Source organism: Saccharospirillaceae bacterium (assembly GCA_022448365.1).
Lineage (GTDB): Bacteria > Pseudomonadota > Gammaproteobacteria > Pseudomonadales > Oceanobacteraceae > Bacterioplanoides.
Genome location: JAKVCS010000003.1, coordinates 518,191 through 633,533, shown reverse-complemented (window position 1 = coordinate 633,533; position 115,343 = coordinate 518,191). Strand labels below are relative to the sequence as shown.

The window sequence follows — 115,343 nt, the reverse complement described above, 5'->3', positions numbered from 1 at the left end:
TGTTCTGCCTGTGCTCCGGCAATATTCACTTTTGCAATACCTTCCACGGTGACCAGCTCACGTTTGAGATAATCGGCGTAGTCACTCATTTCCTGGTAGCTGTAGTCATCGCCGGTAATTGCCAGCAAGACACCAAATACATCGCCAAAATCGTCAAATACGATGGGAGGGTTAACACCGGGTGGCAACTGGGCTTGCTTGTCACGAACTTTACGACGTAACTCATCCCATATTTGCGGTAACTCATTGGAGTTATAAGTGGGTTTTATCACCAGGTGGATCTGCGAAACGCCCGCTTTGGAGATGGAGTTAACATGGTCTATGTAAGGTAATGACTGAATTGCATTCTCCAGAGGAGCGGTGACCTCTTCTTCTACCTGGAGTGCATTTGCACCAGGGTAATAACTGAAGACCATGGCTTCCTTAATGGTAAATTGCGGGTCTTCTAAACGTCCGAGCCCCAGGTAGGAAACCAGACCGCCGACAAGCAAAATCAAAATTAACATCCAGCTGGTGGTGCCATTCTGAATAAAGTACCCGGCAGTGTTGTTACTGTGCTTCATTTTACAGGCCTCGCTCTTGCACCCAGGGCCGGACATGCATCCCTTCGTGCGCCTGATGAACACCCGCGGCGAGAATCTGCTCACCCGGCTGCAGACCTTTGCGAACTTCGACGCCGCGTTGTGTCAATTCGCCAACTTCGATCTGGCGCTGGCTCAGCGTCATATCAGAATTAACGATCCAGACGCTGGAAACACTGCTGCCTGCTGTTTGTTGCTCATTCTGGTATACGGAAGACGCAGGAATCAGCATCTGGGTATGTCGGCTGCTGAGTACCCGGTTGAGATCGACATGCACACTGGCTGACATCCCAGGCAATAAATTCAGTGACGTCGGTCGCGACAGTGTGAGTGTCACGGTATAGCTGCCGGTTGCCCGGTCAGCTTGTGCATTGTGTTCTTTGTAGCTGGCAAGGAATCGTTCCCCTGGTAAGGCTTCAAACTCGACTTCGGGTTGATAATTAACGGTATTGCGTTCTCCCCGGGAATTGACAATTTGTGCCATCAGATTTTCGGGTAGCTGTAACTGAACCTCTAGCTGATCCTGAACCTGCAGCATAATGACAGCCTGGCCCGCACGAACGGACTGGTGGTTGTCTATGTATACTTCGCCAATAACACCCGAAAAAGGCGCCTTCAGTTGCGTGTCCGCTAAATCCAGACGGGCCGCCTCTAAAGCGGCCTTGGCAATTTCCTGCTCAGCTTTTGCCTGATCAAATTGTGCTTGTGAGACTTGTTGCTGATTAAAAAGATCTTTCGTTCGCTGAAACTGAGAGGTTGCCAATACGAAGCGGGCTTTTCGATCATCCACCAGAACTTGATAGTTAACCGGATCAAGTCGGGCAAGAACCTGTCCGCGGCGAACGGACTCACCAGCACGCACCGGAAGTTTGAGTAATTCACCAGAGACACGAAACGCCAGAGCGGATTGCTCTGCTGCCTGAACCTGCGCCGGGAACTTACGTAATAACACGTCGTTAGCCTGGGGTACCTGATAAATCTTTACGGGGCGTATATTGGCCTCGGCTGTTATCTGTTCCGGTTCGGAACAAGCTATTAAACCGAGTAACACGGGAATAAGCAGAAGACGCATGACGGGATCCTGTTGGCTGGAAAGCGCTGATACTCCACTATTGTAGGCGAAGTTAGCGAGGTAGGATCAGCCCCAAAATACATAACCTAATGTTCTGAAAATTGAGTTAATGACTGGGTAGACATTTGACACCAGTGTTTGTGGCTTGCTTGATTGAGGTTAGGGATCAGCCAATCACTCGCAGCTTTCCAGTATCAGATAGATGTTGACCGGTTGAGCTTTCATTTCACTCAACCAAACGGCCTTCTATGTCAATCGGGTTGTTGCCAACCCGAGTACTGGCTATCCTCCGGGATGATTAACGCCGTTGCTGGACATTATTCTGTCCCGGTTTTCTGTGTTTGTTGGCAATTATCGAAATGATCAGAGAAAAATTCACGAATTTCTTCCGCGCGGTTCATTCCATCGTTAAAACCCAAGTCGATCAGATGCTGGCAAAATCCCTGGGAAAACAGTAAATAGCTGAGAATGCCAGCGCCATTGCGACTGGTATTACCGCTACCACCCAAAGCCAGTTTGAGCGCCCGTGGAATTTCGGCAGCGTGCTCGCCAGCGATATCATCAATGGATTGGCTGGGGTTGATTTCCAATAAATCGATTTTCTTCAGCTCGATCCCTTCTTGTTTACGGATTTTTTCGGGAATTTTGTCCACCGTGCGATTAATCCGGCGCAAACGCTCAACATCAGATTCAATGCTGTCGAGAAATGCTGCATTGAGCATGTGTCCCATAATTTTTGCCGGGGTAGGGTAGACGCCTCGCTGGCGGTGAAGCTTGCGCCTGTGAGCAATACCACTAACACCAATCACCATTATTTTTTCAGCCCCCAGGTGCAGGGCGGGACTTAATGGTGCCAGTTGACGCACCGCACCATCCGCATAAAACTCTCGATTAATTTTAATCGATGGGAAGATCATCGGAATTGCTGATGATGCCATCAAATGATCGATGTTCAGTCGGGCACGTGAGCCAATTCGACGCTCCCTTTGCCAGTTGGTGATGCTGTAATGTCCCTGGAAGAAACTGACGGATTCGCCGGATTCCAGACCCGAACAGTTAATCGCAACGGCATGCAATGCTCCGTTATCAATGGCGCTTTGAATATTGTCGAAGCGGATGACTTCCAGCAGCAGTTCACGCAGAGGCGCATTATCCAACAGAGAAACCGGATCATGTTTGAAGCGTCGGCCAATCACCAGGCTACGAATCAAACGACCCAGTGTACCGGTTACCCCGCCAAAGTCGGTGCGGTATATCTTGTTGCATTCAAAATTGGCCCAGATGCGTTCGAGATGACGGATACCTATCCGGTAGTTTTCAGCGTAGCTTGCTAAAGCAATACCGTTAATTGCACCTGCAGAGGTGCCAGAGATCACATCGAAGGGATTGTAGTGTCCTCGTGGCAGGATTTTGTGAATCGCCTTCAAAACACCCACCTGATAGGCAGCGCGCGCTCCGCCACCGGAAAGAATGAGCCCTGTTTTTTGATATTGCAAAAGTTTGCCCTTTTATCGACTGCTCTCTGAATAGCATAAATAATAGTGCATAATGACGCCATTCGTGTTGGCTGGAGAGACTGATGTTTACCGGAATCGTGCAAACCAAGCTGCCTGTGGCAGAAGTGCTCAAGGCCGAAGGCCTGACCACGTTTGTATTTGAGTTTAATGACAAGTTGCTTGACGGTCTGGAAACCGGTGCGTCTGTGGCGATGAATGGTACCTGCCTGACGGTGCGATCAATCGAAGGTAATAGGGTCTGCTTTGATGCTATTGCGCAGACTCTTAAGGTCACCAATCTCGGGCAAATCGAGCCGGGTACGGTCGTTAATCTGGAACGTGCGGCAAAATATGGCGATGAAATTGGCGGTCATGTGGTATCCGGCCATGTGATGGATCAGGTTTGTGTTGTTGACGTAATTGATAGTGCAAATAATCGCGCAGTATGGATGCAGCGGCCGAAACACCTGGCGCCGTATTTGCTCGACAAAGGCTTTGTCTCGCTGAACGGTTGCAGCTTGACCATTGCCGAAGTCGAGGAAGACCGCTTCGCCGTTCATCTGATTCCGGAAACGCTGGATGTAACGGTCTTTGGTGGCATTAATACAGGCGATTCGGTCAATCTTGAAATCGACGCTCAGACCCAGGCTGTGGTGGACACTGTGCGTCGATTAATCGGCAGTATCGATAATCTGAAAGAGCTGATTACAGCGATAACAGATACTGAATAATATCTCTGGATTCGAACATCCAGTTTTCCTTGCCTGCTTCATCTGTAATCAGCAGGCAGGGAACCGTCGTACGTCCAGTGGCTTGTTGTTGCTGCTGGCGAAACGTCGGATTTTGTAACATATTACGTTTTTCTACGTTTACCTTGGCTTTTGGTAATGCCATCAGCACCCGTTGGCAAAATGGGCAGGCGTCGTAGTAATACAAAGCGTAGGTCATGGTTACTCCTGATATTGAGTTTGTATGGATTATACCGAACAAATCCTGTTATTTCTGATTGCTGTTGTTGCGAATTGGTTTTCTGCTTTGGCAGGTGGCGGTGCCGGGCTGATTCAGTTACCCATTCTTATTTTTATGGGGTTACCTTTCCCCCTGGCACTGGCGACACATAAAATTGCCACGGTTGCATTAGGTGTTGGTGCAACGTTGAGGCACCTTAAAGAAGGCCACCTTAATCGCCATATTTTATTACTGATCCTCTGTGCAGGTGTTCCCGGTGTGATTGCCGGTGTGTTTTTCATTCTGGATATTCCGGCAAGACAATCCGAGGTTGCACTGGGTGTTATTACGCTGGCGCTGGCACTGTACTCGTTGTTTAAGCCGCAGCTTGGTCTGCATTCAGACCCTAAACATCGTGATTGGTTCGGATACATTGTCGGTGGCACGGTGCTGATGATCATCGGCTTCGCCAACGGTGCCTTATCCGCAGGTAGTGGCTTATTTGTCACTTTATGGCTGGTGTATTGGTTTGGCCTGGAATATAAGGTCGCTGTTGCGCAGACGCTGGTGGCTGTTGGGCTTGGCTGGAACGGAACCGGAGCGTTAACGATGGGAGCGGTTGCTGCCGTTCAATGGAGTTGGATTCCGGCGTTGATTATTGGTTCTTTAGCGGGTGGGTATCTTGGCGCTCATACGTCGATTCAGGCAGGCAATCTTGCTATCAAGCGTATCTATGAAGTGGTAACTTTTATTGTTGGGCTAAAGCTGCTTCTTGGTTAAATGCCGGCAACCATTTGAAAACGATGTGGCGTACTTGCTCAATATTGATGGGCTTGCTTAGGTAATCATTCATGCCCGCATCGAGACACAGCTGCTCGTCACCTGACATGGCGTTGGCGGTTACCGCAATAATAGGAATTGTTGCTTCAATACTGGCACTGCTGCGAATGCGTTTGGTTGCTTCAAAACCATCCATCACGGGCATCTGACAGTCCATAAAGATCATGTCGTAGTGATAGTCTTTATCTTGCTGAAGTTTCTCCAGTGCTTTCTCGCCGTTGTCGGCAATGTCTACCTGAAGCTGCATACGACCTAACATGCTGCGCAGCACTTTCTGATTAATGGTGTTGTCTTCGACAATCAACACGTGTCCGCGTAACTCCTGATTGGCAAGATACTTTTCCCGGTTGAAAGCTAATGGATGAGCACAGTGATTGAGATCAAGCGGCTCTTTAGCCGGTATGCGCAAGCGGGCATTGGTTCCTTTTTGTTTTTCGGAGGAGATACGAATATCACCGTGTAAACACAAGCAGGCTGCTCGCACCAGTGATAAACCAATTCCGAGACCCTGATAGCGTCGTTGAAGAGAGGAATCTGCCTGGGCCATAAATCCCTGGACTTGCCGGACTTCGTCCGCGGACATACCGATCCCGGTGTCCTGAATATCAAACTGGATACAGCTCTCTTCATGCAGATTCAACCACGACACAGCAAGGCGAATATGCCCTTCGTTGGTGAATTTAATAGCATTATCGATCAACGCTTTTAACGCATGTTGCAGACATTTAAAGTCGATCAGCAGGTTGTCTGGCATGTCATCACTGATCACCAACTCAAACTCAAGACCTTTGGCGCTGCACATTGGTTGTAGTTTGTTGGCAAAGTGGCGCAGAGTTGGTGATAGTTCGATATTACACGGCGCTGCAATACGATTGCCTGACTGCAGTTCAGTGTAAGTAAGTACATTATCTACAAGTTCAAGCATTTCATTGGCGCTGACTCTGGCATTACCAATCGAGGAGAGCAGGTCGGTGGTATCACCGTCTTTGGCTAATTCCAGCGAACCGAGAATACCATTTAACGGTGTGCGAAATTCGTGGCTTATGGTGGCTAGGAAATCATTTTTAAGTCGATTCGATTCCAGCAAACTTTCAGTTTTACGTTGCAGTTCTTTTTTTACCTGATTTTCGGCGGCTTTTTTCTCCGCTTGCAGCAGGTTAATCCTGTCTGCAAGTGCAAACGATAGCAGTACAATTTCGAAAACACTGCCAATTTTGCTGGCATGAATCGTCAACGTATTATTCGGGAAGATACCAAAGATGGTTAAAATGGTGATCAGTCCACCGATAATAAAGGCGACCCAGGCTGCCAGAAAGAACCGTGCTTCACGCTTTCCCCGAAGCAGTGTAACGATAGATGCGTAAAGGATAACTAGCAGAAACGCCACAACAACCGGGCCTGCAATGGCCATAACGGTGGAGGTATCAACCACGAACGCTAGCACGCCGGTAACGGCACTGAGCGCCAGGCAAGATAACAACGCCCGATCGGCACTGCGGTGATAGCGTTCCGTATGTAAGAAACTGCGACTGAAAGCGGTACCGAATACTCCGACCATCGCAATCATCAACGGGACTGCTAATTGTTGAAAATAGGTGGAGTCCTGCCAGACAAATTGATAACCAATACCACTGGTCGCTAACTGCAGTGTTGCAAACGACGCGATGTAAGCAATGTACAGAAGATAGCTTTTATCGCGAAAACTCAACCACAAAAACAGGTTATATAAGAACATAACCAGCATCATGCCGTAATACATTCCCAGGCCATATTGCTCAGTGGATTGCTCCTCAATAAAGTGGTCACGCTGCCAGAACTGAACAGGCAATTGCATTGAGCTGCTGGTTTGAACGTTGATGTACAGTGTTTGAGTTTTATGTTGGGAAAAGTCGAGAGGGATAACGAAATTTCGGTGTTGAAAAGGACGGTGAGTGAAAGATTGCAAATCGCCCAATAAATATTGTTTGAGCCGGACACCATCTTGATTCTCGATGTAAACCTCAAGGCGATCAAGCAGGGGATAGCCAATTTCCATCAGCCAGCGATGATGTTTCTGCGTGTCGCTGTGCAAATGCATTTTCAGCCAATAACCAGAACGGGTAAAACCTTCGTTGAACACCTTCTTTGGATATTGTTCGAACAGAGTCCCGTTATTCTTGAGATAAGACAATGACAGTTGAGATAAAGGGTCCTGATGAAAATAAATCGCATTATTGCTGTCAGCAATCGTGATATTGTCGTTAAATTCCACCCAGCGTTCACTATCAATATCTTTCACAAGATGCGCGTTGACCCGCCAGGGAAACAGGCCGATCAGTAAAATGATCACAGTGGTAGCGAAATTAGCGCTATGCCATTTCATCTGGTTGAATTCCCTGCGCCCAGTCCATCGTCTTATTTATAAATGAATTTGCATATAGACTATGGAGTATAGAGGCTGCACTATCTGTGTGTGAATCTCTTTCGTCTATAAAAGGCGAAACTACTAACAAAAAGCAATAACCAAAGTTGGCATTCAGCCCCGGAGCCTGATGCGGCTCCCTCTAAGGCAACAGGTTCTTGTTGTTGCGGAAGCGGGGTTGCGACCAACAGCGCACTGATAAAGACCGGCGATGCTGATGAGGACACCGTATTGTTAACATCGTCTGCTTTGCTGTGACTGATATTGACGCGCTCAGGTGTTTTTTCAGCCAAATCTCCCTGCCATTCAAAGGTTGCTCTGGTGCCACTACTATTTACCTGTGTCGCCAGAATTTCCTGCGTGCCATTGCGGAAAAACAGGGTCACTTTGGGCGCTTCGGAGAGAAAATCCACACCTTGAGAAATGATACTACCGGTAAGCATGAACGCTGACTCAAGTGGATTCAGAGTGATTTCCTGAGCGCTCTTTCCTGATTCGAGCTGAACATCTTTGTCGGCGTAACCCTCAGCTGTGATGTTCAGGGTTTGTCCACCAGAGGCGAGCGTTAAACTAGCGCTACCGCTGCTGTTGGTTGTTGCTGTGGTTGGCAGTCGCCACTCTGTCAGGCGCGTGTCAGTTGCTTTGATAACCGCACCTTCAACAGTATCGCCACTCGTATCTGTCACGGTAAATTCAACCCGGTTTGCAATCACAATGGTGCCGCTGTTCGTTCCCTCAGGCAGATTCGCCGATTCCGCCGTGATGACGAAATCCGTATCTTCCGGATTGTTACTCAGCGTTAATCCTGAGGCTGCCCGATTAAATTGCTGCGCGTTATCAGGGGCCGTAACCCTGTTATTTTCGGCGGTGAATGTGATGGCCGGATTATTCACGCTCAGGTCAATCTGACTGCCCACAGGGGCGCCTTCAACGTAAATCTGCTGGCTGCTGGCGGAATCCAGCAGGCTGGATACATTGGTAACCGCTCGCAATGGCCGCTCAATAAAGTAACGCGCAGAGTTTCCGGATGTATCGGTTATATCAAGTCGGTAGGTTCCGGCAAAGGCGCCACTCTCTGGCATCGATAGTATGTATCCTTCGCCTGCTCGCGATAATAAATCGCTTTGATCACTGCCGTTATAAAACACATTAATCGTTAATTGATTATCGCCACCGCTGATATTGAGGTTGACGATACCGAGTCCACCGGTCAGTGTTTCTCCATCACTGGCTTTAGTCTCTTCTTTTTGCACACTGAAAGCGGGCAGTACTTTAACACTGACTACCTGATTATCGGTTAGGCTGCCATCAGAAACCTCGATATCGACTGAGTAATCTCCTTCTGCGATGCCGTTGCTGGTATCGATAGTCAGTTGGCGATCTGTGACAGAGGCCTCTAACCCCACAGACTTCGATCGAATTCTGTAGCTTAACTGGTCGCTGCTGGTGTCTGGATCAGAGGCAGTCAGCGACACTTGTTTGCTGGTACCTGCGAGCACTGACTGTGGCGGAATACTTGCCAGAACAGGAGGTTGAGGCGCTGTGGAATCCTGAACAACAACATCCAGAGTCAGGTCTACCTGGTTGGCACCGTCGGCGACCCTCAGTAGTATTTGTGTGCTGTTATTAGTTGCTGATTTGGCAGACAGCGTTAGCTGTTTATTTACCAGGGACGCATTCAGGACCTCGTTGTCAAAACTGACGATGCTGAAGGTCAGCTGATTCTCCGCGGTATCAATATCGGTAGCACTCAAACCAATGGTTTGCGCCGCTGTACCGATCAGTGTCACCCGGCTGATCGATGAGAACACTGGCGCATCATCAACCGCAGTCACTGTGATAGAAACCTGCTGGCTGTCACTCAGCTGACCATCTGAGGCTGTAACGGTAACGACGCCACTGCCATTAAAATTGCCCTCTGGCTTGATCGTCAGCCTGTCATTTTCGACACTAACACCGAGTTCTGGACTGACATTGCTGATACTGAAGCTAATTTCATCGTTATTGGCATCTTTGGCGGTTAAGGCAATGTCTTTGGTGGAGTCTTCAGCCAGTGTGATTGGTGCAATATTCGATAGCACTGGCGCAAGGTTTTGTTCCGATACAACCACACTGAAATTGCGCTCGGTAGATAGGTAGCCATCACTAACCTGTACAACGACCGTTGAGGAACCTTCATAACTGTCAGCCGGAGCCAGTGAAAGCTGGTTGTTTGTGACGCTGGCATTTAATTCGTCGATTACAGAAACGATACTGAAAGACAGCGGATCATTGTCAGCGTCACTGGCACTCAGGTTAACGACGGAGCTTCCTCCTTTGGCAAGGGCAACATCAGCAATCTCAGCGAACACAGGGACATCGTTAACGGCATTGACCGTGACGTTAAATGTGGTTGAAGCAACCAGGGAACCGTCAGAAACCTGCACTTCAACAGTGCCCTGACCATAATAATTACTAACCGGGTCAAGCGTCAGCTGTTCGCCAGTCAGTGAAGCACCTAATTGCGCCTCTGCAGTGCCTATAGAAAATACCAGATTGCTGCTATCGACATCGGTGGCCGATACGTTAAAGGTCAACTGACTGTCTTCATCCAGAGATTGATCGGGGATTGTCGCGATTACCGGTCTGTCGTTAACTGCCACCACTGTAACGTTAAAACTGGTTGAATCAGTCAGATTGCCATCGCTCACCTGGACTGTGACTGAGCCACTGCCGTTGTAGTCAGCAGCCGGGTCCAGTGTCAGTGTTGTGCCAGAAATGCTGGCATTGAGCGAATCGGTGGCGGTCACCAAAGAGAAGGTCAGACTATCGTTTTCCGGATCGCTACCCGACAAGATAATATTCCTATCGGTGTCTTCATCCAGTGTTTGATCACTGATGACGTTGAGTGTTGGTGCGGTGTTGTCATGGTTTACTGTCCAGCCAATATCTTCCAGCAACTGAGTGGCGAGACCGGGGTTGTCGAGAAACTCGGTATAACTTGGTTCCATTATCTCATTGGGACTCAACAAGGAATCGAAATGGCCAACGGATGATCCCGGGCTGTAACTGGATGGTGCGTAGATACGAACACTACCGCCGTTGGTGCCAGCCGAATAATCAGCGGATTTTGCGTTCACTTTATTGCCACTCCAAACCAGATCGCCGTCACTGACTATTGCAGAAGCCCGATCTGTCTGGCTCATGTCCTTCAAAAATATGCCGCTGCTTTGACGTTTGAGCATTCTTGTGTAGATATCGAAGACTTGCACACCGCCAACCTCAGCACCGGAAGCGCCTGAGCTGTTTAACAAACTGAGAAACCCCATTCCATGCATAATCTCGTGCAATACAACTGGTAAAAGCGCCGTGCTGAAACGACCGCCGTCGCTGTAACCATAGTGCCAGGTCTTACCACCCAGACATGTACCACTGTCTAAGTTGGAGTTAAAAGTGGCGTTAATTTCCGCCTTGCTACTGTCAATATCTGCATTTTGCAGCTGGTTGTACAAAGCGTCCGGGTAAACCGTGAAGTCACTGCCATTGTTCTGGAACTGATAATTTTCGGGTCCGGCCTGGCCTAACACGGCCGAGGTTGGTGTACAGGTCAGCGGGTTAAATTCCGCATTAACTTTCACCGGCTGATTAATCTGGAAAATGGTATTAAGAATTTCAGCGGCTTTGTTGAATACGTTCAGACGTTGTTGGCCGAGTGTGGTCCCTGTGTTGCCACCGATGGCGGCGACGGGCGTGTTGTCATTAAAACCTTCTCCGACTCCATCGTTGTTGACAATGGTTACGGCGGCGTAACTTATGGGTGTCAGCAACAATAGAAAGATTAATCGGGTGAGCATATCGGAATTACCTGTTTAAGGTTGCTGTGGTTCAGCCAGGGGGTGAATCTGCCGCTCCGTGATACGAACGTCACCATCCTCTCCCAAGACAGCGATAGAAACCGTTTCGAATTGACCTTTAGGGTTCAATGACAGGTTGCCCTGCGGATTCCGTTCCGGTTGCAATTCGCTTTGTGGAATCCGCTGTTTTTCGATGTAAGCCTGGATTTCTAGCGGGATTTTTACCGTGTGATCATGCGAATGAGGGTGGTCATGATGATGTTGCGGTGGTTGCGTACTGTAGTCCCCCGATGGCGCTGAGGTTGATAATGATGGCCTGGAAATTGGTGGAATGTTGTCGATTTTGAGTGATTGGGTGATTTCCACCTGCGGTTGGGGTTGAACCTTTTCCAGCGCGCTGGTCTGCAGGGTCGCAGGGGTTGGCTGTGCAGCGAAATAGACCCCGCCCGCGAGGCTTGCGGTGAAAATCAAAGACACGATAATCAGAACAGATCGCTGGGTGTGCTTCACAGTCAAGCCTCATTGATATTGGTAACGTTAGGCTAGCGCTATCTGCCAGCTAATTCAGCTGCCAGACGTAAACAAATGTAGCGAATGGTTAATTTGAGAACTGTTCACCCCTTTACCCGGTTATTGATGCTTTTTAGTAAATCGAGTGGCTTGTGCCTCCAGTGGATCATCTGGCCAGGGGTGCTTAGGGTAGCGGCCACGCATATCTTTGCGAACCTCCGGGTAACCGTTGCGCCAGAAGCTTGATAAGTCCTGAGTAACTGCCAGCGGGCGTTGCGCCGGGGAAAGCAGGTGGATCATGAGTGGTAACCGGTCGTTGAGAATTGCAGGCTGGCCATCAAAACCGAACATTTCCTGCAGTTTTACCGCCAACACCGGAGGATTTTCGCCGTAGTTGATCCGCACTTTTGAGCCGCTGGCTACCTTAATATGGGTTGGCAGCAGTTTGTCCAGTTGCTGCTGCTGTTGCCAATCAAGCAGGGATAGCAGAGCGTTGTATAAATCCACTTTCTTCAGATCTTTCTGGTGTCTTGTCTGCTGTAAAAAGGGCAGCAACCATTGTTCAAGATCAGCGACCAGAGCGTCATCAGTGACCTCTGGCCAATTGCCATGGGTATCTGATTGAAACGCCAGATCCATGCGTTGCCGTAATGCAAGGCAGTTGTCGTTCCATGGTAGCGAACCGAGGCCGTGACTGCGAAAATAACCGCTCCAGGCGTCATCCCACTGAGATGGCTTAAGAGCAGGTAGTGCCTGCTTTTGCCAGGTGAGTTTTCCCAGCATCTGTCGTTGCTCTGCAAGCAGTTGGCCATTGCTCTGCCAATCAATCACGATTTGTTCATCACCAAGATACGTGTGCTGCTCTAAGAGATGGCCAATGTCCTCTGCAACCAGTTTGCAGGCCAGGCGCACGGTGGCTTGCTGACCACCAATTTCGGCAATTGCTAACCATTCGTGATTGCCGAGTGCTGAGTCTGGCTGCAATACAACGCCGGCACCGGAACTCAGTTGATAACTGGCCTGTTGGCTGTCAGACGAAGAGCGTAATCGCGCGATTCGATCAGGAAAGGCCAGCGCGATAACTCTGCCGGGGTTAACAGGAGAGTGATCCTCTGTCAGCTGCAGTGTGTCAATCCAGTTTCTTGCCAACTTAGCGGCTTGTCGCGTCAGCTGAGAGGCACTCTGCTGCATCAGACTCTCAATATCATCGCTGCGTTTGGGTTTATGAGGACTGAGTTGTAATAACGCGATTAACTCAGCCGTGCTGCGGCCATAACCTTGCTGATCCGCGCATATCAGACTGTGCGCCCAGCGTGGTTCCAGCCCTGATTCGGCAATTCGATGACCATGCGCAGTGAGGTTGGAATCTACACTCAGTATATTGAGCTGCTGTAACAGCAGGCGAGCACGATTCAGTGCAGCCGCATTGGGCGGCGAGAGCCAGGTCAGTTCTTCGGCTTCCGCTCCCCACTGACGTAACGCCAGCAACAGGCTGGATAAGTCGCTGTGTTCAATGTCAGCGGCAATGTGTTTCGCTCTTGTCTGATGCTGGCTCTCAGCCCACAGTCGGTAACAAACACCGACGGCCTGGCGGCCAGCTCGTCCCTGGCGCTGCGTGGCAGATGCCTGGGAAATATTCCGGGTAGCGAGACGTTCTATCCCCGAACGGACATCAAATTGTTGCCGACGCTCCAGACCGCTATCGATTACTGTGCGAACGCCATCAATCGTAACCGAGCTTTCAGCAATATTAGTCGCCAGTATAATTTTCTTTTGCTGTTTATCGTGTGGTGATTGTGGTTGTAATGCCAGTTTCTGTTGCTGGTCACTTAGCTGGCCATGCAACGGCACGAGCTGTGCGTCGAGATCCTGTAATGCTTGTTGCAGTGCATTAATTTCTGCAGCGCCGGGGAGGAATACCAGCATATCCCCGCCATGATGCATTGCCTCTCGAACAACGTTACAGCAGTGCCGGATCAGGGCATTACGATGGCTGTTTAATGGCTCGCTGGCTGGGCGGTAGTGTGTCGTAATATCGAAGCTGCGGCCCTCGCTGCGTACTATCGGAGCTTCAAGCTGATGCGCCAGGGTATCTTCATCCAGTGTCGCGGACATGATCAGAATCTTAAGATCTTGCCGGAATAATTGTTGGCTGCTGCGGGCGAGTGCCAGGCCAAGATCAGAATGCTGATTGCGCTCATGAAACTCGTCAAAGATGATCAGACCAACGCCGCTGAGTTCCGGGTCATTCTGCAGCATCCGGGTTAGTAAGCCCTCAGTGATGACTTCGATCCGGGTTGATGCTGACGTGCGGCTTTCCATCCGCATACGATAACCAACAGTATGGCCGGTTTCCTCAGACAGTTGTTTTGCCATGAAACGTGCAGCGTTGCGGGTGGCAATGCGTCTGGGTTCAAGCATCAGGATTTTTTGTTGTTGTAGCCAGGGTTCGGTTAATAACGCCAGCGGAACTCGTGTGGTTTTACCAGCCCCCGGTGCAGCAACCAGGACAACATTGGCATGATCGTTCAGTGCTTGTTTTAATTCAGGAATTGCCTGATCAATCGGTAAAGAAGTGTGACTCATGGACTCGGGTAGCAGACGATACTAAACGCGCATGGTAGCCTATTACCACGATGAGGTGAAAATGATGGCAGAAAATAACAAAGTCTCTGTGGTTGATTTTGCATCAGCCAGCAAAAAGTTTAAGCAAGACCGGGAACACGAACGCAAAGAAGCTAAAGTCGATGAAATGAAGGCTCGCTTCAGTCATGCTCTGCCGGATAAAAAAACGCCGGTGAAAGACTTTCTGCGGAAGAAAAAAACAAGGAAAAAGCGTTGATGTCCAGTCTTACTGACTGAGTAGAAACGTCTCAATGGCACTGGCGTTGAGCGGTTTGCTGAGATAATAGCCCTGAATACAGTCACAATGTTTAGCGACCAGTTCGTCCTGCTGTTCTCGTTCTTCCACGCCCTCAGCGATGACCTGCATACCCAGGCTGTGACCCAGAGTAATAATGGTGTCAACCAGTGCCTGTTTACGATTATCACCACACATTTTATCGATAAAGGTGCGGTCGATTTTCAGTTTATCGACCGGAAACGCAGCCAGATAAGACAGCGATGAAAATCCAGTGCCAAAGTCATCGAGTGCGACACGGATATTTTTGGCCTGCAGCTCGCGAAGAAATTTTTGCGTATCAGCCTGGTTTTGAATAAATAAACTCTCGGTAATTTCGATAACCAGCAATTCCGGATTAACACCAGAAGCATCAATCTGGCTGATAATATGATCCGCCAGTTCATTATCGTAGAACTCAGCAGTCGACAGGTTAACGGCAATGGGCAAGGTAATGCCTAATGCCTGTAAGTGCGTTATTTGTTTGAGAGCGGCGTGTCTGACCCAGCTACCAATATCACGGATAATGCCGGTCTTTTCTGCCAGAGGAATAAATACATCCGGACGAATCATGCCGCGGTCTGGGTGATTCCAGCGAACCAGCGCTTCAAGTTGCGAGATTTTATTACTTGCCAGACACTTTATCGGTTGGAAGTGCAATTCCAGCTGGTCTCTCTCGACCGCATGACGCAATTCCTGGTGTAACAAAGCCTGTTGTTTGGCTTCCTGATTCATAGCTTCAGTGAAAAAAGCATGGCCACTGCGACCGCTGGCTTTAGCGGCGTATACCGCCTGATCGGCCGCTTTCATAAGCTGCTCGATTGTTTTTCCATCCTCCGGAAAGCGCGCTATACCGAGGCTGGTTGATATTCGGCAGTCTTTCACCTGACGCAGAGTGAAGGGTTTAACGAATTGTTCCAGTACTTTTTCTGCCTGATTGTTTAACTCAGTTTCAGACATGTCCTGAGCGACGATCACAGCAAACTCATCTCCTCCCAGTCTGGCGGTAGTATCGGCGTTACTGAAACATTGCTGTAAGCGGTTGGCGGTTTTGACCAATAACTCATCGCCAACATCGTGACCGTGGTTATCGTTAATTTCTTTGAAGTAGTCCAGATCGAACAGAAAGACGGCGAAGCTTTGTCCTTTACGGCGGCAATGTTCAATAGCCCAGCCCATGCGCTCGTAAAACAGGTTACGATTTGGCAGGTTGGTCAAGACATCGTAATTTGCCAGATACTGAATGGTCTCTTCCGAACGCTTTCGCTCAGAAATGTCGCTGATCAGAGCGACACTTTTCAGGATTCTATTATCGACGCCACGCACAGCAGAGAAGCAGATTTCAGCGGTGAAGGTTTCGCCATTCCGCCGGGTCGCCTGAACCTCGCCGGTCCAGCTGCGGTTGGCAGGCAAATTCATCAGTATTTCACGGTAATGCTGCAATTGATTCTGTGAGGCAGACAGCATCTTCGGCGATTGGCCAATCACATCCTGGGTGCTGTAACCGGTCATCTGGCAAAAAGCGGGATTAACGTCTGAGACGATAAAGTTGTCGTCAGTGATCACCATCCCCATCGGTAAATGTTGAGCAATCGCACTCGATAGTTTGCCCTGAGTCCAGGCTCGGGTGTATTCAATCCCGAATCGTGCCAGCCGAGATGCTTCAACAATTAACAGCAGATCATGATTGCTGGGTACATTAGGATGGTCGTAATACATAGCAAACGTACCCAACACCTTATCGCCCTGGCCCATAATCGGTTGGGACCAGCAGGCTCTGAGGTTGGCTGATTCGGCTATCTCTTTGTAAGGTTCCCAGAACGGGTGTGTCTGTATGTCATCAACCACGACCAGTTGTTTGGTAAACGCGGAGGAACCGCAGCTGCCGACATCGTGACCTATTTCGATACCATCGATGGCTTCCGTGTAGTGCTTGGCAATCGAGGGAGCCGCACCATGGGTCAGGCGTTTTCCATCTTCACTCAGCAGCAAGACCGAGGCTTGGCAGCCGGGTTGTTTATCTTCGATCAGGTAGCAAAGCTCTTCCAGCAAGTCGTAAAGAGAGCGTCCGGAAACCAGAATCTCGAGAATCTGACTGTAGCGGCTTAAGCTAACCACAGCTTTAGGGCTGTCTGAGCGGGTGGTTTTGATGGTCATAAAACGACTTAAAATGAATTCATCACTCAGAGTTTAGCTGGAATTGCGAAAATGTGTGGAGAAGAACAGCGTCGTTTTCAGAAAGCAGAAGTAAAGGAGAGGCAGCAACCAGGGCGTGAAATCCGCCCTGGTTTAGGTACGACTCAGAGGTCTGACAAGTGCTTACGCACCAACCAGAGACTGACCACAAACGCGCACCACATTGCCAGTAACACCGGAAGAAGCCGGGTTAGCGAAAAAAGCAATGGTTTCGGCAACATCGACCGGTTTTCCACCCTGCGACAGAGAGTTCAGGCGACGGCCCACTTCACGGGTCATGAATGGAATTGCATCGGTCATTGCTGTTTCGATAAAGCCAGGTGCGACCGCATTAATAGTGATGTTCTTAGCCGCCAATTCGTCGGCCATGTATTGAACGTAACCAATAACGCCGGCCTTAGAAGCCGAGTAGTTAGTCTGGCCAACCTGTCCTGCGATACCGTTCATTGAGGATACGCAAACGATGCGGCCACCGGCATTGATAGTCCCTTGCTCGAACAAGGCGTGGTTGATGCGCTCTTCGGCCGACAGGTTAATGTCGATGGTCATGTGCCACCAGTGCTCAGGCATATTCGCCAGGGTTTTATCACGGGTAACACCAGCATTGTGAACAATAATATCGCCGCCACCCATTTCTTTCAGTTTGTCGGAAATCTGCTGCGGTGCTTCGTTGGAAGAAATATCGCCCAGCAGAGCTTCGCCACCAATCTCAGCCATCACACGATTCAGATCTGCTTCAGCTGGCGGAATATCCAGACCCAGTACGCGAGCACCATCGCGTGCCAGAGTGCGAGCAATGGATTCACCGATGCCACGTGAGGCGCCTGTGACCAGAGCAACTTTGCCGGTCAGTGGCTTGTGCCAATCCGGATATGCCACTTCCTCGGCTTTACGAACCGTAATTACCTGGCCATCAACATAGGCAGACTTTGCTGAGATAACAAAACGGAAGGCCGGATCGATGTTGGCTTCAGCGCCTTCTTCAACGTATACCGCTTGAGAAGTTGCACTCTTTTTACCAATCTCTTTTGCAACAGAACGTGAGAAGCCCTCCAATGCGCGCATAGCAGCGGCTTGTTCACCGGTTTTTGCTTTCAGATGCGGACGGCCCAGAGTAATTACGCGACCGTTGCTGGCCAGCTTGCGCATGACCGGGTTGAAGAAGGTGTAAAGTTGATCCAGGTCAGAAGCCTCCTGGAAGCCCGACGCATCAAAAACAAAGGCGTCGAACTTATCTGTCATATTCTTGGAACATTCAACCCCAATTGCTTTTACGCCAGCTTTGTTGGCAGCCGCTACAATCGCGGCCGCTGTGTAGGCGTTAGCCGGGAAGCACACAGTGGCCTTAGAAGCCGCCAGGTTACGCATCAAGTCGTTTAACAGAGCGGCATTTTCGGACGCACCAACCAGCACTTTGCCTTCAAAGTACGTTTCCTGATCGGCACGGTAGCGCTTCAGATCAATAGGTGTCGGTAAACCAACGGTTTTAAGAAGGCTGCGGCCGGTTTTGTTGTTCAGCATGGTTTCGTAAAAGTTACTCATGATACGTTTCCGTTAAAGAGTTGCTATCTGGTTAAATAAGACGTTCACGGTTGGCTGAAAATATGGCCGGTTGTGTGTTGCTCAATCGTCTTGAAATCCTGGCGCGATGTCCGGCGCCTGTTCATATCCGGATGGCTGAATCTGAAGCCGATATCCGGGTTGGCAGATTACAGCAACATCTATAAGTAGTTAAATTGACCTGAGCCACCAAGCTGACTGTCAGTTCAGCCAATGCCTGCTCTATACAGGAGGCTAGACTGCTGTGTTCTTCAGGCAGAGAGTGATCGTTCTGCCAGGTTATTGGTTTTTATTTAGGATTAACACATGACCCAGACTGTACGCCGCGTTGCCATTATTGGCGGTAACCGTATCCCATTTGCTCGTTCCAATACTGTCTATTCTTATGCTTCTAACCAGGACATGCTGACTGCAGCACTGAACGGTCTGGTTAATCGCTACAATTTACAGGGTGAAAAAATTGGCGAATTCATCGCTGGTTCCGTCATCAAGCACAGCCGCGATTTCAACTTGGCGCGCGAAACTCTGTTGAGCACTTCTCTGGACCCTATGTCTCCGGCGACCGATATTCAGCAAGCCTGTGCGACTGGCCTGCAAGCGTGTATGCAGGTTGCGAATAAAATTGCTCTGGGTCATATCGATGTCGGTATTGCAGGTGGTTCCGATACTACCTCTGATGCGCCGATTGGTGTTTCTGAAGGCCTGCGTAAAATTCTGCTGGACGTGAACCGTGCAAAAACCACCGGTGAGCGTTTGAAACTGCTTTCTAAGATTCGTCCTAAGCATCTGGCGCCACTGATTCCTCGCAATGGTGAGCCACGCACCAACATGTCCATGGGTGAGCATACTGAAATCACCGTTAAAGAGTGGGGCATTGGTCAGGAAGAGCAGGATGAGATTGCCTTTAACTCTCACACTAACCTGCTGAAAGCCTACGAAGATGGTTTCTTCGATGATCTGGTAACGCCGTTCCAGGGGCTGGATAAAGACAATTCAGCGCGCGAACCTAACCTCGAGAAAATGGCGACCTTGAAGCCAGCCTTCGATAGAAAATCTGGTAAAGGTACGCTGACAGCAGCCAATTCTTCGGCGCTGACGGACGGCGCTTCTGTTGTGCTGCTGGCCTCTGAAGAGTGGGCAAAAGAGCACAACCTGCCAGTGCGTGCTTACCTGAGCTTCTACGAAACTTCTGCAGTTAACTTCGTTGGTAAAGACGCGGAGGGTCTGCTGATGGCACCAGCCTACGCAGTATCTAACATGCTTGACCGTGCTGGTCTGACGCTGCAGGACTTTGATTTTTACGAAATCCATGAAGCGTTCGCGGGTGTGGTTGCTTCCACTTTGAAGGCGTGGGAAGACGAGAAATTCTGTAAAGAGCGCCTCGGCCGTGATTCTGCTTTGGGTTCTATTGATCGCAGCAAGCTGAACGTTCGTGGTTCTTCGATCGCTACGGGCCACCCATTTGCAGCCACCGGTGGTCGTATTGTTTCTTCTCTGGCAAAAATGTTGGAAGAAAAAGGTTCTGGCCGTGGTCTGATCTCCATCTGTGCGGCAGGTGGTCAGGGCGCTGTTGCTATTCTGGAACGTGATTAATCACACCGGGAATGGGTGTCCGGGCAACTGGGGACCCGCAGGTTTACCTGCACTCTCACCACTAGATACCTAACCCCGTGCTTCATTGCGGAAAAGGTACGCTGAAAACCCGCCTACAGCGCGGGTTTTTTTATGCTCGCAATTTATTATCATTGCCTGTCTCCAGCTCAGTTCTGCAACGATCGGATATGTCGAATGAAAAAATGGATCGCATTGATATTTCTCTACCTTGTCCAAGGCCTCCCTCATGGCTTTTTTGGTCAGGCAATGCCGGTATTGATGCGCGAACAGGGCCTGGACCTTACCGTTATCGGCTTATTGTCGTTACTGGCGCTTCCCTGGGCACTGAAATTTGTGTGGGCACCGCTACTGGATAAAGTCAGTTTATTCCGAGATGAATATCGCCGCAGTTGGATTATTTTGATGAACTATTGCGCTGCCATCTTGCTGGTGATTCTGGCGCTGACGCCGGTGGAATATTGGGTGCAACAAGGGATGGTGACTTTTGCATTATTAATTTTCTGCCTCAATTTATTTATCTCCACGCAGGATATTGCTACCGATGCATTGGCGGTAGAAAACCTGAATGACGCAGAGCGTGGTATCGGCAATGGCGTTCAGGTCGCCGGTTACCGTATCGGAATGGTGCTGGCAGGTGGTTTACTGGTGTCCTTGTTTGGCGTATTCGGCTGGCAGGGCGCTCTGTTGCTGCTGGCTGCCATGATGGTATTAGGTACCTTGCCATTGTGGAATTTTACGCCAAAAGCGCACGTGGTGGATGACCAACCGGTTTGGCCGTTATGGTTGGCATTTTTTAAAGAACCAGGCGCCTGGTTGTGGTTGCTGATGATCTTCCTGTTCAAATTCGGCGATGCGTTTGGTACCCAGATGATTCGGCCGATGCTGTTCGATTTTGGAATTACGCTGGAACAAATGGGGTTGATTCTTGGATCGGTTGGTTTTGCCGCCGGATTATTCGGTGCGTTGGTGGGGGGTTGGTTAGTCAGTAAAGTGGGGCGGCAAACTGCTTTGTTGGGTTTTCTGTTATTTGAAACCTTTGCTTTGTTAAGTTACCTCGGAATCAACGGTCAGGATATGCTCCATATTTATTTGGCGGTCATACTGGAACACATCGCCGGGGGCATGGCAACAGCGGCCCTGTTTACCGTCATGATGGATCGCTGTCGTGAGCACAGTGCGGCAGCCGATTATGCACTTCAGAGCTGTGTGGTGGTTATTGCAGGTTTGATTGCGGGCTCGTTGTCGGGCTTTAGTGCCAAAGCGTTGGGATATGATGGCCACTTTATGTTATCGGCCGTTCTCTGTATTGTTGCTTTGTTTGTTGTCTGGCGAGCCGTTCAGCGACATTTGATTTTGTCTGTTCAAAAATAATCTGCGGGTTCTGTTTAAGCCATGAAGGATGTGAAAATTACCCATCATCTTGATGCGAAAGGTCTGTTTTGTCCGGAGCCGGTGATGATGCTACACAATATGATTCGCGACATGCAGATCGGTGATGTGGTTGAAATTCAGGCAACGGACCCATCGACCAGGCGTGATTTCCTGAAGTTCTGTAATTTCCTCGATCAGGAGATGTTAGTCAGTGAAGAGGTTAGTGGTGTTTATCGTTTTCTGATCTGCAAACAGTCGGATGAGGAGTAGTTGATCAAATAATGGTTGATCAGTCACAATTCAACGACTGGCTCAATTGATTTGCCGGTAATGTACCGGAATTCCCTGACGGTTGAATTATGACCGCTGTAATGCAGGCAACAAAAAAGCCGTACTTATTGAAAGTACGGCTTTTTTGTTGGGTTTCTTTACGATCGTTACAGGCTGGCTTTTAACGCATTGATAAAGCGACTCTGAAGCTGATCATCCACCTGAGAATTTAACCATTGCTCGACCAACTGTTGGCGCTCGGTATCTTTGCTTTGGTTGTTACCGATCCCCTGGGCCAGTTTCTGGACTTGCAACTCCATCCGCCGCGATTTGTCACTCGCGGGTGAATCAACCTCTGCGAGCACTTCCATCGCAATGACAATCGCTTGAGCATCGCTGTTCTCTGCAGTCAGTTCGCCATTCATCGCCTGAATAAATAATTCAGACCGGTAGCCCGCCGGTAAATCCCCGGCAGCTTCGAAAGCGACTTGGTCTTGCGCTGCAATGGCTTGCAATCGATCGATCAGACCATTCCAGCGCGCTTTCTCTGCGGCTTGCTTTAAATCCTGGCGATGATCATTCAGGGATTTCTCGCAGCTTTGTAGCTTTTTCAGCAGACGCTGATGGGCACTTTTCGGCAGTTCAATATCACTGAATTGCTGTTTGATTCCGGCTAATGTCGTTTGTGCAGCAGAGACGGCTGCGTTGCTGTCGAATGATTCTGCAAGCAATGCTTCCGCGTGTTTTATCAGTGCTTCTGCGCCAACAACAGCATCGTTGATTTCGGCTTTTCTCTGTGCTCTCTCATTATCCAGCCGGGCAAAAATTGCATCGCAATGGCTGCGGAATTGCTTCCACAACTTCTGGTCCGGATTACGTGGAGTTACACCGATGGTTTTCCAGTTTTGTTGCAGCTGCTTAACCGATTCAATCGCAGCACTCAGATCTTGCTGTTCAATCAACTGCTGTGCCTGCTCGGTCAGCGCTTGTTTCGCATTCAGATTTCGGTCGTATTCTGCTTTCAGATGCGCATAGATGGCATCACAAGCGGCGTGGAAATCATTCTGGGTGTCTTTATGAGCAGCGCGATCAACGGGAGAATAACTACGGAATGTTTCCCGCGCAGCATCGAGTGTTTTCTGAACCACTTTCCAATCAGCACTGGCCCAATCCATTTGTTGTTCGTAACTGCGTAACTCTGACGTCAGAGTTCGGCGCGCTTCGATAAACTGCAGCCGCGTTTTTGCCTGCTCTGCAAAGTATTCACGACAAGGGTCAAAGGCTTTGTCGCCGGCAGCCTGAAAGCGTTGCCACAGTTCTTTATCGGGTTGACTGCTTCCCAGGGCTTTCCATTGGTCTTGCAGGTCGTGGATTTTTTCTGCCAGATCTGCTGGATCGATGTTTGCATCAACCAGGGCTTCCATCTCCTGACACAACGCTTCTTTTTTCGGGGTTGTGGCAAACCCTTGCCAATCTCGCATTTCATTGAGGCGCGCGGCCAGAGCCTTGGCCAGACGTTGCTGACTGGCTGCAACTTTATTATCGACTTGACGCAGGTTTTGGATCAGCTGCTGATTAATTTTGCTGGCGTCCTTTGCATGACCTTCGTCCAGTGCTTTTTCTAATTTCACCAGTTGTTGGTCGATGGTTTGCAGGCGACTCTGTTGTTGTTTGGCCAATTCTTGTAACTGGGTATCAGCTTCATCCAGCTTTTTAGTAATCTGCTTTACCCACTCAGGAGTATTATCGGCGGTTGGCCACTGCAACTGTTTTTGCCATCGCTGTGCCTGTTTTCGGACGTTTGTTAAACCACGCAGGTCCGAAGGCAGTTTCCGCTCCAGCCATTCTTGTAATTCACGTTGATTCTCGTTGAGGTGGCTCAGTGTGGTTTGTATCGCCAACAGCTGTTGCAGCTGGTTTTCAAATTGGCGCCTTTGTTCGGTGTCAGCTTTTTGATGATTGTTAGCTTTGCTCCAGTTTTGCTCCAGGCTGGTGATCTGGTCGTGTAAATCAGACGGAACTGAGACACTGGTTTGTGACAATAACTCTTGTAATTGTATTAGCAGCGATTGTTGCTGCTGATGCGCTTGTTCTGCTTCTTCCTTTAACGCAGCTTGACGGATTTCTTCTTCTGCGTGCTGCTGCAGTGTCGCGGCGGCTACAGCCAGTTCGGTGTTAATCTGACTGATTTGCTCTGCATTGGCCGCATCTTGGAGGCTGCTCCAGTCTTTGCTCAATACCTGAAAGCGGCCATTGAATTCTGGGTTGTAACCCAAGCGGTTCAGTTGCTGAACATTGGCCAACAGACCGGTAATCTTTTCAAGCAGCGCTTGCTGCGCTTCACGCTCGGCTTTACCGGCATTCAGACGGTCTTTGCATAAGCGGTAGATGGCTTTGTCTTTACCTTGGGCGTAATTCATCAATTGCTGCAGTTTATCGGTATCATCAATACCTTCTGCGGCCGCCAGCCGAACCTTAGCAACCGGATTTTTCATGGCCAATATCAGGCGTTGCTGCTGGTCTGTAATTTTCTCGATGGCCTGCAGTCGTTGTTGTTGATCGTCAGTCAACGAAGCAATGCGTATTAACGTATTGTTGTCAGTGATTTGCGAGAAATCAGAATGACCAGAAAGCAAGCGCTGTAACCAATGCTTGCGGGTCATCTCACGCACATCTTTGCTGCTGTGGGATAACAATTTATCGAGTTCCTGCTCGTCGCTGATGCGGGCGATAGCAAGCTGCCGCAGTTCGGCAACGGTTTCGGAGTCAATGTAACTTAACAATTGTTCGCCCGGTTTCAGGTCTGCGATGGCTTTACGCCGAACTTCCGGGTTGTCATGTTGCCACTTTGGTTTGAAGTACTTACTGAATAAAGCCATCGATGGATTCCGTTGCAGATGTCACATAAAAAAGCCGCCTCATTTTACAGGGCGAGGGCCAAAGGGGAAGAGCAGGAACGGATACATTCGCCGGCAGTCTGTGGTAAAGTCGCGCCCTATAAACAAAAACAAACCGCTGCATATACCAAAGACAATAATAAAAGCGCTTGGGGAAACGCATGAAAATTAGCAAAATTCTCGTAATATTCAGCCTGCTGATCATGACAGGTTGTGCATCCATGGGTATTGGCTCTCGTCCATTGTCAGAGTTGACCCGAAATTACACCGACGACAGTTCGAAGTTTCTCGCAGTCGATGACCTCGTTATTCATTATCGTGATGAAGGCCAGGGGCCAACACTGGTGTTATTACATGGCGTTGCGTCTTCGTTGCATACCTGGGATGGATGGGTAGAGGAATTAAAAGATCGCTATCGTATTATTCGCATTGATTTGCCTGCCCATGGCTTGACCGGCCCTGACCCAAAGCTTGAACGTTATGAAATTGGCTACATGGTCGATAAGATCGACAAGTTTCTGGCCAAAATTGGTGTTCGTAAGGTGTTTATGGCGGGTAATTCTCTCGGTGGTTACATTGCCTGGAACTACACCTTGCATCGCCCGGACCTGGTCGAAAAATTGATCCTGATTGACGCGGCAGGTTATCCGCAGGATATGCCATTTATTATGAATTTTGCGGCACTGCCTGTGATTGGTGAAATGAGTAACCTGATGATGCCGCGGTTTATTGTCTCAGCAAATGTTCACGAGGCGTACGGTGATGAAACCAAGGTCAGTGAAAAGCTGGTTAAGCGATACCATGACCTGACATTGCGCCCAGGTAACCGCGAAGGACTGGTTAATGTATTTCGCACCATGAAGGAACAGAGCAAAAACCCCGCATTGGGCGACCGGGTTAAAGAAATCCGTGCGCCAACTCTGCTGATGTGGGGGGAGGAGGATCAGTGGGTTCCCCTGACTACCATGGAGCGTTTCCGCGAGGATTTGCCGAACGCGCGGGTTATTACTTATGAAGGCGTTGGCCATATGCCAATGGAAGAACTGCCGCTACAAACCGCGCGGGACGCGGCGGATTTCCTGCAAAACGGCCGCGCTGCTGCTTTGCCGAATAAATCGGCTGTAGGCGGTTAATTACAATCTGCCACGCCAGTAGCGCAGTTGGTGTGGCTTTGAGGAACAACGTGTGAGCAGTATCGTCTGGTACGACTACGAAACTTTCGGCGCCAGCCCGGCATGGGATCGTCCGGCGCAATTTGCAGCGATCAGAACGGATGAAAATCTGAACGAAATAGAGCAGCCAGTAGAGCTGTTCTGCAAGCCAGCGGACGATTATCTGCCGCATCCTCAGGCGATTCTGATTACCGGTATTACTCCCCAGAACTGTCAGCACAAAGGTCTTCCTGAGACCGATTTTATCCGCCAAGTAAATGATGTATTCAGTGTGCCCGGCACTTGCAGTGCTGGCTATAACAGCATTCGTTTCGATGATGAAGTAACGCGCCATACTTTATATCGCAATTTCTATGACCCTTACGCTCGCGAGTGGCAGGGCGGCAATAGCCGCTGGGATCTGCTTGATGTCGCCCGCTGTGCTTATGCATTGCGTCCGGACGGTATTGAATGGCCAGAGAACGACGCAGGAAAAATCAGTTTTAAACTGGAGCATTTAACGGCAGCGAACGGACTGGATCATGGTAAAGCACACGATGCGGTTTCTGATGTGCGCGCTACGATTGCACTGGCGCGACTGATTAAGGAGAAACAACCCAAACTCTACCAATACCTGTACCAGATCCGTACCAAGCAACAAGTTGCGGCGCTGGTTGATGTACAGAGCCATAAGCCATTGATGCATATCTCTGGCATGTTCGCGGTAGAGCAGGGGTGTATGGCTGTTGTTGTCCCTTTGTGTTGGCATCCGAGCAACAAAAACAGTGTCATTGTTTATGATCTGCATCAGGATCCCGCGCCACTTTTCGATCTGAGTGTTGAAGACATTCAGCAACGTGTGTTCACCAGGGCAGCGGATATGCCGGATGGCATGACTCGTTTACCGCTGAAAGAAATTCACATTAATAAGTCCCCTGTGGTTGCACCAGCAAAAACACTGACGCCTGATCAGGCAGAGCGCTGGGGTTTATCCGGCGATACATTGCGCCAACATCTGTCTCTGATCAAAAACGGAGCCGATTTAACCGCTAAACTGCATCAGGTGTTCAGTCGCGGTGAATTTGCCGACAACGCAGATGTTGATGCCCGTTTGTACAGTGGTTTCTTTTCGGCTCAGGACAAAAGTGCGATGAATGATTTGCATCGCTTATCGGACTGGGAATTGGCGGACTGGCCCGCACCGTTTGCCGATCCGCGCGGTGAGGAAATGTTGTTTCGTTACCGGGCGCGTAATTACCCTGACACCCTCAGTGAAAATGAGCGTGAACGTTGGGAGCAACATCGACAGGCACGTTTAATACAGGGTGTGGCCGGTTCACCACTTTTAAATTACGAAAAGTTTGCCCATGAGCTGCAGCTGGCGGCGCAACAAGTGATGAATGATCCGGAAAAGTTACAATGGATTCAGGATCTGCAGTTATACGCAGAGTCCATTTTTCCGTATACCGATTATTAAAGTCTGGTTATAACAGAGAGTCTGATGGGTTGCGCAAACCCATCAGGGTTACACCCCAATGCCACAGAGTGGGGTGGAATCTCAGGTGCTCTCGTGTGTGGATGCACATTGGTCATGATAGGATGGCCTGACTGCAAAACCGTTCACATTATGCTTTCAGTGACGACAAGCAGAGAGGCTCTACCCCTCCACGGCGACTTCCCTCTTCTTTATTTTCGCACCTTTGTGGTGCTTTCTAGCCTTTTAGGGCACGGTATTAGTGCTTTACTGCATGGTTGGCTGCACCGTTATCCAACAGCCTTCTGAGTTATTTCGTTGTTAAGAAATTTATTTGCACTCAATTAGTGCCTTTAAAGTCGCGTGCTCACTGGTCTTACAGCCCCATTTGGATAAAACATCTCTTTCTGGAGCGACAATCATGACAAAATTGGTATGCAATCTGCTAATACGCAGCCACTAAGCTGCCAATTATGCCAATGTCATGTTTGTTGGCTTTGTTCTGCATTAATGCAGGGCGCTTTCGTAATGATATTGGCAAGGCACCAAAATGAGTCGGGCGGACTCCGATGTCAGGCTCGGAACAACACAAAAACTAAGAGGAACTCAAGTGGATAATCTTGACGTAACCAGTATTAACAGCGCGGTAGAAACTCTGATGCAGAGCGCGAACACCATGTTCATCCTGTTAGGTGCCATCATGGTCTTGGCGATGCACGCTGGTTTTGCTTTCTTGGAAGTAGGTACTGTTCGCCACAAGAACCAGGTTAACGCTCTGGTAAAAATCATCACGGATTTTGGCGTTTCGACTCTGGCATATTTCTTTATCGGTTATCAAATTGCGTACGGTATGGACTTCTTTGCAAGTGCCGCCGAACTGACTGAGAACAATGGCTATGAACTGGTTAAGTTTTTCTTCCTGTTGACCTTTGCTGCCGCGATTCCGGCGATCGTATCCGGTGGTATTGCCGAGCGCGCTAAGTTCTACCCGGTGCTGCTTGCCTCTGCTCTGACGGTTGCTTTTGTATACCCTTTCTTCGAAGGTATGATCTGGAACGGTAATTACGGTTTCCAGAGCTGGTTAGAAGTGACTTTCGGTGCTCAGTTCCATGACTTCGCCGGATCAGTCGTGGTTCACGGTGTGGGTGGCTGGATCGCATTTGCAGCCGTTGCTCTATTGGGTTCCCGTACAGGCCGTTACCGTGATGGTCGTGTTGTTGCCTTCGCACCTTCTAATATTCCTTTCCTGGCGTTGGGTGCCTGGGTGCTTACCGTTGGTTGGTTTGGTTTTAACGTCATGTCTGCTCAGACACTGGACGGAATCTCAGGATTGGTGGCTGTTAACAGTCTCATGGCGATGGTGGGTGGTATTGTTGTGGCTATGGTCGTTGGTAAAAATGATCCTGGTTTCATCCATAATGGACCGCTGGCGGGGCTGGTTGCTGTGTGTGCTGGTTCTGATTTGCTGCACCCAATTGGTGCTTTGTTTGTTGGTGGTGTAGCTGGCGGTTTGTTTGTCTTTATCTTCACTCTGGTACAGAACAAATTCCCTAAGTTTGATGATGTGTTGGGTGTTTGGCCGCTGCATGGTCTGTGTGGCGCATGGGGCGGCATCGCTGCTGGTATCTTTGGTACTGAAGCATTTGGTGGGCTGGGAGGCGTTACCTTTATGTCTCAGTTGGTGGGTACAATTGCGGGGATCCTGGTGGCGTTGATTGGTGGCTTCCTGGTGTACGGCATCGTGAAAGCGGTATCCGGTATTCGTCTGGATGAAGAGGAAGAATACAACGGTGCTGATCTTTCGATTCATAAAATCGGTGCAACCAGCGACGCTGAATAAGCTCGATACCTGATGGCACTACCGACCCCCTGGAGAGCGATCTGCAGGGGGGTTTTAATCGTTTTTTTCAAGATCCTGGGTTTACACCCTCATATTGTGCTGATGATTGAGCGCAATGGCAGAGTTACGCTTCTCGCTACCACGGCACATAACAACTTACTTGATGGTTTTAACCCGGTAGCATCGTATTATCGACACCGTTTGTGATTCTATTGCCTTCATAAGCCTGATCTCAGGTTTCGGTCAACGATGTTAAACAGCGTGTGTTGCGCTCTGTTCATACGGAATGGCTGGCTATCACTTCTTTACCGATAATCGTTTTCTTCGCATGATATTAAGGCGTACTCTTTGAACTTCACTTACGGAGTTCTAACGGATGGGCTTTATAAAACGTTTTGTATTCGTCCTTGTCTGCCTTTTTGCGGCAATTGCGTGTTATGCCTTTGGTATACCGCAGGGCGGGGTGTTATTTCTCGTCGCGGGTCTGGTATTCGAAGGGTTATTTTGGTTTGGTTTATTCGGCGGGAAAAAATAGCCCTGCCACGGATTTACAACTAATGAGTCGAAACTTCAAACGATGAGGCAGAAATTGTTCAGTGTTTGCTGTGATGACTGACTCGAAACAGGAATGTATCTACATGAAAATACTCTTACTGATGATACTGGGAATGCTCAGTGCTTGTTCTACAACGCAGGTTTTGCAGTATCGCCAGGCACCAGATAGTCACGCTGCCGATTACCAGACATTTTCTATGAAGGCGATTCAGAATGCCCGGGGACTGAATATGCCGGCAATGGCGAAAGTTGGCAAAGCGATTAAAAATGCACTGGAGAAAAAGGGCTTGCGTCACGTTGAGCAGGGTGGTGAGTTATTGATCGAATATGGTGTAGGTATTCGGAATATCAACTCATTAAACCTGCATTTTTATCCGCAAGGTCTGGGTACCCGAACGCAACATGATATTGAATCCGAAACCATCGCTAAAATGGTTATCAATATTAATGACGCAGAGAAACAGCGTTCAGTTTGGTTGACCAGTGGTTCAGCTCGAATAGATGGCGAAGAGCATTCTCAGCAGCAAATAAATGAAAAATTTATTAAGATTTTCTCCAACTTTGAATAGAGAAGGGGCATTAGACGCCCCTCCCTCTCATCAACATTAGAAGCGAAACTCACTGATTTTATCGTTGATGTCACCAGCCATCTGATCCAGTTCGTTACTGGCTTCCTGAATTTCCGATGCTGCTTCGAGGATTCCATCTGATAGATCTTTTACGTGAATGACATTTTTATCGATTTCAGAAGTCACTGCACTTTGTTCCTCTGCGGCCGTTGCAATTTGCGTACTCATCCCTTCAACCTGATCGATCAGATGTGAAACTTCATCCATTTGGTTTGCAGTATTTTCTACCTTCTCCATGCTGTTTTTCGTTTCTGCCTGGGATGCCTGGACCGAATGTTGAACAGCGCTTACTTGAGACTGCAGAGACTGAATCTTATCGCGGATTTCATCGGTGCTCTGTGCGGTTCTACTGGCGAGTGTGCGTACTTCGTCGGCAACTACTGCGAACCCTCGGCCCTGTTCACCGGCTCGTGCGGCTTCAATAGCGGCATTAAGAGCCAGTAGATTAGTCTGTTCTGCAATGGTCTGAATTACATCTAAAACTGCTCCGATACTTTGACTTTCTTGTTCCAGCTTTTCCAGATCCTGGATTGCGCCGTTCATATTTTTACTGAGCAGGTGGATAGTCTGACGCGCCAGGCGCGACATATCCTGACTGTCTTTTACCCGGTTACGTGTATTTTTCATGCTGTCGGAAGCCAACTCGGCATGGTTTGCGACCTCTGCTACCGATGCACTGACTTCGGTTGTGGCTGTGGCGGCAGAATTTACTTCCTCGTTCTGTTTATGAACCTGATCAACGGTGCGCCCTGTTGTTTCTTTCATTAAGTTAGAATTGCGGCTCAGGGTATCGGCGGTATCTTTCATATTGCGGAAAAACCCTGCCAGTTGGCTAAACAGTTGATTCAACGCTTTACCGAGTTGAGCAAATTCATCATTACCATGATCCCGGAAGCTGGCGTCAAGCTGGCGCTCATCGGCGATGGTTTTGATTTTTCCAATAAATACGTCGATCGGTGCTGTGACGCGTGCACCAACCCAAAAACCAATCGCTACTACTGATGCTGTGATTATAAGCGCAACCAAAATAGAGCTACTTACCAACTTATCCGTCATGGCTATTACGCTGGCATACGCTTCCGCTTCTTCAACTTCGCTGATTAATGCCCAGCGCGTACCAAGAAAATTGATGGAAGTGTAGGCTGACAATACTTCTACCTGTCGGGTGCCTTTAATGTGCACGACACCGGTTTGACCCGAGAGTGCAGCATTGGCGCTTTCTGTAGTAACGGGTTGCAAGCCGATCGCAGAGCCACGCACATCTATTTCTGTAACCAGTGTGGAAGGAAGCCCAGCGTTGCTGAGCGCCTGAATATAACCCGCTTTATCTTCAATCAGGAAGCGGCTTTGGCTTCGCAATGTACCGTCCTGACCAATCAGATAGCTCTCTCCCGACTCTCCAAAACCAACGTCTTTCCATTGATTATTGTTTGTCATAATGGCGTTGATTTCATCAACCGGCATTTGAAATACCAATACCCCGATTAGTACGTTGTCGGTGTAAATGGGGGTAGACATAAAGGAGGCGGGTGCCCCGTAGGAGGGGAGGTAAGGTTTAAAGTCAATAAATTTTGCATTTCCATTCCCCGCTGTAAGCCCCTTCCGATAAGCCTCGGCCAGTCCTGAATTGGCAAATGGTCCCGTTATCAGCGAAGTTGCGTAATCGATTTCCTTAAAGACGGAATAAATAATGTGACCTTTCTCTGGTTCAATGAGGAATATATCGTAGTATCCAAAGCGCTGTAAAAACTCGTTCAGATACGGGTGTAGCGCTTTATGTAACTCATCATATTCCGTATTGTTGGCTACCGAAATGAGCTGGTTTTTCTCACCCAGTGGATTGCGGTTCTGCGCAATATATTCAGTTTGTAAAGAGCGGCTTATGTCACTGAGCTGATTGAGAATTTGCTGCGGGTTTGCACTTTTCCCCTGGTTAACTCGTTGGAAGTTGGACTCAAACTGTTGATTGTAGAAAGACTGAAGCGAGTTGTTCTGTTGCGACGATAGCTGTTCGTCAAAGTTGAAGAAAGCATCGCTCATCAATTGAGCTGATTGCTCAATCATTGGGTTTTTGCTCAGTGTGATAATTTGTGATTCTATAGTGCTGAGATAACGCTCAATACTTCTTTTGTTAAGATCCCGGCGACTAATAAGGCTCTGTTCAACTTGTTGCTGTGCACTTTTTTGAGCATTTTCCATCGCAATATTGCTACTGATCAGTACGCTCAGAATAACGGCAAGTACGGCTGTGACTGTTACGGTTGCAATAACCTGATGTTTAACTTTCATATTTGCTCTGTCGGCTAACGGTTTTCTGGTTTTCATCCTCACTACTACAGATTAGAATAGTTTTGGTAGTTTGCATGCTGAATCTAAGCAAGTTTTGTAACATACAACCCGTTTCAATTGAGAGAAGATGACTATGTCCCGCGAAGAACGCGATTTTTTTGCCCGCACTGAAGAGGATCGAAATGACTTTTTGACCCAGACCTGGTGTAACAGCTGTATGGCTGCCGATCTTGGTATGAAAGAGCCGCAGGAATATGAGTTGGATGGTGTGATCTATATCGAAGGGAAGTGTATTAAGTGCGATGAGCCGGTGGTTACCGAAATCGCTGACGAGTCAACGGATGGCGACTGGGACGACGAATAAGCTGTACTCGCGGTCACTGCAGTTTGACACCAGAAAGACTGCAGTGGCCGCGGTTCTTTATCCGTTTTTATTGATGTATTTGAGAATCTCTACCACCTGTTGTGGTGTTTCACATACCGCTAACGCTGCAGCATCAACCTCCTTCAATGGATGCGTCAGCGCAGAATCATGTTGTACGATCAACGATTTTCCCAGTGCCGCTGCGTAGCCAGCATCAAACGCAGCGTTCCACTGTTTGTATTTATCACCGAAGCGAACCACGACGATGTCGGCATCGGCAATTAATTTGCGGGTGCGCAAGGCGTTTACTTTTGCAGCTTTGTGATCTTTCCAAAAGTTATTTTCTTCTTTACCAAGAATCTCATCTCCGCAGTCGTCGGAAGCGGAATGATTCGTGTTTGGACCAGTTAAAGTCACTTGCAGTGCTGCTTCTTCGATTCCTCGGGCGATATCATCGCGCCAGTCAGTGTGGATTTCGCCCGATAGGTATACAGATAATTTCACGGTTTATTCCTAATTATTAATATATTAAGTGTTCTTTTCGTCCGCTTTTTTCCAGCGGGTAAATAGCATACTGCTGATGAATAATATCAGACTCGCCAGAACCAAACCCCAGCCCCAGATCGAAGCGCCTGGAGTGAAAGCCAGTAACACAGCGAGAATAAAATACAGCATGCTCACATAGCTTAACCACGCTGCGGCCTTGTGCGCGCGTTTGATCAAGCCTGGGATAAAAAGCATTAATGGTAAGACCTTAAACAGCCAGATGCCGCTACCGGCTAAAACAAACGTCAGTGTTGATTCGATGTTTTGCGGTGGGTTACTGAAAGTGGAAAGCAATAGAATCAAGATGATTGCCCCATAGCTAGAGAGCATCATCGAGTAGGCGTAACGGGTGTTACGGCTCTCTGCCGTTTTCATGCGATGTCCTCTGTGCTTAAGCGACCTGCCAATCTGGCGATTCGACGACCCTGGGCCTGACATAAGTCGGTCTCTGCTTTACTCAGGGTTTTGTCGTTATCTGAGCCTGACCAGTGGCTACTGCCATACGGCGTGCCACCGGACTCGGTAGTGAGTAGCCCTGCTTCGCTGTAGGGGATACCCGCGAATACCATGCCGTGATGCAGCAACGGTATCATCATGGTAAGCAGGGTTGCTTCCTGACCACCATGCAACGAAGAAGACGAGGTGAATGCACCGGCCGGCTTATCGATCAGGGCACCTGTCAGCCAAAGATTAGAAGTCGTATCGAGGAAATACTTTAATGGTGCGGCCATATTGCCGAAGCGGGTCGGGCTACCCACTACCAGACCGGAGCAGTGTTTCAGGTCATCGATAGAGCAATAAACGGCGCCCGAATCCGGCACTGGCGATGATATCGCTTCAGTATTCGGAGATATATCAGGTACGGTCCGCAGTCGAGCAGTCATCCCCCTGTGTTGCTCTATCCCTCGTGCCACCTGGCGTGCCATCGCTTCTGTCTTACCATGGCGGCTGTAATACAGTACTAAAACATAAGGTGCGTTAGCCATCAGATAATCTCCAAAACCTGTTCCGGTGGACGTCCAATACGAGCTGCATCACCGTTAACCACAATTGGACGCTCAATCAATTTCGGCGAGGCAACCATGGCTGCGATGATGGCGTTATCGGATAGGCTGTTATCGGACAGGTTATGTTCCTTGTAGGCCTCTTCTTTGGTGCGCAGCAATTCACGCGCAGTCATTCCCAGTTTGGCTAACAGGGCTTTCAACTCGTCAGCGGCTGGTACCTGCTTGAGATATTCGATAACCTCCGGCTCGATGCCGTTTTCTTGCAGTAGCGCCAGTGTTTGGCGGGATTTTGAGCAGCGTGGATTGTGGTAAATCTTAATGTCGCTCATGCTAAGGCGTCCTGTGGCTGATGAAACAGTGCGCATTGTATCATCTCGAGTGCTCAACCACTCGGTTTTGTCTTATCAGGGAAATGCTTTTCTGGTGATAGTTTTTGGGGAAATTATGGCGAACAACAGCTTGTTTCATCTACTGTGGTCCAGCCTGAAACGTTTCGAGCGAGAGGAGCGACGTCGGGATGCTGCAGCCCTGACTTACACTACGCTGTTCGCTTTGGTGCCAGTGATTACTGTTAGCTATTCGATTCTCAGTGCCCTGCCTGCCTTGCAGAGTTGGGGCGAGCAGGCGAACCAACAATTACTGACGTATGTGATGCCGGAAGGCAGCAGCGTTATTTCTGGTTACCTGACGCAATTCAGCCAGCAGGCGCGGCAGCTCACCTGGCTTGGCGTGCCTTTCTTATTTGCAACGGCCTTTATGTTGTTGCGTACTATTGAAATGCAATTTAACCGCATATGGAACGTCAGTAATCCACGTTCCGGAATGCAAACATTCCTTCGTTATTGGGCGGTATTAAGCCTTGGGCCTTTATTATTTGGTGCTGCGTTTGCAGCCAGCTCGGTGTTGGCGTCTGTCAGACTATTTGGTGATACCGCTTTACTGGTGCCGGGCGCGGCGCGACTGATCCCCTGGGCACTCGGCGTACTTGCGCTGACGTCACTGTACATGCTGGTGCCGAACTGCAAAGTACCGTGGAAACATGCGTTGTTGGCCTCCATTCTGGTGGCAACGGTATTTGAAGCGGCCAAATTTTTGTTTGGTCGCATTATGGGTATGTTTCCCTCTTATCAGCTGATTTACGGAGCTTTTGCTGCGGTACCACTGTTTCTTTTGTGGATGTATCTGGGCTGGATGTTGCTGATTCTCGGCGCAGAAGTGAGCTTTGCACTGAGCCATCGTCAGCAACACAGCGGTCACAGTGAGCCGCTAGGGTTACGATTGCGTATCATCAGCGAGTTACTGGCTGCGCAAAACGGTAATAAACCGCTGGATCAGCAAGCGCTTGAACGAGTCCTTTGTGAGGACGACCTCGAACACATAGAGAGATTTGTGTGTTATGCCGAGCAGCAACAATGGTTGAAGGTATCACATGAGAACGAGTTGCTGTGGATTCGTGACCCTGAGTTGCTGATGCTTCGTGATCTGGTCAATGATCTGAAGATCAGTCAACTTATCCAGCCGCAGGAGCGTCATCAAAGTCTGAACGATTGGCGTCAGGGATTGATGCAAAGTATGAAGTTGAGCCTGGACCAGCCCGTTGCCAGTCTGTTGGCTGGCCCAACAAAAGGGAATGTGGCTAAAATGCCACGAAATTGATAAGGATAGTACTGAATGAATAACAGTATTCAGGAGCCAGAAATCGAATCCTCGGTGGATAATCAGGCCCCGGATTTGGGGGCTGCAGCGGTAACGTTAAAAGTCCATCCATGGCGATCATCGCTTTACGAAGAGTTGCACAACCGACCGTCTCCGATAATTCAAGGCAACTGTCAGGTTGCTCACTTTACAGTACTGCTGAACGATAACCGTCAGGCACTGCATGACCATGTGGTGGATCTGTGTAAGCGTTTCAGTGTGCCTGCACCAGGACCAGATTCCTCTTGTTTTTATCAGGACTTTGGTGGTTTTGAGCTGCGTTGGGAGCGCCATCTGGAGTTCGCTAATTTCACTTTTATTTGTCCGGATGTTGAGCCATTTTCATCCGAGGCGCTGAATTTTATTCCCAAAGACTGGTTGGCGGGCATTCCCGGAGAACTGGTGGTTGCAGTTCAAATGGCGGTGGTGGATGCCGCACCGGAAGGTAAAGATCTGCACCGATGGTTTGAAGGGCAGCGCGCCTCAGGTTCCGGAGTGGCTGATAAAAAAGCGCAGGTCTGGACGGCGTTTAAACTTCACAACGACGGTTTTGGACGAATTGTCACCTGTAACGAGGGGCTGACGCCGTATCAGACTGGTCGCCTGGTACAACGTCTGTTTGAACTCGAAACCTACCGGATGATGTCGTTGATGGCACTGCCAATTGCGCGTCAGATGGGTGCGGAACTCAGTCGTATTGAAGAAGGTCTAGCGACGCTGAATCAGAGTATCTCTGATATTGATGCGGATAAGGATGAACGGGTTTTGCTGCAGGAGCTATCCATGTTGGCTGCCGAGGTTGAGCGTTTACGTTCTGACACCAATTTTCGTTTCGCAGCAGCGGTGGCTTATCACGACCTGGTGCGTGACCGTTTAGACCAATTAAAAGAAACTCCCATTAATGGAGTGCAAAGCCTGCGTGAGTTTCTCGAACGCCGGTTAACGCCGGGCATAAAAACCTGTAACTCCGTTCGAGATCGGCTGGAAGATTTATCGCGACGTATTCACCGTACTACCAGTATGTTGCGTACTCGGGTTGAGTTATCGATTCAGGAACAAAACCAAACATTACTGGCATCCATGAATCGGCGCAGCCAGCTGCAATTGCGTTTGCAGCAAACCGTTGAAGGATTATCAGTCGTGGCGATTGGTTACTATATTCTGGCACTGCTTGGGATTGGTTTTGAAGGCATCAAAGCGGTCGGGATTGAGACCATGAATTCTGATTTATTTAAAGGTATCGCGCTGCCCATTGTATTAGCGGCGGTGTATCTCGGAGTACACAGTTTGCGCCAGCGTATTACAAAAAATAATCGCAACAGTTCGCCGTCGGAGACGGAAGGCAGCAGTTAGGTGTAGTGCACACCTGGCGGCAGGTTTTTGTCGTATGTCGGCTAAAATCGGCCGCTTTGCTACTTAACAGGCTGAAAATTCGCTCAAAACTCGCCTTGGCTTGGGAATTGCTGTGATCTCCTCACAGTTCGTTTTCAGGTCAGGTTTATGGATATCAATCCAAATTCATCAGGTAAAAGTTCGCCTACTAGTAGCCAGGTGTCTGAACCGGCAGCGCGGCGTTTGATCGATCGGCTCAATTCTCAGGGAAGTCAGGGGAATACTGAACAGGTTTCTATTTCCTATAAAGCCCAGAAGTTGGATTTGATACGGGCAGAATTTTTCTCTACCACCATTCGTTCGGACCAGATCCCGGCGTTGACCCAGCGATTATTCGAGGATGGTTTGATCGATAGTGAGCAACTCCAGTCACTCAGTGGTTTTCGAAGTACCCCTGTTTCTGCCGTATCGGAATCGGTTCATTTTCTCAATAATTTCATTCTTAACGAGTCGGTTGATGGTGATACCGAAGGGGCAAAATCGCTCCTGTCTGCGCTTGAAGTTATCGAACAAATGAATGCTCCAGCCACCGCTGGTCGGCGCGAACAGGAACAGCAGGCGCTGGTATTTGTCGGAAATTATACGGAAATGTTGAAAGAAACTGATGCGCCTGCCGATATTATTAAAGGCTTCGAAAAAGTCTCGGAAGTATTAGTGACATTAAATAAAGTTCGCAGTAACGAAGCAAAAACAGGCGCGTTGGCAAGTTATGCCAGTGTTGAAGAAGCGCATAAGGCGCTCTACGACGACAAACCAAAACAAGGTAATGACTCTGTTTAACCAATGAGGTTGCAGTCCATCTTCAGAGAGCATGATATGAGTGAGATAATTTATGCGCTTTAAGCGACTATTACTGGGGGCTGCCTTGTCGGCTTTTGTGGGCCAGGTATCAGCGAACGGCTTGTTGGTGACATCAGAAGGGCCCGGCAGCCCGGACTCAGGGGTTGGCAGCAAATTCTCCAGCAGTCAGATGAGTATTACTTTGCCGTTAGAGGTCAAACGCAATCGACAGGAATCTGCAGCCAGCTATCTGCACCTGGATCAGACCAGTTTTAAAGTAGGAGGGTCTGATATAGCCAGCAATGACTACTACTGGTTGTCCGTTCCTGTACATTACCGACAGCGTCGGGATCGCGATAATGAATTCTTGATCCAGATTGAGCCGGGTGTGATGACAGACCTGAAAAGTCTTGAGTCAGATTCTCTCGCCGCTAACCTGGAGATCTATGGTCGACGTTATCGCAGTGGCGGTGGCTTCTGGCAATTCGGTGTTGTAATTGATCGCGCCTTTGGTGACCTGAATCCCAGGCCTGCATTGGCAACGTCATTTCAGAGCAGTAAGCAAACCCGTGTTTTGCTTGGTTTTCCTCGCACTAAAATAACAACTCAGTGGGGGAATTCGTTAACATCCTTCTTGCACATACGCCCGGCAGGCGGTGTATGGCGTGAGGAAATCACTGATCAGGATGGCGCTTTTAAAGTATCTTACCGCAATTGGCGAATCGGCATGGGTGGTGAGTTTCGCTGGCGTAAGCAGCTGTGGCTGACAGCAGAAATTGGTCAGACACGGCTGCGTACGATTGAGGCCGCAGACAACACCGGATCGGTGAAAACTTCTCGCCCTGGTGATGATGCATATACCCAGTTTGGTTTGAGTATTAAATTCTGATTGTGAGCGGATATAAAAACGGCCACCTAATTGGGTGGCCGTTTTTTGGGGGCTGAAGTTATTGATTATTCAGCATGGCATCACGAGCTGCTTGCTGAATTAACTCGTCTGCCCAACGATTCATTTGTTGCGCTAATGCTTCTTGCGGCAATGCACCCAGTTGCAGCAAATGGCTGTGGTATCGGGCTTCGTCGAATAATACGACTGGTTGAAGTTTTTTCTGAATGTTAGTGCGAAGCTGCCGTAAGGCCTGAAAATTCAGATATTTTTCGCTGCTTTCTGCGGGGTTTAACAGCACCTGATCAACCATCGACTGGGCCTGCGGTAACTCATTCAGCAGGTTGTTCTGGACAAATTTCAAGGCCTTAAGTCGCTGCCAGCCCTTAGCATGAATTCCACTATCGATGACCATAAGCACCAGCTGTGTCATTTGATTGTGCCAGAACATCAATTGCGAGGCCGTGTCCGTATAATTCGTCAGGGCTAGCTGCTGACTGTAGAGCTGCCAACCGCTATTGAATCGACTGTGATAGGGCAAGCGGCGGAAGGCTGGCAGTTGCTCATTTTCAGCAGCCAATGCCAGTTGCATATGTAATCCGGGAACCGAGTAGCTCGCCATAGTCAGTGCTAGCTGGGCGCGGGAAAACGACCCCAGGGCATCGGGATTCCAGCGAAACTGAGCAGCGCCACTGTCTGGGGCCGGAATGTAGGCAAAGTTCTGATCTTCACTGGTATAGCGCCCTGGTAAGCTAACTCCCTGAGTCACTGCCAGTGGTGTTTGCGGAATATCGGTGAATTCGTATGGCAGCTGTTGCGCCAGCTGAGTCAGGGTTTGTTGTTGAAAGCCTAATAGTTGCGGAGTAACCAACTGCTTCTCGGTTTGTTGCGAAAACGGCGGTTGTTGCTGACGCAACCAGCTTCTGAGTTCATTGAATTTGGCTTGTTCCTGGCTGCTGCTCCAGCCGTTTCGTTGTGCAAACGCCAGAACTTGCTGTTGGATTCCCTTCAGCTCTGACAAGGCGAACTGGAATAGCTGATTCGCATCCATTTCTGTTTGAGAAAAATGCTGCAACTGGAGTTGGTAGTAGCGCATGCCTTGGGATTGTTGTTCGAGGGAGACCAGGTTTGGGGCCTGCTTGTGCTGTTGCTGCAACGTGACCAGTAGCTGGTTAAGCGCTGGTAAAGCTGAGCGCGACAGGGCTCGTTTCATCTTTTTCAGTAACAGTTGGCGACTGGATGGATAAAGCGCCAGATCAGCCAGTTTCTTCTGGAAGTCTTGCCAGAAAAGATTGCTTTCATTGAAACGGTGGCTATCGATGTTGTCATCACTGTTGTTGAGCCAAATATTCAGACGATCAATACTTTGTTGGTACGCAAAAGCCGGAGAAACATAGCCACTTTCGAATCGTTCAGTTAGCGCTTCCTGCCAACGTGTTAATAGCGAAGATAATGCGTTGATACGGGCAATATAATCGTGGGCATCCTGAATATTGCTAATAGGGTGGTGTTTCAATAGGGTCGCTTCTACCCGAATCAGCCAGTTGCTGTTCGTCGCAAGCGGGTCTTGCAGTTGTTGCAGCGGCGCCAACAGGAGTTGGTATTCCAGCTCGTTCATCAATGTGTGGTAGCTACCGAGATTGCCAAGACTTAATGCCGCCTCATTGATGGCTTTGAGACGGCTGCGGAAACCCTGGAGGCTTTCCAGTTGCTGTTCCCTGGCTTCTGCAGAAATATCATCCCAGTCGAACTGGCCACGAATACCGCTAAAGCTTGCCAATACCGGACTGGTTTCCAATCGCCACTCCGTGTATGCGGAGAATATTGTTTCAGCCTGGTGGTTGGCTTGTTGCTGCTGTTCTGAGGTGATCACCACTGTTGGGGGGGATGGCTGGTTTTTTTCGGTGACTAACTGGCAACCATTCAATACCACGGGTAGAGCCAGTAGTGGCAATAACCGGAAAACAGACAACATAACACTTGCTCGACTTGAAAATTCTAGACGCGGGCGAGTGTAACAAAGTTAACGGCGTAAATCCGGCATCACAAATTTGGATTGGTTGGCGCTAAACGTGTGTTTGTTGATGACCTCGTATACGTGACCACACTGGTTGCAATAAACAACGTAAAACCAGGGGGTGCCATTTTTGGCGGTTTCCTCGCTGGCTTTTGAAGCAAAGTGTTCGATTCCTTCAGCATTGCAGCTCGGGCACTTAGGTTCCGCCATAACTACTCTCCATAATCTTCTCTATAATTTGTTATGCTCAGTTCGATTGTAGAGCAGGGTTTTGGTTCCCCAAAGCCAGGATTAAGGAATTCTTTATGCGCTTGTGTGGTTTGACACTGATTTGTCTTATGTTGGTAAGTGGTGCGGTAAATGCTGAAATTCAGCCGTTTAGCGCGGCGCGCCTGCTGGAGCAGGAGAAAATGCCGGTTAAACATTATCGTCTGGTGATTTCTGAACTAAAGCGCAGCCAAGCGACCACATTTGGTGAGCAAGAACGTCGTCTTGATGGCGATCTTTGGCGGCGAATCTGGGCAGTCCAGCCAGGGTTGACGCTGGATGAAGTCAGTACCTTTTTTCAGCAGCAAATAAGCGAACTCGAGTTGATTTATCAATGTCAGGGTCTTGATTGTGGCAGCAGTCATTTTTGGGCTAACACCGTGTTCAAAAATGGTCGCTTGGTCGGGCGAGAACAGAATCAACGTTACTGGGTAGTGAAGCGCCCGCTGGTGGACGGCGGCAGCGAAGTGTGGGTGCTGTATCTGGTGCAGCGCGGTTCACGACAGGTGTATATTGTAATGGATCGGTTGGTAACAGCGGATGAGGTCAGCTTGCAGCAGGTCAGTCAGACTCAGATTCAGGCAGCATTGCGTCAGAACTCTGGTTGGTTACCGGGCTTGGTTACTGATAATGGTCTGTTGAACGAAGAACTCAGCGCTAATCTGATCGCTGTGTTGAAGGATATACCCGAACGAGACAAGCGCCGTCTATATCTCATGATGCATTGTTACGACGCCAGTCTGATGGCGGATAACCTGCTTTGTTCCGAGCGCTTAGCGAAGCAGCTTCGGGTTGCTACTTTTAACGAGACATCGGAGTTAAATGTTGTTGGCCATGGCGCTTTGGTTGCAGCTCCGGATAGTGGTTTATCGCCCAGACTGCGTTACGTTTTCTGGCCGCAGCGCTGAGTTTTAGAGGTTGTGACTATGAGTGAGCAAAGAATATGACCAGAGCAACAGCGGAGGGAAAAACCCTGGCTTTGGTTCTCGGTAGTGGCGGTGCCAGAGGCTATACCCATTTGGGCGTGATCGACGAATTGCAGGCACGTGGCTACAAGATCGTATCGGTATCAGGTTGCTCAATGGGGGCTATTGTCGGTGGCTTTTTCTGTGCAGGTAAGCTGGAGGAGTTTCGCCAGTGGGCCACCGGTCTGAATTATCTTGACGTGTTAAAGCTGGTGGATTTCAGTTTGTTATCGAACGGTGCGATCCGGGGAGATCGTGTATTTAATATTCTTGAAGGCATGTTGGATGGTCAGAAAATTGAAGAGCTGCAACTGCCGTTTACTGCGGTGGCAACAGACCTGACTCACAAAAAAGAAATCTGGTTTCAGAGTGGCGCTTTAAATGAAGCGATTCGGGCATCAGCCGCCATTCCAAGTCTGCTAACGCCGGTTTCTTCAAATGGTCGTTTGCTGGTAGATGGCGGTGTATTGAATCCGTTGCCGATTGCGCCGTGTGTATCGGCGCACGCAGATTACCTCTTTGCCGTTGATCTTAATGCCGATGTGCCGATGCCCGTCGATTTTTCGGCGGAGCGGCAGCCCTCGCCACAAGAGAAAGACGATTGGTTTAATTCGGCGGTAAACTCTGCGATCGATAAGGCTGGCGCGTTGCTGGAAAGATTCGATCATTCCGGTAAAGATTCGGATGAGAAAACCAACCAAATCGCCCAGGATAATCTGGGTAAGCTGGAAATTCTTAACGAAATGTTTGAAGTCATGCAGGCTTCACTGTCCCAGTTCAAAACTGCGGGCTATCCGCCGGATCTGCTGATCCGTATGCCCAATAACTGTTGTCAGATGTATGAATTTTACCGTGCCGACGAGATGATTCGCCTAGGCCGTCATATTGCCGCGCAGGCGCTGGATGCATTTGAGCAGGGCCAGAGCAGTTTATATGGACATGGAATTGCCGGACATTGACGGTGATAAACATGGCTTATGGCTCAGCAGTGCGTTAACGAGCGAAAACGGTTAAACTAGGGCGCTTTCTGATTGCTGCGTCGCCAGCGAAAAACAGTTACAGGAATCCGAGTGTCCGAACTACCGTCAGTATCTCTGCAACAGCAAAAACTTCATGCCGTCGATGAATTATTATCGCTCCAGGATATGATCCGCTGGGCAGTCAGCCGTATGTCTGAGGCTGGCATCTACTTTGGGCATGGAACCGATAATCCGATGGATGAGGCGGTGTTATTGGTGACACATGCGTTGGCCTTACCATGGAATCAGGCCGATCAGTGGCGTGACTGTCGTTTGACGCGGCAAGAACGTGAATGCATCGCCGAGTTGGTTGTTTGTCGTATTGAACAGCGTGTTCCAGCACCTTATCTGGTGGGCGAAGCCTGGTTCTGTGGTTTGCCTTACGTGGTCGATGAGCGTGTGTTGATTCCCCGTTCCCCAATTGCAGAGCTGATTGAAAATAGCTTCCAACCATGGTTAACGCATGAACCGAAGCGGATTATGGACTTGTGTACCGGCAGTGGCTGCATTGGAATTGCTTGTGCGATGCAGTTTGAGCACGCGGAGGTCGAACTGCTGGATATCTCATTTGATGCTCTGGCAGTAGCTGAAGAAAATATTCAGCGCTTGCAGGTAGAGGATCGGGTTATCGCGTTGCAGTCGGATTTATTTGCCGCTGCCAGCGGGAAGTACGATTTAATCGTTTCCAATCCACCATATGTCGATTCTGACGATATGGCTTGTTTGCCCGATGAGTTCCATCATGAGCCGGAGTTGGCCTTAGCGGCGGGTGATGACGGTCTCGATCTTGTGCGGATTATGTTATCTCAGGCGCGTGATCTCTTAACCGATGATGGCGTATTTGTGGTCGAAGTCGGAAACAGCTGGCCAGCATTGGCTAAGGCCTATCCGCACTTGCCATTTCAGTGGCAGGAATTTGAACGGGGTGGTCATGGTGTGTTTGTACTGAACGCCGCGGACTTGGACAACCTTTCATCAGCGCAATTAAAAATTTAAGAAATACGAGTATATAAAGTATGTCTGGCAATACCTTTGGCAAGAGTTTTACCGTCACCACCTTTGGTGAGAGCCACGGTCTGGCGCTGGGCGCCATTGTTGACGGATGTCCCCCGGGTATCGAGCTTACCGAAGCCGATCTTCAGGGCGATCTTGATCTGCGTAAACCGGGTACTTCAAAATTTACCACCCAGCGTCGTGAGCCCGATCAGGTAAAAATCCTATCGGGTGTGTTCGAAGGAAAAACGACAGGTACGCCCATTGGTCTGTTGATTGAGAACACCGATCAGCGTTCAAAAGATTACTCTAATATCGCAAAAACCTTCCGTCCTGCACACGCTGACTATGCATACACGCAAAAGTACGGTTTCCGTGACTATCGGGGTGGTGGCCGCTCGTCTGCACGTGAGACCGCGATGCGCGTAGCCGCAGGTGCTATTGCTAAAAAGGTTCTGGCGGCTAAAGGTATTGAGGTGCGCGGCTACTTGTCACAGTTAGGGCCGATTAAAATCAATCCGGCTAACTTCGATTGGCAACAGGTGCGTCAGAATCCGTTCTTTTCTCCGGATGCTGAGATCGTGCCGGAAATGGAAATATACATGGATGCACTGCGTCGTGAATGCAACTCGGTCGGCGCCAGGATCAGTGTTGTTGCCACGGGCATGTTGCCGGGGCTGGGTGAGCCGATTTTTGACCGTCTTGATGCCGAGTTAGCTCATGCCTTAATGAGCATTAATGCCGTGAAAGGGGTTGAGATCGGTGATGGCTTTGATTCGGTTGAACAAAAAGGCACCGAACACCGTGATGAGATGACGCCAGAGGGTTTCCTCAGTAATCATGCCGGCGGTATCGTTGGTGGTATTTCGACAGGACAGGATATTGTTGCGCATATGGCATTGAAGCCAACTTCCAGTATCACGGTCCCAGGTCAGTCGATAGATGCCGACGGCAATCCGATTGAAGTGGTTACCAAAGGCCGTCATGATCCTTGTGTTGGTATTCGTGCTACGCCGATCGCTGAAGCTATGATGGCGATTGTGTTAACTGATCATTTGTTGCGGCATCGCGGTCAGAATGGTGACGTACAATGCGATACGCCAGTAGTGGCTGCACAGGCACCGGTTTCAGAATAAATCAGGAGCGGCGATATGGATTCTCCTTTGCCTCGCTCTGAGGTGCCGTATCGTCGCTTATCGTTGTTCTACTTTCTGTATTTTGCTCTTCTCGGCTGTATTGCACCGTTCTGGGGGCTATTCCTGCAGGCACGAGATTTCAATGCTGAAGATATCGGCCTACTGATGGCCGCTTTTGCTGCCATTCGCATTCTCGCTCCAAATGTATGGGCCCATGTTGCTGGTCGTTTTTCTTCACCGATGGTGATGGTGCGTTGTGCCGGCGTGTTAACCGCGGTGTGCTTCGTTGGTGTCTGGTGGGCAAACTCATTTTTATCGATGTTGTTGGTGATGTTGGCATATGGCTTTTTCTGGGCGGCCATGTTGCCTCAGTATGAAACAATTACGATGCAGTCACTTAATAACCGGATTGATGATTATTCGAAAATTCGACTTTGGGGGTCTGTTGGCTTCATCGTTGCCGTGATTTTATTGGGGTGGTTGTTTGACGCTTTTTCAGTTAATTACCTGCCTGCTGTGATGCTGGTAACGATGCTGTTAATTACAGCGAACAGCTTCTCTCATTCTGCCCGTGTGGTGGTACGAGAAGGAAAAAGAGAGCGCAACTTCATATCTCAGGCATTACAGAAGCAGGTTGTTGTATTTATTCTGATAACAGTGCTGTTACAAATCAGTCACGGAGCGTATTACACATTTTTCAGTATTTATCTGGAACAATTGGGATACAGTAAATCTGCGATTGGACTACTTTGGTCGCTAGGGGTTTTTTCAGAAGTCATCTTATTCTGGCAATTTCATCGTTTACTCCACTTACTCAGTTGGCGCGGGTGGGTAATGATGATTTTGATTTTAACGGCGGTACGTTGGTTACTAATATCACAACAAGCTGATCAGCTAGTTGTACTATTAATTGCTCAGGTGCTGCATGCATTCAGCTTTGGCGCTATGCACGCAGTATCGATGCGGTATATCCAGCACTACTTCAGCCGCCCCAATCAGGCTCAGGGACAGGCGTTGTATTCCAGCATCGGTTTTGGTCTGGGCGGCGCACTGGGTGCCTGGGGGTGTGGCATTTATTGGAATAGACTGGGTGGCGAGCAAGTTTTCGTTGTATCAGCCGTCATTGCCACTGTCGCTTTTCTGATCGCGTGGACAGGGTTGCGCCGCGAGGAATAGGGTATATATTCAACTCTGAACTTTGTTTTTAAGTAGTGAAAAAGGACTGGCTATGAAAATAAACGTCACATTTGATATGACACCGGATGAATTTCGTCGTGTTATGGGATTGCCTGATGTTCAGCAGTTCCAGCAAGAATTATTTTCACAAATGATGAGCAAAATGCAGGCTGGCGAAGAAGGATATGATCCTATGTCGTTGTATCAGCCCATGATGAAAGAGGGAATGAATGCGATGGCTCAGTTTCAGAACATGATGATTAATATGATGTCGGGAAATACAAACGATAGTTCTAAATAACGACGATAAATTAGGACAATAAAAGCCAGAGATTTTATTTTGTTACCTTTGTTCTCAAGTCTCTAATAACAAGGACTGATTTTGAACAAAATACTGCTACTTTAAGTGGCAGATGTCATGCAACTGTAAGATAAACTCAACTAGTATGTGATTACCACTACGGCTATAAAACCTTTGAAGGAGCAAAACCATGCAAGACAACATTCTGAACGCATTCGCTGAGCAAGCTAAAACGATGTATGCGCCGATGTCCAAATTCAACTCGCTGTTTGTTGATAACATGGAAAAGATGACGGAATTCCAACTGAACGCCATTAAGTCATACGCAGACATGGGTGTGGAGCAGCTGAAACAGGCATCTGAAATTAAAGATGCTGAATCGATGCAGGCTTTCACTACCGCTCAGGCTGAAGCTGCCAGCTCGCTGAACAAAAAGATCATGGACGACGCTAAAGCACTGTCTGACATGGCGATGGATTTTAAAGCGAAAGTTGAAGGCATCATGGAAGAGACTCGCTCTTCCGCTGCAGCCACAACGACAACCGCAACTTCTACTAAGTCTAAGGCTAAAGCAGCTTAATTACGACTGAAGTAGCTAAAGGCCACCCGGACTCGATCTTGGTGGCCTTTTTATTTTCTTTCTCTCAGATATGGATAGGTGATGTATGAAAGGGCTGCCAACGGAAAACATGGAAACTGCCGTAAAAGATTTTTATGACATGGCAGGGCGTGCTGCGGAGCAATATGGTCGCTTCTGGCAAAAGATGGCAACGCAACCAAGTACTGCAGAGGACCCGGCAGGTTCTGTTATGACTGATTTCACTCAGGCATTTCGTGAGCTGGGCGAAGCGATGGTAAGCAATCCGAATAAAGTGATTGCTGATCAAATGGAAATGATGAAACAACAGCAAGAGTTGTTTCAGCAAACCGCTTTACGCTTTATGGGCCAGGATGTTGATCCTGTTGTTGCACCAGAGAAAGGTGATAAACGATTCAAAGACGAACAATGGTCTGAAAATCCAATGTTCGATTATATGAAGCAACTGTATTTATTGCAGGGGCAGACACTAATGAAAATGATCAAAGATACCGATGGTTTAAGTGATCATTCTCGTCAAAAAGTTGAGTATCTGGTGCGCCAGTATATCAATGCATTATCGCCAACTAATTTTGCTAACCTAAATCCGGAAGTCATCCGTAAAACCATGGAGACGGGTGGTTCTAACCTGGTATCTGGCATGGAGCAGCTACTGGAGGACTTAGAAACGAGCGTTAGCGGCGCACTAAACGTTGCGATGACTGACACCAGTGCATTCCAGGTGGGCCGAAATCTGGCTACTACGGAGGGAAGTGTTGTTTATCAGAATGACCTGATGCAATTAATTCAGTACAAACCAACAACAGAGCAAACTTACAAACGGCCTTTGCTGGTGGTCCCGCCATTTATTAATAAATTCTATATCCTCGACTTACGTGAGAAAAATTCCTTTATTAAATGGTTGGTTGACCAGGGGCATACCGTATTCGTAATTTCCTGGATAAACCCTGGTCCTTCGCTGCGCAATAAAGGTTTCGAAAACTACATGCTTGAAGGACCGATTGCAGCAGCCGACGCAATTGAACAAGCGACTGGCGAAAAAGGTGTAAATGCCATCGGTTATTGTCTGGGTGGTACTTTGTTGTCAGCTACGCTGGCCTATCAGAAGAAAAAGAAAAAAGAGACCATTAAGTCAGCAACGTTTATGGCGACATTAATGGATTTCTCTAAGCCTGGCGAAATTGGTGTGTTTATCAATGAAACTGCCATTGCAGGTCTGGAAAAACAGATGGACGCGCTGGGCTACTATGATGGCCGTCAGATGGCGTTCAGTTTTAATACTTTGCGTGAGAATGATCTGTTCTGGTCTTTCTTTATTAACAACTATCTAAAAGGCGAGCGTCCGGCTGCATTTGATTTGCTTTACTGGAATACAGATAGCACCAATTTACCTGCAACGATGCACTCGTATTATTTGCGTAATATGTATCTTAACAATCTGCTGATTGAGAAGGATGCGTTAGAGCTGGATGGTGTGAAAATTGATTTAGGAGCCATTAAAACGCCAAGCTACTTTATCTCTGCGGCTCAAGATCATATTGCTTTATGGCAGGCGACTTATACGGGTGCCAAGGTACTGGGCGGTAAAAATCGTTTTGTATTGGGTGGCTCTGGTCATATTGCCGGTATCGTAAATCCTCCGGAAGCCAATAAATACGGTTATTGGACCAATGAAGAACTGCCTGAGTCTGCTGACGACTGGTATCAGGGCTGTGAAAATCATGAAGGCTCATGGTGGTTAGATTGGCAGCAATGGGTACTGAAGACTGGTGATATGGAGATGGTTGCTGTGCGTCAGCCGGGTGATGGCAAACTGGAAATCTTAGAAGATGCTCCAGGTCGTTACGTTAAGCAACGTATCATCGACGTTGTGGCCAGCTGATGGTTCGCAGAGGCGATCATTTTGGTTGATGAAAACGGCGCTTCGGCGCCGTTTTTCGTTTATGAATCAACTGCTTGGAATATTATCCGTTTTGTCTGAGTGTAATCAAAACAAGGGTTTTTCCTGTTGTCAGTTTCCGCTATCATGCCAACAGCTATCAGTGGTAAGGACATCTCGTGTCTCAATTCGATCAGGAATCTGTTGTCTATGGCGTTATTCGCCATGTTCCCGCTGTGGATGAGTTCAGTGCTCGTTTGCAGCGTCGCGCAAACTGGAGTTCGATCCAGAACTTGCCTCTCGGTGTTGATGACGAATGGTCTTTGTTATGCCGCGAAATGTTCTCCATGCCGGGTGATGATGTGTTCAGTGGTACCTATCAAACTCAGCTGATCCACTTTGCGGCTTCATACAAAGCGGTGGAGTATGAATGGGAGCACTGGTTGAAACAGTTTGAGACGTTACTGAAAGGGATGTACTGGGTAAACGCCACGGTTCATCTTGAAACGGAGTTATCGGGCAAGCACACGTTCCATTGGCAGGCGGATAGTGGTTCTCATGCGCCGTCGGATGCTGAACTCCGTATGAGCTGTGAATGGGAGCGGGAAGCCAGTTTTGCCGTCTGATTTTATCTCGAATCCTGATACCTCAGCCTTGCCTTCACACATGGAAGAAGTGCCAGAACAAGGTGTGATTGCAGTTCCTTATCAGCGCCTCAGCGCCGATGCCCTGGATGCTATTCTTGAAGACTACGTTAGCCGTGAGGGCACCGACTACGGCGACTACAGTTTTTCCCTGAGTGATAAAAAAGCCCAGGTTCTGTCACAACTCAAGTCTGGACAAGCGACACTTTTGTTTGACCCTGTTCAGCAGACATGCCACATTGAAATGACTGAATTTCTCCGGCAGCAGGGCTGGCAGGGGTAGTCGAGTGCGGTTTCCCGTGCCCAAACCAGTTATACGCCAATGATGTATTGAGTCTGGAGGCTGTATGAAGCGAATTACCGATATTCAACAAGTTAAACTTCGTCGCCGTATCCATGATGCGATGCAGGACGTTGATCTGTTAAAAGATCAGTTGGCGGAGATACGTGCCTGCTGTGCTGAATTGGAACAAACCATGCGTGACATCCGGTTACGTGGTGAGCAGGCCAGGAGTTGCACTTCGGCCGATATTAAGCGCAAACAAATCAAACGTGTCGTCTGATCTGTACACTGATTGCTGCTTTTAACAGCCGATCTTTCTTCTTTGCATATCCCGCAATAAAAAACGTCCTGGCCATAGGGCTTCCTGAATCGCCATGCTGAGTGGAAGCGCTCCTGTCGTTATTTGTGCTGCCAAAAGTTGAGCACACAGCGGTGTCGACGCTAAGCCACGTGATCCATGGCCGATGTTGAGCCATAAACCGGGTAGCTGAGGTGCCTCAATTGCGGGTACGTGTTTGGCATTTTTAACCATTGGCCGGAACGCCTCAATAAAGGCTTCGGTCATCGGAAGCTGGCCGACCATCGGCAGGTAGTCCGGCGTGGTGCAGCGGAAGCCCACGCGACCTTGTGCCACAGCGTCATGATCAATATCTTTCCAGGCCGGACCAAAATCGCTGAGATGGCCGAGATTGGTCTGATGATCACTGGCGCGAACGTCTTCGTCGTCATCATTCAGATTGTACGTTGCACCAAGGCAAGTTAACCCCAGCTTAGACGGCGCCATATAAGACCGGGCACAGAGGACCGTATCGATGTCTGGCACCAGGCTGGCATCAAGAATTGTTAACTGACCACGAATGCGTTTAACCGGCAAATACGCCTCAGGTAACAGCTGCTTAGCTTCGAATGCGCTGGCAATGACCAATTGCTGACAAACCAGTGGATCGCCTGCACTGTTTATTAATGTCCAGCCCTCGGCGTTTCTTGTCAGCGCCTGGACATCGATTTGCTCAAAGTGTATAGCTGGGTGATCAATTAATTGCTGGCAAAATTCCACTGGAGAAACCCAGCCGGCCTGCGGAAAAAATAATCCACCGCTGGATTGTGGGCAGCCAGCTAGATCACTCGCTTGTTCAGCTGTTACTGCACGCACCAGCGCTTCGGGATACGATTGCGCGGCAAGAAACTTTTGTTGGCGGCGAGCTTCTTTTTCGTCATATGCCAGCTGTAAAACACCGCAGTTTTTCCAGCTGCCTTCGTCTTTACCCTGGCCAAGCACGTTCACGACATGCCGCAAGCTGCTCTGATAAGCCGCCAGATAAAAATCGGTATGCACGGCGTTATCTCCGGCAGCCAGTTTCACGTATAAACCACCCTGAGGATTGCCTGAGGCCGCTGCGGCGATGCCGTTACGATCAATAATCTGTACTTCGATGCCGCGTTCCGCTAACGCTCGTGCGGTCGTACAGCCTGCCAGGCCTGCGCCAATAATCGTCACCTTTTGGGGAGACCGAGAACCGAGGGAATTGGTGTGCAATAACCACGGTTTAAGCCATTTTAGTGGTGGGAGTTCCGGCCCATTGCATTGTCGATAAATACCGGTCAGCATTTCTCGTTTGCGGCCAAAACCCACCACCTTTTTTACATCAAAGCCTGCGCCTTTCAGACCTCGCCGAACAATCCCAGCCGCTGTGAAGGTTGCTATGGTTGATTCTTGATGTGGATGTAATGCATTAATTCGCCGCATTTGTCGGAATAAACCATCGGTCCACATTTGCGGATTTTTTGAGGGCGCAAAACCATCCAGATACCACGCATGCACCGGACCATTTATTTGCGGTAATGCATCGTGAACGTCATTAAAGATCAGTGTCAGCTGAACTTTATACTCAGGCCAGATTAAATGATGGAAGCCGTTAATAGCTAGCGGATATTGTTGCAATAATAATTCAGTGAATTCACTAAGCTCAGGCCAGAGTGCCATCGCTTGTTGGAGTTCCTGTTTATTGAGTGGGAACTTTTCGATGCTGGTGTAATGTAGCCAGATATCGTCATTACCGGATTGCTGGCGAGACAGGGTAAAACTTTGCCAGGTCATCAGAAAATTCAAACCGGTGCCAAAACCGGTTTCGATAATACCAAACTCGCCGCGCCAGTTTTCCCAGCGTTGTGGTAAGTCGTTGTGTTGTAAAAATACATAGCGGCTTTCATTCAGGCCATCTTCAACAGAAAAGTAGGGGTCATCGAACTGCTGTGATACTGGCAACCCCTGATCATTCCAGCTCAGATCCGGACTGGTGAGCGGTTGGCTGTTCTGAGTGTTTGATGGGGTATTTGGTTTAGACACTGTGGCTGACTACATAAGGTTCGATATGCTGTTATTTTATCTATAGTTACTGCTCTAATCTAATAAATTCGGCCTTACTGTGGGTAAAGTGCAGGTATCTTATTAAAGAAGGTTGGCGATCGACGTTAAGCTGCTGTTTAGGCAGGCGCGCTTGTTGTAGCATTCGCCTATGTTATATGAAATCTTTTCTGTGATGGCGCCAGTACTTTTTTGTGCCGCCATCGGTTTTTATTGGGCAAAGTCGGGTTATGACTTTGATCCGGAGTTTATCTCCCGGCTGGTATTGCAGGTCGGTGCTCCGTGTCTGATGCTGTCGGTACTCAGCAGTGTTGAACTGGATATTCAGGCTTTTCAGAGGACAGCGCTTGCCTGCATTCTGATTGCTGCTGTGATGGGTATCTTGGGTTGCTTAATTCCGTGGCTACGTGGTGATGATGTGCGGGCTTTTTTACCATCATTTATGTTCCCGAATGTTGGCAATATGGGGCTGCCCATTTGTATGCTGGCGTTTGGTGAAGAGGGCCTGGCGTTAGCCCTGGCATTTTTTATGGTGTTGTCAGTGGCACATTTTCCAGCCGGTATTTTATTAGCCGGTGGACGTGACGCTGGTGGTTTAAAGGGCATGATGAAGATGCCTATTTTGTATGCCATCGTCTTGGGAGTCAGTTTGCTCGCATTTGATTTGTCTCTGCCTGCTCCGGTGAAAAATTCGGTCGAATTACTCGGTGGCATGACCATTCCGTTGATGTTAATTACGCTGGGTGTTTCGTTACAACGGCTGCAGGTTGGTCAGTGGCAGCAAGCCGTATTTTACAGTGTGATGCGTATCGGTGGTGGCTTACTTGTGGGGCTGCTGGTTGCATGGTTACTGGGTCTGGAAGGAACTGAGAAAGGGATTGTAATTATTCAGGCGTCGATGCCAGTAGCTGTATTCAATTACCTGTTTGCCGAGCGGTATCAGCGTGAACCGGAAGCGGTAGCGGGTATGGTGGTTATGTCGACGCTGATTTCTTTTGCTTCTGTGCCTGCGCTTCTGTGGTGGTTGCTTTGAATTTTCGGAATGTGTCGCGGCTGATTTCAACAGTATTAGAGTCGATGTATTGCTGCTGTTAACTGATCAGTATTAAAAAGCGCGACACAACCCGTCGCGCTTTTTAATTTCAAAGGTATTATTTTTTGACAATGACGTCCTTAATCACTATTGGCTCAACCGGAACGTCGCGAGCACCGGTAGCCGTGCTTTCAATCTTATCGACGACTTCCATTCCCTGAGTCACTTTACCAAATACAGCATAACCATAATCACGGAAACCATGGTTCAGGAAGTCATTATTTTTGGTGTTGATAAAAAACTGGCTGGTAGCGCTGTCAACCTGACCTGTGCGTGCCATAGCGATGGTACCACGATTATTTTTTAAACCGTTCTTGGCTTCGTTTTTGATTGCTGGCAGCGTTGCTTTGCGGATCATGTTTTCATCGAAACCGCCGCCCTGAATCATGAAGTTGCGGATAACACGGTGGAAAATGGTGCCGTCGTAGTGATCTGATTCGATATAGGTCAGGAAGTTTTCAACACTGATGGGTGCTTTGGCACGGTCCAATTCCAGTTGGATATCACCCTGACTGGTTTTGAGGACAACCGTCACCACGTTTTCAGCCTGCTTCGCTGCCTCTTTTGTTGACGCTTCGCTATCGGCTGCGTTTGCTGAAAATGACATCAGTGTTGCCAGTAAGCTGGTGGTCAGAATAAAAATTTTGGCCATAGGGCGCATAGTTCTCTCCATGGAGTTTTTATAAGTGTCGATACGCTAATGTAAGCGACTGCATTTGTGAAGTTGCTTCATGGTATCATCACATTCAGCGACAATGGGGCAGGCGAATGTTAAAGATTGGTAAGCTGACAGATTACGGGGTAGTGGTGCTCGATCACCTGGCTCGTGCTGGGTCGGTAAAGCAATCGTCCGAAGATATTGCGGAGGCGACGGTGTTGCCGATACCGACCGTCCGTAAGGTGATGAAAGCGCTGGCCGATGCGGGGCTGGTGATTGCTCAACGAGGTGCAAAGGGTGGGTATCGCCTTGCACTAGCTCCTGAGCAAATCCGGATTCTTGATGTGGTGCAGGCATTTGAAGGTCCTGTAGCCTTAACAGAATGTTCGGTTGACGATCATCAGTGCGATATTATCGAAAATTGTTCGCTGTCGAGCAGTTGGGGTGGCATCAATAAGCTATTGATGCAGGTGCTGGCCCGGGTAACGCTTGAGGATGTCCGTAAGCCAGAAATGCAGGATCGGCTGCATCGTGATCTGGTTGATCCATCGGGTCGCATCAATCTGGTTAATCTCTGAATCTTATCTCTTCACAATGAAAGCATGGCTGCCTGATGGTGGTTTGGATGTTTATGAACTGTGTCTCAATTTGGGTCTGTCACGTTGCCGCTCGGTTTTTATCCGAAATATAAAGATGTTTAAAATCAATTGCTTATGTGGATAGTTGGCCTAAGTGACGGTCGTTTGACGAGCTAGGGTCAAGATGGCGTATTTGGTCGTTGCTGGAATAATTCATAAAAACGCATGATGACCAAGTCGGTCGAAATGTAAAACGAGGTAAAAAATGACCGTGAGAAAAGCGCTGTTTTTGCTACTCACTATGACGTTCACCCTAGCGGTTCAGGCGGCTGATCTGAAAGGGGTGGGACTGTTTGAAACGCTGGATAAACCCTGGTTTGTAGCGGCGCTGTATACTCAGGATCGTTACGAACGAGACGACCTGAGTAGCAAAGAATCAGGCAGTATTGCTGCGGAGACTCCGGCGTTACCGATGCGCCTGGAATTTAAAGTGGTTGAGTCGAGTATCAGTCAGCGTCGTTTTCGCCAGCTTTGGACCGATGCGCTATCTGTGATTGACCAGGATTCGTTGCAAGGTCAGCAGGATTTTGTCCGGTTTCTGGGAGCGGTCAGAGGCTCCCTGCGGCAATATGACCATATTGTTCTTAAGCAGCAAAAAGATCATGTATCGCTGAGCATCAATTATCACGAGCACGCGCGATTATCCGCTGACTTTCTGAACACTCTGGTGACGGTTCTTACAGCAAAAATTGCCCCGGTACCGGCCCTCAAGCACGGGCTGCTTGGCAAGTTGCCAAAAGATACTCTTCGGGGGATTCAACGAACATTTGACCGTGGTGAACCAACGCTACATCGTATCTCTCAGACTGCCCGCTGGTTACGCTTACCGCAACAAGGCACGACACTGGCAAGTAACGCTTCTTAGCAATGGTGGTATACTTTCGCCTTCAATTTATCTGTCCGAAAGTGTGATGAGCGCCGATTTTTCTTCTCTGACTCCCGAATATATTGATCGTTTTGGTGGTATTGGTCGTCTGTATGGTAACGATGGCTTGCTGCGATTGGCCAATGCCCACGTCTGTGTGGTTGGAATAGGTGGTGTGGGCTCCTGGGCCGCTGAGGCCTTGGTGCGCTCTGGTGTAGGTGAAATCACACTGATCGATATGGACGACATTTGTGTGACAAATACCAATCGTCAGATTCATGCACTGAAATCCAATGTTGGCCAGTTGAAGACAGAGGCGGTCGCGCAGCGACTTAAAGCCATTAACCCTGAAGTGATTGTGCACAGCAAAATGGCGTTTGTGACGGCAGCGAATCAGCGTGAGTTAATTCATTCGGATTTTGATTACGTCATTGATTGCATTGATAGCGTAAAAAATAAAGCGGCGCTGATCGCTCATTGTAAGCGAAATAAAATCCGGATTGTGACAACCGGCGCTGCGGGCGGCCAGATCGATCCGACACAAATCCAGATTGGTGATCTCAACAAGACGTTCAATGATCCGCTAGCACGAAAAGTTCGTTCGCTTTTACGTCGGGAATACAATTTCTCACGCAACGCCTCTCGTAATTATTCTGTTCCTTGTGTGTTTTCCAGCGAACAACTTTCATACCCCCAGGCGGATGGCAGTGTTTGCCAAACTAAATCCTTTGCCGGTGACAGTACCCGATTGGATTGTTCGTCTGGGTTTGGCTCGGCCACCATGGTAACAGGAACCTTTGGCTTTGTTGCTGCGTCCCGTGTGATAGAGCGAATTGCCAGGGATGCCGGTAAGAAAAGCTGAATATAGACTTAGTGTGAGACCATTTGCTTAATGCTAATGATTGATTATCTCGCTTCGTCGCCGTAGCATGTTAGGTCATAATAATAACCGAGTGGGTGCCATGGAACGCCTTTTTCACCATATCGCAACGACACTTGTCGCTTTGAGCATAATGTTCGCAGCTCATTGCCAGTCGGAATCCGCACAACAAAGTTACTCGCTGTTGTTATTCGAGGCGACCGTCTATCGCACTCTCGGTGATACAAGCGGCTATATCTATAGCGAAAATGATCGCAATTCTCTAAAGGACCTTGAAGCAACTTTGCAAAACGGTAATAAACTCGTTGCCGGTTTTGAATCCCGTTGGCCGATGGTTGCTAAGCACTGGCAAGTACTGACACGTTTTGTTTACTCCGATCTGATCAATAATGAACAGGCTGATTTGGTTAAATTTCCACGTCGCTACGAAGTTTTGCAGCAGAATTTGGTAGAGGCACTGAATAGCGCTAAAACGGACACGGCGGAAGGTGACATCGTGGCAGATAAAAAACCATTGCTGATGTCTTTGATTCACCTTGAGCAAGTTGTGGCTGGCTATACCTTTTACAATATCAATGTATTTGGCGGACTATCCGTACCCGAAACCGGTATTGAAAATTATAATGATATGTTCAAAGCAGAGGTGCAAAACCTCAAGGCAGATGACGCTGCCCTGGCGAAAGCACTGACACGTAAATGGAGATTTATCGAAAAAACGGTGCTGGATTACAATCAAAGATCGGCAGTTTTTATTGTTCGGCGGACCGCCAGCTCATTACGCACCCTGATACAAACCAATATTTCCGATGAGTTACTTGCTGGCGAATCTTATTAGTCTTTGTCGTTTTGTGCTTTGAGTTGTTTGATCAGAGATTCTGGCAGTTTATTAATCTGGAGACGGTTGTTAACGCCGTCAAATACCACATCATCTTCCAACATAGCCGCCGAAAAGCTGAGACTTATGTCTTTGTTTTTACCACTGTAGCGAATAAAACTCTTCAGCTTTTTACGGTCTGGAATTAATTCCGTTTTAATTGCTTCTGCGACCTGAGACGTTGGTGCGCCTTGTTCTGCCATTTCCTCAGGGGTTAATGCGGGTTGAGTAGCCTGACGCTCTTTTTGTTTTTCAACAATATAGTGTGAAAAGTTCTCACCAGTTTTGCTTTCCGGTTTCGATTCCATTTGCGATTCAACGTAATCTGCAAGATCCGTAAAATCGACGACTTCGCCGCGCTTATCCTGTTCTATGCAGTAATCGACGACCTTGCTTTTGTATTCGAAGCTTTGTTCTGCTGGAAGATTCTGACTGAATTCATCAACAATTTGTAAAAATGCTTCAGTTTCTGCTGCGGTGTCTAATGTGTCGGTAAACCCCATAAAATCACCAAACTGATTTTGCAGCGGTTTGTCAGCTCGACCAAAACTGAAGGTAATGTACTTTTCTTCTTCCTGCACCAGCCAATCAGTCAGGTTGATCATGACTCCGAAGCCGGTATTTGAGAAATCGATATAGTGGGTTTCAGACAATGTCATATCGCTGTTGATGGACACGCTGGTTTTGCGGCGTAAATGAAATACATAAAACCGATCGCTGTCGGCCAGTTCCTCGTATATAAAGGCGAGGTAGCCGTCGATCGCAAACTCTGTGTTATCAAGGCTGTTGGCGAAGTATTTACTCAGGCGGCGGGTGAGCGACATAAAGTTCTGCCGATCACCTTTCCAGTCCTGGATTTGCGCCCGCATCAGGGTGACCTCCGGGTGGAAGGCACCATAACGTTTACCGGCGCGCTGGGTCAGAATCCCTTTTAGCTGACTGGTTGCCTGGGAGTAAAAACGCTCACTGTGTTCGTCGTCGAAGTTGGCTTCCTGTTCGCTGCAGTGAAGAGCGGCAGCCGGTTCTTTCGGATCTTTACTGATCTGATGCGTAACAAAGTGGCGTATGGTCATAAAACTCCGGCTCCGTTTCAGAGGCCTTCAAATTCACAAATAGCGTAAACGGCAAAACCGGCCTGACGCAGTTTTTCGCCGCCTTTGAGGTCTGGCAGGTCGATGATTGCAGCGGTTTCCACTACGTCAGCACCCAGTTTCTTCACCAGCTCACAAGCGGCCAGCATAGTACCACCTGTAGCGATTAAGTCATCCATTACCAATACACGATCACCAGCTTTAAATGCATCGGTATGCAATTCAATGGTAGCGCTGCCGTATTCCAGGCTGTAATCCTGTGTGATGGTTTCAAATGGCAGCTTTCCTTTTTTACGCACCGGCACCAGGCTTAACCCCAATTCGTAGGCGAGTGGTGCACCAAGAATAAATCCACGAGCATCAATCGCAGCGATCGCGTCGAGTTGCATGTTCTGATAGCGGTGAACAAAGCTATCAATCAACAGACGAAAGGCCTGGGCATCCTGCAGGAGTGGCATGATGTCACGAAACATCACACCCTCTTCAGGCCAGTCTGGAACGGTACGGATGGCGTTTTTGATTTCCTGGCTGTAGCGGCTCATATTGGCTCCGGTAGCAAATCTGCTGGGTGTGAGCAGATCGAGAGTTGTCTTGTCGGTCGAACGAAATCGCGCATTTTAACGAACTGTGACGCGCTTAGACAGGGCAGCGCTGTTATGTGAAGTCCGGTGGTCTTTTTAACAATTGCTATTTGGCCCGCTGTGGTTCTTCGTAATCGGCCATTCGCCGATCAACTTGAAAATTTGTCATGTTGGTCAGGTATTTGAGCGGTAAATCTTGGCGAATGCTGTCTGACCGGTATAATCGCCGTCTCATTAAATTTTGACCTCTCGGTGGCTGGTTCAGCCTCGAACACAAAGGTGCTGCAAAATGCTAGAAAAATTGTTCCAGCTAAACCGGTTTGGTACATCGGTAAAAACTGAAATGTTGGCCGGTGTTACTACCTACCTGACCATGGCTTATATCATCTTTGTTAACCCGGCGATGCTGGCAGATGCTGGGATGGACCATGGTGCTGTGTTTGTTGCCAGCTGTGTGGCTGCGGCAATCGGCTGTTTTATCATGGGATTCTGGGCAAATCTGCCGGTAGCACTGGCGCCGGGAATGGGTTTAAACGCCTTCTTTACCTACGGCGTTGTATTGGGCATGGGGCACAGCTGGGAAACGGCACTGGGTGCTGTATTTCTCTCCGGTGTTATCTTCATATTACTGAGCTTGTTCAAAGTACGAGAGTGGATTATCAATGCCATTCCGGCCACATTGAAGAAAGCCATTGCTGCCGGTATTGGTGCTTTTCTGGCGCTGATTGCTCTGAAGAATGCTGGCATTATCGTTGACCATCCGGCTACACTCGTAAGCCTTGGCGATCTCACTGAATTTGGTCCGGCCATGGCATTGACGGGCTTCTTCCTGATTGTGGCATTTGTTCAGCGCAATATTCCTGGCGCAGTCATGCTGGCGATCTTGCTGGTAACGGCCGTTGCTCTGGTAACCGGTAATGTCGAATACACCGGTGTCGTGTCGGCTCCGCCATCACTGGCACCAACGTTCATGGCCATGGATGTAAAAGCCGCGTTAGATGTTGCTATGTTAAGTGTTATTTTCGCCTTCTTATTTGTCGATTTGTTTGACACCTCCGGCACTCTGATCGCGGTGAGTGAGCGTGCTGGCCTTAACACCTCAAAAGGTGAAGTCCCACGCTTAGGTCGTGCGTTACTGGCCGACAGTTCTGCAACGGTAGCGGGTGCGGCGCTGGGTACATCGACGACGACCAGTTACATTGAAAGTGTTGCCGGTGTCGCTGCGGGTGGTCGCACGGGTTTAACCGCTGTCACTGTTGGCCTGTTATTCCTGTTGAGCATCTTCATCGCTCCTCTGGCTGGCATGATTCCGGCTTACGCAACGGCTGGCGCGATCTTTTATGTGTCGGTTCTGATGATGTTTACGCTTAAAGAAGTGGCATGGGAAGATCTGACCGAAGCCGCTCCGGTTGCCGTCGTGTTGCTGTTAACACCACTGACGTTTTCGATTGCACATGGTGTAACCCTCGGATTCATCACTTATGCGGCAGCCAAACTGCTGGGTGGAAAAGCACACGAACTGAATACCAGTGTGATTGTGATTGCCGCGCTATTGCTGGCGAAAGTGATTTTCGTCGGCTGATTCAATGCTTCTGGTCTCAATGAGAAAGCCGCTGCTTTGCTAACAAGGCAGCGGCTTTTTTACATGCGGTCAAACCCAGAGGAATTGATTGATCTGTCAAAATCGCACCTCTGACGTTATAACTCTGAATCTTCAAACTCTCTTTTGCCCGCAGGAAAAGGACTTTCAATGGCAGTGCTACGCTACCTTGCTATCACCCTGGCACTATTGTTTCTGTCTGGTTGTGAGATTGATTTCGGCAATGATAAGGAATCTGATCCAGCGCCTAAACGCATCTCCGGTGATCTTGTGGCCCTTCCAATTAATTTTGCAGAGCAAGTTGTTATAAAACTGCTGCATATTCGGCACAACGATGAATTCCATCCCCCTGTATTTGCAATATCTGGGTTACTTGAATCATTGGTCTGGGTGTCTTTCTGATAGCGACAAATCATAGTCGATATTTTCTTGGGGACGAACCTTATGTTCGACAAAGGCGGTACCTCAATGGCTATGAAATCAGTAATAAAAAGCAATCTCTGGAAAATAGTTTTATAGGTTTTTCATTAATGATGCCTCGTGGTGAGTTGCTGGTTATAGGCCAAGGCTCAGCATATGTCACTGGTTACAAATCCGCATCGCCCTGCATGCTGAATAGGCGTATTATGCAGGGCGTTTTTATAGCTGTGAAAGTATCCCCTTTATGAGTTATTCCCTGAGCCAGAAAGATCATCAGGCTACCCTGAAATTATCCAACAACAAGCGTTATGAGCTGTTCCTTAAGAAAGCCGCACAATTCGGTGAAATCTGGAGTCTGGCGAATGACGAGGGTTGGGTGACCATCAGTTCGGAAGAGGGAGAGAACTGCCTGCCGGTATGGCCGCACCCGGATTATGCCAAAGAATGGTGTAACGGCGAGTGGAATGATTGCCAGCCCAAAGCGGTGGAGCTGGATGTCTGGCTGGAACGCTGGACGCCGGGGTTAGAGCAGGATGAAACCTTGCTGGTGGTATTCCCAAATTTGAAAGAAGAAGCCTTATTGGTGGATCCGCACGAACTGGACGAAGGGTTACGCCAAGCACTGGCATCAATCTGACACATTTGACCAGTGACAAGCCCCTCTGAACTTTGTATAACTCTTGTATAAACCAGATTGTTATGCAGAGTGGGAACAAACTATGAAGCCAATATTCAGAAAGCTTGCGCTGGGTCTTTCGATAGCGTTCATGCCGCTGGCCACGATGGCTGGTCAATCAGAGTCTGGAGCCGATGCAACGCCGGTTGCAACAGACGCCAGTAAGGATTGCCCAGCCATCTTTAACCATAAAATGAAGAAGCTGCACAGTTCCAAAATTCTGGATGTGTGCGAAGTGACGGCAGGCAAGCCGGTTCTGTTGGTAAATACGGCCAGCCATTGCGGTTTTACCGATCAGTTTGGCGATCTTGAAGCGCTGCACAAGAAATACAAAGACCAGGGTTTGGTTGTCTTGGGCGTATCCTCTGATTCTTTCGATCAGGAAGATAAAGACGAGGGTAAAGCAGCAGAAATCTGTTTTAAGAACTTTGGTGTAAGTTTTACGATGCTGTCAACAGTGCCGGTGAAGGGCGATGGCGCGCACCCTATGTTCTTGGAAGTGGCCCGCCAGGATGTGGCACCGCGCTGGAATTTCTACAAGTATCTGGTGGGGGCGGATGGAAAGATCGTCAGCTCAAACTCAAGCTTCTTTATGCCCGATGAAGGCGATATTGAAGCGCTGTTGAATTAGCCAGTCGGCTGGTTTCGGGGCAGGTTCTTCCTGCCCTTATTCATAAAATGATGGCATTCTCAAATCCCCTGCATAAATCGGTTTAATCCCATTCTCCTTTGAGTGTTGCTGCGCCGCACTAAGCATCCGAACCTGGGAGACACAGACATGTATGGGCCGGATACGTACTACAAATCAAAGACTGACGAAGAACAGTACAGCTTATAAATATGCTACTCTCGCGCTTTCAGCAACCGAGTGACCTAATCGGTTTATTGTTAAGCGATCAGCGGATTAATTATGAGTTTCACCTTTTCTCAATTGCACCCGGATTTACAGCAGGCGCTAAAGCAATTGGGATATCAGCAGCCAACGCCTATTCAACAACAAGCAATTCCTGAGGTTACCAATGGTGCTGACGTGATGGCAGGTGCGCAAACCGGTACTGGTAAGACCGCTGCCTTTGCTTTGCCATTGCTCAATCGCATATTGACAAGTCACACCAAAGAGAAGGAGGCGCTGGCTGAAAATAATGCGGTGCAGGTTCTGGTTTTAACGCCCACACGTGAGCTGGCCCAGCAAGTTCATAAAAGTTTTTGCCAGTACGCTCAATTTACATCTGTCAGAATCGAACTGGCATACGGTGGGGTGAGCCTGAATCCTCAGTTAGAAGCATTGGCAAACGGCTGTGAGGTATTGGTGGCTACGCCCGGAAGATTGCTGGATCTGGTGTTTAAGCGTGCAGTGGACTTAACGCAGCTACAGACTCTGGTGTTTGATGAAGCTGACCGGATGCTCGACATGGGTTTTATCGACGAAATTCAGCAGATTCTGAAACGACTACCCAGTAAGCGTCAGACGTTGTTTTTTTCTGCAACCTTTGGCGATGAAATATTCAAACTGAGTAAACAATTATTGACCGATCCGGTATTGATTGAGGTGGATGCACGCAACACCGCTGCGGTTACTGTCGAACAAAAAGTGTATGTGGTGGATACTGAACGTAAGCGTGAGCTGGTGTCGCACCTGATCGGCAGTAAGAACTGGCACCAGGTTCTGATTTTTGTCAAAACCAAACAGGGTGCTGATCAGCTGGCTGTCGAAATGTGCAAAGACGGCCTGGCTACTAAGGCGATTCACGGTGATAAATCCCAGGGGGCGCGTGAACGGGTATTGGAGGCGTTTAAAGAAGGAGTAACCCGGGTGCTGGTTGCTACCGATGTCGCTGCACGAGGTATCGATATTCCACAGCTCAATACGGTCATTAATTTTGATTTGCCTTATATCGCCGAAGACTACATTCACAGAATCGGCCGAACCGGACGGGCTGGGCATGATGGCCTCGCGATTACGCTGATGAGTCTGGGAGAAGAGTATTTGCTGGAAGAAATTGAGGTAATCCTTGATGCACGCTTACCACAACAATGGCTGGAAGGTTATGAGCCAGACCTGACGCGCGATATTCCGGAAAATAATAAAAACAGCCGCAGTGCTCAGAAACGTCGTGCTAAGCAACGGGCGCATGGGAAAGTCAGTGGCAACCGCCGTCGCCGTAAATAATCGGGCCTCATTGCAGTCTGAGTTTTTGGCTACCACATGCGATTTCCGGCGGGTATAATCGCCCGCCATTTTGGTTGCCGTTAGCTGAAGTAGCCGTTTTTTGAGTTCCGGAGTAATTATGTCCCTGGCGTATCGTTTTCAAACCGTGATTGATCAATTAGCGGCAGGTAATAAGAAGCAATTTGCTGAGATGACGGGAAAATCGGCGTCCCATATTTATAAAATCTGTCGTGGTTCAGGACGACCGTCGATGGCCTATTTACAGCAGCTGTTCGAAGAATTCCGGGTTGATATTACCTGGCTGTTGACCGGCGAACAGAATGAATCTGCCAATCCCGCTGGCGTGCTAAACCCAGGAGATCAGGTAGTGGCGCCAATGTTTGATGTAAAAGCCAGTGCTGGTGCCGGTGCATTAACCGACAGTGAAGCGGTGGAAGATTATTTCACCTTTAATAAATCGTTTTTATCGCGGCAGCTGGGTATCAGTGGTGAGCAGTTGGTGTTTGTTACCGTTGACGGTGACAGCATGGAACCGACGCTGTTTGATGGCGATCAGGTGTTGGTGGATATGACTCAACGTACAGTACGTAACAACGCAGTGTATTTGCTGAATAGTGAGCGAGGACTGGTTACCAAACGGCTGCAGCAAACAGGCAAACAGCTTCAGGTAAACAGCGATAATCGTGATTATGACAGCTGGCAGCTGGATTTAACCGCGCTGGAAGATAACCCGGTTGTTGGTCGTATCGTTTGGTCAGCCCGCACTGTTTAATTCGCGTGGTGATCTGGTTTGGTTTCTGAATACATAAAGCATTACCCATCACACCTGACTGATCAGGTGCAACAGCTGCTGGATAATGGCCAGCTGGGGGAGGTACTCAAAAAACGCTACCCTGGTATTCACAATATCCGCAGTAATAAAGCGTTGTACGATTATACGATAGAGCTGAAAAACCGCTATTTACGTAAGTCCTCGCCGCTGAGTAAGGTGGAGTACAGCGATAAGGCGCCAGCCTATAATGCACTTGGGTTGCATAAGCGGATTTCTCGGCTCCACGGCGGTAAACTGGTAGCGAAAAAAGAAATTCATATCGACAACCGCTTCCGTGATGCTCCTGAAGCCTTTTTACGGATGATTGTGGTACATGAGCTGGCTCATCTGAAAGAGATGGATCATAACAAAGCGTTTTATCATCTCTGTTGTCATATGGAGCCTGATTATCATCAGCTCGAGTTTGATTTACGGGTATGGCTGACCTGGCAGGATGCCGCTGCACGATAAATTCGGAAAAAGCCGCCGTCAGATTGTTGTGGGGCCGTTTAAAATCTGACGGCGGCTTTTTATGAACTTCTTCAGAGGCTTAATGATTGATAACCTGTATCGTGACTATTTCAGCATTAGCCCTTCGCGAATATCTTTCCAGGAAACCAGTTTAAAATTCTGGAACTCTTCTGGCATCAGGTTGCGGCCATCTTGCACCACTAATAGACCTTCAGGATATTGTGACCCCATATACGCCGAGCTGACGGTTAAACCATCGGTTTCGGACGCGCCATCTATTGCTGGTAACAGGCCGGTATTCATGCCGATACGGAAGTGCGCTTGATAAGCAAACGGCGGAAGGGTATCGAACAATACATAGCTGTCGTTGCCCTGACTGGAAACAACCAGATAACTTTGCTCTTTACCGTGGTAAATATCCATGCCTTCAATATCTGCATGCAGGTGGTTCGTGTCTTTAGCATCGTTGAGTGTCTGAATTAACTGCGGTTCTGAATTGTTATCGGACAAGTCCAGCGTCCAAATGCCGTAATTTTCCTCTCCCAGGAATAGACGCTGATGTTTGTCATCGCTGACGCAGCCCTCTGGTTGAGTTGTTAGTGAGAACTCACGCACCAGTTTGCCACTCCAGCCAGTATCCGAATCAATCACCTGGTATTGCTCAAAGCGACCGTCTTTGTCATTTATAAATACATACATTTCGTTATTCACACCACGGCCCATGCACAAACCGTACACCTCATCAAGAGTTGTCTGTATACCACTGACCATGGTTGTAACGCCTGTGTTCGGGTCGATCCGATAAAGGGCAATGCTGTTATTATCGCGCTGGCTGGCACTGGCAATATCGGCGGCAGATTGTTGATAGGTAAAACCCTGACGCACATCAATGTTATTAATCCGACCGGATGTCAGGGTCTGTAAGGTATTACCCTGGATATCATAGATATGAAGTCCAAATTTTTTATTAGTACCTAAAATCCGACTTTTTTCAGGTACAGTAGGGTGAACCCAGATCGCTGGATCATCAGCAGCATCGCCATCGGTTATGACGGGGTCGGTTTCTGCTGTTGGCGTAATATTAATGATGCGGTTGTTTGTGATATTCGCCTTGAGTGAATCATCCGCTGTTTGCTTCAAGCTTGCTCGTAATAACTCACCGGAATAATCGTTTAGCAAAAATAGTTGTTGGTATTGCTCGAAATGGCTCGCAGACAAAGTATCCATAGCGATTCCATCATCCAGCTGGTAACTGTGCATATCGGAGAAATTGTTCAGGCTCAGACGGTGCAATTTTGAATGACCCCCTTCACCAATCCACAGACGATGATTATTAATTGCTAACGGCCCTGAATTTTTATCAAGACGTCCAAATGGCGCAACCAATGCAACCGGCGAACGAGCGATTTCACTCTCTGCGCGAGCATTGTAAGACCAGACGCCGATGTTTTCTTCAGAAACAAACAGTCGTTGGGATGCATCGTCAGCAACACAATATTTCGTTGCAGGTGGCATCGGGAATTCACGGATTTTACTGAGGTTAACTTCATTATCGTCGAGAGTGACCAACATCTGGTGGGCCATGTGACGTTCATCCAGCAAAAAAACCTGTAATCCCTGATCCTGATACAAGCATAAGGTTTCCAGGGGGTAGGGAATAGTATCGGAGAGCGCTATCTTGTTGCTTTTTGGATGGACGATTACTAGCTGATTATCGCTATTGAGTGTAGCAATGAGGTCGCCGCGTTGATCAAGAAATTCGCTCTCAATATCAAAAGTTTGCCCATTAATCGATAGTTGTTCACCAATGGTTATCAGCTGACCATTGAGGTAGGTCGCATCAATCGCTGTTCCCGGAAACGGTTGTGTCGTCAACGACTGCACTGTTGTTTGTGCTGGATTTTGCGCCAGGGTTGCCGATGCACTGCTTTTCTGTCCACAGCCTGATAATAAACTGATCAATGCTGGTAGTATCAGCAGGTTTGTGAATATTGATTTTTTAAACGTTATCATAGCCGTATTCATACAAGTTTTTTGAGCACACGAAAGTCAATAACGATTTTCGTGTGCCAGTCTGTAATGTCAGTTGTGAAAATGACATTACCCGGATTTTTCTAAGATTTTAGTTACTTGATATCTGCTATCAGAAGTTATGGAAGCTCACACCCAGACGGTAGGTTGGGTCGTAGTCTTCATATTGGGCATTATATTGTTCGCTATTTTGGTAGCTGTAGTACGGTTCATCGGTCAGGTTGGATATATCAAACGTTACCTTCCACTGCGAGTTAATCGTATAAGCAGAACTGAAATCTAACTGGGTCTGAGCCGCTTGGTATATATCTTCACTTTTCTCTGTTGGGTCCTGAACTTCCAGTAGGTATTCCGATTTATAGTTGGCCGCGAGACGTAACATTAATGCGCCTTTTTCATAACCCACGGTAAAGTTGCCAGTCAGATCAGATTGATTGGGCATCTGGATATCGCGTGTAATAATTTCAAAGGCACCGTCATCTTCTTTACTGCTTTCGATACGGGCTTCAGATTCGCTGAATGTGGCGTTTGCGGAAAGCAGCAGGCCGTCAAACGGTGATGGCAGCATGTCGAGCTTTTGCGAGAATGCCAGTTCGAGGCCGGTGATGGTTGCCTGCTCGCCGTTACGGAACGACTTAACTTCTTTATAGTCAGTTGCTGCGTATTTTCCGCTACCAGCCAGGTCGGTTTCGAAAATAAAGTGATCAACGTCTTTGTGAAACAGAAAAGCAGAAATCACTCCAGCAGCGCCGGTAAAGTGCTCAATACCTAAATCGAAGTTGGCCGACTCCATCGCTTTCAGATCGGTGTTACCGGTTTCTGCTTCATCGCCATCGGCATTGGACGAAAATCCAGGGCGCATTTGTTCAAAAGATGGACGGGCGATTGAGTTGGTCCAGGCGGCACGTACCTGTGTCGCGTCACCCAGCTGATAGCGAAGGTGTAATGCGGGCAGGGTATGGCTGTAGTCATTATCGACTTCAATCTTCTCTGCCGTCGCCGGTGCATCATCACCCTCTGTGATGGAATAGCCTTGCAGGTTGGTCTTGGTGCTTTCATGGCGAACTCCGGCGAGAATACGCCATTGCTCAATATCAATCCGGCCCATAACATAAGCGGCTTTGATGTCTTCTCTTATTTCATCATCAGAAGCCAGCATTTTTCCTTCTTCATCAATCTCTGCAGCGACACCATTAATAGCATTGCGAACCTTAGATGGTGAAATCTTTGGTCCAAATCGGCCGAATTCATAATCTACTTTGCCGTTGGCATAGCTACTTAATGATTCGTCTGAAACATCTTTGAAAATTCGAACGTCTTCATCCTGAGTCTTTTTTCGGACACTGGATTTTACGCCGAATTTAATCAGGGCAGGGTTGTCGTCAATAAACAGATCGCGGGTAATATCAAATTTAAACGACGTTTGTTTATCTTCCACCAGTGTTTTTTGTTGTTCAATCTCATCAATTTTGTAGCTGTTGGCGGCATAGAAGTCATCACTGGCAATTAAACGTGGTTTGCGGCTGTTGCTGAAGCCGATGTTACTCAGGTATTCGTTGCCAACAACATCGTCATCCAGTTCAAACACGGCTTCAACGCCGCCTGGCTCATCTTCTTCTGCTTTGGAATACCCCAGCGCATATTCGACGGTCCAGTCGTCAACAAAGTGTTCACCACCAAACGTCGTGGAAACAATTTTCTGAGTTTCTTCACGATCTTTTAATTCACGTTTGGCTTCTGCTAACCCAGTGGCTCCCGGCATGCGCTCACCACCTTCGAACACCATTTCACCATCGTCATCCTCCAGGGCACCAAAGGCAATTTCACTCAGCTGGCGTTGTTCATCATCTGTGTATTTGCTGTATAGGGTACGTAAATACAAGTTGTTAGATGCATCCAGTTCCAGATCAAAATTCAGTGCTGCGCCAATACGTTCACGCTCGAGCGTGTATTCACGCATCTGCATTTCTTCGAGACCTTCAACTTTGCCATCATCGAATTTCCATTTACCACCGGTCTCAACATTATCGGAACCGAATTTTCGATTGTCATAGCTGAATGCGCCAGCAACCCCTAAACGGCGGCCTTCAGACAAATCGAATGTATTGCCTGCGGTGAACGAATACGCCGGGCTGGTTTGTTCCTCGTGCTGATCGTAAGACGCCTCCACACGGGCGCTGTAAAACAAACCATCGCGTTCCAGTGCTGACAGGCTTTCAACTTCAATGGAACCACCAATGGCGTTAGCGTCCATATCAGGTGTCAGAGTTTTCGTGACAACCAGAGAACTGATTAGATCCGATGGCATTACGTCCAGTGCCACGGCGCGGCGGCCGCCTTCCGGTGCTGGTAATTGGGTACCATTCACGGTGACGGCATTAAGGTCAGGACTGATGCCGCGAACACGAACAAAGCGGCCTTCGCCCTGGTCTCGTTCGATCGACAGACCCGGCACTCGCTGTAAGGCTTCGGCGGCGTTGCTGTCTGGTAGTTGACCAATGGCATCGGCATTAATGGCACTGACGACGTTGTCGGCGAAACGCTGGCGGTCCAGAGCGCGCTGTATTTGTGCAGCCTGACCGATAACCAGAATTTCTTCCATCGAGTCGTTGTTGTCGTTTAACAGAATGGTCGCTTTGGCCGTTTCACCGTCGGTAACCACGACGCTGTACTGTTTCACCTGCTCACCACCAATGATCACTGACAGCGTGTAATCACCTGCAGGTAATACCGGTAAGCGGAAGCGACCACTGGCCCCGGTCAATACTTCACGATTTAATTCTTCGACGCGCACCACCGCATCGGTGTAGGTGGTTTTGCCCATGGCATCAATCAAACGGCCTTCGACACTGCCATCAGCATGAGTCATTCCGGCAGCCAGTAAAGCGATAGTCGCGGCCAGCGGTTTCATGGTCCGTCGATTCTTTAAAGACGACATGTATTTCTCTCCATTCGGGTACTTTTTTGTGATGGCAGCGACCATAGAAATGTCGTATTTCAATTCTGTGACAGTTACACAGAGTGTGCTTTTAATACTCTGGTTTCAGTGTTTAGCACGTGGACGTTTGAGCCGATATGACCCCTGATACCGGCTGTTTAAACCGATTTGCATTATCTTGGGGCCTGCAGATCGATTCGCCAGCGGGCATAACTCGTAGGGTGAGCTGAAAAGACCCGGGCTTTAACCGGATTTCTGCTGAGCCGAATCGACCCCTCAGCAATAGTACGGGATGTCACATAACTGTCATTTGCGGCTGGATAATCCCAATGATGTATTAACCGGCAGAAATTATTTATGTGGCGCACTCTGAATTTACACCGACATAAATTGTTATTGATTGGTGGTTTGCTCGTGACTTCTTTTACGGCGACGTTATGGATAGGCGAAGCAAAAGCGATGAATGCTATCGATTGGCTCGACGTCGTCGGTGAAGGTGGCAGTGCTGTTGCTCTGGCAGTATGGATGATACTGATTCTGGGCAGCCGCCCTGCGGGCAGGGTCACCGATCTGCTAATGCTTGGTCTGGGTTTTATGTTCCTGGCGTTGTGGCAAGACAGCATTGATGAGTTTATTCATCTGCCCAATCCTCAGTGGTGGGATCAATGGCTGGAAAACGTGGCCATGCCGATAGGCATCGCGTTGCTGACTTATGGGTTATTTCACTGGCACAGTGAACAGCTGGCAATTAATGAGCAATTAAGAAAACGTGAGCGTGTTTTTCGCGAGCACCGCATGCTCGACCGTTTGACTCAGATTGGTAAAGTAGATTATCTGAAAAAACAAATCCAGAGTTTTATTCAGCGTAACGAAGAGTTACCGCTGTCTTTACTGATGATTAATATTGATGATTTTACCGCAATCAATCGTCAATTCGGTCACCGGGAAGGTGACAGACTGCTGCATGAAATCAGCGAAGTTTTATTACTGAATTTACGCGATGGCGATTTAATCTGTCGCTACGGCGGTGATCGGTTTGCTGTCTTGCTACCACACACACCACCGGCAAAAGCCCGTGTAATAGGCAATGAATTACAGCTGGCTGTTCAGTATTTTGCTTTTAAATTACGACAGAGCGGTGCTACACACTATCAGCGTATCAGTGTTGGTATGTCGTCATTATTGAATCTGGATAGTTTTGATGATGAGGTGTTTGATGGAGAAACATTGATTCGTCAGGCCAACCAAAGTCTGATAGCCAAACGTTACTCTGAGATTCCGGCGGCGGTGTCATGAGCGGTACGGCTTTATGGACGGAATCGAGTGAGAAATTGATTGCTGCTCATTGGCAACCCGCTTTGTTAATCGACATGCTGGTGGCTCGTGATATCAGTAGTCACCGGGTTTTACGCGGTACCGGAATTTTTTATGATGACCTTGGAGCCGGTGAGCAGCGGTTGTCTGCTGATCAGTTGTTGCAGCTAATTAAAAATGCGCAGCAATTGGAACAGGATCATGATCTCAGCTTTCGCTGGGGAGCCAGCGCCTTGCCTGGCCACTGTGGTTGTTATAGCCAATTGCTGACGAGTGCTGAAAATCTGCAACAATTTATTGATATTCTTGGTCAGTATCGACGGGTATTTTCGCCTCTGTTAACACCGCGTATTTATCAGGATGCAGACAATCTGTACCTCCATTGGATTCCGGCTACTGGCTTAGCTGAACACCACACCTTCCTGATCGAGATGACCATGACTGCCGTGGTTGCCGCGAGTCGCTGGTTGCATGACGAACGCTTGCCCTGGCGGTTTGCCTTCAGTCATGAACAGCCAACATATGTTGAGCAATATCAATTAAATCTTGGCGACCATCTTCAGTTTGGTGCGGGTATCGACGTAATGATGATCGAGAAGTGTTGGTTGAATAAACCATTCTTGCGCCGGGCCAGTCAAATGACCATGACACTAACTGCGCGACGGGTACTGCAACGGGAATGTGAGCAACACTGGAATGACTCGCTGGCGGCGCCATTTATGGCAGAGGCGGTTTATCGGTGGTTAATGGCAAGGATTCAGCGTTCGCCCGGACTTGAGGTCGCCGCCGAGGCATTCTTCATGAGTCCGGCGACGTTTAAACGTAAGTTAAAAAAACACAACACCAGCTTCCAGCAATTGCAGGATCAGGCGAGATTGCACACCAGTTTGTATTTATTTCATGTCAATGGCTGGAGTAATGAGCGGGTAGCGCAATTTCTGAACTTTAACGACACCACGAATTTTCGTCGTGCTTTTAAACGCTGGAGTGGACTGACCCCCAGCGCCAGTAAATTACGTTTCTGTTTCTGATTAAATGAAAGACACGGCTTCTTCCAATGGAGCACGATCCGTGCGGGCTTTATTGGCATCAGCGTTATCGTCCGCGTAACCAAATGACATACCAAATAATATACCGGCGTCTTCAGGCAGCTGTAAAAATTCCCGCACTTCTTGCGGAAATTGGCCCAGCGCACCTTGCATACAACTGTCGATACCGCGTTCTTTTAACAGCAGCGTGAGAGTTTGGGCGTAAATACCAATATCGACCGCCCCCATAATACCCAGATATTTATCCATGGTGAAAAAGGCGACATGTGGTGCATCAAAAAAAGCCCAATTGCGCAGCATCGCCATGTTGCGTTTCATCTTATCCTCACGCTCAATACCCATAGCGCTGTAAAGAGCATCTGCTGAGCCGAACTGACGTTCGCGGTGGATTCCCTGATAAGCAATTTTCCAATCAAAATCCGGAGAGGGTGGCTGTTGTTTCATCACAGCGGCAATCAGTTTATTTTTTAACTGATCTTTTTGCTCGCCGGATACCACATAGGTTTTCCATGGCTGCACATTGCAGTTAGAGGGAGACTTTTGTGCCAGTGCAAAAATATCTTTCAGGGTCGTCTGATCAACCGCCTCTTTTTTAAATGCGCGTACGGAATAGCGGCTGTTGAGAATTTCACTGAGTGCCATCGGATGTTCCTGTTTTTTGTTGCTGTTATTAATGTCGTTGTCCAGATGGTAACAGTCAGAAACGACAAGCAAAGTGTGCAGATGTGACAGAAAAGGTGTGAAATAGGTTCCGGAGGATATTGGCCATGGCAGTCCAGTGACTGCTGTGGCGGTTACCCTCAACCCTCAAAGCCGTTGTCATCCAGCAGAGAGGGAGGAGGGAGTACGGAGACTATTTATTCAGTAAGTAATTTACCAGCAAAGCAACCGGACGGCCGCTGGCACCTTTGGTTTTGCCTGCGCCACCCCAGGCAGTGCCAGCGATATCCAGATGAGCCCATGGAGTACCTTCGGTGAAACGTGCCAGGAAGCAGGCTGCCGTTGTTGCGCCAGCCAGCGGGCCACCAATGTTGGCCATGTCGGCAAAATTGGTATCCAGTAACTCCTGATAATCGTCTTCCAGTGGTAGCCGCCAGACTTTATCACGCGAATGCAGTGCTGCCTGCTGCAGCTCATTTGCCAGCCCCTCATCCTGAGTAAAGAGACCAGAATTCACAGCCCCCAGTGCCGCCATGCAGGCACCGGTCAATGTGGCGATATCAACGACGGATGCAGGTTTGAAGTTATCGATACCGTAGGTCAGTGCATCACACAGGACCAGACGACCCTCTGCGTCCGTGTTAAGAATTTCGATGGTTTTCCCCGACAAGCTGGTTACTACATCCCCCGGTTTGGAAGCGTGCCCTGATGGCATGTTCTCAGCACTGGTGATCATGCCAATGATGTTTACTTTAGGTTGCAGTGAAACCACTGCCTGCATGGTGCCCAGAACCGAAGCCGCGCCGCACATGTCGTATTTCATTTCATCCATCTTAGCGCCCGGCTTGAGGCTGATGCCACCGGTATCAAATGTGATGCCCTTGCCAAGGATGATGTGAGGTGCGTCGTCAGGGTTATCGGCCCCGGAGTATTTCATAATGATCAGCTTACCCGGTTCAATGGAACCCTTGGCAACGGATACGAAGGCGCCAGCACCCATCGCTTCCATCTGATCTTCATCGATAATGATGGTCTCAATGGCGGGATTCTCTGCCAGCTTTTCAGCTTCTTCAGCGAGGTAGTTTGGGGTACAAATATTTCCTGGCAGATTACCGAGATCGCGAGCGTAATTCACCCCTTGGGCGATGGCCTCACCTTTTTCCAGCTGGCTGCTTACAGCATTACCCAACCAGATAATGTGTTCGGTTGTTTTCTCTGCCTTGTCGGTATCGTTTTGTGGCTTGGTAGCAGTGAAACGGTATTGGCTGCGGCCATAGGCCATCGCTGTTTGCTCAGCTAACCAGGACTCACTGACTTCTTCGCTGACCAGATTGTCGATACTGAGCGCCACGGACCCAGGCAATTTGGCACTCGCGGCGGCTATGGCATTGAGGACTTTGAGCGCAGTTTCGGTGGTTTGTGGTTTATCGCCACTGCCAACCAGCAGTACACGTTCTGCACGGATACCGTCGACACCAGGCAGTAGTAGAGTTTCTGCCAGTTTGCCGCTGATATCTCCGGCATTGATCCGAGCCTGTAAAAAACCGTTTGCAGCGTTATTTATTGCCTCTGCAGCTTCAGATAGCTTGCCTGTCTGGTCGAGAGTGACGACAATACAGCTCGCCTGGACGTCGGTGGCAGAATTCTGGGAAACCCGATATTGCATACTTGCTCCTGCAGCATGATGTTGTATAAGTGTTAAAGAGTATAGATGCTGCCTGTTTTTTAGATTACAAGGTCTGGCAGTTTTTTAAGGATTTTTAGTTTGATTTTATTTCGATACCTGGCCAGGGAGCTGGCTGGTTCTATGTTTGCAGTGACCACGGTGTTGCTGATGATCCTGATGAGTGGTCGATTGATCCGCCAGCTGGCATCCGCTGCCGCTGGTGAAGTCTCTTTGGAGATCGTATTCTTTACTTTATTACTGCGCCTTCCTTCGTTTCTGGAAATGATCCTGCCGCTGGCATTATTTATTTCAATTCTGCTCACCTACGGTCGTTTGTACGCTGAAAGTGAAATGACGGTGTTAACCGCAACGGGTTTCTCCAACCGTCGTTTGTTGGGTTACACCATGATTCCTGCAGCAGCACTAACGTTATTAGTTGCCTCTTTTACTCTGTATCTGAGCCCATGGGGTGCTCAGAAAATGGAAGAGTTGTATAAAAAACAATCACAACTGACCGAGTTTGAATTATTGGCTCCCGGACGTTTCCAAAGTACCGAAAAAGGTTCACGCGTCACCTACGCAGAACGTTTATCGGACGATAAATCGGAAATGCGCAATGTATTTATCGCCGATGGAACATCATTGCTGGTAGCGAAACGGGGTACCCAATACGTCAGTGACGAAACCGGATCACGTTTTCTTGAGCTGCATGATGGTAAGCGCTATGACGTCACTCCAGGGCAACTGGCGATGCAAAGTCTGGATTTCGAATTATACGGAGTCAAAATTGCGGATGAACCTGAAGCACGGCGGAAATTGCGTAAGGAAGCAGTACCGACCATGGACCTGATTGGTTCTGATAACCCAAAACATCAGGGGCAATTGCGCTGGCGTATCTCGTTAATTCTTATGGTGCCCATTGTCACCCTGATTGCTTTTCCATTGTCGAAAGTGAATCCGCGTCAGGGAAAGTTCGCCAAATTATTTCCTGCCATTGTTCTGTTTATGTTGTATATCTCATTGATTATTGGTCTGGTTGGTATGATCGAAAAGGGCAGAATCCCGGCGGATGGTGCAATCTGGGGATTACATTTCGTTTATCTGATGATTGGCGTTGGGTTGATGCTGGTGCCTGAATGGATGCGTCGTTATAAGGTGAGACAGCTGTGAATCGTTTGGATCAATACGTCGCCCGAAATGTACTGTTTGCCAGCCTGATGGTTGTGCTGGTCATTGTTGGTCTTGACGGTATTTTTGGACTGGTGGATGAATTAGGGCGGCTGAAAGGTGATTATCAGTTCGTCGAAGCATTGCAGTTTATTGGTATGCGTTTGCCTCGTCGTGCTTACGAATATATGCCAATGGCTTGTTTGATTGGCTGTTTAGCAGGCCTTGGGACTATGGCGGCTAACAGTGAACTGACGGTGATGCGGGCAGCGGGTATTTCCGTCGGCCGCATTTCTCTGGCGGTCATGAAGCCGGTGGCGTTATTAATGGTTATCAGCATGTTGATTGCTGAATACGCCATTCCATCTCTTGAACGCATTGCTCAATCTCAACGTGCCGTGGCTCAGGGAAAAGCCGAGACTCTCAGTAACAAAGGACGAGGTTATTGGCATCGTGAAGGCAATGAGTTTATGCGCTTTACGGCCATTGAACCTAACGGTGTGCTTCATGGGCTGACACTCTATCAGTTTGATGATGGCGCCCGATTGCAGCGTATTCGCAGTGCCAAGCGTGCGATTTATCAGCGTGAACAGTGGTTAATGGAACAGGTTACCGATATTTCAGTCGCCGACGAGCGAACGTCGAAACAAACTTTCAACAACCTCATCTGGAAAACCGGTCTGACGCCTGAAAGTCTTAATGTGGTGATGGTTCAGCCGCGGGATATGTCGATCTCGAATCTCTATCGTTACACCCGTTACCTGGAAAGCCAGGGGCTGAATGCAGACAACTATTTGCTATCGTTCTGGCGTAAAGTATCCCAACCACTAGGCACATTTGCTCTGGTGGTATTAGGGATTTCGTTTATTTTTGGTCCATTGCGGGCGGTGACACCAGGTTATCGCATCTTCTCAGGCATTCTTGTGGGGCTGGTATACAAATACGCAGAAGAGTTGTTAGCTCCTGCCAGTATTGTGTTCGGTTTTGAGCCGGTATGGGCCAGTGTCATACCAATTGTCGGATGTTTCAGCATTGGCTTTTGGATGTTGCGTAAGGCAGGTTAGCCGCCTTACGCATGCTTCGGTTTGGTTAACTTTTCTGCCGCATTTCTTTGGGAATAAAAACCTGGTGGCTAACGGATGCAATGTCGTGCCAGCTACGTTGTTTTTTGTCGATTAATGCCCAGAGAAAACCCAGGCCGAAGACGGCCAGGGAAAAGAAACCGGTTCCTACTCTCAACATGCATTGGCTGAGTTGCAATCGGCCGCCGTTATCGTTGACTAACTTCAGCCCCCAGGCTTTCATTCCAACGGTTTGTCCATTGCGGCGACGCCAGGAATCGCTGTAGTAAAAGAAAGCGATGATAAACATCAAGGACAAATTAACAGCGGCCGGAAGTTCTCCGGGGAACTGATTATTATTGGTAGCCTTAATCACAGCGACCACCGCAAATCCCGCCATAATATAAAGTGCAATTAAAATCAGACCATCGTAGATCATTGCGGCCAGACGCCGGCTTAGCGGTGCCGTTGGATAGTTGGTATCAGACATAGACTTCCAGTTATTGGTTAGACTTACTGCGTAACGCGGAGCAGGCCCTCATCATAACAAATCACGCCAGGCCACAGAATATGGATAGATAATAATCCCCCTTGAGCACTCAAATGCTGCCAATCCGGTTACCAAGTGACTTGGTTTCTGACATGCAGCCTTTTATGCTTCGCGGCTATGCAGGGGGGTCAGTGCTGCTTTTGGCCGGCAATTCCGGTTTAAACGCCAGTTGATTGTTTCAAGTCATTGGATTAAAGCGCCGGGTTTCTCATAATGGGTGCTGATAGAAATAAATGAGGTTGTTATGGTGGATATCGCTGATATACGTAAGGAATACACGCAAGGCAGGTTGGACGAAGAAACCTGTGCTCCCGATCCAGTTACCCAGTTCCATGCCTGGTTTGAGCAATACCGTGAGACAGAACCTGCTGAACCCACGGTGATGACGCTGGCCAGTTGTGATCAGAATGGCCAGCCCTGGCAGCGTATTGTTCTGTTAAAAGGTTATGACCATGAGGGCTTCGTATTTTTCACTAATTATGAAAGTAATAAAGGTCAGCAGCTCGGCGATAACGGAAAAGCATCATTACATTTTTTCTGGATTGACATGGAGCGTCAGGTTCAGATTCAGGGTGAGGTCGAGAAAATCTCACGGGAAGAGGCTGAGCAATATTTTCATTCCCGTCCGCGTGAAAGCCAGCTCGGTGCCTGGGCATCTGCACAAAGTCGACCGCTGGAGAATCGCCAGCAGCTGGAAGATAAGTTTGCTGCAGTATCTGATCAGTTCGAAGGTCAGACTGTACCGCTACCGGATTTTTGGGGGGGATATCGCATCAAGCCTTTGCGCATGGAATTCTGGCAGGGGGGCGCGCACCGGTTACATGATCGGGTTGAATACATTACCGACGGTAACGGAGGCTGGCATAAGCAGCGCCTGAGCCCTTAGCGATCATGACTGCGGTTCAGGGAGAAACTGAAGTCAATCAATAGCTCGTTGGCGTGTATCTGGCGGGTCAATTCTCCCTGAAGTTGGCTACTGACTATGTAGTCACACAGCAGCCATGCTTCCGGCAAAGACCCGTCTTCATTCTTCAGGCTGTCTCTGGTTGTGAACTTCATTGCAAGATAGGCGTGGTCTCCCTTCAGGGTCAGACGTAGGGCTAATGCATCTGTAATGTCTAATAATGGCTCCTGCAGGATCAAACAGTGCAGTAAAAACGCAATCAGTTTATCGTTTTCTTCCAGTATCAGCGTTAGGGGGAAATCCTGGTTAATGCTCACATGGTGTAATTGCTGATGTTGCTGCAGCCATTCCGTGATCATCGAACTCAGATCAAGACTGCGTGAAGGTTGGTTGATTTCAAGATCCAGATACTGGCCCAGCAGATCAAGCATTTTGTGATTTTTGGTCTTCAGATATTCCAGCAATAAAATATTAAACCGGGTGTTCAGCTGGTTAATCTGACTTTGCTGGAAGCGTTCCAGCTGGCCAGTCAGTTTCTGAATATTGGCTTTGGCTCGCTGTTGCTCTTCGTAAAGTTCTTCGGTGCGTTTTGTGACTTTGTTTTCCAGGTTGACGGCCAATTCTTGAGACTTACGGGTGGCAATTTGCTCTTTGGTCTTATCCACAAGACACAGCAAAATATCCAGCGGACGACTTTCGTGGTAAGAGATCACCTGAATGGTGGTATCAAGAAACTTCTCTTCATGATTCAGATTAATTACCTGAATGCAGGTTTGCATACGGTTGACGCGGCCAAACAGCAGCTGATTGAAACGCTCTCTGAGTTCAACATTTTGTTCACCATGAAACAGCTCGCGGAATCTTTCCATCGGATGTTCGCTGGCTTCCAGTTCCTTCTGGTTGCTGCCAAGCAGTTGGGCGAAGTGATGGTTACAGCTTATTTTGTCGGTCTGGCTATTGTATTGGCACAATCCGAGTGCGGCGTTGTCCACGGCGATGGACAGCTGTTCTTTTGTTTCCTCAAGTTGCGCTTTACTTTTTTCACGCTCGACGATATCGGCTTTTAAAGTGTTACGCATTTTATTAATAGCAGCCGCAACCAGGTCCAATTCGTCTTGTTTTTCCGAGCGGCTATTCAGCACCAGTGCTGATTCAAGATTGTCCAGAGAGAAGTGACTGGCCCAATTTGACATAATCCGCAGTCGTTGGGTAATCAAGGCCCGGACAATGGCTAGCACGAAAATCGATACGGAAAAGGTTTTAACGAACTGTGTTAACAGAATCTGGACGGCTTTGTCCTGTAACTCGTCATACAGGTCCGCGTAGTTGATATCGATATGCAGATTGCCGAGGTTATATTCTTTTCCCGGATTCTGAAAAATCAGTGGAAATGAATGGCGCTGGTCCGTGCGGCTTAATACATCCCCGGCGCTGTGTATCAGATCATTGTCTGTTTCAATGTAGACATACACGACACCAGGAAAGTTAAGAATACCTGCCATTTGAGACTCGATCTGGCGGGTATCGAAATTCCATAAACTGTAACTGATACTTTGCTGATAGCTGTTCTGAATTTGCTGACCATTGGTCTCATATTCACTGACACCGCGATGATAGTCACTCAGCAGGATAAAGCCGGACGTAGCCAGGGTAATAATAAAGCTGAACGTCAGCAGATAAGACAGCAGTGTGATTCCGACGTGACGGCGGTTATTTTTTTTAGACTCAGACAGGCTATTCAAAGCGGTTATCCCAAACAGCAATGCTCTAACTATAGCTACTCTGGCGAGGCCATGGTATCTCCGTTGGCAGATTCTTCATCCGTTGTCGTAATAGGCCAAAGTATATTTCTTGTCAGTTTATCAGCTGGTTGTATGAATATCTGTATTTGTTGGTCTGGGAGAATACTCATCGAGAGTATGAGAACCTTGTTGCAGCGCTAGAGGTTGCATTGTTTACCATGATGTTGGGGTAGGTGGTGCAAAAGTCGTGATTATCAGCATGGGCGAGGTTCTGGATACTGACCGGCGACAGCGATACGAATTTCGAATTATGTGAGATGATACTGAACTCCAAAGCATTCCATTCTTGTATTGATCAGTCCCAATAATGCCTGGTAATGGTTATCAATAACGTTAACAGTAATTTTACTTCTCCTTTAGATACGAAATCTTGATATTGCAATTCCGTTACAGACATAATTGTGCGATCTGATAACAACAACGCATACTGTGATGCTATATGGCCAAATTTAAGTTAATCGTCTCATTGTTTATCATGACTATGGTATGTTTTGCCAGTCATGTACTCGGCAGTGACGCGCAAAGTGAGTATCAAAAGTTCAAGGCGTTCCAGGCGGCGAACCAACCGGTTAATATTGAAGTGACGGAAGTCAGCGAACGGTTTATCAATGCCTGTTCGGTGGTTGCAGAGCAGGATGTGACCAGTGGTTATGGTTCGTCAGATCCAACCAGTGCGGTCTATCGTATGCCCGAGGCATGTGTGGATGATCTGAATGACTGCAGTTGTTTCGCTTCGACCCGTGATCAAGTCTGCGTGTTTGAATGTACCGCTGGTTTGTAGTCTCGACCCCCGAAGTCAGCTTTATTGGTTATAGAAAACGCCACAAATAGGTGGCGTTTTCTACAACCGAGTGGAGAGTTCATCAGGCCGGTTCTGGGTCTAGCGGTTTGACCACATAAAGCAGATCGCCCTGGTTCACCTGTTGACCATCCGAGTTCATAATTCGGGTAACCTTAAACTGCTGTTTCACTGGGTAGAGTTCGGACTCAGTACGGTTGAACTGTTTCAGGTTAAGCGGGGTGAACATTTTCATTGCTTCCATCAAACACAGGGTCTGATCGATGCTGATAATATCGCCTTCTTTGACAAACGGCGGTTCCGTCGGCGACGCCGAGCCATAGAAGATACTGGTACTTGGCGAAAGTACTTTAAGCTCATCAGAGCCCTCAATCGCCAGCGCAGAGGCATCAACGGCATCGGCTGATAAATCGGCGGCCTCTTCAATATCGTGAATCAATGCATCCACGTCCATGCGATCGAGGAATTTCGGGAGATAGGTTGTGTCGTAGATTCCCTTCTGGAAGACATCGTCATCAAGAACGCGTTTCAGCAGCGGAATATTGGTGCACACGCCGGTTATCCGCACCCGTTCAAGGTAGTCGCGCAACTTGGTAATCGTGTCGTTACGATCTTTACCGTAACAGATAATTTGAGTCACCATGCTGTCATAGAATGGCGATACCTGCTTACCGGGAGCCGCCATTGAGATCAGCTCTATGTGGTCTTCATCCGGCAACACACAGTCACGAATGCGGCCAGGTGTCGGTACAAATTCGACATCATCACCCTTGCGGACTGCTTTTTCAGCATTGACGCGCACTTCGATAGCATAGCCATTAGCAACTGGCTTCAGATCGGTGATGGCTTCGCCCTGAGCGATCTTGAACTGGGTGCTGACGATATCAATACCCGACACCAGTTCTGTTACCGGATGTTCAACCTGAAGACGCGTGTTCATCTCCATAAAGTAGATGGTGTTATTGTCGAGATCGAAGATAAATTCAACCGTACCAGCACCGACGTAGTTCACGGCATCAGCCAGTTTGGCGGCAAAGTCGTATGCACCTTGCTCCAGTTCCCGCGGTAGCATGGTCGAGGCGGATTCCTCGAAAATCTTCTGGTTATTGCGTTGAACCGAGCAGTCACGAAGTCCCAGAATCTTAGTGTTGCCATGGCTGTCACGTAAAACCTGCACTTCGATATGGCGCAATGATGTGACGTATTTTTCCAGGTATACGTCTCCGTTACCGAAAGCAGCTTTGGCCTCGGTCGAAATCTGATGGAACAAGCTGTGAATCTTATTCGGCGATTCCACCACCTGAATACCCTTACCACCACCACCGTGTACAGCTTTTAACAGCACCGGATAACCAATCTCATCAGCCACACTGGCGGCATTGGCTGAGCTGGTCAGAATACCGTGAGAGCCTGGGACTACCGGGACCTCAACACGCATGGCGGTGTTAATGGCGTTTGATTTATTGCCCATGGTTTCCATGGATGAAACCGGTGGTCCAACAAAGTTAATATCGTGGTTACCACACAGAGCCGCGAACTGACTGCTCTCTGACAGGAATCCGATACCTGGGTGCAAAGCGTCAATCCCCTCATGATGTGCGACGCGCAGCACGGATTTGGCGTTCAGATACGACTCATCTGGTGTGTTACCACCGATACACACCACACGATCTTCTGGTCCTAACATATCCACTGGGACCGAATTCATGTCCGGGTCTGATTGCACCAGAACCACTTTAATGTCGTTCTCCTGGGCTTTACGGATCAGTTTGACGGCGGTACAGCCACGGGCATGAACCAGAACTTTGTCGATGTTGCCATATTTTTTACTTTCGTTGGTCGCATCCCCTGTGTCCGGTGCAAAGCGCTCTGCAGTGACATAACCCTGCAGTACACGATCCAGAACATCATCAACCGTGTGGCGAGCGGTTGGCATATCCGGGTCAATCGCACGCAAGCGGCTATCAAGATCATCGAAGAACGGATGTTGCACCAGGCCATCCATTGATTCCGGCGAAACTGACAGGTAGTTCGACAGGGTGCACGTGCTGGGCAGGTAGCTTGGCACAACAATCTGACCCGCGAATGGCATATTGGTGCCGGAAAAATAATAAGTTTGTGCCAGTGGGTGGGTCACGAACGATGCCTGCGCACCACCGGTACAATCGCCAAAACCAAAGATCACCAAGGGCAGGTCGTTGTCACGAACAAAGCGGGTAATGCGGTCGTTAACGATGGCCATGGAGAATAGTGCGGCTGCCCCTTCCTTGGTCTGCATCCCACCGGACGATACAAAGCACACGATTGGCAACTGCTGCCGGGCACACTCGACCATCAATTTGCAGAACTTTTCAGCACTGGCCATATCAAATGCACCAGCCTGGAAGTTCAGGTTGGATACCAGTGCACCAACACGCTGCTGACGATCACCAATCTTGATGGTACCAATACCGGTTAATACGCCACACGGTTTTTCGTCTTTGTTTAGAGCCCCTTCGATAGAGCTGCGAAAGCCCGGGAATGAGACCGGATCTGCAGACATCAGAGATCCGTTTATCTCATCAAAGTCTGCGAAGAAACGTTCGATTAATGCCGCTGGGCTGGTTTTCTTCTGACGCTTCGTGTCATCCAGAACCTGTTGAATGAGCAGATCGTGGTAGCCCATGGTCAAACGGTTCCAGAAATCTTTACGACGACCGATGGAAACCGGATTTATCCGGCCGTTGTAGTTCTTACCTTCCTGCTCGGCTTCATGATACTCAGCCAACAGTTTCTCAAAAATAAAGGTGATCACAACAAATAAGGTGTCCGACAGGCGAGGAAACGCCAGTTTCTTCCACTCTTCCACTGATTTGAGAAAGTCCACGCGGGCTGAACTCTTGATGAAATAGCTTAACCAGTGGTTAAAAGATTCTCGCTCCTGCGGGGTGTAGCTATCACCGGACGTGGCTTCCGCCAGTGATTTATCCAGCAATTCTTTCACGGCATCACTGGAGAGTGCTCGGGTTTCATTGGCTTCTTTCGCGACGTTCACCAGGTTGTAGATGAAGTTATCGTACAACTGACCGAAAACCAGCATGTTCTGGCAAACCTGACTGAATTCGTAGCGCAATTCTTCATGCAGAATGGCATCCAGAATGGTGATGTCAGGGTGCGCAGGGTTCTGGATGTTTTCCTGACGGAATTGAATGTAAGGAGCGAGTGCTTCTTCAAGAATACGGCGGTTAGCTTCAACTTTGGCAACCGCCGCACTGTTAGCGATGGCTTCGGTTCGGGTTGATAATTTCAGCTCGTCACGCACGTCTTCCGGAATCAGTTGGTGCTGCAGTACGGTATTCAGGGCGCTGGCAATCGATTGCTTCAGAGCCCCTTTTGCTTGTTCGCCAGCCATTTCAGTCGTCAGGTCCTGACGAGTCTCGTGGGGCAATATCTCACGAATATAAGCCGCCAGTGGGTGTGGATTATTTTCGACAAAATCAGCTACAGCGTCGGTATCGAGAATATCGTTAGCACGCAACATAAAGCGGCTTTGTTTGTAATCCTCAAGGTAATTCAGCAATCCCTGAAAGTTAACCGGAGCGTCGGCTTTCCAGCGATTAAACAAATACAGACCCAGATTAAAACAGAGGTCCTGTTTGGCTTTTAGATAATTATCTTTTGGCTCTCCGAAGAACAGACGAGCAATGGTGGAGCGGCTTTCGTCACGCTCTTCGTATTTGCTCCAGAATGTCTTCCAGCTTTTGTGTAATGACTCGTCGTAAACAATTTTCTCTGGCGCCTGGATCCAGTTCTGGAATTTACGTTGAGCTTCACGCTCATTTCGTTGTTGCAGCTGCCCCTCTGGAATTTCTTTTTCAGCCAGGCGGCCATAGTTTTCCACGCTGGTTGCATGGATGCGGCGGCGCAGAGTCAGATAGCGCGTGTAGCGATAGGTCAGACCAAAAATATTGAGGTGTTCAGTAGGCGTCTCCGCCAGGAAAAAATTAGCATCACGCTGAACTTTTTCTAATTTATCGGACGGTTCCAGAAAACGATCAATACTGCGTTTGTAGTGATCCATCAGGTATGGGTTGTTGCGGGCAAATTCTGCGGAGCTTGCTTCAATGGATTCAATACCGGTAACCACAGACTGATGCAGGTTGTATCGTTTTTCATCCGCATCACTTGGTGCGTAATCGATGATACCGTCAATGATACCGGCTTCTTTCAGTTCAAATCCGGACACACCTACGTATTTTGCACACTCTTGCCACGACAAGTTGTATTTCCGGGCAATGCTTGCCAGCCCCTGAGGTTGGATGGTGTTGAAGATACCATCACGAACCGATAGTAAAATATTGGTTGTCGCCAGCGGAATCGCACCCCCCGAATATCCTGCTCCCCAGATAATACCGAGCGTTGGCACATCGTTATTGGCCATTTCAGTAATCAGGTGAGAAATCGAATGCGCCTGATTACCTGCATTGGCTGCCTCTCCGGCATCGGCTCCTGGAGTATCGATAAATGTAACAATAGGCATCGCACGCTGAGCAAAAGCCCGAACTTGTTCTGCTGCCTTATTGTGGTGCTGCGGACCCCATACGCCGTTATTGTGTTCACGGTTCTGACAAATAAAACCAACCCGGCGAATCTTGCCATTGAAGTCCATATCCGCTTCGCAGGTATAGAGTGGGCCGTCTTCAAGTTCGGTAATCGTGCGCAGAATGAGATGCTGAACAATAGCCTTGGCACCCACGCGCTGATTATTCTCGCTCGGTGCAACAACCTGTTCGATATAATCGTCGATGTTTAAACCCGACAAGCGTTCGCGTTCGTTGTCACACCGTTCCGGTGCAATTAAACCTTTTACTGTGTGATCGATCGGGTTGTCTTCAAACTCCGGGAAAAGAGAAAAGTCAGCAGAAAGTTGTTCTGCTTTCAGAAACAACTGATCAATATGGGCCTGTTCATTGTCGAGAGAATTGTTTGCCTGTTTATCTGTCATTGTAACTAAATCCATACTGTGCCAAAGCGAGATCAACCAAAGTCAGATGAAACGGGGTTGACCGGAAAAAAACTATAAATATTGAGTTGGCATTCATTTTTCTGGGGCGGTGTTGGCTCCGCTGAAAGTTAGCTGCCGACGTGTGTTAGCAGCGTTTCTTCCTGAAAACAACTAATGCCTGGTACAGCGCCTGAGTATGTCATTTTTTGCGGTAAGTGAACAACGCCATCACCGCAATTTTGACACTCCTTTAATAATCAAATGGCCTTAAAAATCAGGGTGGCGTTGGTACCACCAAACCCAAAGCTGTTCGACATTACGGTGGTTAGCCGGGCTTCACGGTTTTCAGTAACGATGGTAAATCCTTCGCTACCTTCATCGAGGGCCTCGATGTTGGCGCTGCCGGTAATAAAGCCATGTTGTTGCATCAGTAAGCTGTAGATCGCTTCCTGTACACCGGCAGCACCGAGAGAGTGGCCAGTCAATGATTTAGTCGAGCTGATGACTGGACGTTGTTCACCGAATGCTTCGCCAACCGCTTTGAGTTCTGTAATGTCACCGGCCGGGGTGCTGGTGCCGTGAGTATTCAGATAATCAATTTCCGGATTGCCAGCCATTTCAAGTGCCATTTGCATGCAGCGCACCGCTCCTTCACCTGAGGGAGCAACCATATCTGCTCCATCGGACGTTGCGCCATAGCCGACCAATTCGGCGTAAATGGTCGCACCGCGTGCTATCGCGTGTTCATATTCTTCCAGTACCAGCATGCCGCCGCCGCCGGCAATCACAAAGCCGTCGCGGGTGGAGCAATACGCGCGTGAGGCGCGTTCCGGCGTGTCGTTGTATTTACTGGATAGTGCGCTCATTGCGTCAAATTGTGCACTCAGGCTCCAGTGCTCTTCTTCGCCGCCACCAGCGAATACGACGTCTTGTTTGCCCCATTGAATCAACTCCATTGCGTGGCCAATACAATGTGCACTGGTCGCACAAGCGGAAGTCATGGAGTAGTTCACTCCTTTAATTGAGAACGGAGTTGCCAGGTTTGCTGATGCGGTGGAACCCATGGTACGGGTAACACGATAAGGGCCCACTTTCCGGATACCTTTTTCACGCAAGATATCAACGGCCTCAACAATGTCTGAAGAGGAAGCACCACCGGAGCCTGCGACCAGTCCGGTACGTGGATGACTGACAACGTCTTCGGGCAGACCTGCGTCCTCAATGGCTTCTTTCATCGACAAATAGGTGTAAGCGGCCGAATCGCCCATGAAGCGTTTTAATTTACGATCAATATGTTCCGCAAGGTCAATATTCGGTTTGCCGGCAACATGGCTGCGAAACCCCATTTCCTGATATTCAGGCTGGAAGGAAATACCAGAGCGCTGAGCCTGAAGTGAAGCCAAGACTTCTTCTTTATTGTTGCCCAGACAACCTACGATGCCCATACCTGTAACAACTACTCGACGCATATCAAATCTCAACTTGTGTTTTTTAAATTCTTGCCAGCATATTAGTGAAAGATTGAGGTAATATTTCAGCTTCAACTAATATTTCTGCGCCCCACTATATAGCAGTGGTGGAAGAGGCATAAAGAAAAATATTATTGACATCAGGTTGTTAATCAAAGGTTAAAGGTTGTATTCGAAATGGCTGAAAAAGGTGTACGCTGGCAGCGTGTTCAGGAGTTGATGTTGGAAAATGCGCTGGATGTCGAAACGATGGCGGCTTGTTTGGGAGTGGATGAGGTTAAGCTCGAGGCTATGATTGGAGACGGTGCTAAACGTAAAATCCCCGATTCACTGGCGCAACAAATGGAACAGACGTTTTCCAAACCAAAAGGCTGGCTCGATCAAGGAGATGACGGCGGTATTGCCTTCGATTTGTTCGGTTCCTGAACATTATCCCTGTGTCCCACAGCCCTGATGAAACAGGGCCATGGACGAGTTATCTGGAACGCTTTAGCAGACGGAAAAATGGTATCCAGAATTGACGCCCGGCAATGATCAGGGCGGTCAAGCTGGTCATTACTCCCAGTACTTGTGTGTGAGGATATCGGTCTTCGTGAAACGCCAGTGCGACCGTCGCTAATGTTAATAAGAGAATACTCGCAAATTTCCAGCCATGTGCCTCAAATGTTTTGCAATGGCTTTCCAGATAGCTACAGAAAACAGCCATCACAATGCCGGCACCACCACCGGTTAAAATATCGACCGGCCAATGTGCACCAACCATGACACGGCTGAGTGCAGCCAAAACACCCGCGATCATGATAAACACGATTAACGCAGGTCGCAGCGTATTTAATGCAAGTAAGGTGGCGCAGCTGAGCGCTGTGAAGGCGTGACCTGAAGGAAAACTCTCATTCTTCAGGGCCGGACCAATCAGGTTAAAGCTACTCGCTTCTAATACAGCTGGCGGTCGTGGCAGATTAAGACTTTGTTTAAAAATATGAACGGTGATACCGCCAATAATGAGTAACAACAAAGACTGAGTCAGCAATCTCGGACGATAAACCGCAACCGCCAGCAGCAGCGCAATGGCCCACAAGGTATCTGCCATCAGCGTCAGGTTGGTCCAGATGGCAGGGTGCAAAGCCGAGCCCGCGACGTTCCAGCTGAGAAATATTGCCTTGTTCGAATCGGTGGCTGCAATGAAAGCGGCCGCAATGAACATCACTGCGGCAATTGCAAGCAAAGCCGGTTTTAGCAACATGATTCTATTGTGCATGGATGGCATCTGATGCATTTTCTCCCGCTGCTCGGCGTCGAATAATCATGATCGGACCTGATTGGAACAGCACGTCGATATCTCCAGTGTCTCTCAAACGGTCTTCGCGGGCGTAACCGATTTCACCGGGTTTCAGTCGGCGGCGTTCAGTCCACTTATCGAGGTAAACGTTAAAACTCGGCATATCGATGGATTGAGTAACAATCGGCTGTTCCAGTGTTTTAGCAAACTGAGCTGCCTCCCACACAGGTCGCTGTTGGGCTTCGCTGATAGCGGGTACAAACACAAACCAGACAAAGGCCGATTGCAGCGCGCCGGTTAGTACCAGTGAGAACCACGGACTGATGCGCGGCCATAAGATCAGAGCTGCGGATATGATCCAGGTGAGCGTGGCGAGAATGGCGAAATCCTGATTGATATATTCTGCAGCGCGATTGGCTGCTGCAATTTCAATCGGATTGGTCAAACCATCGATAATCGTTGGTATCAACAATGGCAATGCAGCAAACAGTGCAAACAGTAGTGACGGGAAGATCAGCGTCAGAATGCGGCTTTTCAGCCAATGACGATAACGTGCCATCAGGATAACCAGTGGCGTGACACCGTACAAAATGTAGTGGGGTAATTTGGTGCTGGCGACACTGAACAGTACCAGAACCACTAAAAACCAAATCCATAAATAACGATTTAATAAGTCGGCATTTTCACCGTTATGCGGACGAATGGTTCGAAGGCTTGGCACGATTCGCACCAGCAATGCACCAAAGGGAGCGAGGATAAAGGGCAGTAACAGCAGGTAGAAAAAAGGTCCGCCATCATGACCCTCCATCGCATTGTTAAATCGGTTGACGTTATGCTTAAGGATAAAACCGTCGATAAATGCCTGGCCTTGTGCCATATACTCGAGAACGTACCAGGGTGCTGCAATCAGTAAGAACAGAATCCATCCCGGGAAAAAGAAAATCGCCTTAACAAAGGCATCCCGCATCCCTGACCAGAGGAAGAAGATTGCGGAAACCATAAATGGTATTGCCACAGCAACCGGGCCCTTGGTCAACATACCTAATCCCATCAGAGCGTATATGATCAAGAGCAGCTTATTTGACGGCTCAATCGTGTAGCGATACATGCACAACATGGTGGTCGCCAGTATAACGTTTAAAACGGCGTCTGCTGTTGCTACATGGGCAATCATATTAATGCCCAGTGCCGCTGCTGCTATTAACGCTGCAGTAACGGCAATTTCCTGATTCAGAAAACGGCGACAAAAATAAAAAATTGCCAACGACCAACCAACCCCAGCCAGTGCTGAGGGCAGACGAAATGCCCAGACTTCATTGCCGAATATGGCGATGGAAGTTGCCTGGAGCCAATAGATAAAAATCGGTTTATCAAAGCGTACCCGATCGTTGAGATAAGTCGTGATAAAATCACCACGTTCAAACATTCCCCGGGTTGCTTCGCTGAAAGCCCCTTCGTCGTGATCGAACAGCAGGTAGCCGCCCAGATTCATAAAAAAGAATGCAATCAGTGCGGCAACCAACCAATAAGGGACAGAGAGGTTTCGCATGGATCAGCTGTTTTCCGTGTTGCTGTCTGTTGCGGGTACGGATGGTTGTTTCATTTCTGTCGCGTCCTCGCGATAAGTTTCTTCCTCGTCATTCTCTGTGCTACGGTTATAAATCACGTATTGCTGACGTTGGGAGGATTCAAAGTAGGTGCGCGATATCAGTTCCGACAGGACCCCGGTGGTCAGGAATTGCAGTGCAGCAATGACACAGACAACCGAAATCAGAAACAGCGGACGAGTACCTATGTCTTCACCGAGGAAGATTTTCAGGAAGCCCAGATAAGCCAGCAGTATTCCGCCAACGGAACCCAGCGCTAAACCGATCGATCCGAAGAAATGACCCGGACGCGCGCGATAGCGCATAAAGAAATATACCGACAGCAGATCAAGAATAACTCGGAAGGTACGCGAAATACCGTATTTTGATTCACCCGCGACGCGAGCGTTGTGTTTTACCACAATTTCGCCGATGCGGCTTGGTGGTACAACGGCGGCAACCCAGGCGGGAATAAAGCGATGCATCTCGCCGTACAAACGAACCTGTTTAATAACCGCGGATTTGTAGATCTTTAATGAGCAACCGTAGTCATTGATGCGCACCCCCGTGATTTTGCCAATCAGACGGTTAGCGATACGGGATGGGATTTTGCGCAGGACAAGGTCATCTTTACGGTTTTTCCGCCACCCGGTTAACAGGTCAAGATCGTTTTCAATCAGGTGGTCAACCATGCGCGGAATGTCGGCTGGATCATTCTGTAAGTCGCCGTCTAATGTGGCAATAAGCTCACCACGGGCTTCATCAATACCAGCTTGCATCGCAGCGGTCTGGCCGAAGTTGCGACGTAGCTCAATCACACGAACGTGAGTACCGTACTTTTCCGTTTCTTTATGCAGGGCTTGTGGAGTGCCGTCAGTACTGCCGTCGTCAACGACAAGTAGTTCCCATGCTCCCTGATAGTCGGCCAGCCCCTCGTGAACACGAGCAACCATAGGAGAAACGTTGTCAATTTCGTTGAACATGGGGATGACAACGGATAAGGAGGGGGTTGTTGCCTCAGTCAAGGTAGATACCACTCTGTACCGATAATTATAAAAAGTGTTGGGATAATACCCAAAAGCCTGAGCAGTGAAAACTAAAGTCGTGTCAATGCCAGGCCTGGAAGGACTGTCGTATGGCAGCGGCGTACTTTAATGCTCAGCTGGTTGATTATTTGTTGCACGTATCGTGAGTAAAGCAATCAGACTCGTCAGGATGAAAGTACTGCCAAGTACAAATAAGTGCAGGTTTACTGCCGCCGCCAGTGCGGCCGACTTATCCAGGCCCCATGGGATTAATCCGGCGACAACGCCGGCTTCATAGGTCCCTGCGCCAGCCAGCCCGTTAATCGGTAATACGCTGGAGAACTCTCCGGCAGTCGCACCAATCCAGCTTTGGTTGAATGGCATCGGCAAAAATTGTTGCAATAACCAGGCGTACACTGCGAGTTTCAGTGCCCAATTAATCAGAGTCCAGAAAAGGGCGCGAACAAACGGCCATGGGGACTTAGGCAATGCATGCATCAGTTCCGCTATTTTATCTGACCATTCACCTTGGTGTTGATTCAGTAACGTTTCTACATGGTTTTGCAGGGGTAAGACAATCAAGGGTGTCAGCAGCAAGGCGCCGCTGATGAGCCAGCGGGCTGTCTCGCTGAGTGGCAGCAAACTTTGCAGTGATACCACCGCCAATATCAATAGGGCGTACAAATCGAGCAATCTTAGCCACAGTAATGCTGGTGCGCTGTGGCGATAAGGTAAGTCGAATTGCTGCTTCATGAGCAGCGGAAATGCGGTTTCACCACTGCGCATTGGCAGCAGGTTATTGAAGAAGTTGTGTAAAACGGTAATACGCATCAACGGTGTGAAATGGCCACGACAATACCGATAGAAAAAATCATAAAACCGAACAGCGCGTAACGCATAACTAACCAGCATTAACAGCACTGCAATCGCTAAGTCTTGTGCAGGAATCAGCTGCCAGCTACTTAATATCGAATGCCAGCCAAAACTGTTTTCGACCAGAATAATCAGACCGACCAGCAGAACCACACCGGCCCAGAATTTCCATGACTTTAACAATTGTTCCCCGACCTGCTCATCGTCCAGATTAAGAGGGCGGATGGTTGCGGTTGGCGGTGGTAAAGTCAAGTTTGAATAACGGACGAAATCACGTAAAGTTCGCCTTCAACGTGATAGGCAGCCGGAGCAATGGTCTGCTGTGATTCAGATGAGACGTGTGCCTTGAAAGTATTAGTAGTCAAAACTTCCTCTCTGGGAGATGTATTTCACACCTTGCCAGCGATCGAAGATGCCTGGCAAAGCTTGCCGGATGTTGAGTTTCACTGGCTGGTGGAAGAAGGATTTGCTGATATACCAACCTGGCATCCGGCGGTTAAGCGGGTCATTCCTGTGGCGTGGCGTCGCTGGCGCAAGAATCTGTTTAATAAGCAGAACCGCCATGAAATGAGCGTGTTTCGTCAGCAGTTGAAAAGTGAAGAATATGACATCGTACTCGATGCTCAGGGACTTATAAAAAGTGCGATATTCACACGTTTGGCGAAGGGACCGCGCTATGGTCTGGACAAGAACTCATGCCGTGAACCATTAGCCGCCCGCGCATATCAGTATCCGCAACTCATTGCTAAGGGACAGCATGCAATTCCCCGGGTACGCCAGTTGTTTGCTCAGGTGCTTGGTTATGAAGTGCCAGCTTCGTTATCGTATGGTGTTGATCGGGGTCGTTGGCAGAGACCGAATGTTGAAGGGGATTATTGGGTATTCCTACATGGAACCACATGGATCACCAAGTTATGGCCAGAGCAATACTGGGGGCAGCTGGCTAACATGGTCACCGGTACTGGCAGACAGGTTATGCTTCCTTGGGGGAACGAGGAAGAGAAGCAGCGCGCAGAGCGCATTGCTGATTGTATTGATGGTGTATCGGTGTTGCCCAAAATGGGATTAAACGATCTGAATGCGTACCTGGCTTACGCTCAGGCGGTCGTCGGGGTCGATACCGGTTTGTCTCACGTGGTGGCGGCACTTGAGGTGCCTTCTGTGGCGATCTATGGTGCGACCTCCGCAACCCTGACCGGTGTGCTCGGTCCACAAGTGGAGGTCATGAAAAGTGAGCTTAGCTGTGCACCATGCCTGTCAAAAAAATGTTTATTGAATGACTTGGGTGACATTCAGCCGGCTTGTTATCGCGAGGTTTCACCGCAGAGAGTGTTTGATTATCTGCAGGCGGTGATCAGCTAAGATTTTATACTGGCACGATTTTTCCCTTACGCTCCAACATCCTGATGCAGATTATTTCGGGGGGTTGGTTGATGAAAGCGGTCAATAAGCACACTCTATCGAATAAGGTGCCGGCCTAATTAGCCGGCTTTCGTTTTTGTGGTTTACGCATTGTTTTGTCAGAGGCCTTCTGCATCGGGCTATCAACCTGACGCTTGGTTGCGCCAGACTTTTTCCAGGGCGATTTTCCGCTCTCTGACGTTCCTGGCGTTTTTGTAGCGGAGCGGTTTTTAGAGCCGGAGCGCGCTTGACTGGCACTGGTTTTGCCCGATTTTCCTTGTGCATGATGCCTTTTTTCACCGCTGCGTTGACCGTCTTTGTGGTCAGGGTGAATCTTGGCTTTCTTCGGCTTTTTGGGTTTCTTGGGTTTTGCGCGCAATACCGATGGCGGAACTTCATGAACCGGTTCAAAACCTGGAATGTAATCACGCTCCAATAGTTTACCAATGAGATTTTCAACTTGAGACAGCTCTTTGAATTCGTCGGCAGAAACCAGTGATACAGCATTGCCAGCTGCCCCTGCACGGCCTGTGCGGCCAATACGGTGAACGTAATCTTCAGCAACGTTCGGTAGGTCAAAATTGACGACCTGAGGTAGCTGATCAATATCGATACCGCGAGCAGCAATGTCAGTTGCAATGAGTGCGCGAATTTCACCGGATTTGAATTCAGCCAGTGCCCGGGTGCGAGCCCCCTGGCTTTTGTTACCATGAATGGCGGCCGCTTTAATCTTCTTTTCGTCCAGGTATTTGGTCAGCCGGTTAGCACCGTGTTTGGTGCGGCAAAACACCAGAACCTGTTTCCAGTTATTCTCTTTGATCAAGTGCGCCAACAGTGCAGATTTCTGTTTCTTATCAACCGGGTGAATACACTGATCGACCCGCTTCGCCGTGCTGTTTGGTGGTGTCACAGAGATTTCGATAGGGTTGTTGGTCAAGCGTTTCGCCAGCTCTTTAATCTCGTCGGAAAAGGTGGCAGAAAACAGCAGGTTCTGACGCTCTTTAGGCAGGATGTTGAGAATTTTTTTGATATCGTGGATAAAGCCCATATCTAACATGCGATCGGCTTCATCCAATACCAGCACCTCTAACTGTTTAAACCGCACGGCGTTTTGCTGATACAAATCGAGCAATCGTCCGGGGGTTGCAACAAGCACATCGGCGCCGCGGCGCATGCGCAGCATTTGTGGATTAATCTTAACGCCACCAAATACAACCGCTGAGGTGAGAGGTAGATGCTCTGAGTAGGCGCGGACGTTGTCACCTACCTGGGCTGCCAGCTCACGGGTTGGGGTAATAATCAGAGCGCGAACCTGATTCGCCCGGGCACGCTCTCCAGTGCTGAGTTTTTCCAGGATTGGCAGGGTGAATCCAGCGGTTTTTCCGGTGCCGGTCTGTGCCGCTGCCATTACGTCTTGGCCGGTTAACACGGCTGGGATCGCTTTTTCCTGAATTGGAGAAGGCTTGTCGTAACCTTGTTCGGCTACGGCTTCAAGAATGGCAGGTGATAATCCCAGTTCGGTAAATGACATAGTTGTTCTCAGGTGGCGTGATTGTCGATTGGTAGGCTGTGGCAGCGATTTTTTCGCCTTGAGCTGATATCGCAATGTTCGGAGGGTGTAAAAAATGACGGCGGAGTATAGCGTTTTTTGTTGTCAAAAACGATGGTGTTGGTGCTATTGCCTGGCTTGAGTGGAACTATTTATTACTGTGCTGCAATCGATACTCTCCGGGAGTGATCCCTGTCCAGGTTTTAAAGCGACGATGAAAAGAGCGGGCTTCACTAAAGCCTAGCTTCAATGCGATATCGTTAATTGGCATCTCACTGCTGGTCAACCATTCGCTTGCCGTTTCCTGCCTGAGATCGTCCAGGAGTTGCTGGTAGCCTGTGCCTGCATCCTGCAACCGGCGTTGCAGTGTGCGCTCGGTAATGCCGAGTTGCTCGGCTACTTTTTCCCGGCGTGGAATGCCTTCGTCCATAAGGGTTCGCAGCAGAGTACGAGTTTGCATCACAATCGGGTGGCGCTCCTGAATTTCCGACATAACTGAGCTGGCTTGCTGTTCAAGATTACTCAGTAAAAGAGGATCTGGTTGGCGCAGTGGAGTATCGAGAATCTGTTCTGGGAAAATCAGCGCACTTTTGCCAGCGTTGAACTCCAGTGGGCAGCCAAATATCGCTTCATAATCAGGAAGCAAGCCAGCATCCGGAGCGGGACGCTCGAATAAAACTGCTTCGGGTTTTCCCTCCTCCAGGTCTGCCAGCCATCGGGCAAAAAGCAACCAGGAGCCCAATACGTTATCAATCATGTGTGGACGGACAACCGGGTCATCGTATTGACATACCCAGCGCATGGCGAGGTGAGGACCGTGTTTTTCTATCTTGGTGATTCCCATATCACCAACAATGGCCTCGTATTCCGGGGTGAGGTGAAGCGCCTCGCGGGCGGTGCGGGAATTCATAGCCATGTAACCCACGAGGCTGTAGGAACCTGGCTGGACGTAGTGGGCACTTTTCAGACCAAATAGTGGGTCTTTGGTTTGCTCTATCAGCCAGCGGATCAAGTTCTGGAATGCTCGCCCTTTCACGCGGGCAACCGAGTTATCCATAATGCCCAGCGGCAGGTCGGCAGCATTCAGTGCATCTTCTGCCTGAATGTCGTAATCCTGGGCAGCACGCAGGTATTGCCGAATTGCATTCGCCGAAGCGGTACCAAGAGAATCCGTATCAATCATGGCTGGCTGAATTTACTACTTTTTCTGTCCCATTGGGTCAGTGATTGTCGCACCAAACGCTTTATAGTGAATAACATAAACTGGAATCTGTCCTGGGCGCCCGGCAATGAAGCTCACAGTGTAACCGCGTCTCCGGTCAGGGTCTAATGGGTTAATCGCATTTCTGTTGTGAATTAGCTCAATACTACTCAACTATTGGGTCTGGTCACTGCTTGGCTGGGCTGTCGCAAAATAATAAAGGTGGAAGCATGGGTCGTCGTTGGAATGGCTGGGGTGATGAAAATTACACCAAAGAGGTATCGGATCATGGTCGTAAACTGATTCACTCTATCATTGGTAAGCCGGAAGCCCTGCCGTCAGCAACCCTTGACGAAGTAAAAGCCAAGGTGCCTGCTTCCCGTCTACCGCAACATCCACTGATCATGACCGCGGCAGAAGACCGTGTTCGTCATGCTCGTGGTCAGAGCTTTCCGGATTGGCTGGCAATGCACAGTGGCGATTTTGGGCAATTCCCTGACGGTGTCGCCTATCCGGAAACCAGTGCACAAGTACGCGAATTATTGGATTTTGCAGTACAAAACGACTTTGAAGTAATCCCTTATGGTGGTGGTACCTCTGTTGCTGGCCATATCACTCCAGGAGCAAGTGAGCGTGCCATTCTGACGATTGATATGGGTCGAATGAATCAGCTTATGGACCTGAATGAAGAAAGTCAGATCGCCACCTTCGGAGCTGGCACGCCCGGTCCGCTGGTTGAATCTCAGTTGCGTGCACGGGGCTATACGCTGGGGCATTATCCACAGTCCTGGGAGCTGGCAACCGTGGGAGGATGGATTGCTTCCCGCTCTTCTGGCCAGCAATCTCTGCGTTACGGTCGGATCGAGCAGATGTTTGCCGGCGGTCGCATGGAAACGTTACACGGGTCCCTGGACATTCCCACAATTCCGGCATCATCGGCCGGTCCTGATCTGCGTGAAGTCACCATGGGAACTGAAGGCCGCATGGGGATCTTTACCGAGGTTAAGGTGCGTGTCAGTCGTTTAGCGGAAGAAGAGAAATTTTTCGTCTACTTTATGCCTAACTGGGATGCAGCCAAGGATGCCGTTCGTGAATTGGTACAGCAGCGTGTGCCGATGTCGATGATGCGTGTTTCTAACGCAAAAGAATCAAAAGCGCACACCCACCTGGGGACGAAAGAGTCGCAATTTAAAGCGCTGGACAAATTCCTGCGCTTCCGGGGCATGGGTGACGAGCGATGCATGCTGACGTTTGGTGTGACTGGTAGCAAGTACCAAAATAAAACGTCTTTGAAGCAAATTCGCAAGGTACTGAAGTCGAACGGCGGTGTTGGTGGTGTTGTCGCTAATATCATGGGTACCATCTGGGCGGAAGGTCGTTTCAAATTCCCGTACCTGCGCGAAACCACCTGGGAAGAAGGTATTGCCATTGACACGCTTGAGACCTCAACAGATTGGGATAATGTCGACACGCTGTTAAACGCCATGGAGTCGTCGTTGGAGCAGGCGCTGCAAGACGAGAACGAAGAGGTCATGGTGTTTACTCACTTGTCCCACTTGTACGGTCAGGGTTGCAGTATCTACACCACTTATTTCTTCCGTTGCGCTGACAGCTATGAGCAAACCTATAAGCGCTGGCAGAAACTGAAAGCAAGTGCCTCTGAAGTGATTGCCAATAGCCGCGCAACAATTTCTCACCAACACGGTGTTGGTAAAGATCACGCTCCTTATCTGGAAGCGGAAAAAGGAAAGTTAGGAATGCGCATTCTGCAAACCCTAACAGAAGATTTTGATCCGGATCAGCGACTGAATCCGGGGACTCTGCTGGAGAAAGGCAAGTCTTACAAATAACGGAATGGCTGGGTTCTCACCTCGTCGTACGCTGGCGGTGGCATCGGTTTAAATCTGCTAAGACAGATGATGTGGCTTAATGCGTTATCACAGCCCGGCCTGGAATTTCCAGTGCCGGGCTACTTTGTGAAACAGGAATGAAATCGAATATGTGGCAAGAAGCATGGCAGGCAGGTAACCGAGATCGCCTGTTAAACAGTCTGAAAAATGAATCTCAGCATTGGGATGTGATCATCGCCGGTGGCGGTATTACCGGTGCCGGAATTGCTCGTGAAGCGGCCCGTCGAGGTCTAAAAACCCTTTTGTTGGAGCGTCAGGATTTTGCCTGGGGAACTTCAAGTCGGTCCTCGAAAATGGTTCACGGCGGTTTACGTTACATCGCTGCCGGTGATGTAAAAACGACCATGCATTCGGTCCAGGAACGCGAGCGGCTAATGGTCGAGGCGCCGGGTTTGGTGGATCAGATGGCGTATATGATGGCGCACTATAAAGGTGGCTTTCCGGGACCATTTGTTTTCAATACGCTTCTGCGCGTTTATGATTTTTTTGCCGGTCGTCGCTATCGCAAGTTTTTCACAACGGACAATGTTGGATTTTTAAGTCCGAACATCAATGACAATAATCTGATTGGTGGCACACAGTTTGCCGATGCTGTAACGGATGATTCCCGTTTAGTGGTGCGCGTATTGCGTGAGGCACAAAAGGACGGTGCAGAAGCGATCAACTACGTGGGTGTAAAAAGTCTGTTGAAGGACGGTGATCGCGTTGTTGGTGCTGTGCTGGAAGACGCCCTAACCGGTGAAACCTACGATGTTAAATCGGATGCTGTTATTAACGCTACCGGTGCATGGGCAGATGAACTACGCGCCGAAATGACCGATGAAAAAAATATTCGCCCGGCACGTGGCTCTCATATTGTGGTTCCTTACTGGCGCCTGCCGGTTTCTCAGTCTTATACAGCGATGCACCCGGAAGACAAGCGTCCGATTTTCATTTTCCCCTGGGAAGGTCGAACCGTTGTTGGGACTACGGATCTGGATAACAACGGCATCGATAACACCGAAGCCAGTATGACCCGTGAGGAACTCGAATATTTATTAAAGGTGGCACGCCATCAGTTTCCTAAAGCGGATCTGAAAGAGGATGATATTATTTCCAGCTGGGCTGGGGTGCGACCGTTGGTTTCCTCTGGTGCTCTGAATCCATCCAAAGAAAAGCGCGATCACAGTGTGTGGGATGACAACGGCCTGGTATCCGTTTCTGGTGGTAAATTAACGACGTTTCGCTTAATTGCACTGGACGCATTAAACACCGCAAAAAAATACATCAAAAACTACAATGATGGCGAATTTGGTGCGCAAATCTTTACCAAGCATGAGCCTACATTAAAACAGTTTGCTGCATTACCGTCTTATATACAGAAGCGCCTTAAGGGTCACTATGGAATGGATATTGACGCATTGCTGATGTGTGCACGAGATGGCGAGATGGAGGTCATTCCGGGTGCTCGTGCTGTATGGGCAGAATTACGTTGGGCTGCTGCAAATGAAGCGGTTGTTCATTTGGATGATTTATTATTGCGTCGTACCCGAATTGGTTTGTTGATCGAACAGGGTGGATTAATTTTTGAAGATAAAATCCGTGCAATCTGTGCCGAAGAATTAGGTTGGACCGAACAACAATGGGCTGAAGAAAAGCTTCGTTATCAGTCAATCTGGGATAAGCACTACGGCATTCCGGCCTGAGTTAGTGCAGTACTCGGTAACCTGAGCACTGTTTTCAGGTTGCCGTAAAAAAATACAATAATATTCAAAGGAAAGCTTTGTGAGCGATCAGCCTTATTTATTATCCATTGATAACGGAACTCAGAGTGTTCGGGTATTGGCATTCGATCTGAATGGTAATGAAGTTGCCAAAAGCAAAGTTAATCTGGAAGCTTATGTCTCAGAAAATCCAGGGTGGGCAGAGCAGGATGCAGAATATTATTGGCAGTCGCTGACGAAGGCGTTCGAGAATTTCTGGGCAAAAGGAACGGTTAAGCCGGAACAGGTTCGTGGTGTCTCACTGACGACTCAGCGCTATACCATGATTAACCTTGATGAACATAAAAAGCCATTGCGTCCGGCTATCGTTTGGATGGATCAGCGCAAAGCTGAGCCAGAAAAACCCTTATCTGGCCCTCTGGGGTTTGCCATTAAAATGCTTGGTCTCAGTAACCTGATTGATGAGCTGCGATCAAAGGCGCGCTGTAATTGGTTGCTTCAGAACGAACCAGAGGTTTGGCAGAAGACGAAGCATTATGTCAATTTGTCGGGTTATTTAACGCTGCAGTTAACCGGTGAGCTAAAAGACTCTGCAGGTTCGATTGTTGGATATTTACCTTACGATTATAAACGTCAGGATTGGGCGAAAAAATCAGATCTGAAATGGAAGTTGCTGGCTGCCCGTCGTGAAATGATGCCGGATTTGGTTAAGCCAGGCGAAACATTGGGGCATATCTCGGCGGCTGCTGCTGAAGTAACGGGACTACCTGCTGGTCTGCCGATGATCGCAGCAGCATCTGATAAAGCCTGTGAAGTATTAGGCGCTGGTGGCTCCGACCCACACATCGGTTGTTTAAGTTACGGAACCACTGCAACCATTAATACCACGACGCCTAAATACATCGAAACGATTCCGTTTATCCCACCTTATACTGCCGCGATTCCCGGACACTACAATACCGAGATGATGGTGTATCGAGGCTTTTGGATGGTGAGCTGGTTTAAGGAAGAATTTGCTCATTATGAGCAACGGAAAGCCAAGGAAATGGGTCTTGAGGCTGAGCAGTTATTCGATGATTTACTGAATCAGGTACCTGCCGGTTCGATGGGACTGATGATGCAGCCTTATTGGTCACCGGGGGTTCGCCAGCCAGGCCCGGAAGGCAAGGGCTCCCTGATTGGTTTTGGTGATGTTCACAAGCGTGCTCATATTTATCGTGCCATTCTTGAGGGGCTGGCTTACGAGTTACGCCAGGGTAAAGAACAGATCGAAAAACGCAGTCGCACTCCGATCACTCGTTTACGCGTGTCAGGTGGTGGCTCTCAGTCAGATGCTGCAATGCAGTTAACGGCTGATATTTTCGGTATGCCAGCGGAGCGTCCGCATACGTTTGAGGCATCTGGCCTTGGGGCAGCTATTAATTGTGCCGTTGGTCTGGGTATTTACCCGGACTACCGCAGTGCGATTGATAATATGACCCATAAGGGGGATGTGTTTGAGCCTCATTTGCCAACGGTTAAGTTGTACGACCGCCTCTATAAAGAGGTGTATCAAAAGATGTACACACGCATGAAGCCTCTGTACCAATCTATCCGAGAAATCACAGGCTATCCTAAGTAGCGGAGTGATAAAAATCAGGCGTTAAGCCTGATTTTTCGTCGATAACATCAGGTCGCGCGTGGCATGAAGGGCACTCTGATAACTGTGGGTAATATCGCCGACCTCCAGTTTCAATTCGTCCAATTGCTTAAAGCTGGCGCTTTCCCAGTTCGCTCGCTCCATTTCTTCCACCAAGTTGAGAATCTGTCCGTATTTTCCTTGATGACAGATAAGAGCGTTGCTCAGCTCAGTTGGTAACTTCAAGCGCTCGCATACCTCCTCCATTGATATGTCGAGAAATGCATCCAGCAACGAGAATAAGCCAAGAGTGAACGCGGTATTGCAGTCGAGAGCTGTTTGTCTGGTCGCCAGCTCTTGCGTCAGAAAGCCGCGCAGAACAGCTTGCTCGCGCAATACTTCGGGTTTTTCTGACAGCTGTCCAAGTGATAATACGATTGCCCAGGTTTTAATTTTATCCAGTCCAACCAGCATCAATGCCTGTTGAATGGAGGTGACCTCTGTCGCACAGGCAACGGCGGCTGAATTGACCAGCTGCAGCAGTCGAAAGCTCAGTTGTGGTTCGGTCTGCAGGGTTTTCGTTATATCAGCAATTTCGGCATCTGGGTTGTTCAATTGTTTGAGAAGCTGAAGGACTGATATTTTATTATCGGGCAAGCGCCTGCCGTACATAATGGTTGGTTTCGCGAAAAAATAGCCCTGAAACAGGGTGCATCCAGCCTCTCTGCAGACCTCGTACTCTTCGGGGCTTTCTACTTTTTCTGCCAGCCATGTCAGCCATGGGCGCTGATAGGACTTAATCATTGGAAATAATTGTTGAATATCCGGCAGGCGCAATATATCGACCTTTACTATGTCTACATAAGGCAATAAGCGAATCTGGTTGGGCTCCGCGGTAAAGTCATCCAGTGCAACCTGATAATTCATCCGCCTTAGCCGCTCTATTGCCTGGATCGTATCCTCATCGGCTGATACGTATTCAAGCACCTCAGCGACCAGCATATTGCTGGAGACCACCGGCGGATTAAAAAGCCAGTTGCGGGTGAAGTTTACGAAAGCGGGTAATCCACCTGTTACTTTCTCGAATCCAAGTTCCTGGTAGGCACCGATCATGACTTCACTGGTAGCGTGGTCACCCTGACTTTCCTGCCAGCTGGCGTCATCGCGGGGATGAGGACGGCACAGAAGCTCGTAGCCAATTACCTGCAGGTTGAGATCCAGGATGGGTTGTCGCGCCAGTAGCGGCAGACCGATATCAGACATCTTATTATTCTCTGTAAACCTGCTGATAGTGTAGCCGCTATTTCCATGCGTTTTTGATGAGCTTGGCTACACTTTGTTAAAGAAAGGTTATTGGAGTGTAATATGAGCGGTGTTCTGAGTGCGGTTGACGCCCGTACCAAGTTGGTAGGACAAAACCGGCTTGAATTGTTGTTGTTTCATCTGGGTGGATCACAGCAGTTTGCGATTAACGTATTCAAGGTACAGGAGGTAATGCGCTTACCGCCGCTGACTGAAATCCCGGATCGCCATCCGGTGGTTCGTGGTGTAACGCATTTGCGCGGTCAAACAGTGCCTGTGGTTGATTTGCGTAACGCTATTCAGATGGGACCGCTCCGTACTCCAGATGAGGACGCCACGATTATTGTGACCGAATACAACATGACGGTGCAGGCTTTCTTGGTGGGTGGCGTTGATCGTATTGTTAATATGAACTGGAACGAAATACTTCCGCCTCCGGGTGGAGCTGGGCGACAGCATTATTTAACGGCGATTACCCGGATTGACGACCGGATTGTAGAAATTATCGATGTTGAGAAAGTGCTTGCTGAAATAGCACCTTACAATATGCAGCTGTCTGAGGATGTTTATGATCAGGAATTATTGGCGCGTATTAAAGGTAAGAAGATTCTTATTGTCGACGATTCTTCTGTGGCACTTCAGCAGATGAGATCAGTACTTGATCCGATGGGACTGAACGTCATTCAAGCCAATAATGGTCTTGAAGCCTACCAATTGCTAACGCACTGGAAGGAAGAAGGCTGGGATATCAACGATGAACTGGTGATGATTATTACGGATGCAGAGATGCCAGAGATGGATGGCTATATGCTGACTACTGAAATTCGTCGAGATCCGGAGCTGAAAGATACCTTTATTATTTTGCACACATCTTTGTCGGGTAATTTCAACAGAGCCATGGTGGATAAGGTCGGTTGTAATGGTTTCTTGTCGAAATTCGCGCCCGAAATTATGGCAAAAGAAGTTCAACGTCTGATGCGTGAAAAGTTGAAGATGCCGCCCTTAGAATAACGATCCTTCCTTATGGCATAATGGCCTGAACTGTATATGAGGCTATTATGCATATTTCCCGGCTGTTTATTTATCCTGTCAAATCCTGCGCGCCAGTTGAAGTCGATCGACTGCATTTTGACCAATACGGCCCGGTCGGGGATCGTCGTTTTATGGTGGTCAGCCCTGAGGGTAGATTCTTAACTCAACGACAGCTGCCTCAAATGGCATTTATAAGGCCTTCTCTGACAGTTGCTGACTCCCATAAGATTGAAACGCTGACGTTGTCGGCCGGAGATGTTAGTCCTCTGCATATATCGCTGACTGCGTTGGATAACATTGAGCTAACCGTAACCGTCTGGAAGGATTCGTTGGCTGCAACAGATTGTGGTGATGTCGCGGCTGAGTGGCTGTCGTCGTTGCTTGGTAAGCCTTGCCGCCTGGTTATGTTGCAAGAGGGGAGTCAGCGTCAGGTGAGTTTAAAGCGGGCAAAGCCTGGTCGATTTGTTGGCTTTGCTGACGGCTATCCGTTGTTGGTGACTACCCAGGCCAGCATCGATTATATCTCGGCACAGGTAGGCCGTGAGATCGCGATAGAACGGTTTCGCCCTAATGTGCTGGTCGCTGGAGATTTTGCCGCTTTTTCTGAGCTTAAATGGCAAGCAATTGAATGTGCTGAAGGTCGGGTGGAATTAGTAAAGCCTTGTGAGCGCTGCGTTATTCCGACTCGTGACCTGGAAACTCAGCAACGTGAGGCGGATGTGCTGGAAGCGCTGAAACAGCATTGTCGTGTAGATGGAAAAATTATATTTGGACAAAACGGGATTGATCACGGCTTGGCAGAAATCCGTGTTGGAGACACGTTAACAGCGGTTTAAAACAGCTCTATTTCATCATCTGTTCCGAACGATTCATCCTGGCCTTGTTCGAAATGGTGACGGTAAATTTCCAGTGCCTCGGCAACGGAGTGACCAGCCATAATGTGCTCGAACATAATGCGTTCGGCCTCCATGGTGTAGTTGCCCTTGATGTGACTCTGCAGTGAGCGCCAAGACTCGATATGGTAACGCTGTGTTGCGTCATTCATCAGGTGGCCCATGCGCTCCAGGCTGTCACCTACATGTTCAAGGCGCTGTGTTAGGCGATCATAAAACTGGAATGCAATTACCGCTTGCTGGATCTCACTATTTATCTCATTGGCAATTCCCTGAATCTGGGTGGGACTTGAATCATTGCCGTTCTGGCTGATTTCCAAAATTTTATGAGTGTTGTCAGCCATTGCGGTAAAGTTCTCAGTCAACTGACTCACTGACTGATTGCCTTCCTGCAGGGAGGTGTCAATTTGAGCAATTGCTAATGCCAGCATTGCAAGTGTTTCACTGATCTGGCTCCAGTCTGGCTCACCCTGAGCCGCTACCGAGGTTCCACCCAGAGTGTGGCGTTGTGCAAAACTCATACGTCTCTTTCCCAATTGACTGCCTTTAGCATAGATGATCGTCGGGTAAGTGCGAGCCTCATTTCCAGTGGCGTGATTATTCATTTAGGTATTTGCAGATTTTAGGTGCCGAGAATAAATCCAGTATGTGACCGGCGCCGGAGCATTGGATGAATACGCCGGTTGCGACATGTGGCGGCACAGGGGTTTGGGGGTTGCCAAACGGTGTTTTTCAATAAATAAGAGGCATAAAAAAACCGCCAAATTGGCGGTTTTTTCAGAAAAGATGAAGCTTTCTTACTTTTCCGGGTAGTCACGCTTCTGGTGGCCAGTGTAAAGCTGGCGTGGGCGACCGATGCGGTAATCGCTGCTGATCATTTCGTTCCAGTGTGCTATCCAGCCAGGTGTTCGGCCCGTTGCAAAGATAACAGTAAACATCTCGGTTGGGATGCCAATCGCTTTCAGAATAATACCGGAATAGAAGTCTACGTTCGGGTACAGGCCACGTTTGACGAAGTACTCATCTTCGGTAGCAATTTTCTCAAGCTTCATAGCGATCTTCAGCAGAGGATCGTTCTCCATACCCAGCTCAGCCAGTACTTCGTCACACGTTTGTTTCATAACTTTAGCGCGTGGATCGAAGTTCTTGTATACGCGGTGACCAAAACCCATCAGACGGAACGGATCGTTCTTGTCTTTAGCTTTTTCGATAAATTTATCGATGTTGGACTCATCGCCTATTTCGTTAAGCATGTTAAGTACTGCTTCGTTGGCACCGCCGTGAGCTGGGCCCCAAAGTGCAGCGATACCAGAAGCGATACAAGCGAATGGATTTGCACCCGTAGAGCCGGCCAGGCGTACCGTCGAAGTAGACGCGTTTTGCTCATGGTCGGCGTGCAGCAGGAAGATGCGATCCATTGCTTTCGCCAGTACAGGGCTCACTTCTTTATCTTCACATGGGGTATTGAACATCATGTGCAAGAAGTTCTCTGAGTAGCTCAGGTCATTACGCGGGAACATGAACGGCTGGCCAATGCTGTACTTGTAAACCATTGCCGCCAACGTTGGCATTTTAGCGATCAGGCGGTGAGCCGAGATCATGCGGTGTGATTCGTTCGAGATATCGGTTGAATCGTGATAGAAGGCAGAAAGTGCACCAACAACGCCGCACATGATCGCCATTGGGTGGGCATCGCGACGGAAGCCATTAAAGAAGTGGCTGAGTTGCTCATGAACCATGGTGTGGTTCTTAATGGTGCTAACAAAAACTTCTTTTTCTTCTGCGCTAGGCAGTTCTCCGTGGAGTAGCAGGTAGCAGGTTTCCAAATAATCGGACTTTTCTGCCAATTGATCAATTGGATAGCCGCGATGCAGCAGAACACCTTTGCCGCCATCGATAAACGTGATTTTAGACTCGGTGGCAGCGGTAGATACGAAACCTGGGTCATAGGTGAACAGGCCTTTGCCAGTCAGACTACGAACGTCAACGACATCAGGTCCCAGTGTGCCTTCATATACCGGCAGTTCTAGGTTTTCCTCAATGCCATCAACTTTCAATGTTGCTTTTTTGTCAGCCATGCTGGCCTCCTGCTTGTTCAAATTTTAGCCTTTTTCCAAGGGAATCAGGCGTGACCTCAAAATAAAGGGCACAACTATAGGTTCTGAACTTGGTTTGTCAATTACCCAGCGGTCGCGCTACTACTCCAAGAGCGCTCCAGTATAGTTGCTATACCATCGCTGAGTATTATTACCGAGGCGGTTTGTCGCACCTAATGAGTCGTCCGGGTTTGTAAATCGGGTGGGGCGAGACTATAATTTGTCCCAACCTGAAACTTATACAGAACTTGTACAGTGTTCGGGTTGTATTTCTTAAGCCTGTGTTTATGCCGGGATGCCGTCCTGAGCTTAAGCCAAAATGAGAGTGTAGAAGAGCCGTGAATAGCAATAGACCTACAAATCTAGATCTGACCACTATTGAGCTCCCACTTCCTGCCAAAGCCTCTATCCTGCATCGTATTTCGGGAGTCATCCTTTTTGTTGCCGTAGCATTTATGCTGACTGCGCTGGGTGCTTCATTGGAATCTGCTGAAAGCTTCGCTGAACTAAAAGCTGGCTTCGATAATGGTCTGGTTAAATTCATCGCCTGGGGCATTGTGTCCGCATTGGGCTACCACTTGGTAGCAGGTGTCAAGCACCTGTTGATGGATATGGGAATTGGTGAAACCAAAGAAGGCGGTCGTACTGGTGCCATGATTACTTTGGTAGCTGGATTGATCGTAATCGTTCTTGCGGGAGTTTGGGTATGGTAGCAAGTGTCACTAACTTAGGCCGCAGTGGTCTGTACGATTGGGTGGTGCAGCGATTAACTGCTGTCGCACTGGCCCTTTATACTCTGTTTTTGCTGGGCTTTTTAATTGCTTCGCCTGACTTACAGTTTGCACAGTGGGAAGGTCTGTTCGCACAAACCTGGATGAAGGTTTTCTCGCTCGCAGCTCTGATTTCTCTGTGTGGCCACGCCTGGGTAGGTATGTGGACTGTTTCAACTGATTACCTGAAAGCAGCCGGTATTCGTTTTGCTTTCCAGCTGGTGTGTGCAAGCGCGTTGTTTGTGTACCTGGTTTGGGGTATCGACATTCTTTGGGGTGTGTAAGTCATGTCAAAAATTAAGACTATGTCCTTCGATGCCATCGTAATCGGTGGTGGTGGTGCAGGCATGCGTGCTGCACTGCAGTTAACTGAAGCTGGCATTAAGACTGCCTGTGTGACAAAGGTTTTCCCAACCCGTTCTCACACGGTATCAGCGCAAGGTGGTATCACTTGCGCAATCGCTTCTGCTGACCCAAATGATGATTGGCGTTGGCATATGTACGACACGGTAAAAGGTTCTGACTACATCGGGGACCAGGACGCGATTGAGTATATGTGTTCTGTAGGCCCACAGGCTGTATTTGAACTGGAACACATGGGTTTGCCTTTCTCTCGTTTCGAGAACGGTCGTATTTATCAGCGTCCTTTCGGTGGTCAGTCTAAGGGTCCTGATAATCCAACTCAGGCTGCCCGTACCTGCGCTGCTGCTGACCGAACGGGTCACGCTCTGCTTCACGCCTTATATCAGGGTAACTTGAAAGGTGGTACTACGTTCCTCAACGAATGGTACGCCGTAGACTTAGTGAAAAACGCTAAGGGTCAGGTTGCTGGTGTCATCGCGATCGATCTTGAATCGGGTGAAACTGTATACATTAAAGCTAAGGCAACTGTTCTTGCTACCGGCGGTGCTGGTCGGATTTATCAGTCTACTACTAACGCACTTATTAACACTGGTGACGGTGTTGGTATGGCGTTGCGTGCTGGTGTGCCAATGCAGGACATGGAAATGTGGCAATTCCACCCAACCGGTATTGCCGGTGCCGGTGTATTGGTAACTGAAGGTTGTCGTGGTGAGGGTGGCTACCTGATCAACAAAGACGGCGAACGCTTCATGGAGCGTTATGCGCCAAACGCGAAAGATCTTGCTGGTCGAGACGTTGTTGCCCGTTCCATGGTTCTGGAGATTCTCGAAGGTCGTGGCTGTGGCGAAGATGCAGACCATGTATTCCTGAAGTTGGACCACCTCGGCGAAGAAACCCTGAATGCTAAATTGCCAGGTATTCTTGAGCTGTCTCGCACCTTTGCACAGGCAGATCCGGTTAAAGTGCCTATTCCTGTTGTTCCGACGTGTCACTACATGATGGGTGGTGTTCCGACGAATATTGGTGGTCAGGCTCTTACTCAGGACGAAAATGGCAACGACGTTGTTATTGAAGGCCTTTATGCCGCAGGTGAAATCGCTTGTGTATCGGTGCACGGTGCAAACCGTTTGGGTGGTAACTCGCTGCTTGACCTGGTGGTCTTTGGTCGTGCTGTGGGTCTGCAAGTTGAGCAGAGTTTCGCTGAAGGTTTCGATTTTGTCGACCCGACTGACGAAGACATTGAGCGTGCCATGGCTCGTCTGGATCGTCTGAACAATGCTTCTTCCGGTGAGAAAGTAGCGCAGGTTCGTGCTGATTTGCAAAAAACCATGCAGCTGTACTTCGGCGTATTCCGCGAAGGCGACAGCATGGAGAAAGGCTTGGAAATGCTCAATGAGATCGGTGAGCGAGTTAAAAATACTGCTCTTGATGATAAGAGTGGACCGTTTAACACGGCTCGTATCGAAGCTCTGGAGCTGGATAATCTGTTCGAAACAGCTTATGCAACTGCTGTAGCAGCCCTGACTCGTAAGGAGTCCCGTGGCGCTCACGCCCGTAATGACTTTACCGAGCGTGATGATGAGAACTGGTTATGCCACTCTCTGTATTTCCCTGAAACCAAGACAATCGGTAAACGTGACGTCAACTTTGCTCCTAAGACAGTTGCCGCATTCCCACCGAAAGTCCGTACTTATTAATAGGGAGTAGAACCGTGTTAGTTAGTATTTATCGCTACAATCCAGAAAAAGATGAAGCGCCATACATGCAGGATTACGATATTACTGTTCCTGGTAATAAAGACGTAATGATTCTGGATGTGTTGGCTTTGGTGAAAGAGCAGGATCCAACTGTTGCCTACCGTCGTTCTTGTCGTGAAGGTGTGTGTGGTTCTGATGGTATGAGCATCAACGGCAAAAATGGCCTGGCATGTATCACTCCGATCTCCGAAGCGACCAAAGGTAAGATGGATAAGCTGGTGCTGCGTCCTCTGCCTGGTCTGCCGGTTATTCGTGACATGGTCATCGACATGAGCATGTTCTATCAGCAGTTCGAGAAGGTTCAGCCATTCCTTCAGAATGATAAACCAGCTCCTGCTATTGAACGGCTTCAGTCTCCAGAAGAGCGTGAGAAGCTGGACGGCCTGTACGAGTGTATTCTGTGTGCATGTTGCTCTACCGCTTGTCCTTCTTTCTGGTGGAATCCGGATAAATTCATTGGTCCTTCTGGCTTATTGCAGGCTTATCGTTTCCTGGCGGACAGTCGCGATACTAAAACCGAGGAGCGATTGGCAGGATTGAGTGATCCATTCAGCGTTTTTCGTTGCCGTGGGATCATGAATTGTGTCAATGTATGCCCGAAAGGTCTGAACCCTACCAGGGCTATTGGTCACATCCGTAATATGCTGCTGAGCCAGCAGCTGTAAGGCATTACCACAGACCGACCATGTGGTATTAGACGTAAGTTGAGCTGGACATACAGCTCGCTTACGTTAACATTTTTTCAAAAATGGCGCCCAAAAAGCGCTATTTTTAACTAAGCTATATCGTTAGTTGAGGGAACGGGGAATCCCCGATTCAACTCAGAGGCTTCTCAACCATACCCGGTTGGCCCTCCATTTGCCCCTAAAGCGTAATGTCGGTGCGTGCACTCTGTAGATGAACCCCTCGTATTAAATAAAAACAGGGTGGTCGTACAACATGCACGAGCAGACAATGGAGCAACTTTGGAACACCTCGCAGTTGGCAGGTGGCAATGTTGCTTACGTGGAAGAGCTCTTTGAGACGTATCTTCGTGATCCCAATGAAGTGCCAGAAGAGTGGCGCAGCTATTTTGATCAGCTTCCACGAGTCGACGAGAATACTTCCGTCGATACTCCTCACAAGCCCATTCGGGAACAGTTTCTTCTTTTATCAAAAAACCAGAACCGTTCACGCCCCACTTCGCAGGCGGCAGTCAGTTCAGATTTTGAGCGCAAACAGGTTCAGGTACTCCAGTTAATCAATGCTTATCGTGGCCGTGGTCACCAGCACGCAAAATTAGACCCTTTGGGCATAATGGAGCGCGAAGTGGTCCCTGATCTTGATCTGTCTTTTCACGGGTTGTCCCAGGCAGATATGGATACAACGTTTCAGACTGGTTCATTATTTATCGGGCAAGAAGAATCCAGTTTACAAGAAATTGTGGATGCATTAGACGCAACCTACTGCGGTACGGTTGGATCTGAATATATGCACATCGTAAATACTGCGGAGCAACGCTGGTTTCAACAGCGTCTGGAAAGTGTTCGCGCACATCCTAAGTTCGGCGATGAAGTCAAGCTGCACTTACTTGAGCGTCTGACCGCGGGAGAGGGGCTGGAGAAATATCTTGGTTCGCGTTATCCGGGCGTTAAACGTTTTGGTCTTGAAGGCGGTGAAAGTTTAATTCCTCTAATGGACGAGCTGATTCAGCGTTCTGGTACTTACGGTGCTAAAGAAATTGTTATTGGTATGGCGCACCGTGGACGATTGAATACTCTGATCAACACGCTTGGTAAGAAAACTTCCGACCTGTTTGATGAATTCGATGGCAAAGCGCAATTTGAATCACACGGCGACGTTAAGTATCACCAGGGTTTTTCCTCGAATGTGATGACCTCGGGTGGCGAGGTTCACCTGGCGCTGGCATTTAACCCGTCCCATCTGGAGATTGTTTCTCCGGTGGTTGAAGGTTCTGTTCGTGCGCGTCAGGATCGTCGTGATGATGAAACCGGAGAAAAGGTGGTTCCGGTTCTTATTCACGGTGACTCGGCTTTTGCCGGTCAGGGTGTGGTCATGGAGACCTTCCAGCTATCTCAGACACGGGCATACAAAACCGGCGGTACGATACACATCGTGATTAATAATCAGGTCGGGTTCACAACCTCTCGTCGTGATGATAACCGTTCGACTGAATATTGTACGGATGTTGCCAAAATCGTTGAGGCGCCTATTCTGCACGTCAATGGCGATGATCCTGAAGCGGTATTGTTTGTGACTCAGTTGGCGGTCGATTATCGCAATGAGTTCAAAAAAGACATCGTGATTGATTTGGTTTGTTATCGACGTCGTGGTCATAACGAAGCCGATGAGCCGTCTGGCACCCAGCCACTGATGTACTCGATCATCAAGTCGCAAAAAACCACTCGCGATTTGTACGCAACCAAATTGATTGGTGAAGGTGTTCTTGATCAGGCTCAATCGAAGGACCTGGAGGAAGAATACCGTAATGCATTAGACAGTGGCCTGCATGTTGCCAAAAGTCTGGTGAAGGAACCCAATGAAGAACTTTTTGTTGACTGGACTCCATACCTGGGTCACGAGTGGACTGCGAAAGCGGACACCTCGTTTGATCTGAAGCGGCTGCAGGAACTGGCCAATAAACAACTCGAAGTGCCGGACGGCTTTGCTGTTCAGCGTCAGGTCAGCAAAATACTCGAAGATCGACGTAAGATGGCAGCGGGCGCTATGCCAATCAACTGGGGCTTCGCAGAGACTATGGCCTATGCCACTCTGTTGGATGAGGGGCACCAGGTTCGTATGACAGGTCAGGATGTTGGTCGTGGTACCTTCTCGCACCGCCATGCTGTGCTGCATAACCAAAAAGATGGCGAAGCTTACATTCCATTGCGTAACCTCAAAGATGAGCAACCTGCTTTCGATCTTTATGACTCTACCTTGTCGGAAGAAGCGGTATTGGCATTTGAATACGGTTACGCGACAACCACTCCAGGTGCACTGGTTATTTGGGAAGCACAGTTTGGTGACTTCGCTAACGGAGCTCAGGTGGTATTTGACCAGTTTATCTCCTCAGGGGAGCACAAATGGAGTCGCTTATGTGGTTTGACGATGTTGCTCCCTCACGGTTATGAGGGGCAGGGCCCTGAGCATTCGTCTGCTCGCTTGGAGCGCTACCTGCAGCTGTGTGCTGAGCACAATGTTCAAATTTGCGTACCATCGACACCCGCGCAGGTTTATCACATGTTGCGACGCCAGGTAATTCGCCCGCTGCGTAAGCCTTTGGTGGTTATGTCGCCGAAGAGTCTATTACGTCACAAGCTGGCTACCAGTACGCTGGAAGAGCTGGCTGAAGGGCACTTCCAGACGGTGCTGGACGAGATCGATGAGCTGGAACCGGCTAAAGTGCGTCGCGTAGTGATGTGTTCCGGTAAAGTCTATTACGACTTGCTTGAACGACGTCGGGCGGAAGGCATTGAAGATGTCGCTATTGTGCGTATAGAACAGCTGTACCCATTCCCGGCCGATGATCTTGGCGAGGTTCTGAAAAAGTTCACTCAGATGGAAGAAGTTTACTGGGTACAGGAAGAGCCTATGAACATGGGAGCCTGGTACAGCAGTCAGCACCACATGCGCCGCGCAGTTGCGGCAATCGATAATAAATTACACCTCGAATATGCAGGTCGTGACGCTTCGGCTTCACCAGCTGCTGGTTATATGGCGCTCCACCTGGAGCAACAAGAACAATTGATCCGTGACGCATTAGGGCTTCAGGGTTAAACGCAGGAACACTAAGGAAAATATCAATGAGCATCGAAATTAAGGCCCCCACTTTTCCTGAATCTGTAGCCGATGGCACAGTGGCGACCTGGCATAAGAAGCCAGGCGAGGCGATCCAGCGTGATGAATTAATTGTGGATATTGAGACCGATAAGGTCGTTTTGGAAGTATTGGCGCCAGCTGCCGGCTCTCTTAAAAATATTATGAAAGAAGAGGGTGACGTTGTACTGAGTGATGAAGTATTGGCGGTATTTGTTGAAGGTGACGTCGCTGCGGCTGCCCCGACTGCGGAAAAGGCGGTTGAAGAAAGCACCAATGACGGCAATGAAGATGCAATCGCCGGTCCGGCAGCACGCAAGCTGGCTGACGAAAAAGGCATTAGTCTGGCTGACGTTAAAGGCACTGGCAAAGGTGGCCGTGTTACTAAAGAAGACGTACAAAATCACCTGAAAGCAGCGCCAGCTGTAGCACCAACGACTGCTCCAGCACCTGCACCTGCGGCAGCCAAACCTGCACCTGCTAACGCGGGTGCGGTCAGCTTTGATGCCGGTGAGCGAGTGGAAAAACGTGTACCGATGACGCGTCTGCGCGCAACAATTGCACGTCGTCTGGTTGAAGCCCAGCAAAACGCTGCCATGTTAACAACGTACAATGAAGTTAACATGAAGCCGATTATGGAGCTGCGCAACAAGTATAAAGATCAGTTCGCCAAGAAACATGATGTGAAGCTGGGCTTTATGTCATTCTTTGTGAAGGCCGCGACGGAAGCGCTTAAGCGATTCCCTGCGGTTAACGCATCAATTGATGGTAACGACATGGTTTACCACGGTTATCAGGACATTGGCGTTGCTGTTTCTACTGATCGTGGTCTGGTAGTTCCGATTTTACGCGATACTGACGGTATGGGCTTAGCGGAGGTTGAGAGTACTATTGCTGATTTCGGAGCACGCGCCCGAGACGGTAAGTTGGGTATCGATGAAATGCAGGGGGGTACCTTCACGATTTCAAACGGGGGCACCTTCGGCTCTCTGATGTCGACTCCGATTCTGAATCCACCGCAAACCGCCATTATGGGAATGCATAAGATTCAGGAACGTCCGATGGCGGTTAATGGTGAAGTAGTTATCCTACCCATGATGTATCTGGCGCTGTCCTACGACCACCGTATGATTGACGGTAAGGAAGCAGTGCAATTTCTGGTAACCATCAAGGAATTGCTGGAAGATCCGGCTCGCCTGTTGTTAGAC

Annotated in this window: 96 protein-coding genes (2 of these 96 only partly in view); 57 read left to right on the top strand and 39 right to left on the bottom strand. The window is 48.8% G+C overall.

The annotated features are described in order from the left end of the window. From MK185_06505 to MK185_06495, 3 genes are all read right to left on the bottom strand, one after another. On the bottom strand, nt 1-563 hold the start of the coding sequence (locus tag MK185_06505) for an efflux RND transporter permease subunit (GenBank protein ID MCH2040269.1). The gene continues 2,515 nt to the left of window position 1, outside the view; only the first 563 of its 3,078 coding nucleotides appear in the window; it begins with the start codon at nt 561-563; its stop codon lies off the left edge, out of view. A 1-nt stretch (nt 564) separates the two neighbouring features. Next, nucleotides 565-1,653, bottom strand: coding sequence for an efflux RND transporter periplasmic adaptor subunit (locus tag MK185_06500; protein MCH2040268.1), 1,089 nt, complete (start codon nt 1,651-1,653; stop codon nt 565-567). A 317-nt stretch (nt 1,654-1,970) separates the two neighbouring features. After that, nucleotides 1,971-3,149, bottom strand: coding sequence for a patatin-like phospholipase family protein (locus MK185_06495; GenBank protein ID MCH2040267.1), 1,179 nt, complete (start codon nt 3,147-3,149; stop codon nt 1,971-1,973). 83 nt (nt 3,150-3,232) lie between these two features. On the opposite strand from MK185_06495, the gene MK185_06490 reads away from it, so the two are divergent. Next, nucleotides 3,233-3,880 carry a riboflavin synthase subunit alpha gene (locus MK185_06490; GenBank protein ID MCH2040266.1) on the top strand — a complete coding sequence of 216 codons (648 nt, stop codon included), beginning with the start codon at nt 3,233-3,235 and terminating at the stop codon, nt 3,878-3,880. Here the strand turns inward: MK185_06490 and MK185_06485 are convergent. Next, nucleotides 3,855-4,097 (bottom strand): glutathione S-transferase N-terminal domain-containing protein, encoded by a 243-nt coding sequence (locus tag MK185_06485; protein MCH2040265.1) that lies wholly within the window; start codon nt 4,095-4,097, stop codon nt 3,855-3,857. The genes MK185_06490 and MK185_06485 overlap by 26 nt on opposite strands. 24 nt (nt 4,098-4,121) lie before the next feature. Here MK185_06485 and MK185_06480 point away from each other — a divergent pair, with 24 nt between their 5' ends. After that, entirely contained in the window at nt 4,122-4,877 is a 756-nt protein-coding gene (locus MK185_06480) for a sulfite exporter TauE/SafE family protein (GenBank protein MCH2040264.1), read from the top strand. Here the strand turns inward: MK185_06480 and MK185_06475 are convergent. The 4 genes from MK185_06475 to hrpB all read right to left on the bottom strand — a co-directional run bounded on the left by MK185_06475 (nt 4,846) and on the right by hrpB (nt 14,267). Continuing rightward, on the bottom strand, nt 4,846-7,299 hold the full coding sequence (locus MK185_06475; protein ID MCH2040263.1) for a response regulator: 2,454 nt from the start codon (nt 7,297-7,299) through the stop codon (nt 4,846-4,848). The genes MK185_06480 and MK185_06475 overlap by 32 nt on opposite strands. Before the next feature lie 80 nt (nt 7,300-7,379). After that, entirely contained in the window at nt 7,380-11,171 is a 3,792-nt protein-coding gene (locus MK185_06470; protein MCH2040262.1) for a tandem-95 repeat protein, read from the bottom strand. Nucleotides 11,172-11,186: 15 nt separating this feature from the next. Then, the gene (locus MK185_06465; protein MCH2040261.1) at nt 11,187-11,681 is read right to left on the bottom strand and encodes a hypothetical protein; all 495 of its coding nucleotides are present in this window, start codon (nt 11,679-11,681) and stop codon (nt 11,187-11,189) included. Between the two features lie 120 nt (nt 11,682-11,801). Continuing rightward, nucleotides 11,802-14,267, bottom strand: a complete 2,466-nt coding sequence (gene hrpB, locus MK185_06460; protein MCH2040260.1) for an ATP-dependent helicase HrpB — start codon at nt 14,265-14,267, stop codon at nt 11,802-11,804. Between the two features lie 61 nt (nt 14,268-14,328). Between hrpB and MK185_06455 the strand changes: the two genes are divergently transcribed. Beyond that, nucleotides 14,329-14,523 carry a tRNA (uracil-5-)-methyltransferase gene (locus MK185_06455; protein MCH2040259.1) on the top strand — a complete coding sequence of 65 codons (195 nt, stop codon included), beginning with the start codon at nt 14,329-14,331 and terminating at the stop codon, nt 14,521-14,523. Between the two features lie 9 nt (nt 14,524-14,532). Here MK185_06455 and MK185_06450 read toward each other — a convergent pair whose 3' ends face one another. Together MK185_06450 and MK185_06445 are read right to left on the bottom strand one after the other, a co-directional pair. Beyond that, entirely contained in the window at nt 14,533-16,737 is a 2,205-nt protein-coding gene (locus tag MK185_06450; GenBank protein MCH2040258.1) for an EAL domain-containing protein, read from the bottom strand. 162 nt (nt 16,738-16,899) lie between these two features. Continuing rightward, on the bottom strand, nt 16,900-18,318 hold the full coding sequence (locus tag MK185_06445; protein MCH2040257.1) for a 3-oxoacyl-ACP reductase: 1,419 nt from the start codon (nt 18,316-18,318) through the stop codon (nt 16,900-16,902). A gap of 324 nt (nt 18,319-18,642) precedes the next feature. Between MK185_06445 and MK185_06440 the strand changes: the two genes are divergently transcribed. The 3 genes from MK185_06440 to tusA all read left to right on the top strand — a co-directional run bounded on the left by MK185_06440 (nt 18,643) and on the right by tusA (nt 21,591). Further along, a complete protein-coding gene (locus tag MK185_06440) occupies nt 18,643-19,929 on the top strand; it encodes an acetyl-CoA C-acetyltransferase (protein ID MCH2040256.1) in 1,287 nt (428 codons plus the stop codon). 195 nt (nt 19,930-20,124) lie between these two features. Then, nucleotides 20,125-21,321, top strand: coding sequence for an MFS transporter (locus MK185_06435; GenBank protein ID MCH2040255.1), 1,197 nt, complete (start codon nt 20,125-20,127; stop codon nt 21,319-21,321). A 21-nt stretch (nt 21,322-21,342) separates the two neighbouring features. After that, nucleotides 21,343-21,591, top strand: a complete 249-nt coding sequence (gene tusA, locus MK185_06430; GenBank protein ID MCH2040254.1) for a sulfurtransferase TusA — start codon at nt 21,343-21,345, stop codon at nt 21,589-21,591. A 167-nt stretch (nt 21,592-21,758) separates the two neighbouring features. Here tusA and MK185_06425 read toward each other — a convergent pair whose 3' ends face one another. Next, complete coding sequence (locus tag MK185_06425) at nt 21,759-24,470, bottom strand: DUF349 domain-containing protein (GenBank protein ID MCH2040253.1); 2,712 nt, start codon at nt 24,468-24,470, stop codon at nt 21,759-21,761. Nucleotides 24,471-24,649: 179 nt separating this feature from the next. Here MK185_06425 and MK185_06420 point away from each other — a divergent pair, with 179 nt between their 5' ends. The 4 genes from MK185_06420 (at nt 24,650) to MK185_06405 (ending at nt 30,077) form a co-directional block, all read left to right on the top strand. Further along, nucleotides 24,650-25,621 (top strand): alpha/beta hydrolase, encoded by a 972-nt coding sequence (locus MK185_06420; GenBank protein ID MCH2040252.1) that lies wholly within the window; start codon nt 24,650-24,652, stop codon nt 25,619-25,621. Nucleotides 25,622-25,673: 52 nt separating this feature from the next. After that, nucleotides 25,674-27,116, top strand: coding sequence for an exodeoxyribonuclease I (gene sbcB, locus MK185_06415; protein ID MCH2040251.1), 1,443 nt, complete (start codon nt 25,674-25,676; stop codon nt 27,114-27,116). 655 nt (nt 27,117-27,771) lie between these two features. Continuing rightward, nucleotides 27,772-28,953, top strand: a complete 1,182-nt coding sequence (locus tag MK185_06410; protein ID MCH2040250.1) for an ammonium transporter — start codon at nt 27,772-27,774, stop codon at nt 28,951-28,953. Nucleotides 28,954-29,591: 638 nt separating this feature from the next. Then, nucleotides 29,592-30,077, top strand: coding sequence for a DUF4136 domain-containing protein (locus MK185_06405; protein ID MCH2040249.1), 486 nt, complete (start codon nt 29,592-29,594; stop codon nt 30,075-30,077). A gap of 36 nt (nt 30,078-30,113) precedes the next feature. Here the strand turns inward: MK185_06405 and MK185_06400 are convergent, their stop codons facing one another. Next, entirely contained in the window at nt 30,114-32,426 is a 2,313-nt protein-coding gene (locus MK185_06400) for a methyl-accepting chemotaxis protein (GenBank protein MCH2040248.1), read from the bottom strand. A gap of 133 nt (nt 32,427-32,559) precedes the next feature. Here MK185_06400 and MK185_06395 point away from each other — a divergent pair, with 133 nt between their 5' ends. Then, nucleotides 32,560-32,790: a hypothetical protein gene (locus MK185_06395; GenBank protein ID MCH2040247.1), complete on the top strand. Its 231-nt coding sequence runs from the start codon at nt 32,560-32,562 to the stop codon at nt 32,788-32,790. 57 nt (nt 32,791-32,847) lie between these two features. On the opposite strand, the gene MK185_06390 is transcribed toward MK185_06395, so the two are convergent. The 4 genes from MK185_06390 to arsC are packed head-to-tail and all read right to left on the bottom strand — an operon-like array spanning nt 32,848 to nt 34,672. Beyond that, entirely contained in the window at nt 32,848-33,294 is a 447-nt protein-coding gene (locus MK185_06390) for a YtoQ family protein (GenBank protein MCH2040246.1), read from the bottom strand. A gap of 24 nt (nt 33,295-33,318) precedes the next feature. Then, nucleotides 33,319-33,711 carry a DUF2069 domain-containing protein gene (locus MK185_06385; GenBank protein MCH2040245.1) on the bottom strand — a complete coding sequence of 131 codons (393 nt, stop codon included), beginning with the start codon at nt 33,709-33,711 and terminating at the stop codon, nt 33,319-33,321. Next, on the bottom strand, nt 33,708-34,325 hold the full coding sequence (gene wrbA / locus MK185_06380) for an NAD(P)H:quinone oxidoreductase (protein MCH2040244.1): 618 nt from the start codon (nt 34,323-34,325) through the stop codon (nt 33,708-33,710). Before wrbA ends, MK185_06385 begins: the two co-directional genes overlap by 4 nt. Then, nucleotides 34,322-34,672, bottom strand: coding sequence for an arsenate reductase (glutaredoxin) (gene arsC / locus MK185_06375; GenBank protein ID MCH2040243.1), 351 nt, complete (start codon nt 34,670-34,672; stop codon nt 34,322-34,324). Before arsC ends, wrbA begins: the two co-directional genes overlap by 4 nt. 115 nt (nt 34,673-34,787) lie before the next feature. On the opposite strand from arsC, the gene MK185_06370 reads away from it, so the two are divergent. From MK185_06370 to MK185_06355, 4 genes are all read left to right on the top strand, one after another. Further along, nucleotides 34,788-35,999, top strand: a complete 1,212-nt coding sequence (locus MK185_06370) for a YihY family inner membrane protein (protein ID MCH2040242.1) — start codon at nt 34,788-34,790, stop codon at nt 35,997-35,999. Between the two features lie 15 nt (nt 36,000-36,014). Then, entirely contained in the window at nt 36,015-37,391 is a 1,377-nt protein-coding gene (locus MK185_06365) for a DUF3422 domain-containing protein (protein ID MCH2040241.1), read from the top strand. A gap of 147 nt (nt 37,392-37,538) precedes the next feature. Next, nucleotides 37,539-38,210 (top strand): hypothetical protein, encoded by a 672-nt coding sequence (locus MK185_06360; GenBank protein MCH2040240.1) that lies wholly within the window; start codon nt 37,539-37,541, stop codon nt 38,208-38,210. Nucleotides 38,211-38,262: 52 nt separating this feature from the next. Further along, a complete protein-coding gene (locus tag MK185_06355) occupies nt 38,263-39,099 on the top strand; it encodes a DUF6268 family outer membrane beta-barrel protein (GenBank protein ID MCH2040239.1) in 837 nt (278 codons plus the stop codon). A 58-nt stretch (nt 39,100-39,157) separates the two neighbouring features. Here the strand turns inward: MK185_06355 and MK185_06350 are convergent, their stop codons facing one another. Together MK185_06350 and MK185_06345 are read right to left on the bottom strand one after the other, a co-directional pair. Then, nucleotides 39,158-41,071: a DUF885 domain-containing protein gene (locus MK185_06350; GenBank protein ID MCH2040238.1), complete on the bottom strand. Its 1,914-nt coding sequence runs from the start codon at nt 41,069-41,071 to the stop codon at nt 39,158-39,160. Between the two features lie 48 nt (nt 41,072-41,119). Then, nucleotides 41,120-41,323 (bottom strand): transcriptional regulator, encoded by a 204-nt coding sequence (locus MK185_06345; protein MCH2040237.1) that lies wholly within the window; start codon nt 41,321-41,323, stop codon nt 41,120-41,122. Between the two features lie 95 nt (nt 41,324-41,418). Between MK185_06345 and MK185_06340 the strand changes: the two genes are divergently transcribed. The 11 genes from MK185_06340 to MK185_06290 all read left to right on the top strand — a co-directional run bounded on the left by MK185_06340 (nt 41,419) and on the right by MK185_06290 (nt 50,654). After that, nucleotides 41,419-42,288, top strand: coding sequence for a DUF4892 domain-containing protein (locus MK185_06340; GenBank protein ID MCH2040236.1), 870 nt, complete (start codon nt 41,419-41,421; stop codon nt 42,286-42,288). Between the two features lie 35 nt (nt 42,289-42,323). Then, nucleotides 42,324-43,304 carry a patatin-like phospholipase family protein gene (locus MK185_06335; protein ID MCH2040235.1) on the top strand — a complete coding sequence of 327 codons (981 nt, stop codon included), beginning with the start codon at nt 42,324-42,326 and terminating at the stop codon, nt 43,302-43,304. A gap of 186 nt (nt 43,305-43,490) precedes the next feature. Next, nucleotides 43,491-44,360, top strand: coding sequence for a 50S ribosomal protein L3 N(5)-glutamine methyltransferase (gene prmB / locus MK185_06330; GenBank protein ID MCH2040234.1), 870 nt, complete (start codon nt 43,491-43,493; stop codon nt 44,358-44,360). 20 nt (nt 44,361-44,380) lie between these two features. Next, nucleotides 44,381-45,493 (top strand): chorismate synthase, encoded by a 1,113-nt coding sequence (gene aroC / locus MK185_06325; protein ID MCH2040233.1) that lies wholly within the window; start codon nt 44,381-44,383, stop codon nt 45,491-45,493. A 15-nt stretch (nt 45,494-45,508) separates the two neighbouring features. Continuing rightward, nucleotides 45,509-46,669: an MFS transporter gene (locus MK185_06320; GenBank protein MCH2040232.1), complete on the top strand. Its 1,161-nt coding sequence runs from the start codon at nt 45,509-45,511 to the stop codon at nt 46,667-46,669. Nucleotides 46,670-46,721: 52 nt separating this feature from the next. Then, entirely contained in the window at nt 46,722-46,970 is a 249-nt protein-coding gene (locus tag MK185_06315; GenBank protein MCH2040231.1) for a DUF6489 family protein, read from the top strand. Between the two features lie 190 nt (nt 46,971-47,160). Then, entirely contained in the window at nt 47,161-47,550 is a 390-nt protein-coding gene (locus tag MK185_06310) for a phasin family protein (GenBank protein ID MCH2040230.1), read from the top strand. An 85-nt stretch (nt 47,551-47,635) separates the two neighbouring features. Next, the gene (gene phaC / locus MK185_06305) at nt 47,636-49,450 is read left to right on the top strand and encodes a class I poly(R)-hydroxyalkanoic acid synthase (protein ID MCH2040229.1); all 1,815 of its coding nucleotides are present in this window, start codon (nt 47,636-47,638) and stop codon (nt 49,448-49,450) included. A 176-nt stretch (nt 49,451-49,626) separates the two neighbouring features. Next, entirely contained in the window at nt 49,627-50,073 is a 447-nt protein-coding gene (locus MK185_06300; GenBank protein MCH2040228.1) for a hypothetical protein, read from the top strand. Beyond that, nucleotides 50,063-50,374 carry a YheU family protein gene (locus MK185_06295; protein ID MCH2040227.1) on the top strand — a complete coding sequence of 104 codons (312 nt, stop codon included), beginning with the start codon at nt 50,063-50,065 and terminating at the stop codon, nt 50,372-50,374. Before MK185_06300 ends, MK185_06295 begins: the two co-directional genes overlap by 11 nt. A 64-nt stretch (nt 50,375-50,438) precedes the next feature. Then, on the top strand, nt 50,439-50,654 hold the full coding sequence (locus MK185_06290; protein MCH2040226.1) for a hypothetical protein: 216 nt from the start codon (nt 50,439-50,441) through the stop codon (nt 50,652-50,654). Between the two features lie 21 nt (nt 50,655-50,675). Here the strand turns inward: MK185_06290 and mnmC are convergent, their stop codons facing one another. Further along, complete coding sequence (gene mnmC / locus MK185_06285; GenBank protein MCH2040225.1) at nt 50,676-52,721, bottom strand: bifunctional tRNA (5-methylaminomethyl-2-thiouridine)(34)-methyltransferase MnmD/FAD-dependent 5-carboxymethylaminomethyl-2-thiouridine(34) oxidoreductase MnmC; 2,046 nt, start codon at nt 52,719-52,721, stop codon at nt 50,676-50,678. Between the two features lie 169 nt (nt 52,722-52,890). On the opposite strand from mnmC, the gene MK185_06280 reads away from it, so the two are divergent. Further along, nucleotides 52,891-53,772, top strand: a complete 882-nt coding sequence (locus MK185_06280; GenBank protein MCH2040224.1) for an AEC family transporter — start codon at nt 52,891-52,893, stop codon at nt 53,770-53,772. A gap of 118 nt (nt 53,773-53,890) precedes the next feature. On the opposite strand, the gene MK185_06275 is transcribed toward MK185_06280, so the two are convergent. Then, nucleotides 53,891-54,493 carry a peptidylprolyl isomerase gene (locus MK185_06275; GenBank protein MCH2040223.1) on the bottom strand — a complete coding sequence of 201 codons (603 nt, stop codon included), beginning with the start codon at nt 54,491-54,493 and terminating at the stop codon, nt 53,891-53,893. A gap of 107 nt (nt 54,494-54,600) precedes the next feature. Here MK185_06275 and MK185_06270 point away from each other — a divergent pair, with 107 nt between their 5' ends. The 4 genes from MK185_06270 to MK185_06255 all read left to right on the top strand — a co-directional run bounded on the left by MK185_06270 (nt 54,601) and on the right by MK185_06255 (nt 57,708). Further along, nucleotides 54,601-55,068 carry an SUF system Fe-S cluster assembly regulator gene (locus MK185_06270; GenBank protein MCH2040222.1) on the top strand — a complete coding sequence of 156 codons (468 nt, stop codon included), beginning with the start codon at nt 54,601-54,603 and terminating at the stop codon, nt 55,066-55,068. 265 nt (nt 55,069-55,333) lie between these two features. Continuing rightward, nucleotides 55,334-55,993: a hypothetical protein gene (locus MK185_06265; GenBank protein MCH2040221.1), complete on the top strand. Its 660-nt coding sequence runs from the start codon at nt 55,334-55,336 to the stop codon at nt 55,991-55,993. Nucleotides 55,994-56,039: 46 nt separating this feature from the next. Beyond that, on the top strand, nt 56,040-56,855 hold the full coding sequence (gene tcdA / locus MK185_06260; GenBank protein MCH2040220.1) for a tRNA cyclic N6-threonylcarbamoyladenosine(37) synthase TcdA: 816 nt from the start codon (nt 56,040-56,042) through the stop codon (nt 56,853-56,855). A 91-nt stretch (nt 56,856-56,946) separates the two neighbouring features. Further along, nucleotides 56,947-57,708 carry a hypothetical protein gene (locus tag MK185_06255; protein ID MCH2040219.1) on the top strand — a complete coding sequence of 254 codons (762 nt, stop codon included), beginning with the start codon at nt 56,947-56,949 and terminating at the stop codon, nt 57,706-57,708. Here the strand turns inward: MK185_06255 and MK185_06250 are convergent. Next, the gene (locus tag MK185_06250) at nt 57,705-58,820 is read right to left on the bottom strand and encodes a nucleoid-associated protein (protein ID MCH2040218.1); all 1,116 of its coding nucleotides are present in this window, start codon (nt 58,818-58,820) and stop codon (nt 57,705-57,707) included. The two genes, MK185_06255 and MK185_06250, sit on opposite strands and share 4 nt — an antisense overlap. A 17-nt stretch (nt 58,821-58,837) precedes the next feature. Beyond that, complete coding sequence (locus MK185_06245) at nt 58,838-59,380, bottom strand: adenine phosphoribosyltransferase (GenBank protein MCH2040217.1); 543 nt, start codon at nt 59,378-59,380, stop codon at nt 58,838-58,840. 328 nt (nt 59,381-59,708) lie between these two features. Between MK185_06245 and MK185_06240 the strand changes: the two genes are divergently transcribed. The 7 genes from MK185_06240 (at nt 59,709) to MK185_06210 (ending at nt 65,567) form a co-directional block, all read left to right on the top strand. Continuing rightward, on the top strand, nt 59,709-61,001 hold the full coding sequence (locus MK185_06240) for an NCS2 family permease (GenBank protein MCH2040216.1): 1,293 nt from the start codon (nt 59,709-59,711) through the stop codon (nt 60,999-61,001). Between the two features lie 168 nt (nt 61,002-61,169). Then, nucleotides 61,170-61,421 carry a hypothetical protein gene (locus tag MK185_06235; GenBank protein MCH2040215.1) on the top strand — a complete coding sequence of 84 codons (252 nt, stop codon included), beginning with the start codon at nt 61,170-61,172 and terminating at the stop codon, nt 61,419-61,421. A gap of 262 nt (nt 61,422-61,683) precedes the next feature. Continuing rightward, complete coding sequence (locus MK185_06230; GenBank protein MCH2040214.1) at nt 61,684-62,076, top strand: DUF2750 domain-containing protein; 393 nt, start codon at nt 61,684-61,686, stop codon at nt 62,074-62,076. An 82-nt stretch (nt 62,077-62,158) separates the two neighbouring features. After that, a complete protein-coding gene (locus MK185_06225) occupies nt 62,159-62,746 on the top strand; it encodes a glutathione peroxidase (GenBank protein MCH2040213.1) in 588 nt (195 codons plus the stop codon). 279 nt (nt 62,747-63,025) lie between these two features. Beyond that, the gene (locus MK185_06220) at nt 63,026-64,285 is read left to right on the top strand and encodes a DEAD/DEAH box helicase (protein MCH2040212.1); all 1,260 of its coding nucleotides are present in this window, start codon (nt 63,026-63,028) and stop codon (nt 64,283-64,285) included. A gap of 118 nt (nt 64,286-64,403) precedes the next feature. Next, on the top strand, nt 64,404-65,057 hold the full coding sequence (locus MK185_06215; protein MCH2040211.1) for a helix-turn-helix domain-containing protein: 654 nt from the start codon (nt 64,404-64,406) through the stop codon (nt 65,055-65,057). Nucleotides 65,058-65,075: 18 nt separating this feature from the next. Then, complete coding sequence (locus MK185_06210; protein ID MCH2040210.1) at nt 65,076-65,567, top strand: M48 family metallopeptidase; 492 nt, start codon at nt 65,076-65,078, stop codon at nt 65,565-65,567. 105 nt (nt 65,568-65,672) lie between these two features. Here MK185_06210 and MK185_06205 read toward each other — a convergent pair whose 3' ends face one another. Together MK185_06205 and MK185_06200 are read right to left on the bottom strand one after the other, a co-directional pair. Continuing rightward, nucleotides 65,673-67,580, bottom strand: coding sequence for a phytase (locus tag MK185_06205; GenBank protein MCH2040209.1), 1,908 nt, complete (start codon nt 67,578-67,580; stop codon nt 65,673-65,675). A 130-nt stretch (nt 67,581-67,710) separates the two neighbouring features. Then, a complete protein-coding gene (locus tag MK185_06200) occupies nt 67,711-70,536 on the bottom strand; it encodes a TonB-dependent receptor (protein ID MCH2040208.1) in 2,826 nt (941 codons plus the stop codon). Nucleotides 70,537-70,893: 357 nt separating this feature from the next. Between MK185_06200 and MK185_06195 the strand changes: the two genes are divergently transcribed. Together MK185_06195 and MK185_06190 are read left to right on the top strand one after the other, a co-directional pair. Beyond that, complete coding sequence (locus tag MK185_06195; protein MCH2040207.1) at nt 70,894-71,832, top strand: diguanylate cyclase; 939 nt, start codon at nt 70,894-70,896, stop codon at nt 71,830-71,832. Continuing rightward, entirely contained in the window at nt 71,829-72,881 is a 1,053-nt protein-coding gene (locus MK185_06190; GenBank protein ID MCH2040206.1) for an AraC family transcriptional regulator, read from the top strand. The genes MK185_06195 and MK185_06190 overlap by 4 nt, the downstream gene beginning before the upstream one ends. On the opposite strand, the gene MK185_06185 is transcribed toward MK185_06190, so the two are convergent. Together MK185_06185 and MK185_06180 are read right to left on the bottom strand one after the other, a co-directional pair. Then, on the bottom strand, nt 72,882-73,541 hold the full coding sequence (locus MK185_06185; protein ID MCH2040205.1) for a nitroreductase: 660 nt from the start codon (nt 73,539-73,541) through the stop codon (nt 72,882-72,884). Between the two features lie 211 nt (nt 73,542-73,752). Beyond that, nucleotides 73,753-75,225 carry a leucyl aminopeptidase gene (locus MK185_06180; protein ID MCH2040204.1) on the bottom strand — a complete coding sequence of 491 codons (1,473 nt, stop codon included), beginning with the start codon at nt 75,223-75,225 and terminating at the stop codon, nt 73,753-73,755. Nucleotides 75,226-75,324: 99 nt separating this feature from the next. Between MK185_06180 and lptF the strand changes: the two genes are divergently transcribed. Beyond that, nucleotides 75,325-76,395, top strand: coding sequence for an LPS export ABC transporter permease LptF (lptF, locus tag MK185_06175; GenBank protein MCH2040203.1), 1,071 nt, complete (start codon nt 75,325-75,327; stop codon nt 76,393-76,395). Further along, nucleotides 76,392-77,456 (top strand): LPS export ABC transporter permease LptG, encoded by a 1,065-nt coding sequence (gene lptG, locus MK185_06170; GenBank protein MCH2040202.1) that lies wholly within the window; start codon nt 76,392-76,394, stop codon nt 77,454-77,456. The genes lptF and lptG overlap by 4 nt, the downstream gene beginning before the upstream one ends. 25 nt (nt 77,457-77,481) lie before the next feature. Here the strand turns inward: lptG and MK185_06165 are convergent, their stop codons facing one another. Then, complete coding sequence (locus tag MK185_06165) at nt 77,482-77,943, bottom strand: RDD family protein (GenBank protein ID MCH2040201.1); 462 nt, start codon at nt 77,941-77,943, stop codon at nt 77,482-77,484. A 304-nt stretch (nt 77,944-78,247) separates the two neighbouring features. Between MK185_06165 and pdxH the strand changes: the two genes are divergently transcribed. After that, a complete protein-coding gene (gene pdxH, locus MK185_06160) occupies nt 78,248-78,889 on the top strand; it encodes a pyridoxamine 5'-phosphate oxidase (GenBank protein MCH2040200.1) in 642 nt (213 codons plus the stop codon). Here the strand turns inward: pdxH and MK185_06155 are convergent. Then, nucleotides 78,886-80,649, bottom strand: coding sequence for a hypothetical protein (locus MK185_06155; protein MCH2040199.1), 1,764 nt, complete (start codon nt 80,647-80,649; stop codon nt 78,886-78,888). The genes pdxH and MK185_06155 overlap by 4 nt on opposite strands. 499 nt (nt 80,650-81,148) lie before the next feature. Between MK185_06155 and MK185_06150 the strand changes: the two genes are divergently transcribed. Then, entirely contained in the window at nt 81,149-81,490 is a 342-nt protein-coding gene (locus MK185_06150) for a hypothetical protein (protein MCH2040198.1), read from the top strand. An 82-nt stretch (nt 81,491-81,572) separates the two neighbouring features. On the opposite strand, the gene MK185_06145 is transcribed toward MK185_06150, so the two are convergent. Together MK185_06145 and fabB are read right to left on the bottom strand one after the other, a co-directional pair. Beyond that, the gene (locus MK185_06145; GenBank protein MCH2040197.1) at nt 81,573-86,492 is read right to left on the bottom strand and encodes an ATP-grasp domain-containing protein; all 4,920 of its coding nucleotides are present in this window, start codon (nt 86,490-86,492) and stop codon (nt 81,573-81,575) included. A 257-nt stretch (nt 86,493-86,749) separates the two neighbouring features. Continuing rightward, on the bottom strand, nt 86,750-87,961 hold the full coding sequence (gene fabB / locus MK185_06140) for a beta-ketoacyl-ACP synthase I (GenBank protein MCH2040196.1): 1,212 nt from the start codon (nt 87,959-87,961) through the stop codon (nt 86,750-86,752). 177 nt (nt 87,962-88,138) lie between these two features. On the opposite strand from fabB, the gene MK185_06135 reads away from it, so the two are divergent. Then, nucleotides 88,139-88,387, top strand: a complete 249-nt coding sequence (locus MK185_06135) for a hypothetical protein (GenBank protein ID MCH2040195.1) — start codon at nt 88,139-88,141, stop codon at nt 88,385-88,387. A 49-nt stretch (nt 88,388-88,436) separates the two neighbouring features. Here MK185_06135 and MK185_06130 read toward each other — a convergent pair whose 3' ends face one another. The 4 genes from MK185_06130 to MK185_06115 all read right to left on the bottom strand — a co-directional run bounded on the left by MK185_06130 (nt 88,437) and on the right by MK185_06115 (nt 92,976). Further along, a complete protein-coding gene (locus MK185_06130) occupies nt 88,437-89,219 on the bottom strand; it encodes a phosphatase PAP2 family protein (GenBank protein MCH2040194.1) in 783 nt (260 codons plus the stop codon). After that, nucleotides 89,209-90,789 (bottom strand): glycosyltransferase family 39 protein, encoded by a 1,581-nt coding sequence (locus tag MK185_06125; protein MCH2040193.1) that lies wholly within the window; start codon nt 90,787-90,789, stop codon nt 89,209-89,211. The genes MK185_06130 and MK185_06125 overlap by 11 nt, the downstream gene beginning before the upstream one ends. A 3-nt stretch (nt 90,790-90,792) precedes the next feature. Next, the gene (locus tag MK185_06120; protein ID MCH2040192.1) at nt 90,793-91,851 is read right to left on the bottom strand and encodes a glycosyltransferase family 2 protein; all 1,059 of its coding nucleotides are present in this window, start codon (nt 91,849-91,851) and stop codon (nt 90,793-90,795) included. 126 nt (nt 91,852-91,977) lie between these two features. Further along, nucleotides 91,978-92,976 carry a flippase-like domain-containing protein gene (locus tag MK185_06115; GenBank protein ID MCH2040191.1) on the bottom strand — a complete coding sequence of 333 codons (999 nt, stop codon included), beginning with the start codon at nt 92,974-92,976 and terminating at the stop codon, nt 91,978-91,980. Nucleotides 92,977-93,069: 93 nt separating this feature from the next. Between MK185_06115 and waaC the strand changes: the two genes are divergently transcribed. Then, a complete protein-coding gene (gene waaC, locus MK185_06110) occupies nt 93,070-94,086 on the top strand; it encodes a lipopolysaccharide heptosyltransferase I (GenBank protein MCH2040190.1) in 1,017 nt (338 codons plus the stop codon). 115 nt (nt 94,087-94,201) lie between these two features. Here waaC and MK185_06105 read toward each other — a convergent pair whose 3' ends face one another. Together MK185_06105 and MK185_06100 are read right to left on the bottom strand one after the other, a co-directional pair. After that, a complete protein-coding gene (locus MK185_06105) occupies nt 94,202-95,656 on the bottom strand; it encodes a DEAD/DEAH box helicase (protein ID MCH2040189.1) in 1,455 nt (484 codons plus the stop codon). Nucleotides 95,657-95,822: 166 nt separating this feature from the next. Beyond that, nucleotides 95,823-96,857: an AraC family transcriptional regulator gene (locus MK185_06100; protein MCH2040188.1), complete on the bottom strand. Its 1,035-nt coding sequence runs from the start codon at nt 96,855-96,857 to the stop codon at nt 95,823-95,825. Nucleotides 96,858-97,105: 248 nt separating this feature from the next. Between MK185_06100 and MK185_06095 the strand changes: the two genes are divergently transcribed. The 3 genes from MK185_06095 (at nt 97,106) to MK185_06085 (ending at nt 102,109) form a co-directional block, all read left to right on the top strand. Further along, on the top strand, nt 97,106-98,725 hold the full coding sequence (locus MK185_06095) for an FAD-binding oxidoreductase (protein MCH2040187.1): 1,620 nt from the start codon (nt 97,106-97,108) through the stop codon (nt 98,723-98,725). A gap of 149 nt (nt 98,726-98,874) precedes the next feature. Next, nucleotides 98,875-100,470, top strand: coding sequence for a glycerol-3-phosphate dehydrogenase/oxidase (locus MK185_06090; GenBank protein ID MCH2040186.1), 1,596 nt, complete (start codon nt 98,875-98,877; stop codon nt 100,468-100,470). Nucleotides 100,471-100,549: 79 nt separating this feature from the next. Then, nucleotides 100,550-102,109, top strand: a complete 1,560-nt coding sequence (locus MK185_06085; protein MCH2040185.1) for an FGGY-family carbohydrate kinase — start codon at nt 100,550-100,552, stop codon at nt 102,107-102,109. Between the two features lie 21 nt (nt 102,110-102,130). On the opposite strand, the gene MK185_06080 is transcribed toward MK185_06085, so the two are convergent. Continuing rightward, complete coding sequence (locus MK185_06080; protein MCH2040184.1) at nt 102,131-103,369, bottom strand: HDOD domain-containing protein; 1,239 nt, start codon at nt 103,367-103,369, stop codon at nt 102,131-102,133. 102 nt (nt 103,370-103,471) lie between these two features. Between MK185_06080 and MK185_06075 the strand changes: the two genes are divergently transcribed. Both MK185_06075 and MK185_06070 read left to right on the top strand, forming a co-directional pair. Beyond that, nucleotides 103,472-104,419 (top strand): chemotaxis protein CheV, encoded by a 948-nt coding sequence (locus MK185_06075; GenBank protein MCH2040183.1) that lies wholly within the window; start codon nt 103,472-103,474, stop codon nt 104,417-104,419. Nucleotides 104,420-104,466: 47 nt separating this feature from the next. Further along, complete coding sequence (locus MK185_06070; protein ID MCH2040182.1) at nt 104,467-105,276, top strand: MOSC N-terminal beta barrel domain-containing protein; 810 nt, start codon at nt 104,467-104,469, stop codon at nt 105,274-105,276. On the opposite strand, the gene MK185_06065 is transcribed toward MK185_06070, so the two are convergent. Together MK185_06065 and gltA are read right to left on the bottom strand one after the other, a co-directional pair. After that, on the bottom strand, nt 105,273-105,854 hold the full coding sequence (locus tag MK185_06065) for a hypothetical protein (GenBank protein MCH2040181.1): 582 nt from the start codon (nt 105,852-105,854) through the stop codon (nt 105,273-105,275). The two genes, MK185_06070 and MK185_06065, sit on opposite strands and share 4 nt — an antisense overlap. Before the next feature lie 276 nt (nt 105,855-106,130). Continuing rightward, entirely contained in the window at nt 106,131-107,411 is a 1,281-nt protein-coding gene (gene gltA, locus MK185_06060) for a citrate synthase (protein MCH2040180.1), read from the bottom strand. A gap of 356 nt (nt 107,412-107,767) precedes the next feature. Between gltA and sdhC the strand changes: the two genes are divergently transcribed. The 6 genes from sdhC to odhB form a co-directional block, all read left to right on the top strand. Then, nucleotides 107,768-108,142: a succinate dehydrogenase, cytochrome b556 subunit gene (gene sdhC, locus MK185_06055; protein MCH2040179.1), complete on the top strand. Its 375-nt coding sequence runs from the start codon at nt 107,768-107,770 to the stop codon at nt 108,140-108,142. Then, nucleotides 108,136-108,483, top strand: a complete 348-nt coding sequence (gene sdhD, locus MK185_06050) for a succinate dehydrogenase, hydrophobic membrane anchor protein (GenBank protein MCH2040178.1) — start codon at nt 108,136-108,138, stop codon at nt 108,481-108,483. The genes sdhC and sdhD overlap by 7 nt, the downstream gene beginning before the upstream one ends. Nucleotides 108,484-108,486: 3 nt before the next feature. Further along, a complete protein-coding gene (gene sdhA, locus MK185_06045; GenBank protein MCH2040177.1) occupies nt 108,487-110,259 on the top strand; it encodes a succinate dehydrogenase flavoprotein subunit in 1,773 nt (590 codons plus the stop codon). Nucleotides 110,260-110,273: 14 nt separating this feature from the next. Beyond that, complete coding sequence (locus tag MK185_06040; protein ID MCH2040176.1) at nt 110,274-110,984, top strand: succinate dehydrogenase iron-sulfur subunit; 711 nt, start codon at nt 110,274-110,276, stop codon at nt 110,982-110,984. A 274-nt stretch (nt 110,985-111,258) separates the two neighbouring features. Beyond that, nucleotides 111,259-114,096, top strand: coding sequence for a 2-oxoglutarate dehydrogenase E1 component (locus tag MK185_06035; protein MCH2040175.1), 2,838 nt, complete (start codon nt 111,259-111,261; stop codon nt 114,094-114,096). Nucleotides 114,097-114,122: 26 nt separating this feature from the next. Beyond that, nucleotides 114,123-115,343 carry the 5' portion of a 2-oxoglutarate dehydrogenase complex dihydrolipoyllysine-residue succinyltransferase gene (odhB, locus tag MK185_06030; GenBank protein MCH2040174.1) on the top strand. 6 nt of this gene lie beyond the right edge of the window, so 1,221 of the gene's 1,227 nt are visible here — the first part of the coding sequence; the start codon lies at nt 114,123-114,125; its stop codon lies off the right edge, out of view.

Bases quoted from the DNA above. Each gene is read 5' to 3' on its own strand.
- MK185_06355 (MCH2040239.1), top strand. From the start codon at position 38,263: ATGCGCTTTAAGCGACTATTACTGGGGGCTGCCTTGTCGGCTTTTGTG.
- MK185_06220 (MCH2040212.1), top strand. From the start codon at position 63,026: ATGAGTTTCACCTTTTCTCAATTGCACCCGGATTTACAGCAGGCGCTA.
- MK185_06225 (MCH2040213.1), top strand. From the start codon at position 62,159: ATGAAGCCAATATTCAGAAAGCTTGCGCTGGGTCTTTCGATAGCGTTC.
- MK185_06165 (MCH2040201.1), bottom strand. From the start codon at position 77,943: ATGTCTGATACCAACTATCCAACGGCACCGCTAAGCCGGCGTCTGGCC.
- hrpB (MCH2040260.1), bottom strand. From the start codon at position 14,267: ATGAGTCACACTTCTTTACCGATTGATCAGGCAATTCCTGAATTAAAA.
- MK185_06100 (MCH2040188.1), bottom strand. From the start codon at position 96,857: ATGATTGATACGGATTCTCTTGGTACCGCTTCGGCGAATGCAATTCGG.
- MK185_06240 (MCH2040216.1), top strand. From the start codon at position 59,709: ATGCTAGAAAAATTGTTCCAGCTAAACCGGTTTGGTACATCGGTAAAA.
- MK185_06350 (MCH2040238.1), bottom strand. From the start codon at position 41,071: ATGTTGTCTGTTTTCCGGTTATTGCCACTACTGGCTCTACCCGTGGTA.
- MK185_06320 (MCH2040232.1), top strand. From the start codon at position 45,509: ATGGATTCTCCTTTGCCTCGCTCTGAGGTGCCGTATCGTCGCTTATCG.
- MK185_06345 (MCH2040237.1), bottom strand. From the start codon at position 41,323: ATGGCGGAACCTAAGTGCCCGAGCTGCAATGCTGAAGGAATCGAACAC.
- MK185_06405 (MCH2040249.1), top strand. From the start codon at position 29,592: ATGAAAATACTCTTACTGATGATACTGGGAATGCTCAGTGCTTGTTCT.
- MK185_06500 (MCH2040268.1), bottom strand. From the start codon at position 1,653: ATGCGTCTTCTGCTTATTCCCGTGTTACTCGGTTTAATAGCTTGTTCC.
- MK185_06420 (MCH2040252.1), top strand. From the start codon at position 24,650: ATGAAAATTAGCAAAATTCTCGTAATATTCAGCCTGCTGATCATGACA.
- gltA (MCH2040180.1), bottom strand. From the start codon at position 107,411: ATGGCTGACAAAAAAGCAACATTGAAAGTTGATGGCATTGAGGAAAAC.
- MK185_06075 (MCH2040183.1), top strand. From the start codon at position 103,472: ATGAGCGGTGTTCTGAGTGCGGTTGACGCCCGTACCAAGTTGGTAGGA.
- MK185_06360 (MCH2040240.1), top strand. From the start codon at position 37,539: ATGGATATCAATCCAAATTCATCAGGTAAAAGTTCGCCTACTAGTAGC.
- MK185_06090 (MCH2040186.1), top strand. From the start codon at position 98,875: ATGTGGCAAGAAGCATGGCAGGCAGGTAACCGAGATCGCCTGTTAAAC.
- MK185_06365 (MCH2040241.1), top strand. From the start codon at position 36,015: ATGAATAACAGTATTCAGGAGCCAGAAATCGAATCCTCGGTGGATAAT.
- MK185_06490 (MCH2040266.1), top strand. From the start codon at position 3,233: ATGTTTACCGGAATCGTGCAAACCAAGCTGCCTGTGGCAGAAGTGCTC.
- MK185_06180 (MCH2040204.1), bottom strand. From the start codon at position 75,225: ATGCAATATCGGGTTTCCCAGAATTCTGCCACCGACGTCCAGGCGAGC.
- MK185_06135 (MCH2040195.1), top strand. From the start codon at position 88,139: ATGGCTGAAAAAGGTGTACGCTGGCAGCGTGTTCAGGAGTTGATGTTG.
- sdhD (MCH2040178.1), top strand. From the start codon at position 108,136: ATGGTAGCAAGTGTCACTAACTTAGGCCGCAGTGGTCTGTACGATTGG.
- MK185_06200 (MCH2040208.1), bottom strand. From the start codon at position 70,536: ATGTCGTCTTTAAAGAATCGACGGACCATGAAACCGCTGGCCGCGACT.
- MK185_06230 (MCH2040214.1), top strand. From the start codon at position 61,684: ATGAGTTATTCCCTGAGCCAGAAAGATCATCAGGCTACCCTGAAATTA.
- MK185_06485 (MCH2040265.1), bottom strand. From the start codon at position 4,097: ATGACCTACGCTTTGTATTACTACGACGCCTGCCCATTTTGCCAACGG.
- MK185_06455 (MCH2040259.1), top strand. From the start codon at position 14,329: ATGATGGCAGAAAATAACAAAGTCTCTGTGGTTGATTTTGCATCAGCC.
- MK185_06410 (MCH2040250.1), top strand. From the start codon at position 27,772: ATGCAGAGCGCGAACACCATGTTCATCCTGTTAGGTGCCATCATGGTC.
- MK185_06205 (MCH2040209.1), bottom strand. From the start codon at position 67,580: ATGATAACGTTTAAAAAATCAATATTCACAAACCTGCTGATACTACCA.
- MK185_06340 (MCH2040236.1), top strand. From the start codon at position 41,419: ATGCGCTTGTGTGGTTTGACACTGATTTGTCTTATGTTGGTAAGTGGT.
- MK185_06125 (MCH2040193.1), bottom strand. From the start codon at position 90,789: ATGCGAAACCTCTCTGTCCCTTATTGGTTGGTTGCCGCACTGATTGCA.
- MK185_06385 (MCH2040245.1), bottom strand. From the start codon at position 33,711: ATGAAAACGGCAGAGAGCCGTAACACCCGTTACGCCTACTCGATGATG.
- MK185_06470 (MCH2040262.1), bottom strand. From the start codon at position 11,171: ATGCTCACCCGATTAATCTTTCTATTGTTGCTGACACCCATAAGTTAC.
- MK185_06185 (MCH2040205.1), bottom strand. From the start codon at position 73,541: ATGGCACTCAGTGAAATTCTCAACAGCCGCTATTCCGTACGCGCATTT.
- MK185_06065 (MCH2040181.1), bottom strand. From the start codon at position 105,854: ATGAGTTTTGCACAACGCCACACTCTGGGTGGAACCTCGGTAGCGGCT.
- MK185_06145 (MCH2040197.1), bottom strand. From the start codon at position 86,492: ATGACAGATAAACAGGCAAACAATTCTCTCGACAATGAACAGGCCCAT.
- fabB (MCH2040196.1), bottom strand. From the start codon at position 87,961: ATGCGTCGAGTAGTTGTTACAGGTATGGGCATCGTAGGTTGTCTGGGC.
- MK185_06400 (MCH2040248.1), bottom strand. From the start codon at position 32,426: ATGAAAGTTAAACATCAGGTTATTGCAACCGTAACAGTCACAGCCGTA.
- MK185_06425 (MCH2040253.1), bottom strand. From the start codon at position 24,470: ATGGCTTTATTCAGTAAGTACTTCAAACCAAAGTGGCAACATGACAAC.
- MK185_06095 (MCH2040187.1), top strand. From the start codon at position 97,106: ATGGGTCGTCGTTGGAATGGCTGGGGTGATGAAAATTACACCAAAGAG.
- MK185_06335 (MCH2040235.1), top strand. From the start codon at position 42,324: ATGACCAGAGCAACAGCGGAGGGAAAAACCCTGGCTTTGGTTCTCGGT.
- tcdA (MCH2040220.1), top strand. From the start codon at position 56,040: ATGAGCGCCGATTTTTCTTCTCTGACTCCCGAATATATTGATCGTTTT.
- prmB (MCH2040234.1), top strand. From the start codon at position 43,491: ATGATCCGCTGGGCAGTCAGCCGTATGTCTGAGGCTGGCATCTACTTT.
- MK185_06280 (MCH2040224.1), top strand. From the start codon at position 52,891: ATGTTATATGAAATCTTTTCTGTGATGGCGCCAGTACTTTTTTGTGCC.
- MK185_06445 (MCH2040257.1), bottom strand. From the start codon at position 18,318: ATGAGTAACTTTTACGAAACCATGCTGAACAACAAAACCGGCCGCAGC.
- MK185_06370 (MCH2040242.1), top strand. From the start codon at position 34,788: ATGGCGAACAACAGCTTGTTTCATCTACTGTGGTCCAGCCTGAAACGT.
- MK185_06480 (MCH2040264.1), top strand. From the start codon at position 4,122: ATGGATTATACCGAACAAATCCTGTTATTTCTGATTGCTGTTGTTGCG.
- MK185_06250 (MCH2040218.1), bottom strand. From the start codon at position 58,820: ATGACCATACGCCACTTTGTTACGCATCAGATCAGTAAAGATCCGAAA.
- MK185_06310 (MCH2040230.1), top strand. From the start codon at position 47,161: ATGCAAGACAACATTCTGAACGCATTCGCTGAGCAAGCTAAAACGATG.
- MK185_06435 (MCH2040255.1), top strand. From the start codon at position 20,125: ATGAAAAAATGGATCGCATTGATATTTCTCTACCTTGTCCAAGGCCTC.
- MK185_06070 (MCH2040182.1), top strand. From the start codon at position 104,467: ATGCATATTTCCCGGCTGTTTATTTATCCTGTCAAATCCTGCGCGCCA.
- tusA (MCH2040254.1), top strand. From the start codon at position 21,343: ATGAAGGATGTGAAAATTACCCATCATCTTGATGCGAAAGGTCTGTTT.
- MK185_06450 (MCH2040258.1), bottom strand. From the start codon at position 16,737: ATGACCATCAAAACCACCCGCTCAGACAGCCCTAAAGCTGTGGTTAGC.
- MK185_06395 (MCH2040247.1), top strand. From the start codon at position 32,560: ATGTCCCGCGAAGAACGCGATTTTTTTGCCCGCACTGAAGAGGATCGA.
- MK185_06215 (MCH2040211.1), top strand. From the start codon at position 64,404: ATGTCCCTGGCGTATCGTTTTCAAACCGTGATTGATCAATTAGCGGCA.
- MK185_06035 (MCH2040175.1), top strand. From the start codon at position 111,259: ATGCACGAGCAGACAATGGAGCAACTTTGGAACACCTCGCAGTTGGCA.
- MK185_06290 (MCH2040226.1), top strand. From the start codon at position 50,439: ATGAAGCGAATTACCGATATTCAACAAGTTAAACTTCGTCGCCGTATC.
- MK185_06275 (MCH2040223.1), bottom strand. From the start codon at position 54,493: ATGCGCCCTATGGCCAAAATTTTTATTCTGACCACCAGCTTACTGGCA.
- MK185_06235 (MCH2040215.1), top strand. From the start codon at position 61,170: ATGGCAGTGCTACGCTACCTTGCTATCACCCTGGCACTATTGTTTCTG.
- MK185_06195 (MCH2040207.1), top strand. From the start codon at position 70,894: ATGTGGCGCACTCTGAATTTACACCGACATAAATTGTTATTGATTGGT.
- MK185_06190 (MCH2040206.1), top strand. From the start codon at position 71,829: ATGAGCGGTACGGCTTTATGGACGGAATCGAGTGAGAAATTGATTGCT.
- pdxH (MCH2040200.1), top strand. From the start codon at position 78,248: ATGGTGGATATCGCTGATATACGTAAGGAATACACGCAAGGCAGGTTG.
- MK185_06440 (MCH2040256.1), top strand. From the start codon at position 18,643: ATGACCCAGACTGTACGCCGCGTTGCCATTATTGGCGGTAACCGTATC.
- MK185_06265 (MCH2040221.1), top strand. From the start codon at position 55,334: ATGACCGTGAGAAAAGCGCTGTTTTTGCTACTCACTATGACGTTCACC.
- aroC (MCH2040233.1), top strand. From the start codon at position 44,381: ATGTCTGGCAATACCTTTGGCAAGAGTTTTACCGTCACCACCTTTGGT.
- MK185_06130 (MCH2040194.1), bottom strand. From the start codon at position 89,219: ATGCACAATAGAATCATGTTGCTAAAACCGGCTTTGCTTGCAATTGCC.
- MK185_06270 (MCH2040222.1), top strand. From the start codon at position 54,601: ATGTTAAAGATTGGTAAGCTGACAGATTACGGGGTAGTGGTGCTCGAT.
- MK185_06080 (MCH2040184.1), bottom strand. From the start codon at position 103,369: ATGTCTGATATCGGTCTGCCGCTACTGGCGCGACAACCCATCCTGGAT.
- arsC (MCH2040243.1), bottom strand. From the start codon at position 34,672: ATGAGCGACATTAAGATTTACCACAATCCACGCTGCTCAAAATCCCGC.
- MK185_06475 (MCH2040263.1), bottom strand. From the start codon at position 7,299: ATGAAATGGCATAGCGCTAATTTCGCTACCACTGTGATCATTTTACTG.
- phaC (MCH2040229.1), top strand. From the start codon at position 47,636: ATGAAAGGGCTGCCAACGGAAAACATGGAAACTGCCGTAAAAGATTTT.
- MK185_06105 (MCH2040189.1), bottom strand. From the start codon at position 95,656: ATGTCATTTACCGAACTGGGATTATCACCTGCCATTCTTGAAGCCGTA.
- MK185_06245 (MCH2040217.1), bottom strand. From the start codon at position 59,380: ATGAGCCGCTACAGCCAGGAAATCAAAAACGCCATCCGTACCGTTCCA.
- sdhA (MCH2040177.1), top strand. From the start codon at position 108,487: ATGTCAAAAATTAAGACTATGTCCTTCGATGCCATCGTAATCGGTGGT.
- MK185_06315 (MCH2040231.1), top strand. From the start codon at position 46,722: ATGAAAATAAACGTCACATTTGATATGACACCGGATGAATTTCGTCGT.
- MK185_06150 (MCH2040198.1), top strand. From the start codon at position 81,149: ATGGCCAAATTTAAGTTAATCGTCTCATTGTTTATCATGACTATGGTA.